This is a genomic window from Pararhodobacter marinus, from assembly GCF_003122215.1.
Taxonomy (GTDB): domain Bacteria; phylum Pseudomonadota; class Alphaproteobacteria; order Rhodobacterales; family Rhodobacteraceae; genus Pararhodobacter; species Pararhodobacter marinus.
Genome location: NZ_QEYD01000002.1, coordinates 394,539 through 487,871 on the forward strand (window position 1 = coordinate 394,539; position 93,333 = coordinate 487,871).

A 93,333-nucleotide genomic window follows, 5' to 3' on the forward strand; every position below is an offset into this window, starting at 1 on the left:
CGAGGCGCGCGATCTGGCCTCGGACCCGGCGGGGGCCGAAGAAGAGGGACGCGTCGTGCTGGCGGGCGGGCTGGCGACGCTGCCGCTGCGCGAGGCGCGCGAATTGTTCGAGCGCGAATACCTGCTGACGCAGATCAACCGCTTCGGCGGCAACATCTCGCGTACCGCCGCGTTTGTGGGTATGGAGCGCTCGGCGTTGCACCGAAAGCTCAAGTCGCTTGGCGTGAACACTGCCGCCCTTTCGGGCGGTCGCAGCAACCGCGACGATTGACGGCGCGGGCAAACTGAGTCGGACCTGCTGAGGCCAGATTGGGACACGGACGATGAAGATCATCATCTGCGGCGCGGGCCAGGTCGGCTGGCAGATCGCGCGGCATCTCTCGGGCGAGTTCAACGACGTCTCGATTGTCGACAACAACCCGGCGCTGGTGCGCCGGGCCACCGACGCGCTGGAAGTGCAGGGGATCGTGGGGTTCGCCTCGCATCCCGACGTGCTGGAACAGGCCGGCGCGCGCGAGGCCGACATGATCATCGCCGCCACGCATTCGGATGAGGTGAACATGGTCACCTGCCAGGTGGCCCATTCGGTGTTCAATGTCACCCGCAAGATCGCCCGCCTGCGCGCGCAAAGCTACCTGGAGCCGGTCTATAGCGACCTGTTCCGCCGCGATCACATGCCCATCGACGTGGTGATCAACCCCGAGCAGGAGGTCTCGCGCGCGGCGCTTCGGCGTTTCGCGGCGCCCTCGACCTTCGATGTGCAGGATTTCCTCGACGGTTCCGTGCAGCTGGCCGGTCTGGCACTGGACGAGGATTGCCCGGTTCTGAACACGCCGCTGCGGCAGTTGACCGAGCTGTTTTCATCCCTGCGCGCCATCGTCGTCGGCGTGCGTCGCGGCGGCAAGCTGTTCGCGCCCGAGCCGGGCGACCAGCTCTTTGACGGCGACCAGATCTATGTCGTCTCGGAAGCGACGGACCTTGCCCGCACGCTGGCCATTTTCGGCAAGCCGCAGGCCAAGCAGGAGCGCGTGGTGATCGTGGGCGCGGGCAATGTCGGGCTTGGCGTCGCGCGCGCGCTCGAAGACCGCAAGGAGCGTGTCCGCGTCAAGGTGATCGAGCGTGACCGCAGCCGGGCCGAAACCGCCGCCGACCTGCTGGAGCGGACCATCGTGCTGCATGGCGACGGCATGGACAGCGAGTTGCTGGGCGAAGCCGCCATCGATTCCGCCGATGCGCTGCTTGCCGTGACCGATGACGACAAGACCAACCTGCTGGCCTGCGTGCGCGCCAAGGCGATGGGCTGCAAGATGACCATCGCGCTGGTCAACGACCCGTCGCTGGTGCCGCTGATGGCCCATCTGGGGATCGACGCGCATATCAACCCCCGTGCGACCACCGTGTCCTCGATCCTGCGCCATGTCCGGCTGGGTCGCGTGCGCTCGATCTACACGATCGGCGACGGCGAGGCCGAGGTGATCGAGGCGCAGGTCCTTTCCACCTCGCCGCTGGCGGGCCGCACCATCGCCAATATCGGCTTCCCCGAGGGCGCGCTGGTCGGCGCGGTCAAGAAGCGGGGCGAGTTCATCAAGCCCACCGGATCGACCGAGCTTGAGGAAGGCGACCTGCTGGTGATCTTCGCCCTTCGCAACGACGTGCCGGTGATCGAGCGGCTGTTGCAGGTGGCGGTGGAGTATTTCTGACATGAATGCGCGCCTGTCCCGGGTGCCGCCGCTGGTCGCGCTGATCGCGCTGGCGGGCGCGCTGATGCTGGTGCCCGCGGCGGTCGCGGCGCTGGACGGCAACGCGGCGCTGGCGCGAACCTTTTTCTACTGGGGCCTGCTGAGCCTTCTGGTCGCCAGTTTCGTGGCTATCGCCATGGCCGGACAAAGCCGCCGCGGCGTTCCCACAGGGCCGTTTCCGCTGCTGGCGACGATCTACCTGGCCCTGCCGGCGGTGATGGCGCTGCCAATGGCCGATTCCCTGCCCAACATGCGCTACCTCGATGCGTGGTTCGAGATGATCTCGGCCTTCACCACGACCGGCGCCTCGCTCATCGAATTGCCGCGCCGGGTGCCGCAGGCGATCCATGTCTGGCGCGGGCTGGCGGGCTGGCTGGGCGGCGCCTTCATCCTGGCCGCCGCGACCGCGCTGCTGGCCCCCCTGCGGCTGGGCGGCTACGAGATGATCCGCCGCAAGACGACGGCCTTGCGCAATGCGGGTGTCGGGGCCGGGCACGGGATGCGGCTCAGGGTTCATGCGGCGGTCGTGCTGCCCGCCTATGCCGGGCTGACGCTGGCCTTGTGGCTGATCCTGTCCATCGTCGGCGTCCCGGGTTTCGACGCGCTGATGCAGGCCATGGCGACGCTGTCGACCTCGGGCGTGTTGCCGCGCGAGACGCTGGGCAATGTCGGGCTGGCGGGCGAGATCGCGATCTTCGGTTTCCTGTGCATCGCGCTCAGCCGCCGATTCCTGCCCGGCTATTCCGCCCGCGCGCGGCCCCTTCACCGCGATCCCGAATTGCTGACGGCGGCGCTGGTGATCGGGCTGGTCACGCTGTTCGTCGTCGCCCGCCACTGGTTCGGCGCCTTCGAGACCGCCGAGGGCGAGAACCTGCCCGCCATCGGCCGCGCGGCCTGGGGCGCGGCCTTCACGGCCCTGTCGTTCCTGACAACCACGGGCTTCGTCAATCAGGACTGGATCGCCTCGCGCGCCTGGTCGGGGCTGACCCCGCCGGGGCTTGTGCTGATGGCGGTGGCGCTTCTGGGCGGCGGGGTGGCCACCACGGCCGGCGGCATCAAACTGCTCAGGATCTACGCGCTGGGGCGGATGGGCCGCTACGAGATGATGCGCATGATCTATCCGTCGATGGTGATCGGCGGCAACGAATACGACCGCTTCCTGGCGACTTCGGCCGCGCGCTCGGCCTGGCTGTTCGCCATGGTCTTCGCGCTGACCTCGATCGTCATCGTGGCCTTGCTGCTGTTCAGCGGGATGCGGCTGGAAACGGCGATGATCTACACTCTGGGCGCGCTGACGAATACCGGCCAGCTGGTGCAGGTGGCGGGCGACCAGCCGCTCTATTGGGTGCTTCTGAGCGATACCCAGCGCGTTGTGCTTGCGCTTGCGATGATTCTCGGTAGGTTGGAAATTCTTGTTTTGCTGGCGGCGATCCTGGACCGTTCTCGGCGAAACTGACCGTCCTGTCGCTGCGGACCCGGGAGCGCGACGCTTTTTGACCGGGTAATGCGCTGAAAAGGCGAGTTTTCGGGCTGGAAACTTGCCTGTTCCATCTCCATACTCTGGCGACAGGGGGAGACTGCGCCGGCCGCAACGGCTGCGCGGGCCAATAAGAAAAGGCAAGACAATGGCCGTCGACAAACAGAATCTGCAGGACGCATTTCTAAACCACGTTCGCAAGAACAAGGTCCCCGTGACGATTTTCCTGATCAACGGGGTCAAGTTGCTGGGTGTCATCACCTGGTTTGACAATTTCTGCGTGCTGCTGCGCCGCGAAGGGCAGAGCCAGCTGGTCTACAAGCATGCGATCTCGACGATCATGCCGGGCCAGCCGATTTCGCTGTATAATGGTGACGACTGATCGCGCACCGGACGTCTTATCGTGACTGACGACAGGTTCGACCACGACAGGGGGCCAAAGGCGCATCCCCAGAGGGCGCTGGTCCTGCATCCCGATATCCGTGGCCACAGCGCCGCGCGCTCGCCCGAGGCCGCCTTGGACGAGGCGCTGGCACTTGCGCTGGCGCTGCCGGGGATCGATGTCACGGGCGGGCTGGTCGTGCGGTTGCCCAAGGCGCAGCCGGGCCTGTTGTTCGGCACCGGCAAGGTGGCCGAACTCAAGACCCGGATCGAAGAGGACGAGATCGAGCTCGTGCTCGTCGATGGCCCGGTCACGCCGGTTCAGCAGCGCAACCTGGAAAAGGAATGGGGCGTCAAGCTTCTGGATCGCACCGGTCTGATCCTTGAAATCTTCGCCGACCGCGCGCGCACGCGCGAAGGGGTGTTGCAGGTCGAACTGGCGGCGCTCAGCTATCAGCGCACGCGGCTGGTGCGGGCCTGGACCCACCTCGAGCGTCAGCGCGGCGGGCTGGGCTTCGTGGGGGGTCCCGGCGAAACCCAGATCGAGGCCGACCGCCGCGCCATCGACACGCAGATGGTGCGCCTGCGCCGCCAGCTGGAAAAGGTGGTGAAAACGCGCGAACTGCACCGCGCCGCACGCCGCCGCGTGCCCTATCCGATCGTGGCGCTGGTGGGCTATACCAATGCCGGAAAATCGACGCTGTTCAACACCCTGACCGGGGCCGAGGTGATGGCGAAGGACATGCTCTTTGCCACGCTCGACCCGACCATGCGCGCGGTGACTCTGCCCGGCGGGCTGGCGGTGATCCTGTCCGATACGGTGGGCTTCATCTCGGACCTGCCCACGCAACTTGTCGCGGCGTTCCGCGCCACGCTGGAAGAGGTGCTGGAAGCCGACCTCATCCTGCATGTGCGCGACATCGCCCATCCCGAGACCGAGGCGCAGGCCGAGGATGTCGCGGCGATCCTGCGCGATCTGGGTGTGGGACAGGATGTCGTCACGCTGGAAGTCTGGAACAAGATCGACCTGCTGGCGCCCGACGATGCGCAGATCACCGTGGCCGACCGGCGCGAGGACGTGATCGCGGTGTCGGCGCTGAACGGCACTGGCATGGACCGGCTGGTCGAGGCGGTGGGCCGCGCGCTTGGCGACGAGCGGCGCGTGGAAACCGTGACCATCGACCATGGCGAGGGCAGGGCGCGCGCCTGGGCCTATGCCGAGGGCATCGTGGAGAGCGAAGTCGCGGGCGATGACGGGATCACGCTGACGCTGAGCTGGTCGGCGCGCCAGAAGCGGCGGTTCCAGAGCCTGCTCGCCCCGACGGACGCGCCCGAGGACGATGTCTTCGACGACCCGGAACAGGACTGAACGCGCAGGACCCCTGCGCGCTGTTTATTCCTCGTCTTCCTCGAGCAGCGTGATCTCGCCCATCTCGACCAGATTGCGCACCGCGGCCACGGCCGCGGCCAGGGCCGCGTCGGCCTCTTTCGGCTTGATACGCCCGCGGGTTTCGACCTCGTCGCGCAGGGCGGCGGCCATGCGCTGGGACATGTTGTTGAGAAGGAAGGTCGCGGCCTGACCGTCGGGGCTGTCGGGCGCGGGCAGGGTGGCGGCCAGCGCGGTGATCAGCTCTGCCTGCGGGATTTCGCGCAGAAGTTTCGGCACGTCGCGCGGATTCACCCGCTCGGCAATGTTGGCGAAGGTAAAGATCGCCTTGCGCACGCCTTCGGCAAAAGCGGCGTCGTCTTCTTCCAACCCGGTCAGCAGATCGTCGCGCAGCTGCGACGAGGTCGAGTTCAGGATCGCCCCCACCCGCGCCGCCGGGGCAGAGGGGAACGCGCGCGCCGGCCGTCCGTCCAGTTCCCGCGCGATCGACGCCCCGATCCGCGCGACCATGTCGGGCGCGATGCCTTCGGTCAGCGACACGCCATAGGCCACGCGGCGCGCCCGTTCGCCCGGCATCTTGCCCAGGATTTCCGCCGCGCGCCCGACCGGCAGTTTCGACAGCACGACCGAGGCCACCTCGGCGCTTTCGGGCTCCAGCACGCTGAGCAAGCTGGGCGTATCGGCGCTGGTGATCCTTTCCCACGGATCCTCGCCCGCGCGCGCGCGCTGGCGCAGGCGCGAGCTGGCACCGGGGCTGAGCTTGCCGTCGAGCGCCTTCAGCGCGCCGCCCAGCCCGGCGGGAAAGCTAAGCCCCACCTGTTCCATCGTCTCGACGAATTCGGCAATCACGGTGTTGAGCGTATCGCGATCCACCAGCCGCATCTCGGCGATGGTTTCGGTCAGCGCGGTCTGCATGTCCTCAGGCAGCGCGGAGAGTTTCAGATCCGCGCCTTCGGCAACCAGCAGCCGGACAATGATCGCCGCTTTCTGGCGGCCCGTCAGCTTGCGGATCGTCCGCCCCGAGGCGGCATGGGCATGGTTCAGCGCCGCCGAGGCGGTGTCGGTGTCGAGCGAGGGAAAAGAAAACTTGGCAAGGTCCTGGGACATCGGCTCATCCGTGCTGGCTTGGCACAGGATGCGTCAAGGACGGTTAATCGACCGATAATTCCCGGTGGATTTTTCGCCCCGGTCGGGACCCTTTCGCGGCCCGGTGGCGCCGAGTTGATCCATGTCAAGGTCCGACACCGCCACCGCGATTAGACAGGACAGCGAAGGGCCGGGCCTTGTCCGATCTTCATCTCCCGTTTCCGGGCGCACCTCCCTGCATCCGGGCGACTTTGCCGCCGCGAGACCTGGCTCTCGCGGCGCTTTTTTTCGCGGTGCCAACGGGGCCGGGCGATCAGTCCGCAGCGACGGGATCGTTCTGCGCTTCCAGCTCGGCCGCGCGTTTCTCGACCAGCTCGACGATGTGGTCGATCATCCGGTCATTGGACATCTTGTGGTCCTGCTTGCCCGCCATATAGACCATGCCCGACCCCGCGCCGCCGCCGGTAAAGCCGATATCGGTCAACAGCGCCTCGCCCGGGCCGTTCACCACGCAGCCGATGATCGACAGGCTCATCGGCGTCTTGATATGCGACAGCCGGTCTTCGAGGATCTCGACCGTCTTGATGACGTCGAAACCCTGACGCGCGCAGGACGGGCAGGAAATGATCTGAACGCCGCGGGTCCGCAGGCCCAGCGATTTGAGGATCTCGTACCCGACCCTGACCTCTTCGACCGGATCGGCCGACAGGCTCACGCGGATCGTGTCGCCGATCCCGGCCCATAGCAGGTTGCCCATGCCGATGGCGGATTTCACCGCGCCCGACACGAATCCCCCGGCCTCGGTGATGCCCAGATGGATCGGCGCGTCGGTGGCCTCGGCCAGCTGCTGATAGGCGGCAGCGGCCAGGAACACGTCGGACGCTTTCACCGAGATCTTGAATTCGTGGAAATCGTTGTCTTGCAGGATCTTGATGTGATCGAGGCCGCTCTCGACCATCGCGTCGGGGCAGGGCTCGCCGTATTTGTCCAGCAGGTGTTTTTCCAGCGAGCCAGCATTCACGCCGATGCGGATCGAACAGCCGTGATCCTTGGCGGCGCGGATGACCTCGCGGACGCGCTTTTCGTCGCCGATATTGCCGGGATTGATCCGCAGGCAGGCGGCCCCGGCTTCGGCGGCCTCGATGGCGCGTTTGTAGTGGAAATGGATATCGGCCACGATCGGCACCGGGCTTTCGCGGCAGATTTCGCGCAGCGCCTGCGTGCTGGCCTGATCGGGGGTCGAGACGCGAACGATATCCGCACCCGCCTCGGCGGCAGCGAGGATCTGCGCCAGCGTCGCCTTGACATCCGTGGTGTCGGTATTCGTCATCGTCTGCACCGAGATCGGCGCGTCGCCGCCCACGGGGACGGATCCCACCATGATCTGGCGCGAGACGCGGCGCTCGATATTGCGCCAGGGGCGGATCGGGTTCAGGGACATGGGGCCGGGCTCCTCGATCTGTGTCGATCCTGAGTAAAGGGTCTGGGGCTGAGATAAGGCCTGCGGCGGATGGCGGCAATGCTGCAAAAGCAAAAGGCCCGCATCGCGCGGGCCCCTGTCGTTCACGTTTCGGCTTATTCGGCCTGGAGCTGGGCCACGAAGACCGCCAGATCGTCGTCGCGCTCCAGATCGGCGACCTGGTAGCTGCCCTGCAGCGCATCGGCTTCCAGCGCCACGTTGCGCACGACCGAGGCCGTGGGCGCGGCGGGGCCATAGGCCTGACCGTTGATCAGGAAATAGACCGAGCTGGAATTGCCGGCATGCAGCGTCGGGACGTCTTCGGTCTGCGGGATCGTGTAGCGTTCGCCCGCATCGAGGATCCGCTCGAAGATGACCGAACCGTCGGCGGCGCGCACGCGCAGCCATGCGGGGCGCACGGCCAGCAATTCGACGGTGTCGGGGCCGGCGGCCAGAACCCGTGGCGCGGCCGGATCGGCGGCGTCGTCGCCCGAGGCAAGCGCCGCCAGAACCGCGTCGTCGGTCGCCGCACGCTGCGCGGCATCGGCCGGGCGGGGCGTCGAGGCGGCCGGGACGATCGCGGCGATGGGCCCGTCGCGGGGCACCACGACCGGCACGTCGAGCGCGGGCGCACGGGCGATGCGGACCATGCCTTCGGCGCTGCCGCCGCTTCCTTCGCCCTGCATCGAGCCTTCATCCGTCGCGCTGAGCGAAGGAGACCGCGGCGCGGTGCCGGCGCCCAGCAGCGGGTCGGTGTCATTCTCGGCCAGCATCGCGGGAGCCGCACGCATATCGGTGCCCAGCGGATTGATGTCGCTGGCGACGTTGGGAATGATGTCGGCGGGCGCGACCTGCACGCGCTGAACTTCCTTCAGCACCGTCCAGCCGGCATAGCCCAGCCCGAGGATCAGCGCGCAGAGGATCGTCACCGATCCCAGCGCGCCGGGTTCGATCCGGCGCCAGAAGGGTTCGGGATCGGGCAGGATGCCGACGCCTTTCAGCGCGCCGCCACGGGCCTCGATCGGTTCGCTGCGCGAGGGCTTGTTGAGCCCCGACATACCGCCCATGCCCTGGACCTGAACCTGGAAGCCGTGCTCGGCGCAGAAGCGCTCGTACACCCATTCGGGTTCCATCCCCAGATAGCGGGCATAAGACCGCACGAACCCGGCGATGAAGCTGGGTGTCTCGAACGCGTCGAGATCGCCATTCTCGATGGCTGCGATATAGGCCGCCCGGATATGAAGTTCGCGCTGAACGTCCAGCAGCGATTTGCCCAAAGTGGCGCGCTCGCCCCGAAGGATATCGCCGAGATGCAGTTCGAAATCATCGAAACCGCGTGGACTTTCATCCTGCTGTACCGGAGGCTGTTCCTTCCGCCAGATCATCTGCCCTGTCCCTTGACCGCCTGCTCTTTTATGGATCGCTTTGCCCGGTCAGTCGCCGCCGCGACGGGATGAACGCGGCCGAGTCGCCCGGAACGATCTCTTGGGAACAGGTTTAGCAGATCATCAAAAGCATTTGAAGACAAACACGTTGTCAGGCCGACAACTCGGCGCGATTCAGCGCACAATGCGACCACAGCTTGTCCATGGCGCCCACGACGCGGTCGATTTCCTTGGGATCGTGCACCGGCGAGGGCGTGAAGCGCAGCCGCTCGGTCCCGCGCGGCACAGTCGGGAAGTTGATCGGCTGCACATAGACGCCGTGATCTTCCAGCAACATGTCCGACAGCATCTTGCAGTGCACGGGATTGCCCACATGCACCGGCACGATGTGGCTGCCGTGGTCGATGATCGGCATCCCCAGGCCTTTCAGGCGCATCTTCAGGATCCGCGCATGAAGCTGCTGCTTGTCGCGCAGCTCTTGCCCGGCGGCCGTCTTCAGGAAGGCGATGGAGGCGGCGCAGCCGGCCGCAACGGTCGGCGGAAGCGACGTGGTGAAAATGAAGCCCGGCGCGTAAGACCTTATGGCGTCGACCATTTTCGCGCTCGCCGCGATATAGCCGCCCATCACGCCATAGGCTTTCGCCATCGTCCCGTTGATGATGTCGATGCGGTGCATCAGCCCGTCGCGCTCGGCCACGCCGGCGCCGCGCGGCCCATACATGCCGACCGCGTGAACCTCGTCGATATAGGTGAGCGCGTTGAACTCGTTCGCCAGATCGCAGATCGCCTTGATCGGGCCGAAATCGCCGTCCATGGAATAGATCGACTCGAAGGCGATCAGCTTCGGCGCCGCGGGATCGTCGGCTTCCAGAAGCGCGCGCAGATGGGCCACGTCATTGTGCCGGAAGATGCGCTTGGCGCCCCCGTTGCGGCGCACGCCTTCGATCATCGAGGCGTGGTTCAACGCATCGGAATAGATGATAAGTCCCGGGAAAAGCTTGGGAAGTGTCGAAAGCGTCGCGTCGTTCGCGATATAGGCCGAGGTAAAGACCAGCGCCGCTTCCTTCTGGTGAAGATCGGCGATCTCGGCTTCGAGACGCTTGTGATAGACCGTGGTGCCGGAAATGTTGCGCGTGCCGCCCGAGCCCGCGCCCGTGGCGTCGAGCGCTTCGTGCATCGCGGCCAGAACCGCGGGGTTCTGGCCCATGCCGAGATAATCGTTGCCGCACCAGACGGTGATGTCCTTCTTCGACCCGTCCGCCTTCGTCCAGACCGCGCGCGGGAAATGACCCTGTTTCCGCTCGATATCGATGAAGGTCCGGTAACGCCCTTCGTCATGGAGACGTTGCAGGGCGGAATCGAGGGCGGAATCGTAGGTCAAGGGTCTTCTCCTGGCGTCCTGCTGGGCACTCTTCTGTGTGGCCAGCTCAAAAGCTGGACGATCTGTGCATGTTTGCTTGCGACATTAACATGACCTGGATCAATTGAAAAAAACGTCGCACCCGTCGGAATACGACGTTTTTTCCGTCAATCGGCGATGACGACTTCGCAATCGGAAACCTCGATCCCGCCGGTACAGGCGCTCACCGCGTCCGATGCGGCCGCGCTTCCGGTGCCGATTCCCCATTGCCCGGTGCTGGCCGAGATGGCCAGAGCGCGCGGCGCAGGAGCGGCGGCAAAGTCGGTCAGAAAGCCCGTGGTGGCGTCCGCGGACAGCATCACCGGGCGCGATTCCCACCCGGCGGGACGCACTTCCAGCGCCAGCGTGCAGGCGCTTCCCCCCGACCGGCGCCCGTTGCAGCCCTCGAGCGCGGCGCTGCGGGCGGCGTCGGGCGAGTGGTAATTCGCGGCCATCACGGTAGGTTCGGACAGGATGCCCGCATCCGGGGCGTAAGCCACGGCTGCATAGAATTGCTGGCTGCGCGCCACGGTCATCAGCGCGTTGATTTCCTGTTCGCTCAGGCCCGGCAGATCGTAGCGCGCGATCTCGATCTGGCCGGCGGGAAAAACCATCGCCTGCGCGGTTTGCGACGGGACCGGATCCGCCATCGCGGCGGAGGCCGTCAACGCGGCAAGGGCACAGGTCAGGGCGGTAACGGGGCGGTGCGACATGCGTGACTCCGGGTCGATCATCGGCCCACACTTCTATCCACTTTATAGCGCGAATGCAGCCCCTTGACCGGCGTTTTTCCGGCGCTTTTCGTGCACACATTCCGTTGAACGCCGCGCAATCGCCGCCCTTGGGCAGACCGCCGACCCGGCATCTGGACTTCGCCGCCCGCGCGGGACTAGGGTTGGACCGCAACAACAGGGAAGTTCCATGACCTCCGACGCCGCCACCCCCGTCCTCGCTCATGTCGACATGCATCTCGACGAGTCGCTCGAGCGCCTGAAGGGCCTGCTGCGAATCCCCTCGATCTCGACCGATCCGGCTTACAAGGCGGAGTGCGACAAGGCTGCCGACTGGCTGGTCGACGAGCTGGCCGATCTGGGCTTCGACGCCGCCAAGCATCCCACGCCGGGCCACCCGATGGTCGTGGCGCAGGATGACGAAGGCGAGGGGATGCACCTTTTGTTCTACGGCCACTATGACGTGCAACCCGTTGATCCGCTGGAACTCTGGGCGCGCGACCCGTTCGACCCTCAGGTCGAGGAGACGCCCAGGGGCCGGGTGATCCGGGGCCGCGGCGCGGCCGATGACAAGGGTCAGCTCATGACCTTCGTGGAAGCCTGCCGCGCGTGGAAAGCGGTGCACGGCAACCTGCCGCTGAAAGTGTCGATGTTCTTCGAGGGCGAAGAGGAATCCGGCTCGCCCTCGCTCGTGCCGTACATGAAAGAGCATGCCGAGGATCTGAAAGCCGACCTGGCGCTGATCTGCGACACCGGCATGTTCGACCGCGAAACGCCCGCCATCACCACCGCCCTGCGCGGACTTGCCAAGATCGAGCTGGTCATCACCGGCCCCGACAAGGATCTGCATTCGGGCATGTATGGCGGCGCCGCGCGCAACCCCGCGCATGTCCTGTCGAAGATCCTGGCCGATCTGCATGACGAGAACGGCGCCTGCACGCTCGAGGGGTTCTATGACGGCGTGCCCGAACTCTCCGACGCTCAGAAGGCGCAATGGGACAATCTGGGCTTCGATGCCGAGGCGTTCCTGAACGGCGTGGGCCTGTCGGTGCCGGCGGGCGAGAAGGGGCGCTCGGTACTTGAAATGATCTGGTCGCGCCCGACCTGCGAGGTGAACGGGATGACCTCGGGCTACACCGGCGCCGGGTTCAAGACCGTGCTGCCGTCCAAGGCGACGGCGAAGATCAGCTTCCGGCTGGTCGGCACGCAGGATCCCAAGGCCGTGCTCAAGGCGCTGGAAGCGCATATCAAGGCGCGGATGCCCGCCGATTGCCGCTATGTCATCAACGAGCCCGAAGGCAGCAGCGCGACGACGATGCCGGTCGAGAACCCCGCCTTCGAAGCCGCGCGGCAGGCGCTGAGCGACGAATGGCCCAAACCGGCGGCTTTCATCGGCTGCGGCGGGTCGATCCCGATCGCCGGGCATTTCCAGACGATCCTGGGCATGGATTCGATGCTGATCGGCTTTGGCAACGATGACGACCAGATCCACTCGCCCAACGAGAAATACGACCTGACCGCGTTCCACAAGGGGATCCGCAGCTGGGTGCGCGTGCTCGACGCGCTGTCGAAAGCCTGAGGGCGGCGCGCGGGGCGGTTACAGACGCCGCCCGGCAAGACAGGCGAGGGCCGTCCAGGCCCCCGCCGCGCCCAGCGTCAGCCCGGCACCGAGCGGCAGGTCGGGACGCGCAAGGACCAGGGCCAGCGGCAGACACAGGGCCAGCGCGCTCCAACTCAGCGCCAGCGCAAGGTGGCGCTCGGGCTGCGGCACGATCAGCGGCACCGCCAGCATCCCGCCGATGGCGGCGATCAGCGCCAGTAGCTCGCCGCGCACGGGCACCAGCGTCGCGGCACCGGCCACGAGGGCAAGCGTGACAAGCAGACCGGCGCCGCGCGCGGACGCGGCAAGCGCAGAGGGAAAGGCGGGCGAGGGCGGGGCCGAAAGGCGGGCGATGCGGGACATGGCCGTGAGACGCGCGACGCGGGCCAAGGGTTCAAACGCGGGACCAGCACTCCGTGCGTCTTCCGCCGCCGTCCATCTTCCGCCGCGTCGTCTTGCCGATATTCTTGACCTTGCGGTCAGGTTTGGGCAACGTCCCGCTTTCACCGACCGGCAGCCACGATCCGAGCCCCTTCATGCAGCGCCTGAGCCAATCGCCCACCGATCCCGCCTTCGTGCAGGATCCCTATGCCTTCTACGACCGCGCGCGCGCCGCAGGCCCGGTGGTGTTCTGGGAGGATTACAATCTGCCCTGCGTCTTCGGTTTCGCCGCCGCGAACCAGATCCTGCGCGACCGCCGCTTCGGGCGCGAGATCCCCGAGGACAAGCGCCCGCCCATCGCGCCGCATACCGCGCCCTTCTACGCCATCGAGGCGCATTCGATGCTGGAACTGGAACCGCCGCGCCACAAGCGTCTGCGCGGCCTGGTGCTGCGCGCCTTTACCTCGCGCCGGATCGAGGCTCTGGGTCCAGAGATCGACAGCCTTGTCGACGACCTGATCGGGAAGCTGCCCGAGGGGCCGTTCGACCTGTTGCCCGCTTTCGCCGAAACCATCCCGGTGATCATCATCGCCCGGCTTCTGGGCGTGCCCGAGGAGATGAAGGATCAGCTTCTGGCCTGGTCCCACGCGATGGTCGGCATGTACCAGGCGGGCCGCACGCGTGCGATGGAGGATGCCGCCGCCCGCGCCAGCACCGAGTTTACCGCCTTCCTGCGGGATTATGTCGAGACGCGCCGCCGGCGCCCGGGCGACGACCTGATCACTTCGCTCATCGGCGCCGAGGAGGCGGGCGACAAGCTGTCGACGGACGAGCTGATCGCGACCTGCATCCTGCTCCTCAACGCAGGCCATGAAGCGACGGTCCACGCGATCGGCAACGGGGTGAAGACGATCCTCGAGGCGGGGGGACCGAAGGACTGGCTGGCGCCCGACAAGGTCGAGGCGACGATCGAGGAAACGCTGCGCTTCGATCCGCCGTTGCACATGTTCACCCGCTGGGCCTACGAGCGGATCGAGGTGATGGGCCATGTCTTCGAGCCGGGCGACGAGGTCGCGGTGATGCTGGGCGCGGCCAATCGCGATCCGTCGATGTGGGAGAATCCCTCGGTCTTCGATCCGGGGCGGCCTGCCAAGCCCAATCTGGCTTTCGGCGTGGGGCTGCATTTCTGCGTGGGCGCGCCGCTGGCGCGCATGGAACTGGTGCGCGCGCTGCCCAAGCTGTTCGCGGCCTGTCCCGACCTGCGGCTTGCCGGACCGGCGGATTACGCGATGAAATACCATTTCCACGGGCTCGAGCAGCTGATCGTTCAGCGCTGAGTCAGGGGCGCTAGCAAGGGTCCGGGAGGGGCGGGCGACGGGGGCATCGAGCCCCCGTCACCCGCGCGGGCTGCCCGCCCGCACCCGGACCGAGAGGGGGACACGCCCCCCTCTCGGCGCTCTCCCCTCGGCCCTCTTCCGGTGGAGTATGTCCCGAGTGAAGCGCGGTCAGGCCTCCGGATCGACAGCGATCAGTGCGGCGCCGATCCGGTCATTGCCTTCGCAGGCTTCATGCGCGCGCCAGCCCTCGGCGAAGGCCGCTTCGAGCGCGACGGTATGCGTCAGCGAACCGGTTTCGAGCCAGCCATTGATGTCGCGGATGGCGGCGCTGCGGGCGTCGGGCGGCAGGATATAGACAAGCACCATGCGCAGCGTCTGGCTGGCAAACAGCATCGGGTAAAACGGCAGGACCGGCTCGGGCTCGGCCATCGAGCCGTAGGTCGCTACGACGCCATTGGGGTTGAGAACCGCGCGGGTGACGGGCAGGTTGGCGCCGAATTCGACCTCGACGATGCGGTCGATGCCGCCGCCCGCTTCGGCGCGGATCTGCAGCGCCGCATCGGGGTCGCGGTAATCGATCACCGCATCCGCGCCCATCATCCGCGCATGGTCGGCCTTGGCGGGCGAGGCGGTGGCGATCACCCGCGCCGCGCCGCCCCGCTTCGCCATCTGCACCGCATAGGCGCCGACCGCACCGCCGCCGCCGGTGACCAGCACGTTGGCGCCCGTCACCGGCCCGTCGGCGAAAAGGCAGCGATGCGCGGTCATGGCCGGTATGCCGAGGCAGGCGCCTTGGGCATAGCTGGCGGCGTCGGGCAGGGGGACGGCCTGCGCCTCGGGCAGGCAGACATACTGCGCGGCCGAGCCGAAGGGCCGCTGCCAGGCCGCGTTCCACAGCCAGACGCGCTGTCCCCGGCGCGCGGGATCGACGCCCGGACCCGTCGCGACGATACGCCCGGCGCCGTCGCTGTCGGGGATGACCAGCGGGAAGGGGATCGGCGCGCGGGCGCCCGAGCGGGTCTTCGCATCGGACGGGTTGGCGCCCGAATAGGCCACCCGCACCAGCACCTCGCCGGGGCCAGGTTCCGGACGTTCGACGGCGCGCAGGGCGAGCACCTCGCGCGCGGGGCCGGTGCGGTCGTAGCACAGGGCCTGCATATCGGTCATCGCTGTCTCCTGTTGCTCAGGCCTGGGGATCGGCCGCGCATTGGCTCAGATCCATTTCGCCAGCGGCGGCAGGCTCATCAGCACCGCATTGGCGTCGTGGCCGGTTTCCAGCCCGAACTTGGTGCCCCGGTCATAGACGAGGTTGTATTCGGCATAGAGCCCGCGATGGACGAGCTGCGCATCGCGCTCGGCCTCGGACCAGTCCTGCACCCGGCGCTTTTCGCAAAGCGGCACGAAGGCGGGCAGGAACGCCTCGCCCACCGCGCGGGTAAAGGCGAAATCGGCGTCCCAGCTGTCGGAATCCTGTCCGCCCGAATTGAGGTCGTCATAGAAAATGCCGCCGACGCCGCGCGCGCGCCCGCGATGGGGGATGAAGAAATACTCGTCCGCCCAGGCCTTGAACCGGTCGTAATAGCCCGGATCATGCGCGTCGCAGGCGCGCTGAAGCTCGGCGTGGAAATGCGCCGTGTCCTCGGCGTATTCGAGACAGGGATTCAGGTCCGCGCCGCCGCCAAACCACCACGCGCCGGGGGTCCAGAACATCCGCGTGTTCATATGCACCGCCGGGCAGTGCGGGTTGCGCATATGCGCGACAAGGCTGATGCCCGAGGCCCAGAAACGCGGATCCTCGGCCATGCCGGGCACGCCCCGCGCGGCCATCGCCTTCTGCGCGCGCTCGCCCAGCGTGCCATGCACCGCCGACCAGTTGACGCCGACCTTCTCGAACAGGCGTCCGCCGCGCATCACCGACATGATCCCGCCGCCGCCCGCGCCGCCGTCGCGCTGGGTTGGCGTGACTTCGAACCGCCCGGCGGGGCGGTCGCTGTCGGTCGTGTTCTCGAGCGCCTCGAAGGCCCGGGTGATCGTGTCGCGAAGGCTGCGGAACCAGTCGGCAGCCTGTGTCTTGCGGATCTCGAAATCGGTCATGGAGCCTCTCGGTGGCGGCGTCTTTTGAGTATTTGCGGCAAAGTGAAGAGATCAGGGCGCGCGCCAGTCGACCCAGCGGCCGTGGAAATCGGCGCGACCCAGATCGAGGGTCCGGTTGCCGGGCCAGAGCCTGAGCGTCAGCGCGGCGCCGGGGCTGGTGCCGTCGGCTTCGTAGGAAAGCCAGGCAAGCGGGGCATCGGGGGTCGCGCGGGCGCCGGCCTCTTCCATCAGCCGGGTGCCGCGCGCTTGCGCGGCGCGGGGGAAATATTGCCAGGCCACGGTCGACCAGACGAGGTGCAGATGGCCGGGTTTCGGGGATAGCCGGGTTTGCAGCCAGTCGATGGCATCGGCGCGGTCGGGCTTTGGCGGGCTGGTGGCGATGGCGGCTTCGGTCAGTGCGCGGCGATGGGGCTGGTCGGGCCAGAGATAGGCGAGAAGACGCAGGCGGGCCTCGGGATCCTGAAGATCGATCGGCGCCAGGTCGACGCCCGCACGCTGGGCCACCGTGATATCGGCGGCGAAGGGCAGGGCGCCCGACCAGTCGGGGGTCAGGACCACCCTGGCCGAGGGGCTTCCAAGCCGGGCTTGTCCCGCTTGCAGCGCGAAGCGGTCCCAGTTCAGGTTCAGCCCGGCGCTGGCCCCCAGTTCGGAGAACACGAAGGGCAGCGTGAAACGCTCGGCCAGCCAGTGACCGGCGGCGATCAGTACGGCGGCACGGCGGACCTCGTTCGTCTGGGGCGCGCGGTCGATGAAGGGCGCGATGAAACCTTCCTCGCTGTCGAGCGCGGTGTCGATGGCCTGCCAGAGCGCGTCGTCGGGGGCCTCGTGCGGCGGGTAGACGGCTGTCAGCCCCGCATGCCCGCGCAGGACAAGCGCGTGAAGCGCCCCGGCCAGCCGCAGGGGCACGGCATCGCCCGCCGCCGTCATGTCGCCGGGCCAGTCGAACAGGCGGCGAGTCAGGGGCCGGTCGGGGCGCAGCCTGTCGGCCAGCAGCGCGCAGAGCCGCGCCATGAAGGGCGAGCCGAGCGCCGCGCAGGCGTCGCTTTGCTGGCGGAAGGCCTGGGGCAGGGCGCCGGTCATCGGAACCTGTCGGCCAGTTTCTGCAGGGCCGAGCGGGTGTCTTCGGGTTCGGGTTCGGGTTCGGGCTCTGGCTTGGTCTTCGGTTCGGGGGCTGGTTTCGCGCGCCCCTGATTGCGCGCGGGCGCGGTGCGCGCGGCGACCGCGTTCTGGAACTTCGCCCCGTCCCCGGCGGCCAGGTGATCGGCGCCGTCAGAAATCCCGCGCATCAGGTCGTCGAGCCAGTCGTCATCGGCCTTGGCGAAGTCGTGCAGCACATAGGCCGCGACGCGGTCCTTGTGGCCGGGATGGCCGATGCCCAGCCGGACCCGCGCATAGGCCTCGCCGATATGCTGGTGAATCGAGCGCAGCCCGTTATGGCCGGCATGCCCGCCGCCCTGTTTCAGCCGCAGCTTGCCGGGCGCGAGATCAAGCTCGTCATGCAGAACGATGATGTCGGCAGGCGTCAGCTTGAGATAGCGCATCGCTTCGCCCACGGCCTGCCCCGACAGGTTCATGAAGGTCTGCGGCTTCAGCAACACCGCCTTGTCGCCGCCCAGCCGCCCTTCGGCCACCTGCGCCTGAAAGCGCGATTTCCACGGGCTGAACCCGTGATCCGAGGCGATCCGGTCCACGGCCATGAAGCCAATATTATGGCGGTTCTGCGCGTATTTCGCGCCGGGATTTCCGAGGCCGACGATGAGTTTCATGGCGCTTGTTCTAGCGCGCGGCCCCGGGGGTGTCCATCGGCGCCGGACGGACAGACGGGGCCGCCAGCAGGGCCGCGCGCGGGCGGAATCCGGCCCAAAGGTCCCGGCAGGGGGAACAGGAGCGGCGCGCGGGGGTTAGCCTGTGAAAGGAGAAACCCATGCCCAATCCCAGCCTGAAGGACGAAGACCTGTACGAAAGCCTGCGCGATGACGGCATGTCGAAGGAAAAGGCGGCGCGGATCTCGAACGCCAAGGCCAATCCCGACATGCATCCGTCGAAGAAGGGCGGCAAGGCGCCGCCTTACGAGGACTGGACGCGCGACGATCTTTACGACAGGGCCAAGGAGATCGGCATCGACGGGCGCTCTGCGATGAGCAAGGACGAGCTGATCGACGCACTGCGCAGCCACTGAATGTGCCCCGCGCAACGGAAAACCCCGCCCTCGGGGGGCGGGGTTTCGCGTGATTTTGCCTGAAGCGACAGCCTGAGGATCAGTCCTCGGCGGCTTCTTCCTCGGCGCCCTCGTCTTCGGCATCGGCCGAGCGCAGACCCGACGGGGCCGCGATGTTGGCGATGACGAAGTTGCGGTTGATCACCGGCTTCACGCCACTCGGCAGTTCGATGTCGTTGATGTGGATCGTGTCGCCGATCTGCTTGCCGGTCAGGTCGACCACCAGCTTCTCGGGGATCTCGCCGGCCAGAACGTTCAGTTCCACGTCCGGGCGCACCACGACCATCGTGCCGCCGCGCTTCAGACCCGGCGCGGCTGCGTGGTTGATGAATTCCACGTGCACGAACAGGTTGATGCGCGAGGTGCGGCGCAGGCGCATTAGGTCGACATGCGTCGGAAGGTCCTTGACGACATCACGCTGCACGTCGCGGCAGATGACGCGGACGTCTTCCTGGCCCTCGACCTTCAGGTTCCACAGCTGCGACTTGAAGCGGCCTTGCTTCAGCAGTTTCAGCAGGTAGTTGAAGTCGAAATTGACGTTCAGCGGGTCCGCGCCGCCCCCGTAGAGGACGCCGGGCACCTTGCCCTCGCGACGAGCTTGACGAGCGGCCCCCTTGCCCGACCCCGTCCGGACCTCGGCGATCAGATCCTGGATCTCACCAGCCATATCGGTTCTCCATGAATTAGGTTGCATAAGCCACGCCCCTCCAAGGGTGGATGCGCAGCGGGGCTGGCCATAGCGCAGCCGGGGCGGAATGGAAAGAAGAAAGTGAGGGGCGGCGCGGACAGTCCGCCGCGCCGGGTCCTCAGGTCCCGCTGAATTGCAGCGCGTGCAGCTTTGCGTAAACCCCGCCAAGCGCCAGCAGCGTGTCGTGGTTGCCTTCCTCGACCACGCGGCCGGCTTCCATGACGACGATCTTGTCGGCATGGCGCACGGTCGAGAGCCTGTGCGCGATCACCAGCGTGGTGCGCTGCGCGCTCAGATCGTCGAGCGCCTGCTGCACCAGAGCCTCGGATTGCGCGTCGAGCGCCGAGGTCGCCTCGTCAAGCAGCAGGACCGGCGCCTCGCGGACCAGCGCGCGGGCAATCGCCACCCGCTGCCGCTGGCCGCCCGACAGCGCCGAGCCGCGCGGGCCGACGCGGGTTTCAAGTCCCTGCGGCAGGCCGGGCACGAATTCGTCGACATGCGCGGCGCTGATCGCCCGCTGCAGGCGTTCCTCGGACACGTCGGTCTTGCCCATCAGGACGTTGTCGCGCAGCGTCTCGTCAAAGAGCGCGCTGTCCTGCGCCACGACGCTGAACTGGCTGCGCAGGCCGCGCAGATCCATGCGCGTGATGTCCTCGCCGCCCAGAAGGATCCGCCCCGATTGCGCATCGGCAAGCCGGGTCAGCAGCATGAAGACCGTGGATTTCCCCGCTCCCGACGGGCCGACCAGCGCCGTGGTCTGTCCCGCTTTCGCGGTGAAGCTGAGCCCGTGCAGCACCGGCTCGGCCTCGTAGGCGAAGGTCACGTTGTCGAAGACCACGTCTTCGTGACCGGGTTGCGGCAGCGGGGCCAGATCGCCCTGGGGCTGGGTGATGCGCGGCTTTTCATCCAGCAGCCGGTGAATCCGTTCGAGCGAGGCGAGGGTGTTTTGCCAGGCGCCCGCCAGATTGCCGAGCCGGCGCAGCGGTTCGAACAGAAAGGCGATGGCCGCGAAGAAGGTCATGAAATCGCCGACCGTCCGTTCTCCGGCGGCGATCTGGCTGCCGGCGAAGATCATCACCAGCGCGAAACCAAGGGCCGCCACCAGATCCGACATCGAGCCCATGGCCGCCTGACCGCCCGCCACGCGCACGCGCGCTTTCACGAAGCGGGTGAAGACACGGCTGAGGCGCGCGGTCTCGGTTTCTTCGGTGCCCGAACGCTGGATCGTCTGTACGCCGTGAAAGATCTCGTCGAGCCGGGTCGAGGCGGCGGCGGAACTCTCGCGGGCCCGCACGCCCATCGCCCGCACCACCCGCTGCAGGAACGCAGCCGGCAGCACCAGCGCCGGCACGCCCACCAAAGCGATCAACGTCCACAGCCAGTCGATCCACATCGCCACGCCCAGAAGGACGACGATCGACACCATGTCGCGCCCGAGATTGGGGATGATCTTTTCGAAAACCGCGTTCAGCTCCAGCGTATCGCCGCGCACCCGGTCGATCAGGTGCCCCGGCGGGTGGCGGTGATGAAACGACTGGTCCAGCCCGATCAGGTGCTGGGTCATCGTGAGCTGCAAGCGCGTCACGACCTTCTCGGCCACATAGGCCATCAGCGTGCGATAGGTCAGCGACGACACCGCGCGCACCACGAATGTGCCCCCGATCCCCAGCGCCACCCACAGCACCATGTCCTGTTGGCCGGCGACCAGAACATCGTCGAACATCGGTTTCAGCAGCGCGCTCAGCACGCCCGCCATCGCCCCGTCCATCGCCATCAGCACGATGCCGAACAGGATATGGGGCAGCCAGCCGCGAACGTGATTGTGCCAGAACCAGCGCGCCAGCGCCCGGTCGCGCGCCGGGTCGGCGCGGCGCGGCAGCGGTTCCGATTTGGATTTCTTTTTCGGGGTCGACACTTGGCTCACGCGGAAAGGCCCGGAGGGATCGCGCCCCTATACCGTGGATCGCGGGGCAGGGAAACCGGGGCCTTCGCGTCACGGACACCGCTGCCGCAGGGAACCCGTCGCGCGCCAAGGCGTTTGCTTCCGCGCCCGAGACAGGTCACCTTGGCGGCGATGCGGGGCGGAATCGGCTGTCCCGCAGTGATGACCCCGCAGGAGAGGCCATGTCCACCCCGCAACTGACCATTCTTGCGATCCTTTTCCTGGTTGTCGGCGGGTTCCTGTGGGGACGGTTCCGCCATGACGCGGTGGCGCTGTTCGGGCTCATTGCCTGCGTGGTGACCGGGCTGGTCGATGCCGACCGGGCTTTCACCGGCTTCGGGCACCCGGCCGTCGTCACCGTGGCCTGCGTGCTGATCCTGAGCCGCGCGCTGCAACATACGGGCGCCGTGGATGTGCTGGCCCGCCGGGTGCTGCCCGCCGAGGCCGGGCGCCTCAGCGCCGTGGCCGCGCTGATGGGGCTGGGCGCGGCGCTGTCGGCCTTCATGAACAATGTGGGGGCCATGGCGCTGCTCATGCCGCTGGCGATCCAGCTTGCCGGCCGGCTGAACCTGCCTCCGGGACAGGTGCTGATGCCTCTGGCCTTCGGCACGATCATGGGCGGCATGGTCACGCTGGTGGGGACACCCCCCAACCTGATCGTCGCCACCTTCCGCCCCGACGGCGCGTTCCGGATGTTCGACTATACCTGGGTGGGCCTGCCCGTGGCGCTGGCCGGGATCGCCTTCGTCGCGCTGATCGGCTGGCGGCTGGTGCCGGTGCGGCGCCCGGCGGGCGACATGCCGTTCGAGACCGGCACCTACCTGACCGAGCTGCGCGTGCCCGAGGACAGCAAGGCCGTGGGTCTCACGCTGCGCAAGTTCGAGGCCGAGCTGGAAGGCGTCGATCTGGTGATCCTCGCGCTCATTCGCGGCACCGAGCGGCAGAACAACCCCCACGGTTCGCGCAAGATCCAGGCGGGCGACGTGCTGATCGTCGAGGCCGAGGCCAAGGCGCTGACCGAAAGCGCGGCGCGCCACGAGATCGCGCTCGAGGGGCTGGGCACGCGCGACGAGGACGAGAACGACGACGAATTCGTGCTGCGCGAATTCGCTCTGCTGCCGGGTTCGTCGCTGATCGGCCGTTCGGCGCGCCAGCTCCGGCTGCGCTTTCGCTGGGGCGTGTCGCTACTGGCCGTCGCGCGCGAGGGCGCGCGTCCGCGCGGGCGGCTGGGGACGCTGACGCTGAAATCGGGCGATTTGCTGCTGTTGCGGGGCAAGGCCGACGTGCTGTCGGATTTCGCCCGCGATCTCAGCTGCGTTCCGCTCGATACCGCGCCGCTCTGGGTGCCCGACAAGCGCAAGGCGTGGCTGGCGACGGCGATCATGGCAGCGGCGGTGCTGGTCGCCGCGTTCGGCATCCTGCCTTCGGCTGTGGCCTTCGCGGGCGGCGTGCTGGCGACGATGCTGACCGGCACGCTGCCGCTGCGCGAACTCTATCGCGCGCTCGACGGGCCGGTGATCGTGCTTCTGGCCGCGCTGATCCCGGTCGCGGCGGCGATGCAGGAGACGGGCACGGCGGATCTGCTGGCGCGCGGCATGGTGGACTGGCTGGCGCAGGGGAACACGCTGGCCGCGCTGGTGGTGGTGCTGGTGGTGACGATGGTGCTGTCGGACGTGATGAACAACGCGGCGACGGCGGCGGTGATGGCGCCCATTGCGCTGGGAATCGCGGCCCAGCTGGGCGCCGGGGCCGAGGGCTTCCTGATGGCCGTCGCGATCGGCGCCTCCTGCGCGTTCCTGACGCCGATCGGGCATCAGAACAACACGCTGATCCTGGGGCCGGGCGGGTTCCGGTTCGGGGATTACTGGAAACTGGGCCTGGCGCTGGAGGCGGTGATCGTCGCGGTCTCGGTGCCGCTGATCGTCCTGGTCTGGGGGCTGTGAGGCGTCGTCTGGGCAGATCCGCGCGCTCACGGGCGTCCGCGCGCGCGTGAGGGGCGGCGGGTATTGAGTATTTGAGGCAAAGTGAAAGGGCGCGGGCTATGGGCGTCCCTCGGCGCACGGTTCATCGGGCGGGAGCGATACCACACTTCTTGTAGGGCGCGCGGCAATCGCCTAGACACGGTGCGAACTTTGACCTGAAGGTGAACCATGCGCCTGAGCCGCTATTTCCTGCCCGTTCTCAAGGAGACGCCGTCCGAGGCGCAGATCGTCAGCCACCGGCTGATGCTGCGCGCGGGCATGATCCGCCAGCAGGCGGCGGGGATCTATTCCTGGCTGCCGCTGGGCTTCAAGGTGCTGCGGCGCATCGAGCAGATCGTGCATGAGGAACAGCAGCGCGCGGGCCATATCCCGCTTCTGATGCCCACGCTGCAGCCCGCCGATCTGTGGCGCGAGAGCGGCCGCTACGAGGCCTATGGCGAGGAGATGCTGCGCATCAAGGACCGCCACAAGCGCGACCTTCTGTACGGACCCACGAACGAGGAGATGATCACCGACATCTTCCGCAGCCATGTGTCGAGCTACAAGGACCTGCCGCTGACGCTGTATCACATCCAGTGGAAATTCCGCGACGAGATCCGGCCGCGTTTCGGCGTGATGCGCGGGCGCGAATTCCTGATGAAGGACGGGTATAATTTCGACCTCACCTACGAGGACGCGATGCATGCCTATAACCGCCATCTGGTGAGCTATCTGCGCAGCTACGAGCGGATGGGCCTGCAGGCCATTCCGATGCGCGCCGAGTCGGGGCCCATCGGGGGCGACGACACGCATGAATTCCTGGTTCTGGCCGAGACGGGCGAATCCGAGGTGTTCTACGACAGCGAGATCACCGATCTGCGCTTCGGCGATCGGGCGATTGATTACGACGATGTGGCGCAGTGCCGCGCGGTGCTCGAGGAATTCACCTCGCGCTATGCGCGCACCGACGATACGCATGATGCCGCCGCGTTCGAGGCGCAGGTGCCCGAGGAACGCCGCCGCTCGGCGCGCGGGATCGAGGTCGGGCAGATCTTTTATTTCGGCACCAAGTATTCCGAGCCGATGGGCGCGACGGTGGTCAACGACAAGGGCGAGCGGGTGCCGGTGCATATGGGCAGCCACGGGATCGGTGTGAGCCGCCTTCTGGGCGCGATCATCGAGGCGAGCCATGACGAGAACGGGATCATCTGGCCCGAAGGCGTCACGCCCTTCCATGCGGGGATCGTCAATCTCAAGCAGGGCGACGGCGCGGCGGATGCGGCCTGCGAGTCGCTTTATTCGGCGCTGAAGGCGAAGGGGCTCGATCCGCTCTATGACGACCGTGAAGAGCGGGCGGGGGCGAAATTCGCGACGATGGACCTGATCGGGCTGCCGTGGCGGATCACCGTGGGGCCGCGCGGGCTGAAGAACGGGGTGGTCGAACTGACCTCGCGCCGCACGGGCGAGAGCGAGGAACTGTCGGCCGATGCGGCCGTCGACCGGCTGGCGCAGATCTACGCGCCGCATCTGTGACGGGCCGGTGCGCGGGGGCCGTCGGCGATTGCTTCGCGTGACGGCCATGTCCCGGAGCAAATCCGGGACGAGACTGAGGGGCGTGGCCGGGGCCGCGCCCTTTTGCCGTTCGCGGGGCGGTCACGCGTTCGGGAGTTGCGCTGCAATGCGGCGCGGGTATCTTGCCGGGAGATTTCGGGGCATTGCAAGACGGGAGGGTGTCGTGTCGATCCGGTTCTGGGCGCTGTTAACCTTGATGCTTGGTGGCGGGACGCTCGTCGCGCAGGCGGAGGACACGATGCCGGAGCAGGCGGCGGCGGAGGCGGCGGAGTCCGGGGAAGCCCCTGCCGCGATCAGCCCGGCCGAGGCTCTGGCCCGCGCGTTTTTCGACTGGGCGCATGAGCAGGGCGCGGCCGCGCCCGAGATCGCGGTGACCTATCGCGGCGCCGTCGTGCTGACTCAGGCCGAGGGAGTCGAGCCCGGCGCCCCGCGCGAACTGGCCTCGATGTCGAAGGCGATCACCGCGCAATGCCTTGCAGGGCTGGTCGAAGAGGGGCGGCTGCGCTGGAGCGACACCATGGCCGCGCGGCTGGGCTGGACCGGCGCGCCGGGGGCGATCACGGTGGCGCAGCTTGTGACGCACAGCGCCGGGCTGCCGGACCGCACGCAGGAGGCGATGCCGGGCTGGCTGACCGAGGGCGACTGGCGTTCGGTGGCGGAGTGGCCGATGGCGGACTTGATCCCGACCGCCGACGACACGCCCCCCGGCTATCGCTACAGCAACGAGAATTACGCGCTTCTGGGCAGCGTCGTCGAGGCGGTGACGGGACAGCCTTACGGCGTGGCCTGCGACGGTGTGCTGCCGGCGGCGTCGATCTCGGAGACCACGGGCGCGTTCGGGCCGATGGGCGGCTGGCAGGCGCCGCTGGCCGATTACGCGATGTTCCACGCGATGCTCTATGGCGATCGCCCGGCGCAGGGGCCGGCGACGGTGATCAACGCGCCCGTGGTCTACGGGCTGGGCATGGTCGGGCGTCCGCTGGGCGAGGACTGGATCTGGTGGCATAACGGGATGCTGTGCATGGAGGACGTTCAGGCCGCGGCCTATTCGGTGCTCTGGCGCGGCGGCTGGGGTGTCACCGTGGCGGTCGACAGCTGCCCCGGCTGGGAGGGTCTGGAAGCGCTGGACCTGGCGCTGGTCGAGGCTCTGCCCGATGAGTGAGGGTGATCCGCGCGCGATCCCGCAGGTCGATGTGGGTGCGCTGTTTGCGGGCGATGCGCTGGCGCGCGCCGAGCTGCGGCGCGGCGTCGAGGCGGTGGGCTTCCTGACGCTGGTCAACACGCCGATCCCGGCGGCGCGGGTGGCCGGGGTGATCGCCGCCTACCGCGCTTTCTTCCTGCTGCCCGACGCTGAAAAGGCGGCGGTCGACATGGCGCGGACCGGGTCGAACCGGGGCTGGGGCGCGCCGCTGTCGGAACGGGTCGATCCGGGCGCCAATCCCGATTACAAGGAAGTCTACGACATGGGTTTCGCGGTGCCCGGATCGGACCGCGCGGTTCATGCGCCCAACCTGTGGCCCGCCCGTCCCGAAGGCTTCCGCGCGACGCTGGAGGCGTACTACGCCGAGGCGCGGGCCTTGTCGCTGCGGCTTCTGGGGGCGATTGCCGGGGTTCTGGGCGAAGATCCGCACTGGTTCGATGACAAGTTCGACCAGCCCATGGCTTTGCTGCGCGGCAATTTCTATCCCGAGCGGCCGGACTGGGCGGGCGCGCGTGATTTCGGCATTGCCGCGCATACCGATTACGGATGCCTGACCTTGCTGGCGAGCGACGGCGTGCCGGGGCTTGAGGTGCAGATGAGGGACGGGACATGGCAGGCGGTGGTGGCCGCGCCGGGCGGGTTCGTGGTGAATTTCGGCGAGATGCTGGAAAGCTGGTCGGGCGGGCGCGTCCGGGCCACGCTGCACCGGGTGGTGGGTTCGGCCTCGGAGCGGATCTCGGTGCCGCTGTTCTTCAATCCCTCGCCCGATGTGAACGTGGCGCCGATCGGCTCGGGCCGGGTGGTCCGGGCCGAGGATCACCTGCAAAAGCGCTTCAACGAGACCTATCTGCACCTGCAACGCGCGGCGCCGGCGGGATGAGGGGACGCCGATCCCTCAGGCGCGGAAAACGCTCAGGATTTCGTCGAGCGGTTTCTTGATCTTGGCGACCTGCGGCACGGTGGCATCGGGCGCGGGGAAGCCCACGGGCAGGATCATCACCGGCTTTTCCGATTCCGGCCTGTTGCACAGGGCGTTGAGGAATTTCATCGGGTTGGGCGTGTGTTCAAGGCAAACCAGCCCGGCATGGTGCAGGGCCGCGATCAGCATCCCGGTGGCGATGCCGACGCTTTCGGGGACGTAATAATTCTTGTAGCGCGCGCCGTCCTGCGTGACGCCCCAGCGCTGCGCGAAGACGACGATCAGCCAGGGCGCATCGGTGAGATGGGGTTTCGACACGCCGGTGCCGATGGGTTCGAGCGCGGCCAGCCATTCGTCGCTTGCGCCGCCCTGATAAAAGGCGCGCTCTTCCTCCTCGGCAGCGTCGCGGATCTGTTGTTTCATCGCCGGGTCCGAGATCGCCACGAAATGCCACGGCTGGTGATTGGCGCCCGAGGGGGCGGTGCCGGCGGCGGCGATGCAGGCGGCAATCACCGCTTCGGGCACCGGGCGCGTGTCGTAATCGCGCACCGAGTGGCGCTTCTTCATGTAGGCAAGGAAGGCTTCTGCCTGTGCGAGCGTCTCGGCCTCGGACCGTTGTACCCGGTCGGGCAGGGGGATGGGCTGATACTGGACCTGACCCTTGGAATACATGGCTGACCTCCCGGTTTTGCAAAGGCGTAGCAAGCCGCGCAGCCCGGGTCCAGCGTCCTTGCGCGGGCGCCGCCTCGGGCGCATGGTGGTCGCCATGGAACAGATGATGACACGCTGTGTGATCTCGGGCGGCGGCCCGGCGGGGCTGATGGCCGGGTTCCTGCTGGCGCGCGCCGGTGTCGAGGTTGTGGTGCTGGAAAAGCATCGCGATTTCCTGCGGGATTTCCGGGGCGACACGATCCACCCGTCGACGCTGCGGATCATGGAAGCGCTGGGGCTGCTCGACGAACTTCTGGCGCTGCCGCATTACCCGTTCCGGCATATGGAGTTCAGCTTTGGCGACAGGCCGGTGCCGGTGGTGGATTTCACGCCGCTGGGCGAACGGACCGGTTTCGTGGCGATGATGCCGCAATGGGATTTTCTGGATTTCGTGGCGCAGCAGGCGGCGGCCTGTCCGGGATTCACGCTGCGGATGGAGACCGAGAGCGAAACGCTGATCGAGGAAGGCGGCCGCGTCACCGGCCTGCGGGCCAGGGGGCCGTCGGGGCCGGTCGAGATTCGCGCGGATCTGGTGCTGGTGGCCGATGGGCGCCATTCCGGCCTGCGCGATGCCGCGGGGCTGGCCCTGCGCGATCTGGGGGCGCCGATCGACGTCCTGTGGTTCCGCGTCAGCCGCGAGGGCGGCGAGAACCCGGAATCGCTGGGTCGGCTGAAGGATGGCAGCATCATCATTCAGCTCAACCGCGGCGATTACTGGCAGATGGCCTTCGTCGTCCCCAAGGACGGCGCCGATACGGTGCGCGCCGAGGGGCTCGAGGCATTCCGGCGGCGGGTGGGTGCCGCGACGGGGATCGAGGCCGCGCGGCTTGACGAGATCGACGACTGGGACAAGGTAAAGCTTCTCAGTGTCCAGGTGAACCGCCTGACGCGCTGGTGGCGCGAGGGGCTCTTGTGCATCGGCGACGCGGCGCATGCGATGTCGCCGGTGGGGGGCGTCGGCATCAACCTGGCCGTGCAGGATGCGGTGGCGGCGGCGAATATCCTGGCCGCGCCGCTGCGCAACGGGACGCTGATCGTGGATGATTTGCGGCAGGTGCAGCGCCGCCGCGAATGGCCGACGCGGGTGACGCAGCGCGTTCAGGTCCTGCTGCAGGACCGCGTGATCCGCCCGGCGCTGGACGCGCCCGACGCCCCGCCGCCGCTGCCCTTGCGGCTTCTGGCGCGCGTGCCCTATCTGCGGCGCTTCCCGGCTCGGTTCATCGGGCTGGGCCTGCGTCCGGAACTGCCCCGCGCGGGCGCGGTTAGCCAGGCTGCGGAGCAGGCCCGGACCGGCCGATGAACGGTCGATGAGCGGGCGCGGCGATTGACGGCGCAGGCGGCGTTCGGTACGGGAGGCCACTTGGCGGATCCCCGATCCGACCTTTCGCCTGATCCCTCGTCCTGGACGGGACCCCGACAATGCCCACTTCCCTGCTTCTGATCCTCACCGCGGCCGGTTTCGGTGCCTCGCCGCTGCTGATTGCCGAGGCCGTGGCCTATTTCCCGCCCTGGACGCTGGCCGCCCTGCGCTCGGCGCTGGGTTTGCCGCTGCTGATCCTCGCGGCCGGGGCCTTGGGGCCGCAAAAGCGCTTCACGCGCTATGACCTGCTGACCGCGCTGGTCGGCGGGACGCTGGTGGTGGCGATCCCCTTCGTCAGTATGGCGGCGGGGATGCAATACATTCCCTCGGGCATGGGCGGGATGCTCTATGCGACGATGCCGCTTTTCACGCTGGCCATGGCGGCGATGGTGCTGCCCGACGAGCCCGCAACTCTGGAACAGGGGATGCGGATCGGCGTGGGGATCATGGGCGTCCTGTTGATCTCGGTTCCGGCCATTGCCGCGGGCGGTTTCGGGCAGGCGGGGCTGGGGACGCTGCTGACGCTGATCTCGCCCCTGAGCTATGCGGCGGGGAATGTCTGGTTCCGCCGCCGTCGCCGCGTTGCCCCGCTCATGCTGTCGGCGGCGATGTTCGCGGTCGGCACGCTGGCGATCTGGCCGCTGGCGCTTCTGATCGACGGGCCCGTCGCGGCCGAGCCCTCGTTGACGGTGCTGGGCACGCTGGGCGCGCTGGTCGTGCTGGCCACCGTGGCGCCCAATCTTCTGAATTACGCGCTGGTCCAGCAGGCGGGCGCGAACCGCGCGGCGCTTGCGATGTTCCTGATGCCCGCGTTCAGCGTGGTGTTCGGCATCATCTTTCGCGACGAACGTTTGCCGCTTCTCGCCTTTGCCGGGCTGGCGCTGGTGATCGGCGCCTCGACGGTGAAACTTCCCCGCTGGCGGCGGGCGAAATCGGCGCTCGCCGCCGAGGCGCAGGGCCACCGCGAGGTCCGGCTGATGGGCCCGGCCGCCGGCACGCCCGGTCGGCGAGAGCCCGATGCGCCCGCTTCGGCCAGTTCCGCGCCGGGACCGAACCCGGGCCGATCCGGGCAGGGGGCGGTACCGGTTCAGCGAGCGGCGCAAGCGGCGAAGGCTCCGAATGCGGCGCCCGGGGCGCAGGGGGGCAATGCCCGGCACACCGCGTCCCCGGCGGGTGGTGGACAGGCTCCTGCGCAGCCCCGTCCGCAGAGCGGGACGCAGTCCGGGACGCATCCCGGTGCACAACCGAACGGGCCGCCGAAATCCCGGGCGGCACCCTCATCACCGCCTGCGGGCCAGGCAGCCGGAGCGGCGCGCCCGTGGAAAGCAGCGGGTCAGGGTGGTGCAGGCCAGAACGCCGCCGCGCCGCGCGCCGCGGGCGGGCAGGGGCCGCAAGCGGGCGCCCGACCGCAGGCCGCCGGGCCGAAAGCGGCCAAGCCCCAAGCTGCAAAATCGCAACCGGGTAAGGCGCAACCGGGCAAGGCGCAACCCGGCAATCCCGGGGCGCCGAAAGCCGAAGCGGGCAAACCCGCTGCCACCGGAACCGCGGGGCAATCGCCGAAGACTCCGTCCACCCCCGATCCGCAGGGCCCGACCAAGCGCCCGGCGCCCACGGCCGGAACGTCGCAGGGCAAGCCGGACACGCCGCGTCCCGCGCCGCGCCCGACCCGAACGGGCTGAGGCGCCGCCCGTCCTCGCGCGAAGGCGCTCAGTTCAGGCTCAGCCCGCCCTCGCGCTCCAGAAAGTCCACGACCGCGTCGATACCCACCGCGTTGCGCACCTGCGCCATCACATAGGGCCGTGTCCCGCGCGCCTTTTGCGTATCCGCTTCCAGAAGCGCCAGGTCGACCCCGACATGCGGCGCCAGATCGGTCTTGTTGACCACCAGCAGGTCCGATTTCGTCAGCCCCGGCCCACGTTTGCGCGGAATGTCCTGCCCGGCGGCGGTGTCGATCACGTAGATCGTCAGATCGGCCAGTTCGGGCGAAAAGGTTGCCGCCAGGTTGTCGCCGCCCGATTCGATCAGGATCAGGTCCAGGCCGGGGATTCCGGTCGTCAGCTCATCGACGGCAGCCAAATTGATCGAGGCATCCTCGCGGATCGCGGTATGCGGGCAGCCGCCGGTCTCAACGCCCCGGATGCGGGACTCGGGCAGCACCTGCGCGCGCAGCAGGTAATCGGCATCCTCGCGCGTGTAGATGTCGTTGGTGATCACCGCCATCGAGCAGCGCCCGGCCAGCGCGCGCGCGAGTTGCTCGGTCAGCGAGGTCTTGCCGCAGCCCACCGGGCCGCCGATGCCGACCCGGAGGGGCCCATGTTTGCTCATGTCCGAAAAATCCTGACATCCTGTGTTTCATGTTCGAAAGCGGCCAGATCGCCCGCCAATGCCGAGCCGCCCAGATCCTCGAGCGAGGCCTCGGCCGCCTGCGCCGCCAGCGCCACGATCACCGGCGCAAGCCGGGCCAGAACCGTCTGGCCCTCGGTCTGGCCCAGGGGCACGTGGCGCACGGCGATGGTGACGAGGTTCCCGGCAAAACCCTGCAGGAACAGCGCGATGATCGTGGCGGGGGGCAGCGCGGTGCGCCGCGCGGCCTCGGCCAGAGCAATGGGCAGCGTCCGCGACGTTCGAAGCGCGCCGGGATGCCGCGCGGGCTGTGCGGTTCTTCCGGCTTGGGGATTGCGCGGATCCGTGGTCTCGGGATTAGAACGGTCGGCCGCCGCGGTGTCGGGGCCGGCGGGGGGCAAGGTGGCGCTCCGGTCCTGCGCGTCGGGGGCACCGCGCAGAGTTCCGGCGCCGTCATCCTTCCGGTTGCCGCCTGGGCCCGCCGGGTGGTCCTCTGACCCGCTCTGCGCGCCGCTCTGTCCTGGGCCCGGCGCTTCGCGGTCCACGGGAACCAAGCCGCGCGCCGTATCGGGCACGGTTTCCGCGCTTGCAGAGATCATCGTCGCCGATGCCGTGACCCGGGTCGCGGCGGTCCGGGCGACAGAACTGAGCGGTACCCCGGCGGCGCCAGCGCGCGCCCCGCCCGCCGGATCCGGCGTCGAGGAGACCCAAGGCGCGACTTCCCCCGATCTCGGCGGCGAGGAGGCGACACGTCCATTGTCAGGTACTTCCCTGGCCCCGGGCGAAGCGCTTTTCCGCACAGCGCCGCCGTCGCCGCCCAGTGTTTCGGTGCCGCTGAAAGCCCGGGGGGCGTCTTGTCCGGCACCGGGCGCCATCGCGCTCGGGATCGCCGGGTCAGGCCCCGTCGTCGCGCGGTCGAAGGCAGAAGTCACGGCGGGGGCCGAGGCTGCGGCCGCCGCGCCCTCGGTCGGGGTCATCGCTGTGCCCCTTCCATGTGCCATACCGTCGCGCTGCCCGGACGCCATGAAGCCAAGCGCGCCGGTATCAGAGGGCAAGCCTCCGGCCGATGCGCCGAGGGGCGCGACGGGTCCCTCGGGCGTCGCCCCATCGGCGGCGTGGCGATCCGGTCCCGTGGCTTTCCCTCCGGACGCGTCCATCCCCGCGATCGTGCGCGACAGCGCGGCGCCCTGGTCCAGCGTCTCTTTCAGCCGCTCGGCGGACGGCGCCAGCGCCCGCGCCAGGGCATCCAGAGCGTCCAGATCGGTTCCGGCCCGCAGCCCCTGCGCCAGCAGCACGGCGTCCTGCCACCCCGCGCCATGCAACAGGATGCCGGTCAACCAATCCTCGAGCGTGGCGGCATCGCGGATCGTACCCGTCGCGATCACCCGTTCAAGCCCGTGCGAATAGGCGAAGGCGCCGGTCGGAAAGGCCGGCGAAAGCCATTGCGTCACGCAGAGCAGATCGGCTGCGTTGGCGGTGTCAGTCATTGAGCCTCTTGGCGACATCCTCGACATCGCCGAGTGTCACCATCCTGATTTCCCGCGCAAGCCGGATCGTGGGTTTGAGCGCGAAACAGACCGAACCCAGGATGAACATCCAGGTCGCGATGGTCATCGTGCTTTCCCAAAGGAACAGGATGGAGCCGACCACGAACAACCCGGCGGCGCAGAAATCGACCAGCGTGTAGGCGATTTCATAGGTCGCCCAGACCCGCGCGTGATCGGGCGAGGCATGGCGGTTTTCCGGAGCGAACAGTTTCATTCTGCGTCCGGGCGACTGTCGGAGGTCGCCCCATGGTGCCGAACATTGCCCGAGACGCGGCTATGGTCGTGGTCGGGATAGTGTCCATGCTCATCATCCGTCGGGACATCCTGTCCATGCTGATGATCTCCATGCTTATGATCGCCATGATGAATATGCGCATGATGATCGCCCGGTTCCTGCGCCGGGCCGTGGTCATGGCCCATCGTCCGACCCGTGCCATAGGCACCCGATTCCGGTGCGAAGGGCTGAGTCACGCGAAGGGTCCGGGCGCCGAGACCGTGCAGCATCTTTTCCAGGACATGGTCCTCGCGGATCAGCAGGTGATCGTCATGGATCTCGCAGGGCGTGTGCCGGTTGCCGATATGCCAGGCCAGCCTTGGCAGGTCGCCGGTGACGCGCAAAACCGCCTCGCCCGCAGGGACAATCCGGATGATCCGCCCGTCTTCAAGCTCGAAACCCCAATACTCGTCCAGGTTGGTCACGGCGGGCAGGTCGACCATGAAACCCTGTCCGTGCTGCGTCTGCAGCCTTTTGCGCCGCAGCATCCGGCCATCGTAATCGAGCACCACGCTGTCATAGCTGTCCGGCTGAGGGTCGCGCAGCAGGCGGGCCACCGGCGGAAGGTCGGTTTTGGGCAGATCATGCATCCCGGCATCCTCGTAAACGTCATGTTTACCCTCGCATTGCACCATCGGCGACGCAAGTGATGGAGGAACGGATGAGGATATCGGCAGAAGTCGATGAACTGGCGATGGTGCGCAGCCGCATCGCCCGGCTTCGCGAACGGGAAGCGGAACTGAGCGCCCGGTTGATCGCCGGCGATGCCGCGATGCGGCAAGGGCGCTGGACCGTCGCCCATCTGCGCGAGGATTGCATCCGGGTCTTCGACCACCGGCTGCTGCCGCTCGATCTGCAGGCCGATGCGCATTACTGGCGCGAGCGGACGAAAATCGTCGTAGAACTGAGCCTGAGGGACGGCCCCCGAGCGCCTCTTCCCGGCGCGGGCGGCGGGCCGCGCACGCTGACGATTCCGCCAGGCCCCGACTGCGCCGACGCCGCCTTCATCGCGCTCACCCAGCAGGGCGGCGGCGCGTGGAACTGATTTGCCGGGGATGAACCGTCGCAATCGGCGGGCGCGCCGCGCGGATGCCGGGATGGTGCAGGGGCGTCGTCCGGTGACCTCCGGGGGGCGGTCTGAATGACGCGCACGGCACGACAGGCACGGCGGGCGCTGTACCGCGGACGGGGCGAGGGCGGGCGAGGCCCGACTGATTGGCCGGTGGATCTGCAGTAACGGATGCGAGCGAGGAGGCAGCATTCCGTCGCCTGCTGGCGCCAAACGGCGCACGCACAGACCTATGCAGGCGAGGCGACCATCAAGGCAGCGCGCCGGTTCCTGTATTACACGCTCGAGAAGGCCCGGGCAGTACCGCGTTTCGCCCGGCATGTGGATCGCCCGCAGGCGCCGCAACATGAGTCTGGCCGACGCGAACCCTATAAAACCTTCAAAGGGTTAAGAGCGGATCAGTGTGCAGGACAGGGATGCCGGGAGCGGCGCAGACCCGCGGCGGGGCCTGTTTGGGCCCGCGATCCACGGATCTGGCGGCGTACTCCACTGGCGTATCCGGACGAAACAATCGCCGGATGCGCGGTCCTCAAAGCCCGAGATGGTCGCGGAAGACGTGCTGCACGATGCCGTCGCGCGTAAGGCCAAGCCGTGCAAGCTGCGTATCCGACATCTTTTGCAGCCGCTCGATCTCGTTCCGGCGCGACCGGGCCTCGATAAGGGCGTCGAAAGCCCTGGCGAAGGTCGCCCGAAGCGCATCCAGTTTGGTCAGCAGACGCGGGTAGGCGGGGGTGGTTGCGGTGTAAGCCATTGTGGAAACCTCGTTTGGGCTCGCGGGTTTCCTCCCATACGGTCAGGATAGGACACGGATGCTGACGGAACCACTGACCATTCGGCATGGTTGCTTTGCGCGCGCAGCATACCGCACGCTGCTACGCAGCATTCCTGCGGGCGCGCCCGCAGGTCGCAAGGAAAAGGAGGCTGGCCGGCCCCCCAACGATCCCGTCAGATTGAGTTTGATGGTGACCCGCACGTTTCCCGTCTTTGTTCCATAAATATCCCGGGGGTCCGGGGGCTGGCCCCCGGACGCAGCCCAAGCGCGCCGCTGCTGCCCGTTCAGAACAGGAAATAGCGCTGCGCGAGGGGCAATTCGCGGGCCGGTTCGCAGGTGAGCAGCACGCCGTCGGCCCGGACCTCGTAGGTTTCGGGATCGACCTCGATCTCCGGGGTGGCGTCGTTGAGTTTCATGTCGGACTTGCTGACGCCCCGGCAGCCCCTGACGGGAACCACGCTCTTGGCCAGACCCAGCGCCTGTGCCACGCCCGCATCGACCGCGGCCTGCGAGACGAAGGTCACCGCCGAGCGTTCGACCGAGCGGCCCATCGCGCCGAACATGGGCCGGGAATAGACCGGCTGGGGCGTCGGGATCGAGGCATTGGGATCGCCCATCTGCGCCATGGCGATGGTGCCGCCGATCAGCACCATTTCGGGCTTCGCGCCGAAGAAGGCGGGCGACCAGAGCACCAGATCGGCGCGTTTTCCGATTTCGACCGAGCCGATCTCGTCGGCCATGCCATGCACGATGGCGGGGTTGATCGTGTATTTCGCGACATAGCGGCGGGCGCGGAGATTGTCGTTCTCGCCCGTTTCCTCGGGCAGGCGGCCGCGCTGCTGCTTCATCTTGGACGCGGTCTGCCAGGTGCGGGTGATGACCTCGCCCACGCGGCCCATGGCCTGGCTGTCGGACGAGATGATCGAGAAGGCGCCCATATCGTGCAGGATGTCCTCGGCGGCTATGGTTTCGCGGCGGATGCGGGATTCGGCGAAGGCCACGTCCTCGGGCACCTTGCGCGACAGGTGGTGGCAGACCATCAGCATGTCGAGATGTTCCTCGATCGTGTTGACGGTGTAGGGCATGGTCGGGTTGGTGGAAGAGGGGATCACGTTCTGCGAACCCACCACCTTGATGATGTCGGGCGCGTGGCCACCGCCCGCGCCCTCGGTATGGAAGGCGTGGATGGTGCGGCCGCCGATGGCCGCCAGCGTGTTCTCGACAAAGCCCGATTCGTTGAGCGTGTCGGTATGGATCATCACCTGCACGTCCATCTGATCGGCCACGCTCAGGCAGCAATCGATGGCGGCGGGGGTGGTGCCCCAATCCTCGTGCAGTTTCAGCGCACAGGCGCCGGCCTTGATCATTTCCACCAGTGCTTCGGGCTGCGACGCATTGCCCTTGCCCGCAAGCCCGATATTCATCGGCACCGCGTCCACCGCCTGCAGCATCCGGCCGATATGCCACGGACCTGGCGTGCAGGTCGTGGCCAGCGTGCCATGCGCGGGGCCGGTGCCGCCGCCCAGCATGGTGGTCAGGCCCGAATGCAGCGCATCCTCGATCTGCTGGGGGCAGATGAAGTGGATATGCGCGTCGAACCCGCCCGCCGTCAGGATCCGGCCTTCGCCTGCGATGATCTCGGTCCCCGGGCCGATGATCACGTCGACGCCCGGCTGGGTATCGGGGTTGCCCGCCTTGCCGATCACCGCGATCCGCCCGTCGCGCAGGCCCACATCCGCCTTGTAGATGCCGGTATGGTCAAGGATCAGCGCATTGGTGATGACCGTGTCCATCGCGCCGCCCGCGCGGGTGATCTGGCTCTGGCCCATGCCGTCACGGATCACCTTGCCGCCGCCGAATTTCACCTCGGAGCCATAGATCGTCAGGTCGCGTTCGACCTCGATGATGATCTCGGTATCGCCCAGCCGCAGCCGGTCGCCGGTGGTCGGGCCGAACATGTCGGCATATTGGGCGCGGGGGATCTGATAGGGCATGGCGGTGTCCTTTCTTGCGGGCGGGAGGCGGTCACTCGGCCCAGAGGCCGTGGGCCCTGTGCCAGTCCTCGAGCGAGGCATCGGGATAGCGGGCGAAGGTCCGGTCCTGCGGCGCGGCCTGCAGAGGGATCCAGTCGGGTTTGAAATCGAGCATGATATGCGTGCGCGCGGGGGCTTCAGGCAGCGGGGTGTCGATCACCGAGGCCAGCGGATGGACCAGTTCGGGCCAGGTCGGATCGTAAAGCCAAAGGTGGCAGCCGCAGCGGGTGCAGAAATTCCGCTCGGCGCCGGACAGGCGGCAGGCGCCGTCCTCGTCGTGGATCTCGGCCCGGAAGACGCCCAGATGTTCCGCGCCTTCGATGCTGAGGCTGTCCATGCGGGCGCCAAGATTGATCGCATAGCCACCCCCGCCCGACGTCTTGCGGCAGATCGAGCAATAGCAAAGCTGGTAGGGCACCGGCGTGTGGCTGGCCACGGCAAAACGCACCGCGCCGCAATGGCAGCTTCCCTCAAGCGACAGGCCGCTCATCGGTGCGCCGTCCCGGTTTCGGCCCGGGGCGCCGGTTGCGGCGGCGTCGCGGGCAGGGTGGCGGGAAGGGCGAGCCGGGCCATCATGCGCCCGGTCCCTTGGGCGGGCGACCCGGACCGCGCCGGGTCAGGGTGCGAGCATTCTGCCCGGTGCGTCTGGCATAGGGGTCGAGCGCCGCGCGCGCCACCACGATGGGCGATTTGGACTGGCCAAGGGCCTTCGCGACGCCGCGCTGCGCGTCGCCTGCCGCGTCGATCTTTTCCACCAGCATCCGGGTGTATTCCCCCGGACGCAGCCGCCAGACACCCATCGCGCCCAGAAGCCGCATGGCGACCACCTGCTGGGCCTGCGCCAGCATCAGCCCGGTTTGCAGGGTCAGGCGGAAAAGATCGGGCAGGGTGCCGAAGATCACGACAATGCCCCCATCACGCGGGCATTGAAGCCATAGACCTTGCGCGCGCCCTCGTAGGGGATCAGCCGCACCTCGCGGGTCTGGCCCGGCTCGAAGCGGACGGCAGTGCCGGCGGGGATGTCGAGCCGCTGGCCCATCGCCGCCTCGCGGTCGAAGCTGAGCCCCGGATTGGTTTCGGCGAAATGGTAATGCGAGCCCACCTGCACCGGGCGGTCGCCGGTATTGGCAACCGCGATCACCGTCACCGGCGCGTCGGCGTTCAGGGTGATGTCACCTTCGGCGGGAAACAGCTCTCCGGGGATCATGGCGCGCTCCTCAGGCGAAGGCGAGAACAAGACCGGCACCGGCGGTCAGGGCGCCGAGGCCCCGGATCGCCAGCCGGTTGACGGCGCGGCCCACGGCGATGCCTGCGCCGTGCAGCGCGGCGGTGGCCAGCGCGAAGCCCAGCGCATAGAGGGCGAGGCCCGTGGCCGGACCTTCGGCGCCATGCGCCCAGCCATGGGCAAGCCCGAAGGCGGCGACGACCGGCAACAGCAGCGCCATCGGCGCGCGGACGGCCATGGCGATGAGCGCGCCCAGAACGATGATCGAGGCAAGGATCATCGGCTCCATCGCCGGAAAGGTCAGGCCGGCCGCGCCCAGCGCGCCGCCCGCCAGCATCGCGCAGACGAAGGTGGCGGGCGTGGCCAGCACCGAGGCTCCGCCGCGCTGCGCCGCGATCAGGCCCACCGCCAGCATTGCCAGAACGTGGTCCAGACCGCCCAGCGGATGCGACAGGCCGCTCAGAAAGGACAGACCGGAATGCCCACCGCTATGCGCCAGCGCGAGCGTGGGCAGGGCGGCGAGAGGCAGGGCGACGGGCAGGGCGAGGGCGATTGCGCGCATGGGGAAATCCTTTGGTCAGCGGATCGGATGGTGGACGGTGACAAGCTTTGTCCCGTCGGGAAAGGTGGCCTCGACCTGCACGGAATGGATCATCTCGGGGATGCCCTCCATGCATTGCGCGGCGGTGACGACATGGGCGCCCGCTTCCATCAGGTCGGACACGGCGCGACCGTCGCGCGCGCCCTCGACGACGAAATCGGTGATCAGTGCGACCGCTTCGGGATGGTTCAGTTTCACGCCGCGTTCCAGCCGCCCGCGCGCGACCATCGCGGCGAGGCTGACCAGAAGCTTGTCCTTTTCACGGGGGGTAAGATTCATGCCATTCTCCGGGACATTCGGGTCTCCTAGATCTGCCAGACGCGGGGCAAGGGGCCCGGGCGCAGGACCTGCACGAGGCGGGCGATCTGGCGCCTGAGTGGCCAGCCATCCGCCGCCATCAACCGTATCGTCAGTTTTCCATCGAAACCAGAGGCCGCGCCCCGCACGCCGGGCTCGTCCAGCGCGGCGCGAACGGGGGCCAGCGCGTCCTCGGCCCCCCGCGCGACCAGTGCCATCGAGGCGAAGGCGCGGGCGCCCGCCAGCGTGGCGGAGCCGTGAAGCGCGGCGGCGGTCAGTTTCAACGGTTCGACAAGGACCGGGCGGCCCGCGCGCGAAATCTCGCGCGTGTCGTGCAACAGCAGATCCTGCACCGTCTCGCCCATCGCCGCGCGGCCCAGCACGATGGCTTCCAGCGTCAGGCACTCGGCTTCCGGTCCCAGCGCGATGCGGGTGCGGCGGCGCAGGGCCGAGCGGTCGAACAGGATGGTTTCCTGCGGCAGCCAGTCCAGCCGGCCCCGCGTGATGTCCAAAGCCACATCCATCCGCGCGATGCCGCCGCCCGCCCGGTAGGCGCGCTCGGCGGTCTGGGTGGTCGCGGTGGTGTCGCTGTCGCATTGCAAGGCATAGCCCAGCCGGTCGCCGCCGGTCAGCCCGCCCGACGTGTTCAGGAACACGATCTCGGGGCGCCGGGGATCGGGCAGGGTGATCGCCTTGGCCGAGCCCTGGGTGAACAGGCGTTTGATCCGCCCGCCCTGCAAGGCGACATCGGCGGTGCCTCGGGTGCGCTGGTGCAGGATCTGGGGCTGGGCATGCATGGATCGGGGATACCGCGCCCTGCTGGCGGGCGGGAAGAGGCGGCAGCGCAAGGCACCGGAGAGGCGCGGTTACGGGGCATCCGGGCGACGGGATTGCCTTCGATTTGTGCAGGGTGTCTATTCTCTGGGCGGATCGGAAGAATGCTCCCCGACTCAGGGGCTTGGACGACGGGCACCGACCGCGGATCGGGCAAAGCTTGCGCATAGCCGGGGCGATTTGCCGCTTTCGCCCGCGCCCGAAGTTTGCCAGCATGGCGCTGAAACCTGATCGCCGGCAGACCGAAACGATGCGACCCGATGCCAGATGGGCCTTTGCCCGCTACCGCGCGATCGCGCACCGCCTGCCGCAACCGGCGCGGCCCTGGCCGAAGCACAGCTATCGGATTCTGGATCTCGATTACGTGCTGAAGCGCTATGACGGCTTCATTCTGGACGCGTTCGGCGTCTTGAATATCGGCGAGGGCGTGCTGGAGCAGGCGCTGAAGCGCGTGGCGACGATGCGCGCCCTGGGCAAGAAGGTCATGGTGCTGACCAACGGCGCCTCGGCCCCACGCGCCGAGGCGTTGGCCAAGTATCGCGGCTGGGGATTCGATTTTGCCGATACCGAGGTGATCGCCAGCCGGGATCTGGCCGCGGCGGCTCTGGCCGGGCGCGGGGGGCTCTGGGCCGGGATCGCGCCCGAAGGGGCGGGGTTCGCAGATCTGCCGGGCGATGTGCGCGCGCTGGACAACGATCTGCTGGGCCGCGCCGACGGGTTCCTGTTCCTTGGCTCGCAAGACTGGACCGACGCGAAACAGGCGGCCTTGGTCGCCGCGTTGAAAGCCCGTCCGCGTCCGGTGATCTGCGCCAATCCCGACATCGTCGCCCCGCGCGAAGACGGCTTCACCTGGGAGCCCGGCCACTGGGCGCATCAATTGCCGGTCCCGGTCGAATATCACGGCAAACCCTTCGCGGGCGCCTTCGATGCGGCGCTGGCCGCGATGGGGTTGCCGCCGGAGCAGGTGGCGATGGTGGGCGACACGCTGCATACCGATATCCTCGGCGGTCACGCAGCGGGGTGCGCCACGGTGCTGATCACCGGGCACGGGTTCTTCAAGGGCGTCGACCCTGACAGCTTCATCGAGGCGACCGGCATCGTGCCGACCTTCATCGCGGATGAAACATGAACCACAAGCCGTTGAAACCGGGGGAAGAGGTGACGCAGGCGGCGTTGTCCGCCGACGCTTCGCTGGGCTTCATCGGCCATGTCGAAACGCCCTGGAAAACGCTGGCGGACTGCCCCAAGCGCGCGGATCCCGACGGGCCCGTATCGCTCGTGGTGGTCGATCCGCCCTGGGACCGGGCGCTTCTGGGGGTCGGAGATTTCGCGTGGATCGAGCTGTATCTGTGGTTTCACGAGGCGCGGCGCGACCTTCTGGTGATCGCGCCGGGTCATGCCGAGGGGCTGCGGGGCGTGTTTTCCGTACGCTCGCCCGTGCGCCCGAACCCGATCGCCGTGACGACCGTGAGGCTGCTCGGGATCGAGGGGAACACGCTGCGCGTGGCCGGGCTGGAAGCGCTGGACGGGACACCGCTTCTGGACATCAAGCCCGGGCGGTGCCCCGTCCTGTGATCACTCGGCCCGCGCCACGGAGGGTTGCGCGCTGAGCGGGATGTCGCGCAGGAAGAACGCGGTCAAAAGCCCCACGACGGCAAGCCCCGCGACGATCCAGTAGATGGGCGAGATCGCATCGACGACATGCACGGCGATGGTCGCGCGCATCTCGGGCGCCATCTGCGCCAGCTGGGCCGGGCCGACCTCGGGGTGGATGGCCAGACCGTTGAAGCTGTTGGCAAGCCGCGTCGCCATCAGCGCGCCGAACAGCGCGACAGCGATCGAGGCGCCGATCTGCCGGAACATCACGCTCGACGCGGTGGCGGTGCCCAGCACTTCGCGCGGAACGGCGTTCTGCACCGCCGTCGTCAGCACCGGAAAACTCAGGCCCAGCGAGAAGCCGAAAAGCAGCAGCATGGCCGAGAACATCCAGACCGAGGTATCGACCGCGATCTGCGACAGAAGTCCGCCCGCGACGATCAGCAGCGCCATGCCCACCAGCGTCAGAAGCCGGTAGCGCCCGGTGCTGCGCATGTAGCGCCCCGCAACGGTGGTTGCCGCGATGATGCCCAGCGTCATCGGCGCCATCAGCAGTCCCGACACCATCGGCGAAACCCCGCGCGAGACCTGCAGATAGATCGGCAGAAAGGTTACGGCGCCGAACATCATGGCCCCGGTCAGGAAGCTCAGCAGCGACGTGTTGCGGAACACGTTGCCGCGAAACAGCTCCAGCGGCAGGATCGGTTCGGGCGCGCGGCGCTCGATGGCGACGAAGCCCAGCCCGGCGATCAGCACGAGGGCGGCCAGCGCCGCGCTTTGCACCGAAAGCCACGCGAAGGTGGTGCCGCCCAGCGCGGTGACCAGCGTCAACGAGGCCAGCGTGACCGACAGCAGCGCCGCGCCCGCCCAGTCGATGCGGTGCTTGTGCGTGGCGACATGCGCGGGGAAACTGACGGCAAAGCCCACCACGGCCAGGATGCCGAGCGGCACGTTGATGAGAAAGATCCAGTGCCAGCTCAGATGCTCGACGAAATAGCCGCCGATAAGCGGCCCGACCATCGACGAGACCGAAAAGACGGCCGCGAACATGCCCTGCACCTTGCCGCGCTCCTTGGCCGACAGCACGTCACCCACGACCGAGAGCGCCAGCACGAAAAGCCCGCCGCCGCCCAGCCCCTGCACCGCGCGCGCGAGGATCAGCGCGGTCATGCTGCCTGCAAGCCCGCACAGAAGCGAGCCCAGCAGGAACAGCCCGACCGATATGAACACCATGAGCCGGCGGCCATAAAGATCACCGAGTTTGCCGTAAAGCGGCGCGGCGACGGTCGAGGCGAGGATATAGGCCGTGACGACCCATGACAGGTGCTCGAGCCCGCCAAGGTCGGCGACGATGGTCGGCAGCGCGGTCGAGACGATGGTCTGATCCAGCGCAGCAAGCAGCAGAAGGGTGGCGACCGAACCGATGACCAGACGGATATTGACGGGTTGTGACGGTTCGGACGTGTCGGGGCCGGCCGAAGCGGCCGAGGTTTCTGGCGAATTCATATGGGATCTCGAATTGGACAGGCGCGAAATATGGCGCGTCGCGCTGTAAACTGGCGTTTCAGGGCAGCCAAGGCAAGATGCGCGGGGTATTTAATTTGTGAAATTTCTGTTTCAGCCCGCGGAACGCGGATCAGGCGCTTTCGCGCGATCCCCCGGTCATGCCGTCCAGAAAGATCGCCTCGAGCGCGGAATTGCCGTCGATCAGGTCCCGCACGGTATAGCGGTCGAGCGTGCCATAGAAGGCGGTCAGCGCCTCGCACAGGATGCCTTTCAGCCGGCAGGCACCGGAAAGCGGGCAGGTGTTGCGCCGCTTGTCCATGCATTCGGCGAAGGGCAGATCGGCTTCGAACATGCGGAAAACGGTGCCGACCGAGATGTCCTCGGCCTTCTGCGCCAGCACGATCCCACCGCCGCGTCCCCGCGAGGTAATCAGATAACCCGCGCTTTCGAGCTGGTTCACGACCTGCGCGACGTGGTGAAACGAGGCATTGCAGGCCTGCGCCACATCGGCGGTGCGCAGGCTGTCGGGGTAGCTTACTGCGCAATGCATGAGCGTTCGCATGGCGAGGTTCGTTCGGAGGGTCAATCGCATGAAAGGTCCATCTGGGAAAAGCGGGCCGGCCCGGGCCGACGGCGAAGCGCTTGGCGGGGCGGGCATAATCCGCCTCCGGTGCGCGCATTTCCTAGGCAGAGGCAGGATGCGCGACTTTGATCCAGATCACGAAACGGAGCCCGGATATAAATTCATTCTCGATCGCGGCATGTTTTGAACACCAGCGCGCGCTTGACTTCGCCCGGCATCCTCCGCAATCTGCCAAATAGGGAAACACAGTTCCAATATTTGGAACTTTGCGAGGAAGGATGACGGATATGGGCGACCGTATCGGAATCGCGCGCATCATCGCGCCGCGATCCATCGCGCTGATCGGCGCGACCGAGGATTACGCGAAATTCGGGGGGCGGATCTTTCATCACCTCGTCGAGCATGGCTATGCGGGCACGATCTATCCGATCAATCCGCGCCGCGAGACGGTGCTGGGCCTTCAGGCCTATCCCAGCGTGCGCGATCTTCCCGCCGCGCCCGATATCGCGCTGGTCGCGGTGCCAGCGTTGAAGCTGGAAGAGATGATCACCGACTGCGGCGAGGCGGGCGTGGGCGCCTGCGTCGTCGTCACCGCGCAGATGGCCGAATTCGGTGCCGAGGGCGCGGCGCTGGAGGCGCGGATCGTCGAGATCGCCCGCGGCTACGGGATGCGGATCGTCGGGCCCAATTGCATGGGCTTCATCGTGCCCTCGGCCGACATGGCGCTGTCCTCGACCCCCACGCTTCGCTATACCGGCCCGTTCCGCAAGGGCGGGGTGGCGCTGGTCAGCCAGTCGGGCGCGCTGATGGGGGCCCTTTACGTCGCCTCGCACGATCACGGTGTGGGCCTGTCGGGCATGGTCAGCATCGGCAATCAGGCGGATCTGGAACTGTGCGACTTCGTCGAAGGCTTCATCGCCGATCCGGCGACGCGGGTCATCTGTCTTTATGTCGAGGGCCTGAAATCGCCCGCAAGGCTGCGCGATCTGGCGCTGAAGGCGCGCGCGGCGGGCAAGACCATTCTGGCGGTCAAGGCCGGGCGGACCGAGGCGGGCAGCGTCATGGCGCGCTCGCATACCTCGTCGCTGGCCGGGTCGTTCTCGGCCTTCGAGACGCTCTGCCGCGAGACCGGCATCGTGGTGATGGACGATCCCGACAGCATGATCCTTGTGGCCGGGCTGATGGATGCCAATCCGCCGATGGGGACGGGCGGAATCGGCGTCGTGTGCTCCTCGGGCGGGGGCGGTGCCGTTCTGGCCGACCGCATGGATCTGGCCGGGCTGCCGGTCGCGACCTATTCCGAGGACACGCGCGACCGGATGGACGGCGATTTCCAGCGTGCGCATCAGAACAACCCGCTGGACCTGGGCGCCCACAAGGGCGCGCTGGAATTCGGCATCTTCGAGCGGGCCATCCACGCGGTGCATGAGGATCCGAATGTCGGCCTGCTGACCTATGTGCTGACGCCCCAGCCGCTGATGCCCGAGACGATGCGCTGCCTGATCGACGCGTTCAAACGGCAGACGAAACCCGTTCTGATCGTGCAGACGACCTCGCGTTTTGCGGGCGATCTGCGCGAGATGCTGCTGGACGCGGGCGTGCCGCATGTCACCCGCGTCGACGACGCGCTTCGGGTGATGGAGGCGATGGTGGCGCGGCGCGATGCCTTGGTGCGCGACGGCGTGCCTGCCCGGATCGGGGACCAGCCGCTGGCGGTGGCGCCGCGCGCGGGCTTCCTGACCGAGCCCGAGGTCAAGGCGATGCTGGCCGCCGCCGGCATTCGCGTGCCGGGCGCCGAAGGCTGCGGCACGCTGGACGAAGCGCTCGAGGCCGCCACGCGGATCGGATTCCCGCTGGTGATGAAGGGGGTCGCGGCGGATGTCGTGCACAAGTCGGATGCCGGGCTGGTCAAGGTCGGCATCGGGGACGAGGCCAGCTTGCGCGACGCCTATGCCCAGATCGTCGCGGCTTTTGCCGAACACGCCCCGGGACAGCCGGTGCGGGTGGATGTGCAGCAGATGATCGGCGCGGGGGTCGAGCTTCTGGTCGGGGTCACGAACGAGCCGGGTTTCGGGCCGCAGATCGTCGTTGGCGCGGGCGGCGTCTATGTCGAGCTTCTGAAAGACGTGGCTCAGGCCAGCGCGCCTATCTGCCCGGACGAGGCCGAAGCGCTGTTGCGGCGGCTCAAGCTGTGGCCGCTGTTGACGGGCGCGCGCGGGCAGGATCCCGTCGACATGTCCGCGCTCTGCGACGCCATCGCGCGGATTTCGCAGCTGGCGGCGGATCTGGGCGAGGCGCTGGTCGATATGGAGGTCAACCCTTTGCGCTCAACGCCCGACGGCGCCTATGCGCTGGACGGACGCGCGACGCTGGCCTGACCGGGAAACTGCGGCGGGGCGGCGTCGCCCCGCCAGCCATTGGCCCAGGCGGCCTCGATCCGGCGGATCGTGTCGTGTTGCAAAGCGACGTAATGGGCGATCGTGTCCTCGCCCAGCCGGTTCATCGGCCCGGCGATGCTGAGCGCGGCCACCACGTCGCCATGCCGGTCACGCACCGGGCTGGCGACGCCCTTGGCGTCCTCGTTCACCTCGCCGATGGCGACCGCGTAGCCCTGTTCGCGGATCCGGGCGAGCTGTTCGCGCAGCGCGTCGGGATCGGTGATCGATCGCGCGGTATAGGCGACAAGCGAACGCGCCACCTCGTCGATGACCGAGGCGGGCGCATGGGCCAGCAGAACCTTGCCGCTGGAGACCGATTGCAGCGGGGCGCGGGCGCCCAGATAGGCCAGCGTGCGCACGACCGAGCGGCTTTCGATCCGGTCGGCCACCACGTTCCACAGGCCGTCGCGCACGTTCAGCATGACATTCTCGGGCACCTGTTCGGACAGTCGCAACAGGAACGGATGCGCCACCGCCACCAGCGTGTTGCGCGACAGAAGCTTCGCGCCGATCTCGAAACTGCGGAAGGTGGCTTCGTAGAGGGTGCTGTCCTCGGCCTGCCGGACGTAATCGAGTTCCTGCAGCGTCTGCAGCAGGTGGAAGGCGTTCGAGCGGGTGATCCCGTTGGCGCGGGCGATGTCGCTCAGCCGCATCGGGCCATCGGCGCGGCTGAGCCCTTCAAGCACCCGGAAAGCTTTCTCGACCGACTTGATCATGCCGCGTGTTCCGGGCTTCCAAGGCTGGGATTGTTGCCCGCGAAAGCGCCCGCGCGCAGGCCGGCAAGCGCGCCGAGCAGGGGGGGCAGCCGCTCGTCGCCATACCGGCTGGCGGGTCCGACCAGCCCGATCGCGCCAAGCGCCGGGTTCGCATCCGGCGACAGGGGCAGGGCGATTTCGAACGTGTGGCGTTGCGGATGATCGGTGATCAGCCCGTACGCACCATGCGCCGGATCGCGCGGGGCGCCGGGATCAAGCGCAAGCCCGAACGCGGTATCCTCGGGCGCGAAAGTCTGGCTGTCGGGCAGGATCGCCGCCAGCGAGCGCGGCGGCAATGCATTGGCGATGATGACGATTCCCGCGCCCGAGGGCAGCGCGAAAGAAGCGGTTTCCTCGGTCCGGCGGGCGAGGTCTTCCAAATGGGGCAAGAGCGCCTCGCGGTAGCGGGTGCGCGTGGTCACCCGCTGGCCCAACAAGGCGACCTTCAGGGACGCGCTGTAACGCCGCTCAACCGGGTCGTGCAAAACGTAGCCCGCCGCAACCAACGTCGACAATGTCCGGTGGATATTGGATTTCGGCAATCCCGTTTCGCGCACAAGGTCGGCGATCTGGACGGGCCCGTCCGCCGCGATCACCCGCTCAAAAACATCGAGACCTTTCAGCAATGTGCGGTCCACGCCAGCGCTCCTCTTTGGCGCAGGATACGAGGGGCGGCGGCGCAAGGTCAATGCGGGCTATGGAAAGGTAGTGTTCCAATATTCAGAACGCACTCCAGTATTGCGAGACAAAAACGCGCGTGCTAGCCTCCGACTCGTCTGGGAGGACAGCGCCCGCGCAGGGCGCCGACATGGGAGGATTTCATGCGGAAGACTTTGGCTTCGTCGCTGGCGCTGATCGTCGGCTTTGGTGCAACGCAGGCCCTGGCCGAATGGCCCGAGCGTCCGATCACGATGATCGTGCCCTACAACCCCGGCGGCACGACCGACATTCTGGCCCGCCGCGCCGCCGATGCGATCTCGGCCGCCGTGGGGCAGCCCGTCGTGGTGGAAAACCGGCCCGGCGCGGGCGGTGTCGTCGGCGCCACGCAGGCCGCGCAGGCCGAGGGCGACGGCTACACGATCTTTTTCGGCAACAATGCCACGCAGGTCGTTCAGCCGCTGATCAATCCGGCCGTCAGCTATGACCCGCAGGCCGATTTCGTGGGCGTCGCCACCGTCGCCGACGCGGCGAGCTTCCTCGCTGTCAACGGCGATCTGCCGGTGACCAATGTCGAAGAATTCGTGAGCTGGCTGGGTGAGAACGACGCGACCTATGGCACGGCGGGCGTGGGCTCGATGGGGCAGTTCACCGCCGAGATGTTCCTTCTGGCGACCGAAACCGACGCCACGCATATCCCCTATCAGGGATCGAACAACGCGATGGCGGCGGTGATGTCGGGCGAGATCGACTTCATGGCCGATCCGGTCGCGGCCACGCAGGCGGGCGACAGCCACCTGCGCATCATCGCCGCCCTGACCGCCGACCGCCATCCGAACCTGCCTGACATGCCCACCGCGCGCGAGCAGGGCGTGGACATGGCGATCGAAGGCTGGTTCGGCGTCTGGGCGCCCGATGGCACCGATCCCGCCTATCTGCAGGCGATGTCGGCGCCCCTGGCCGATCTGGTCGCCAGCGACGATTACCGTGAGCAGGTGCTGCGCATGGGGATCCTGCCGATCTATCGCGATCCGGCGGCCACCGATGCGGCGGTCAACGCGATGATGGTCGATTTCGCCGAGATCCGCGACGCGGCCGGCATCACGATCGAATAAGGCCTTCGGCCCCCGCCCGAAACGGCGGGGGCTTTGCCATCGGGTGGGATTCATGAATTTCGACAATATCGACTATCTCGAACAGGGCGGCATCGCCGAGATCACGATCCGCCGCCCCGAGAAGAAAAATGCGCTGACGTCGCAGATGTTCACCGATCTGCGCGCCTGTTTCGACGCTTTCGCGGCGGGCGACGCGCGGGTGGCGATCCTGAAATCCGTAAGCGACGACGTGTTCAGCGCGGGCGCCGATCTGACCGATCCGCCCGAGCGCTTCTGGGAAGGCGTGCCCGAGCTGGGCTTTCGCTGCGACAAGCCGATCATCGCCGCGCTCAGCGGCAAGGTGATCGGCGCGGCGGTCGTGCTGACGCAGATGTGCGACCTTGTCGTGATGACCGAGGATGCCGCGCTGATCTATCCCGAGGCCAAGGTCGGCGTCGCCAAGGGCGCGGTGTCGATCCTGACGAAGCGGATGCCGCTGCGCGTCGCGCTGGAAATGATGTTTACGGGCGAGCCGCTGAGCGCCGAGCGTGCCTATCAGGTGGGCGTGGCCAATGCGCTGGTGCCGCCGGGCGAGCATGTCGCCCATGCCCGCGCGCTGGCGCAGAAGATCGCCGCCAACGCGCCCCTGGTGGTCGAGATGCTCAAGCGGATGTCGCTGGACACGCTGGGCGATGCGCCGATGCAGATGCAGATCGACATGGCCGCGCGGGTCGAGCGGGTGATGACGTCCGAGGATGCCGTCAACGCGCTGAAAGCCTTCAAGGCCAAACGCAAGCCGGTGTTCCATGGCCGCTGAGCCCCGGCCCGAGGGGACGCCGCCGCGCGGGTTGCGCGGTGTCCTGACCTCGCGCGAGGGGCTGGGCGCGCTGTTCCTGCTCATCTGCGCGTTGGTCGTGGGGATCGAGGCCTCGGGCCTGTCGATGGGGCGCGGGCGCATGGTCGGGCCGGGCTATTTCCCGGCGATCCTGTGCGGGCTTTTCGTGCTGTTCGCGGTGATCCTGCTGGTGCAGGCCATCGCGCCGGGACGGGTGAGCGTAGAATTCGGCCCGCTCAGACCGCCCGCGATGATGATCGCCGCCATCGCTGGCTTTTGCCTGACATTCCCGTTCCTCGGTGCGGGCGGGGCGATCATCGTGCTGGTGGTGATTGCCGCCCTGGCCGAAAGCGGGCGCGGACCGGTTGAGCTGCTTGTCCTGTCGGTGGTGTTGGTGGCGCTGGTGTGGCTGGTGTTCCGCATCGGGCTGAACCTGCAATTGCCGATGTATCCGGGAGACGTGTGATGATCGAGAACCTGATGCTGGGGTTCGAGGTCGCGTTTTCGGCCTCGACGCTGTTCTACTGCTTCCTCGGCGTGTCCATCGGCATGTTCATCGGCGTGCTGCCCGGCGTGGGGCCGCTGGCGGCGATCTCGATGCTGCTGCCGCTGACCTATTACACCACGCCCACCAACGCGCTGGTGATGCTGGCGGGCATCTATTACGGCGCGCAATACGGCGGCTCGGTCGCTTCGATCCTGCTCAGACTGCCCGGTACGGCGTCCAGCGCGGTGGTCTGTCTCGACGGCTACGAGATGACGCGCAAGGGCCGGGCAGGGGCGGCCCTGTTCCTGTCGGCGGTGGCGTCCTTCATCGGCGGGTCGATCGGCATCATCCTGATGGCGGCTTTCGCCCCTGCGCTGGCGGAATTCGCGCTGCGCTTCGGCAGTCAGGAATACTTCATGCTGATGGTGCTGGGTCTTGTCGCCGCCTCGACCCTGTCCGAGGGATCGGCGGTCAAGGGGCTGGCCATGGTGATCTTCGGGCTGGTCCTGGGCATTGTCGGGCTCGACACGATTTCCGGCACGATGCGCTTTACCTATGGCGAGATGCAGCTGGTCGACGGGATTTCGCTGGTGGCCTCGGCCATGGGGCTGTTCGGTCTGAGCGAGATCCTCGTGAATATCGGCAAGGGCGACCGGGCGGTCAGCGCCTACAAGGTGACGATGCGCTCGATGATCCCGACGCGGCAGGAGCTGCGCGATTGCTGGCCCGCGATCTGGCGCGGCTCGGCCATCGGGTCGTTCTTCGGCGCGCTGCCGGGGACGGGGTCGACCATCGCATCCTTCTTCTCGTATGCGGTCGAACGCAAGGTCGCGCGCAACGCCAAGACCATGGGGCAGGGCGCCGTCGAAGGCGTCGCGGGGCCTGAGGCCGCCAACAACTCGGCCGCGCAGACCGCGTTCATCCCGACCCTGACGCTGGGCGTGCCGGGCGATGCGGTGATGGCGCTGATGCTCGGGGCGATGATCGTGCACGGGGTCCAGCCGGGAGCGGCGATGCTGAACGATACGCCCGAGGTTTTCTGGGGCCTGATCGCCAGCTTCTGGATCGGCAACCTGATCCTCGTGATCTTCAACATCCCGCTGATCGGGCTGTGGGTGAGCCTCTTGCGCATTCCCTATCGCTGGCTCTATCCCGCCATCGTCGTGCTGATCGTGATCGGCACCTATTCGGTCAACCTGTCGGTCTTCGATGTCTACCAGCTTCTGGCCTTCGGGGTGCTGGGATGGCTGTTGCGCATCCTCGCCTTTCCGACCGCGCCGCTGGTGCTCGGCATCGTGCTGGGACCGATGATCGAAGAGAATTTCCGCCGCTCGCTGATGCTGTCGCGGGGGGAATACACGACCTTCCTGGACCGCCCGATTTCGCTGATCCTGTTCCTGGCGACGCTGGCGATCATCGGGGCACAGGTGGTGTTGCCGCTCTGGCGCCGCTGGCAAGCCCGCGCCGAGGCGTGACGCGGCGAAAGGCCCGGCGGGAAAGCCGGGCCTTTTCAGTCATGCAGGGGTCAGTGCGTGCCGTTCGGGCAATGGCCGGTCTCGGTCGAGACCCAGATGCCGGGATACCAGGCATCGCCGCCTTCCAACTCGACCAGAAGCCAGCCATCGACCATCTGGAAGGCCTCGATCCGCATGCAGGCATTGAAGCGATAAAGCTGTTCGCTGTTCACGGTCGGCTGGGCCTGCGCGATGCCGGGCGTGACCACGTAGAAGGTCACGGCCGAGGCGGCGGCGGGGGCAAGAAGCGCAAGGGCGGCGGCGGCAAGGGCTGTTCTGAACATGGGAAATCTCCAAAAAGGGTGTGAATGACTTTATCCAGTGGGGGTGAGTGTGCCCGACGGGCGGGCCTGTGTCAGGGATCTTGTCCCGGCTGCGGCGTCAGAAGCGCGACAAGGCACCGATCATGACGGCCCCCAGAGCCAGCGCGCCGATGACCTCGCGGGCATGGTCGTCGCGCTCCATCCGGTAGGGGGCGTCGCTGTGGCATCCCGCCTCGACCGGGCGCAGGCGGTCGGCCGGATACCAACCGCGCACCGTTTCGAACTCGACCAGGGCGTAACCCCAGCGCAGGCTGAGCACCTCGACCCGCCCGCATTCGCGCACCGCACCGGTCATCGCGCTTTCGGGATCGGGCCGGGCAAAAAGCGGGCTGGTAGAGGTGACAAGCGCCGTATCGGCAGAAGCGACGGAAGCGGCGAGGGCGAGCGGGGCGGCGAGCAGGCACTTGCGGACCATGGCAGGATCCTTTCGGTTGCGTGGGGATCAGCGGCGCGAGAGCAGAAGACCGATGGCCAGACCCACGACAGCGGCGCCCACGGCGATATCGGTCTGGGTCTGCGGGTTCTGGCGCGGGCGCTGCGGCTGATGGGGCTGAGCGGGGCGCACGACGGGGTAGAAATAGACGGAGCCGGATGCGGTGGGCTCGACCGGGGTGCCGTAATCGCTGGCATGAGCGGGCAGGGCGTTGATCAGGGTCGCGGCGGCGGTAAGCGAGAAGATGGCGTTGCGAAACATGGGGCAGGTCCTTTCAGGGGTTCGGGTTGGGTTGTCTCTTTCGATGTCTTCACTCTGCCCCGAGTCGCGATTCCGCGCGGTTCCCGGGGGAACAGGGGCGCGCAGACCGGCTGAGCACGCATGAAAAAACGGACCCTCGCGGGTCCGTTTCGGGGTGTCTTGATCGGAGCGATCAGCGAAAGAAGAATTGCGCGTCACGACCCCAGCCGCGTCTGCCAGGCGTCTCGACGATCCGGCACAGTTCACGCACCCCGTGGCGCCCGTGCAAACGGGTGCAGCGCGTGCTCAAGGCGGTGCCGATCTCGCCCTCGGATGGCGCGCCGTAGCGCTCGCTGAACGTTTGTGGCGCTTGCGGCTCGGCTCCGGTGGTGTAGCGCTGCTGATAGCCATAGGTGGTGGCAAGGGCGGGGCTCAGCGCGGCCGAGGCGGCGAGGGTCAGAAGGATGGCGCGGATCATGGGATCTCCCTTGGGTTTGCGGTTCGATCCTTGCTTTATGCGCGGTCCCCGCGGATCGCGCGGTTCCACAGGGAACACGAACGCGAAACGGGCCCCGCCAAGGGGGCCCGTTCTTGGCAAACCTGCAAGGATCAGTAGCCGCGCGAATAGCCCGAATGCCCGCCGGACGCCGCCGGCCGATAGCCCGCGTTGCAATGCGCGTTGCTGTCCGAGACATAGCGCCCGGACAGCCAGCCATAGCGGCCCTGCCAGCTGGCGCGGACCCAGCCGTCCTGCCATTCGTGGGTGTCGATCACCGCGCAGCGCGGCAAGGTGGTGATGACGGCATAATGCGTCGACGGGCCGCTGCGGAAATTGACTCCCCCGGTGGTCCAGGCCTCGCTCGCCGAAGCGGCGGCGGGCAGTAGGGTCAGCGTGGCGGCGATGAGAAGATTGCGGAACATGGCGATGAAATCCTTTCAAAAGATCGGGTTGCCCGGCGACATGGCCGGCACCGTCTTTCTAGGCGTCGCGACAGAGCGGCGCGGTTCCGCAGGGAACAGGCTCAGCGATCCGTCAGCGTGAACAGATCGAGCGGGCCGAAACCCCGGATCTCGTGACGACCGAGCGGGCGCAGGGGCGTTCGGGCCAGGGCTGCGGCGCCGGGGCCGATCACCGCGGCGGGGCCAAGGCGTTTGCCCGCCTGTTCCAGTCGCGCAGCCAGATTCACGCAGGCGCCATGCGCGGTGTAATCGATGCGCGACGCGGTGCCGACATCGCCCAGAACCGCCGCGCCGCTCTCGATCCCGATCCGCGTGCGCCCGAGTTGAAGATCGGCGCGCAAGGCGTCGGTTTCGCGGATGATTTCGCGCGCTGCCGCCAGGGCGTGATCGACATGCCCGTCCTGATCGAGCGGGGCGTTGAACAGCGCATGAACCGCGTCGCCGACGATCTTGTCGACCATCCCGCCATGGCGAAGGATCACTGCGCAGACGGTGTCGAAATAGCGATCCAGCGCAGCGATCAGCGCTTCGGGATCGCGGTTGCGGGTGGCTTCGGTGAAGCCTTCGAGATCGGTGAAGAATGCCGTGACTTCACGCCTTTCCCCGGCGAGCCTGAGAAGACCCGGTCGCGCCGCCAGCTGCGAGACGACGACAGGCGGCAGGCTTTGACCCATCCTGTGGCGCAGCGCACGCTCGGCCCGGGCGGTCAACGCGGCCTGCGCAATCAGCGCGATCGTCGCCGCCCCGATGAGCATGAGCGCGGGCAATAGCGGATCAAGAAGCCGTCCGTCCGCCAGATGAGCCAGCATCGCGCCCGCAGAGAGCGTCGCGCCAAGGCCCAGGGCCAGCGCCGCGCCCCAGAGCGGCGTCATCACCGGCAGCGCCACGGCAAGGAGCCCGCCTGCGACCGCGAGGCCTGCGGCCTCGATCCGCCCGGCATGGCCGGGGCGCCAGGGCACGGCATCGGCCAGAAGGTCCGTGGTCAGGTCGGCGGCGATCTGCACGGACGGGTAAAGCGGCGCGGCCGAGGTAGGGCGCAACCCGCCACGCTGCGGGACGGAAGACCCGACGATCAGGATCTGGCCCTCGGGAAGTGCGGCTTCGCCGGACAGGACGGCCGCGGCATCCAGCGTGCGGGCGGCCCGCGCCGTGGCGTCGCGGGGGCGCAGGCGCAGGCTGGCCAGCGCATCGAGCGGTATCGACAGATCGCCCAGCATCAAGCGCAATCCGTCCGCGGCCTGCGCGATCACCGGGGCCGGGACATCGCGCGCACGGCGGACCAGTTCCAGCGGCAGCGAGGGCAGCGCCCTGTCCCCGATGCGCATCGCCACCGGACCCAGCCGCACGCGCGCGCTGGAATCGCCCGGCAATGACAGGCTTGCCAGCGTGACGCTGTCGGACAGGAAGCCCGGGCATGGCGCCTCGGCCCCCGGGGCGGACCACAGGCGGGCGACGGCGTCCTGCGTCAGGCCCAATGCAGCAGGCGCGCCCGGCAGGCTTGCGCCGCTGGCCGACAGCAAGACGCCCAGCACCGTGGGCGCGCGCGAAAAGCTCGCAGCCAGCGCGAAGTTCTCGGCGGAAGCTTCGCAATTTCCGGCGAAAACCACGTCCCAGCCGATCACCCGAGGACGGCTTTCCGCAAGCCGCGCCGCCAGCCGCGCCGAGCTGGCCCGCGACCACGGCGCGCCCGTGTCGTCATGGCGGGGTATGTCGATGACGCGCAAGGCGGGCATCGTGGGCGCCGGGCCCAACCGGACCAGCGTGTCCAGCGCACGCTCTTGCCAGGCGGTCATCGCGGGCGGGCGCGTCCACAAGAGCGCAGCACCGACAAGACACAGGCCCAGCACGACAAGGGCTGCGAGCGGGCGGCGCGGCTGGTCAGGCATCGCCGCCCGCTTCAGCCCGCAAGCCCTTGATATCGCACCGCCAGGCACCGGCATCGTCAAGGATCAGCCCGTCGTCGCGAAAGTCCTGCAGGACCTTGTTCACCTTGGGCCTCGTGGCGCCCAGCACGGCGGCAAGCTCGCCCTGCGAGAGGCCCAGCGACAGGCCCGCGCCCTCGGGGATGTCGGCGCCATGAAGCTGTTCGAGCGTGATCAGCAGGAAGCGCGCGACGCGGGCACGAAGCTGGTACAGAGCAATGGATTCAAGCTGCAGGGTGGTTGCGCGCAGCATCGTCGACAGGCGGGTTAGCGCGGCCTCGTAGAACGCCGGATCCTGCGCCGCCAGCCGGTCGAAATCACGCCGCGACAGGACATGCCCGGTCACGGGCCCTACCGCCGTGGCATCGGCGGAACGGGGCTGACGGTCGAAAAGCGCAATCTCGCCCAGCATTTCGCCCGCTTCGGCGTGCCGCAACACCAGCTCCTTGCCCGCCTGCGTGACCAGCGACACCCGGATCCGTCCGTCCTCAATCGCGACGAGCCAGTCGCCCGGATCGCCGCGCTGGAACAACACTTCGCCCGGGGCCCACCGGCGCGGACGCGCGGCGTCGGCAACGGCATCGAGCGCGTCGCCCGAGAGGCTTTCGAACATCTCGAAGGACTTCCAGAAGCCGCGATTGCGCATGTCGGGTCCCCTTTGCCGCACCGCGATGGTGCCGCATCAAGAGGAAGGCGTAAAGCCCTGACCGCGCGCGGCTTTCATTCGTTGCCGGGGGCCTCGTCGAGCGGCTCGCCTGTGGGGGTAACCCCAAGGCTCGCGAAGGCCGCATCGATCCGGGGCGAGGACCATTGGGTGACGACGCCGGGCGCGGCGCCGTCCTGAAGGACGCAGCCTTCGCCCGCATTGAGCGTGCGGGTGACATCGGCATTGCTGACCGTCAGGCTGCCGCGCTGCACGAAGACCGCGTAATCATCCGCCGAGGGCCCGACGAAAAAGCGCGTGCCACGCACGCCGATCTCACCGAAGGCCGTGACGACGCGCAGATCGAGCGGCGGCATGTCGTCGGGCCGGTCGAAGATCATCGCGCCGCCGACATGGATGACGCCGCCGACCTCGGACAGGAAATTCGACAATTCTATCCGGCTGTTGATGCCCAGATTGATGCGCGTGTCGCGGTTGAGATAAAGCAGCGCCAGGCCGTCCTCGCCGGTGCTGGCCGTGTCGCCGTTCATCAGCCCGGCGCCGGTTTCCAGCGCAAGCTCCTGTGCGTCACGCTCCAGCATCCCGTCGCCCGTGACCGAAAGCACCTCGCCGATCTCCGCCCCGGTCGAAGCATGGGCCATCCGCAGAAGCGGCAGGGTCGCGGCGGCGGCGAGGACATGGCGGCGGGTGATGAGCGGCATGAGCGGGATCCGGTTCTGTCAAAGGGCTGGTTGAACGAGGCTGGATGAATGACCGGACGGTATCACGCCGCGCGCCGCGCGCGCAGCAACATTCGCTGGGAATGGGCAAAGACCCGCGTGGCGGGCGAATTCAGGGCTTAGCTTCAACCAGTATCGCCCTGAAATCGTTTACATTCGTCAGCGTCGGGCCGGTCACGACCTGCGCCCCGATCCGCCCGAAGAACCCGTGCGCGTCATTGCTGGCGAGCGCCCGTTCAGCATCGTCGCGGTGGCCTTTCAGCGTCTCGGGGCCGATGATCGCGCCCGCGACTTCGGCCGCGCCGTCGACGCCGTCGGTATCGCAGGCGATGGCATGGATGCCGGGCGCGCCGTCGAGCGCGAGCGCCAGGGCAAGGCAGAATTCCGCGTTGGGCCCGCCCGATCCGTCACCGCGCCGGGTGACGGTCAGCTCTCCCCCCGACAGAAGCAGGCGGGGCGCATCGCCGGCCGTAAGCGTCGCTTGCAGATCGAGCGCCCGGCGCGCCATGTCGGCCGCGACCTCGCGTGCTTCGCCTTCCAACGCATCGCCAAGGATCTCGGTCTCGATCCCCTCGGCCTGTGCACGTTCGGCAGCGGCGGCAAGCGATTGGGCGGGGGCTGCGTAGATCACGTTCTCGACCCGCGAGAGGCGCGGATCGCCGGGCGCGATAACGCCGGTCGGGCGGTCGAGCGCGGCGCGAACCGAGGGTGGCAGATCGATGTTCCAGCGTTCGATCACCGCCCGGACATCATCGACGCCCGACGCGTCGCCCACCGTAGGGCCCGAGCCGATGAAAGCCGGATCATCCCCCGGCACGTCCGAGATCATCAGCGCCAGCATGCGCGCGGGATAAGCGGCAGCGGCAAGCTGGCCGCCCTTTACCCGGCTCAGATGCTTGCGCACGATGTTCATCTTGCCGATCGGCGCGCCCGAGGCGAGGAGGGCGCTGTTCACGGCTTTCTTGTCCTCAAGGCTGACACCCTCGCAGGGCGCGATCAGCAGGGCCGAGGCCCCGCCCGAGATGAGAGCGAGGACGAAATCGTCTTCGGTCAGCCCGGATAGCAGGTCCAGCATCCGCGCGGTCGCATCGGCGCCGGCCTGATCGGGGACGGGATGCGCGGCTTCGACGATTTCGATTCCCTGACAGGGCCTTGCATAGCCGTAGCGGGTGATGACCAGCCCCTCGCAGGGGCCCCAGGCGGCCTCGACCGCTTCGGCCATGCGCGCGCTGGCCTTGCCCGCGCCGATCACCACGATCCGGCCTTCGGGCTTGGGCGGCAGGGATCCGGCCAGCGTGCGCATCGGGTCGGCAACCTCGACCGCGCGGTCGAAAAGGCGGCGCAGAAACGCGGGGGGCTGGTCGATCATGGCGTCCTCGAAGCGAAGGGAAAATCGGCGGCATCATGGCGTGACCGGGCCGGGGGCGAAAGGGCCGGGCGCCTATTTTCGATTGTCAGACCTTCGCGCGGCAGAAAAATTCCCGGGTTCCGTCACGAACTTCTTGTCTTATCGCGCCATGGCTCTTTCTATGGGGCACATAAAGGGAGGTAAAAACCAATGAAGCACATTCTTCACCTTGGCGTCGCGACTCTGGCGATCGGCGCAGCCGTTCCGGCCGCCGCGCAGATGCAGCTTTCGATTGCCACGGGCGGCACCGGCGGCGTCTATTACCCGATGGGCGGCGGCCTGGCCGAAATCATCAACACCCATATCGACGGCTATTCGGCGACCGCCGAAGTCACCGGCGCTTCGGTCGAGAACATGGGCCTGATCGCCACCGGCGATGCGGATCTGGCCATCGCGCTGGCCGATACGGTCGCGCAGGCGCAGACCGGCACCGGGCGTTTCGAAGGCCAGCAGCTGGAAATGGTGCGTGGCCTGGCCTCGCTCTATGCCAACATGGTGCAGATCGTTACGCTGGAAGGCTCGGGCATCGAGACGCTGGCCGACCTGGCTGGCCGGCGCGTGTCGGTCGGTGCGCCGGGTTCGGGCACCGAGGTCAACGCGCTGCAGATCCTTGAAGCCAACGGCATCACCTATGACGATATCGAGGAACAGCGCCTGAACTTCAACGAAACCGCCGATGCGCTGGCGAATGGCGATATCGATGCGGGCTTCTGGTCGGTGGGCGCGCCGACCTCGTCGATCCTGAACCTTGCGACCACGCAGTCGATCCATGTGATCGAGCTGTCGGCCGAGGAAATGGACGCGGCGATCGAAGCCAACCCGATCTTCGCGCGCACGACGCTGGCGGGCGGCACCTATTCGGGCGTCGATGGCGACGTGGCGGTCGTGGGCGTGCCCAACGTGCTGACCGTGTCGTCCGAGATGGACGAGGAACTGGCCTACGAGATCACCAAGGCCATGTTCGAGAACATCGCCGATCTGCAGGCCGTGCACCCGGCGGCGAACCAGACCACCATCGAGTTCACGCTCGATGCGACCCCGGTTCCGCTGCATCCCGGCGCGATCCGCTATTACGAGGAAACGGGCGCCGAGGTTCCGGACCGTATGCGTCCGTGAGCCGTCGGTCGTGATCGTTTCACGCCTTGGCGGCGCTGGCCTTGCCAGCGCCGCCCTTCTGGCATTGGCGAGTGTGGCGCAGGGCGAGAGCCTCTGTGCCACGCGCCTTGAAGACCAGGTGCGGCTTGGTTGTCTGACAATCGAGGACGGCGCGCGCTGGAGCGTGGTCTGGAACCATTCGGTCGACGGCTACGAAGTTGAAGACATTTACGAAAACAGGAACGGGGCGATGGTCCTCGTGCGGTCGCACCTGCCCGATTTCGGCGCGGGGCTGGGGCATATCCCCGGGCGCGGGCGGCAGGTCTCGGACGGGCAGGGCGGCTACTGGATCGAGGATATCGACGAGCCGGTGCCCGGCAACGCCTACGTCCTGCGCCCCGGCGCGGGGCCGGTGAACCACCGCCTGCGCGCCCGCTCGGGCGAAATTCCCCTCAGTGCGCTGGCCGAACATGCCCGCGTTTCGATCGCGTTATTACCGGAGACAGAGTGATGGATCAGACCGCGTCCCGTGCCGACCAGCCCGATCCCGCCGCGCCCAAACCCGTGCAGCCCGGCTTCGTTCTCAAGCTGATCGCCGTCGTGGGCGTGGTGCTGTCGATCTATCAGATGGGTGTCGCGGGCGGGTTCCAGACCTCGGACTTTCTGCCGTTCGAGCTGTTTCGCACCGGGCTTTTCTTCCTGCGACCGATCCATCTGGGCTTTATCCTGGTCCTGTGTTTCCTGATCTACCCGGTTTTCGGCCCCGAGCGGCCGCGCGGGGTGCTGGGCTGGCTGATCGACGGGCCGCTGATCGCGGGCGGTGTGCTGGTCGGCTATTGGGTGCCCTCGAATATCGACGCCATCGCCAACGCGATCTTCCCGCGCGAGATGGACGTGATCGTCAGCTGGATCACCGTGGTTCTGGTGCTGGAGGCGGCGCGCCGGGCGGTCGGTCTGGCCATGACGCTGATTGCCGGGGTGTTCCTGCTTTACGCCTTCGCCGGCAACCGGGGCGAGCTGCCATGGCTTTCGGACTGGATGCCCGGCATCCTGAACCATCGCGGCTACACGTTCGAGCGCGTGGCCAGCCAGATGACGCTGGGCGCCGAGGGGATTTTCGGGGTTCCGCTGGGGGTCGCGGCCACGTTCATCTTCGTTTTCGTGCTGTTCGGTGCGGTGCTGGAAGTGACGGGCGCGGGCAAGTTCTTCATCGACCTGGCCTATGCCACGACCGGGCGCCAGAGGGGCGGCCCGGCCAAGGCGGCGGTGCTGGCCTCGGCGGGGATGGGGTCGATCTCGGGCTCGGCCATCGCCAACGTGGTGACGACCGGCGCCTTCACCATTCCGCTGATGAAGCGGTTGGGATACCGGCCCGCGCAGGCGGGCGGGATCGAGGCGGCCGCCTCGACGGGCGGGCAGATCATGCCGCCGCTGATGGGTGCAGGCGCCTTCCTGATGAGCGAATTCACGCAGGTGCCGTATATCGAGATCGTGCTGATCTCGATCTTTCCGGCGATCCTGTATTTCGGCGTGATCTACCTGCTGGTCCATATCGCGGCGGTGAAACAGGGGATGACGGGGATGACGGCGGCGGAGCTGCCGCTGACACGCAAGGTTCTGGCCGAGGGCTGGCATTTCCTGCTGCCGCTCGCCGCGCTGGTCGCGCTGCTGATCATGGGCTATTCGCCGATGCGGGTCGGCTTCTACGCGGTCCTGTCGATCGCCGCCGCCGCCTCGGCCCGGGCCTTGTGGAACTGGGCCACGACGGGGGCGTCGGGCGCGGGGTTCATGGCGATGTGCCGGGCAGGGCTGGCCAATACCGGCAAGGCGCTGGAGCTGGGCGCGCGCAACGCGGTCGCGGTATCGGTCGCCTGCGCGGTGGCGGGAATCATCGTGGGGATCGTCGGGCTGACCGGGCTGGGCCTGAAATTCAGCGCGATGATGCTGGCGCTGAGCCAGGGCAACCTGCTGATCGCGCTGTTCCTCGTGGTGATCGCCAGCCTGATCCTGGGCCTGGGTCTGCCGGTGACGGCGGCCTATATCGTGCTGATCATCCTTGTCGGCCCGGCGCTGAGCAACGAATTCGGCGTGCCGATCCTGATCGCGCATCTGCTGGTCTTCTGGTACTCGCAGGATTCGAACGTGACGCCGCCCGTGGCGCTGGCCGGGTTCGCGGGGGCCGCGATTGCCGGATCGAAGCCGATGGAAACCAGCGTTCAGGCGTGGAAATTCGCCAAGGGTCTTTACCTGATCCCGCTTTTCATGGTGTTCAACGAGCCAATCATCACCGGCGGGCCGATCCCGCTGGTGCTGTGGAACGGGCTGATCGTGATCATCGCGCTGGTGGCCTTTGCCGCCGTGCTCGAAGGCTTCCTGTGGGGGCCGATGCCGGTCTGGATGCGGCTCGCGCTGATCCCCGGCGTGATCGGCATCTTCTGGCCGGAACTCTGGGCCGAGGCGGCGGGCGCCGCGCTGATCGTCGTTCTGCTGGCCCTGAACCGACAAAGCGCGAAGCGCGCGGAAGCGTCGTGATGTCAGCGCCTTGCGCTAAGGTCTGACGTTTTCGGCAGAGCCGGTGATCGCGGTGAAGACGCGCCCGGTCGGCCCCACTTGCGGCAACAGCCCGTCGCCCGCACCGTTGACAATGTCTTCGGTCATGCGCGCGGCCTCGGTATCGAGGCTCAGCGTGGTTTCGATGGTCTCCAGCGCGCGCGGTGCGGACCGCCCGAACGGGGAGAAAAAGCGGTGTGACCCGCTTCTGCATCGGACGCGCTGGCTCTGCGCGGAGCTTGGCCAGAGGCGCAGGTGCTGCTGTTTCCGTCGTCGATTCCCCCCGATCTGCCGGCGCTGAGCCGGGCAGGGGTGCTTTCGTCGGTGCATGATCGCGCCAGTATCGACGCCCTCCGCGCCGCCGCGCCCGATGTCCGTGTCTTGCTGAAACTTGACTGCGGATTGCACCGCTACGGGTTCGGCGACCGGGGATTGGAGCCGGTCTTGTCCCTGATCGAAGCAGGTCGGCTGCCAAGGGCTCGAGGGTGTCTACAACCAATTCATCCAAACGCTCGCCCGCATCCGGTCGGCCTTCGGCCGGGCGGTTTTCGGCATCGCACCGGCGCGGTCAGACCTGCGGTTGCGTCCCGTGGTCCGGGCCATCCGCTCGGTGCTGGTTGACAGCCTTCATCTGGATGGGAGCGAGGGCATCGGCTAGGGTTTGTCCGTTTTTTAGGGACACACAAGGAGTATGACGAGATCAACGCGGAGGAAGTGTGATGATGAGAGAACATCGTATTCGGCCAATTCATTCTGAGCAGGATTACGCAGCCGCTCTCGCCCGCGTTGAAATGCTCATGGATATGGGTCGTTCTCCCGCGGAGGATGACGAACTCGACGTGCTCGCGACTCTCGTTGAGGTCTACGAAGACCGGCGTTTTCCAATGGATTCGCCCAATCCCGTAGAAGCGATCAAATTCCGTATGCAACAGCTTGGGATGAGCCAAAGTGACCTAGCCCCGATCTTCGGAAGCCGGGCCAAGACTTCTGAGATTTTGAGCGGTAAGCGCGATCTGACTCTGAAGATGATCCGCGCACTGCATGAGCATCTGGGCATTCCCGCTGAAGTGTTGATCCGGGATGGGGGAAGCCTGCCAAAGGCTCCAGCGGGTATTGAGCTCGATCACTTCCCGATCGCGGAGATGGCGAAGCGAGGCTGGATCAAGAAGACTGCGGACATGAAGGATCGCACCGAGGAAATCGTGCGTGAGCTGATAGCGTGCGCCGGCGGACCGAATGCGCTTCCACAGGCGCTCTTTCGCCAAGGTGGCGGCGCTCGCGCGAACGCCAAGTCTGATGTGCATGCCCTGCAAGCGTGGTGCCTCCATATCCTCTGTGTGGCACGCCGTGCTGGGCTTGCGGGCGTCTACAAAACCGGGACTATCGACCGTGTTTTCATGCGAGAGCTCGCTCGGCTAAGTACTTTCGACGAAGGCCCGAAACTGGCCCAAGAGAAGCTCGCGAAGCACGGTATCGCCCTTGTCGTCGCAGCCCACCTGCCGAAGACCTATCTCGACGGCGCCGCGATGTGGACCGTCGACAAGGTTCCCGTCGTCGGAATGACGATCCGTTATGACCGCCTGGACAACTTCTGGTTCTGCCTGCTGCACGAACTTGCGCACATCGGTCGCCATTTCCCAGATGGAGACGGCGAGATCTTCATTGACGATCTTCAGCTTCGCGAGCGCAACCATGAGCGCGATGACGAGCGCGAACGCGAAGCTGACGAGTGGGCGCAGGAGGCGTTGATTCCGTCAGAGCTTTGGGAAGAGCATCCGGCGCGTGTCAGCCCGAGCGTTCAGAACGTCCTCTCGCTAGCGCGGAAGGCCGACGTGCACCCCGCCATCGTTGCCGGGCGCATCCGTCATGAGATGCACAACTATCGGCTTCTTTCGCAATTCGTCGGCACGAATGAAGTGAGACCGCTGCTGATGGAGGATGCCGCATAAAGATTAAGCGGGGCGCCCGGCAAGGCACCCCCGCTTTTCACTACACGTCGGAAGGGTTTAGGCGCACCCAGCCGCCGTGGCTCCGGAGTCCGAAGCACTCTCGTGGTGGTACGCAAGAGATAGACGGTTCGGGTCTCCAGGGCAAATCTTTTCATCCGCGCCCAGGAGTATGCCTGGATGGCTACCATCGGCCGCGATGCTTGCGAAGGAGCTGCGGCGGGAAGGGTTTCGCAGTAAGCAGGGCACGCTGATCGACAAGGGTTACCTTTATCGGGTGCTCCGCAATCGCGTCTATCGCGGCGAGGCCGTCCACAAGGGCAAGGCCTATCCGGGCGAGCACGAGGCCATCGTCACCGACAAGGTCTGGGATCAGGTCGACGCGATTCTGCAGGGCAACCGCCACGAACGGTCCAGCAATAGCCGCATGCAGACGCCTGCGCCGCTGAAGGGCCTGATCTTCACCGACACCGGGGCGGCCATGACCCCGACCGCCACCAAGAAACGCGGCAAGCTCTACCGCTATTACGTGTCGATGGACGTGATCAAGAACCGCACGACGGAGGACGACAGCGGCGGCGATCAAGCACCGCCCCGCTTGCCTGCGGGCATGGTCGAGGACGCCATCGTCACCGAGGTCCGGCGCATCTTGCAGACGCCAGAGGTGGTCACGCAGGTGCTGGCGGCGTTGAAGCGCGATCAGGTGTCCGAGGCCGAGGCCATCGCGGCGCTGCATGATTTCAACACGCTCTGGGCCCAGCTGTTTCCGCTCGAACAGGCGCGGATCATCCAGCTTCTGGTCCGGCGCGTCACTGTCACCGCCGCCGGGCTCGAGGTCGACATCCGGCGCGAAGGTGTCGCGGGCGTCATCCGCGAGATGATCGCCCCACGCGATATGGAGGCCGCCGAATGACCCGAAGCAATGACACGATCCGCGTGCTGATCCCCCTGAAGCTGCGCAAGAAGAACGGGCGACCCAAGATCATGCCGCCCGCCGATTGCTGCCCGAGCGAGGATCAGACACAGGACCCTCACATCCTGCGCGCCATCGGCCGGGCATGGGGCTGGCGGCGGCGCATGGAGGCTGGCGAGTTCAGCACAATCCAGGAACTGGCCGAGGCCGTCGGTCTGGCCGAACGCCATGTCAGCCGCCAGCTGCGTCTCGCCTATCTGGCGCCGGAGGTGCTGAAGCGCCTGACCTGCGGCCGCGAGGCGTCGGCGGTCAGTCTCTACGACCTGTGCTTTCTGGCGGTGGACACATGGCAGGAGCAGGCTGAGCGGGCGTTTCGCTGCCCCGAATAGCTGACAGGCGAGCCCGCATTCCCAGACCCATCACTAGGAACGCCTCTGCGGTGCCACACGATAACTGTAGGGCGCGATCTCCTCGACCGTCACCATGTCCCCGGCACGCACGCCATGCCGATCAAAGAACTCCCGGATCCACCCGCGCTTCCGGAAGAACTTCTTGGCACCGTCGAGGTCGGTCGTGACCACCGTGTTGCCGCCCCAGTCGACGGCGATTTCACGCTGGGCAGCAGAGGCCCGGTTCGAGCCGCCGATCGCATCAGCCGGAAACTCCTCGAAGAAGCTCCTGAGGTAGATGTGGTTGTTGTCGATGTTGCCCTGCGTGATTTCGGCCGTGCCGATGAGGCGCCCGGTGTGCTGGCGCGGGATTTCGTCTGGCGGCGGCAACGGTGCGACCGGAGCCTCCCGGATAACCATCACGGTGTCGTCGTGATCATCGAACAAGTCGAAATCCTCGTCCTCCGCAATCGCCGTCCGGGCCGTCTGAACCGAAGGCTGCATGCGAACGGGCTGAAAGCCTTCGGCGCGCAGGACCACTTCGGCTGCCGCGCGGGCATCCTCGCCCGCGTCATGGTGCTCGAACACGAGGCCCAGATGCTGCTTGAGGCTTGCAAGGCCATGGCCGCCGTTGCCCCGAAGCTCCGGCCAGGCGGCGCGGGCGACGTGGACACTGTCGCGCCAGTCCCACTCCGGGACTGGTAGATCGCAGTTGCCGCAGGCAGCGGCGACGGCGCTGCGGTCAAAACCAGAGTGTTGATAGACCGTCGCCCCGCTCAGTGCATCCCGCAGCACCGGCAGCACCTCGGCAAAGGTCGGTGCACCCTTCACCGTGCGGGCGCTGATGCCGTGTAGATAGGTGAACACCCAGCGCTCCACCTGAGGGTCAACATAGGTCACCCAGGTCTCGATGGAATTGTCGGGGCGCACGCAGGCAACACCGATCTGGCAAATGCTGCCACGGTCGTTGTTCGCCGTCTCGACGTCCAAAGCAAAGAAGCAGAACGGGCCCTTAGGGAAAGGCGTGACACGCGTCTGCCGGATGGCCGCGGACTTCGGCGCAGGCGCCGAGATGGGTCCAACCATCGCGGAGAGGTAGCGCAGGCGCTGCCGTTCAATGGCCGCCAGTTCGCGCGCGCCCCACCCGAGCCGGCGCAGCGTGGCTTCGACCAGATCGACCGGCTCGTCATAGGCCTGCATCCGGCGCCGGTTCCAGGCGATGGCGTGGTCGGGCGCGAGGGAGAGAACCTCGGCTTCCAGCCGAGCGATATCCGCCGTGTCGGGCATGGGCAGCCAGACAGCGCGGCAGTGATCGACGACGAATTCGTTGCGCAGTGCCTTGGCAATGTCACCATCGGCCTTGGTCAGCCCATCCTTGCGGTCGCGCCACATCCGGCCGGTGTTGTACATCTGCGAGAAGTAGTGGCTCATGCCCTCCGATCCGGTCCGATGGCGCTGGTGGATCCGTTCGTAGAAGGTCTGGTCGGTCGAACTGGTCGAGCCGATGTAGCGCAGATCGCCATGGTGATCGACGAGGCCGTAGAGGCCGCGCGCATCGCGCGGCGCCTGGGCGGTCGGGCGGGGTGAGGCTTCAAGAAGGGCGGACAACAGGTCTTCGGCCGCGAAACGCATAGTCAAAATCCGGATCAGTTGAAACTCAGCAAGCGGCAAAAGCTGAATTGGCCAGACAGCCAGGGCCAGCCGACAGGAGGGCACGGTAAATGGGGAAACTGCTTTTGTCATCAGAGACTTCGCGCAAAACTCCCAAGGCATACCAACGACCACGCCGCCCGTGTCGCCTCGCCATCTGCTTTGAGACAAGCCGGAACCAGCGAAACAGGGGCGCAACGCGATCCCGCCAGTTCCTTGAAATGCATGGAAGTCTTGAATCCGTCTCGCCGAGAGCGAGGGGCGGGTGGAAAGAGAGGGTGGGCGTTCGGAGGCCGAGCCGTCCGGGCTGACCTTGAAGCTGAAATCGTCGCTGCCCAGAAGCCCGATCAGTGCCCGGGCCGACCAGTTGGTCTTGAAGGCGAAGCTCGCATCGTTGGCGGGCGCGGCCTTGTTGATGGTCGCCTCGATCCCGGCGCCTGCGTTGTTCAGGAGCACTGCGGGCGTGTTGACCGACAGCCGGTTGTAGTTGTCGGCGGTCGCTCCCCCGATGCCCAACAACTGCGCGGTCAGGTTCACCTTTTTGTTGAAGCCGACATCGGATTTCGCGACCGAGATCTGATAGTTGGCGAAAAGCACCACGTCCGAATGCTCCTGCAGCAACGCCGAGGCGCGGGTCTGCAGCTTGATCACATAGCGGTCGTAGGGCTCGTGCTCGGGGCTGTCGAAACGCTTGATATCGGTATGAGCGATCTGGATGACCGCCATGCCTTTGCGGTCGCGCAGCGCGTTCAGCTTGTCGAGATATTCGCGCCAGATTGTCAGCGCCTCGGCATAGCCCTTGCCAAACCCCGGCGCCTCGATGGAGGCCCAGCCGTTGCGCTTGCAAGCCTCGGCCCAGATCAGCGGCTCCAGCCAATCGACGCTGTCGACGACGACCGTAACGAAATCATGGTCGTCGTTCAGTAGCGCATCAAGCGCCTCGGCGACCTCCGCATAGCTGGTCGCGAGCGGGAAATGCGGGACCTGCAGCTTGCCCAGACCATCCTCGGTCATGAGGAAGACAGGCCGGTCAGCATCGGCCGCAAAGGTGGATTTGCCCACCCCGGCCACGCCGTGGATCAGGATGCGCGGCGGGGTCAGCACCGAGGTCGTGCGCAGGGACGCGAGCGAAATGGCCATCAGCGCACCTCCTCGTTCAGCACGAGGCGGAACTTCGGCTTGCCGGTGCGGACCGTGCGCGCGGGCTCGAAGCCCTTGCGCCAGCTTTCCGGCAGCGCCGTGTATTTGCGCTCGGACACCGACAGCTTGGTCTCGATGAATTCAGTCGGGTCCTCGCCCGCCGAGGCGATGTTTTCGGCGATCTGCGCCAGCAACGCCTGATCCCAGTCGATGCGCTTGGGCAGTTCGGCGATCACGGTGACGCCGTCATCCTCGAACCGGATCGTGGCGGTGTCCTTGCCCGCCTCCTGGCGGGTGTCCTTTGCGCGGTCCGCGTATTTGAGCGAGATGGCGCCATCGAGCCAGTCCGCGACCGACTTCGCCTGCGTCAGTTGCTCGTCGGCCGCGCCTTTCAGCAGCGCGAGCTGATCGGCGGGCAGCGCCGCGATCTGGCCCACCGGCATGCGGTGGATATCGGCCAGGGTGATGTGGTTGGAGATCGTCATGTTCCGCCCCCTCACGCCGACATCGGACGATGGGGTTCGTGATCCACGCCGCGGATCTGTTCGGCCTCGAAGGCCTCGACATCCTCGAGCCGGTAGATCACCCGGCCGCCGAGCTTGATGAATTTCGGGCCTTCGCCCGTCCACCGCCAGCGCTCCAACGTGCGGTGCGAAATGTTCCAGCGAGCCGCCAGCTCGATCTGGAAAAGGTGCCTGGTCGCCATGTGAACCTCCTTGGGATTTCCGCGAACACTTGCGGGTTCAACATGGCGGAGGGGGGTGGGAGGGCTGAGGGAGGCGAAAGGGGGGCGTTCGGGGAGGAATTGATTTCGTCAGAAAAATCCTCTATGTTTCTGACAAGGAAAGGCCTACGAGGACCGCTCAGATGACTGGTATTTCTGATAGAATCATGAAGCGCCTTCGTTCGAAGGGACGCGGGAAGTGGGTTTGCACCCCCAAGGACTTCCTCGACCTCGGTAGCCGTGCGGCCATCGATCAGGCATTGTCGCGCCTGGCGAAGAGTGGTGATCTGCGTCGTGTCGGCCGTGGGCTTTACGATCTTCCCCGCACCAGCGGCGTCCTGAAGCGGCCCGCACCGGTCGATATGGACAAGGCGGTTGCAGCCCTCGCGCGGCGCGACAGCGTTCGCATCATGCCCGATGGCATCGCCGCAGCGAACCAGCTGGGCCTGACCAATGCTGTCCCCGCGAAGACAAGCTATGTGACGGACGGGGCGACGCGGGACGTGAAGATCGGCAATCGGACCGTGCGGCTGCGGCATGCAGGTCCGAGTGTGATGGCGTGGGCGGGTAAAACCTCCGCGCCAGTCGCGCAGGCGCTGCGCTGGCTCGGACCGCAAGCAGCGTTGGACACACGTGTTGCGACCACGCTCAAGCGCAAGCTGCCAGATGCCGTGAAAAAGGATCTCGTCCGTAACAGCGGCGGCCTGCCGAGCTGGGCAGCGCCCATCGCGCATAGCCTTGTCGATCCGCAGATCGTCACACCATGAGCGAGAGCTATACGCGGTTTCTCGCGCTTTCTGATCGCGACCAGAAGGACGTGTTCGAGGCGGCTGCTGACCGCCTCGACACCCTTCCGAGCTATGTCGAGAAGGATTTCTGGGTCTGCTTCGTGCTGGACGCGCTCTACAAGCGCTTGCCGGACGGCCACCCGCAACTCCTGTTCAAGGGTGGCACGGCGTTATCCAAGGCCTATGGGCTCATCCGCCGCTTCTCGGAGGACATCGATCTTGTCGTTTATCGGGATGGTCTCGGCTTTGCAGCCGAGCGCGACCCGACAAACCCAGAGGGAATTTCGAACAAGAAGCGCAAGGCCCTATTTGATGACCTGAAGAACGCCTGTAGCTCCTATATTCGCGGTGATCTTGCTGAAGCGCTGAAGCCGCTACTCGACGCACGTTGCAGCATCGCGCCCGACGATGAAGACGGTGATCAGCAAACTCTGCTGATCGAGTACCCGGCGCTCTATCCGAGCACCGAGATCTCCTACGTCCTGCCACGCGTGAAACTCGAAGCGGGCGCGCGCTCGGCGCTCGATCCCAACGCCACCGCCAGCGTGATACCCTATATCGCTGAGGAACTGACCGACGGATGGTCATTCGCAGTCGACAACATCCACGTCATCGCCCCGCAGCGGACCTACCTGGAGAAACTTCTGATTTTGCACGGCGCGTTCTGCGGTCATCGTGACGAAGGACGGGTGCCTGCCGACAGCGACAGGATTTCCCGCCACCACTATGACGTTGCCATGATCACCGGCACGCAGATTGGGCGCTCTGCCCTGGCCGACGAAGGTCTGCTTGCGGCCGTGCGCGAACACAATCTCATCGCTTTCAGGCAGGCATGGAAGAAATTCGAAGAGGCCACGCCAGGCTCGATCTGCGTCGTGCCGACCGCCGAGTTGCGCGCGGCGATCGAGGAGGACTATGCGGCGATGCAGGGCATGATGCTCGGCGAGGCACCGCCTTTCGACTGGATCATGGAACAACTTCAGGTCGCCGAGGACGCAATCAATCGGCGCTAGAGCTTTCCTTGTCCAAAAGCTCGCGAACCGCCGCTACCTGGAAAGCCGTCTGGCCTACCGCATCCAGGAACTCGCCTATGGCGGGCTGAAACCGGAGACGATCCGGCGGCTGGAACGGCTGGGCGAGGAACTGGACGGCGGCGACACGACGAAACGCAGGATTCGCGCCGACCGCGACCGCCCGATCACCGGCACTCGGCTGCTGCGCGAGTGGCAGGGCGTCGAACAGGTCGTCACCGTCACTGCCGACGGCTTCGAGTGGAAGGGTCGGCCCTACAAGTCGCTGTCGGCCATCGCGCGCGCCATCACCGGCACGCGCTGGAACGGCTGGGTATTCTTCGGCCTGAAGAACCACAGGGGGCGGACATGACGAAGCCGCCCGAAAAATCTAAGGTGGTGCGCAAGCTGCGTTGCGCGGTCTACAACGCTTTCGTCTATCCTACATTCTCGGTGCCTAGAGGACTTCTGTCGAAAGCGAGGATGATGATTTCTCCTTTGAAGACGACGTGATTGCAGAAGGTGGGCGAGATCACCGACATGGCCTTCAGGGAAGGCGAACACGGCGAGTGAGACGACCCGCTCCCGATCCCGCCCGCCGGCTGGCGGGCTCGGCCTCGTAGAAGGGCCCGCATTCCGCGCGCCCCGATACGGGAGACGACGATGACCAAACTTTCCGACACCCAAGCCCTGATCCTGAGCGCTGCGGCCCAGCGGCCCGAGCACATCGCCCTGCCGCTACCCGAGAGCCTGCGCGGCGGGGCCGCCGCCAAGGTGGTCGGCGCAATGCTCGCGAAGGGCTTCCTCGAAGAGGTCGACGCCGACATGCGCAACGGCGAGCCCGTCTGGCGCGAGACCGGCGACGGCCACGGCGTCACGCTGGTCGCCACCGACGCGGGCCTCGCCGCCATCGGCATCGAGACCGAGGACGGGAAAACCGCGCCTGCGGGCGCGACGGACGCGGCGACCGAGGAGCCCGCGCCGGACACCCCCACCGAACCGAAGGCCGCGCCCAAGACGCGGACGGCGCGCGAGGGCACCGGATTATCTCGCGAACGGGGCGAGCCCATGAATGCAGCAAGCCATTGGAAATGCGAGGATGTTTTGTGCCGTCCCATGGTCGTCGAGGGGCGCTCGAAGAGAGACGCAGGCCATTCGGAGACCCATTCCGCGTCAAGCGCCCAGTCTCCGAGGGCGGATGGCCCTGCCAACGCCCATTGAAACAAAAAAGAAAAAAGGCCCCAATTGGGGCCCCTGGACGGATTCAGTATCTGAATGTGGCGGATGGGGTGGGATTCGAACCCACGGTGGGGTTTCCCCCACGCTGGTTTTCAAGACCAGAGCCTTAAACCACTCGGCCACCCATCCGTTGCGCGGGTTCTAGCGGGCGGTGCGGGGGGCTGCAAGCGGGGCTTTCGTCAGGCAGTGGCCGGTGCAGTGCCCGGTGTCGTGCCCAGCCGGGGGCGGCCCGAGGCGGTGACGCGCAGGCGGGTTTCGACGGGCATGTCGCGGCCTTCGATCTGCGCGCCGGTATCCTCGCGCACGATTCTGATCCGCGGGGCGTCGAGGCCTGCGCGCGCGGCCCGTTCCGTCGCGCGGCGGGTCAGGTCTGCCTGCAACAGCGCGAGCGCCTCGTCCGCGTCGGTACAGCGGCCCGGACCCGATTCGAGATGGGCGATGATCTCGCCCGGGGCGGGGAAGGTGATGACGCCCTCGACGCTCATCGAGACCTGTCCGACCACCGCGCCCACCGCATTGGCGACGCCCGCATGATCGGGCACCACCGCCTCGCAGCCGAGCCTGCGTCCGACGGCGGGGTAATAGCAACCCGCCGAGGCCCCCAGCGCGATGACCGGCACGTCGAGCCGCGCGTCGATCCGCACAAGGCCCGGCGCCCGGTCCAGTCCGGCCTGCATCAGCGGATGGCGGGCAAGCGTATCGGGGCCGAGCGGCCAGTCGCGGGGATCTTCGGCCAGGGCCGCTTCCAGAAGGCAGGTGGCGCTCTGCGCGGTCAGCCGGTCGACGATACGCTGCGCCATCGCGGCGGCATCGGGGGCCAGCGGCTGGCCGTTGCCCGCGCGGCGTCGGGCCAACAGGGTAAGCGCTTTCTCGGAGGCCCGGGCGTCCCAGCCGGTTTGCAGCCCCAGCACATGGGCGGCGTCCGAGGGCGTCGGCCCCGTCATCTGCACCAGCCCGCGCCGGACCAGCCGGGTCAAAGCCGGCGCGTCGATGCGGCTGCGCAGCAGCGCCGCCACGCGCGCGGGCCCGTCCAGCAGGCGGGTGGCAATCTGCGCGTCGCGGCTCTCGGGGGGCAGATCGGGGGGAAGCGCGCGGAACAACGGCACGGCAAGCTGCCAGGTGTCATCGGGCGCGGGGATGCGCGTAAGGGCATCGTCGAGCATCGCGTGGACGAGGTCCGGGAACTGCTTGGCGGCCAGCGCCAGCGGCAGCACGCGGCGAGGACCCAGCGTCAACGCACCGTCGAGCCCGTCGCCGACCTGAACCTCGCTGTCGCCGCCAAGGCCGGTGGTGCGCATCGCCACCGCCTCGACCATGGTGCGCCAGCCGCCGACGCGGGCGCCGTCGGGATCGATGGCGGGCTTGCCGTCGCGCAACAGGCAGACATCCGTCGTGGTGCCGCCGATATCGGAGACGAGCGCGGTGTCCAGCCCCGTCAACCACGCGGCCCCCGCGGCCGAGGCGGCAGGCCCCGAGAGAATCGTCTCGATCGGGCGTTCGCGCACAAGCGCCGACGACACCAGCGCGCCGTCGCCGCGCACGACCATCAGCGGCGCGGAGATCGCGCGCGCGGCGAGATGGCGTTCGCAGGCCGTGACAAGCCGGTCGATCATCGACACGAGCCGGGCATTCAACAGCGCGGTCAGCGCCCGGCGCGGGCCGTTCAGCCCGGCGCTGAGTTCGTGCGAGCAGGTGACGGGCAGGCCGCGCCGGGCGCGGATCAGCTCGCGCGCGGCGATCTCGTGCGCCGGGTTGCGGGTGGCGAATTGCGCGGCGACGGCAAGCGCGGCGATATCGCCGGGCAGGGCGTCCAGCGCTTCGGCAAGGGCCTCGGGGTCGAAGGGCGCGGCCTCGGCCCCGGCATGGGTATGGCCGCCCGAAAGCTCGATCAGCGGCGCATCGCCCAGCGCCTCGGCCAGGTTGTCGCGGCGGGAAATGGCGGCGTCGAAACCGATCAGGACCAGCGCCGCGCGGTCGCCCTGGCCTTCGACAAGCGCGTTGGTGGCAAGCGTCGTCGACACCGAGACCAGCGCGATCTCGGCAGGGGCGATATCGGGAGCCTGCGCCAGCACCGCGTCGATGGCGCGACCGATGCCCAGCGACAGGTCGGGCCGTGTGGTCAGAGACTTGGCCTTGGCCACGACCCGCTGGGCCTCGTCGTCCAGCAGGACGGCATCGGTAAAGGTTCCGCCCGTATCGAGGCCCAGAAGAATTGCCATAGCCCGCCTCCGCGCAGATCAGCAAAGTGCTAGAATGCGGCGAGGGGAAAGGGAAGGGGCCTTGTAGGCCCCTTCGTGGCGTTTCGCCTGATCAGGCCGTCACGCGTCGGGCGCGTCGCTGAGGATCTTCGCCAGCGTTTCGGTCAGCGCGTCCTTGCGGAAGGGTTTGGGCACATGGCCGACGAATCCCGCCGCGAAATACTCGTCGATCTGGTGCTGCATCGCGTTCGCGGTCACGGCGAGGGCGGGAACCGGGGGCGCGTCTGTCTGGGCTTCGATCGCGCGGATCTTGTTGAGCGCGGCGATGCCGTCGACGACCGGCATCGAGATATCCAGCAGCACGGCATGGAAGGCGCCGGGCTGGTAGAGTTCGCAGGCATGTTGCCCGTCTTCGGCCAGCGTGATCTCGGCGCCCTGCATGGCGAGCAGCGCTTCGAGGATCGTGCGGTTGGTCGCGTTGTCATCGGCCACCAACAGACGCATGCCCGTCAGCGGCAGGTTGGCGCGGTCTTCGGCAACCGGCATCCGCAGGTTCATCTCGTCGCGCTTGGCGGGTTCAGGGCGGGATTGGTGCCTGGGATCTGGATGGGGCACGCCAACAACCTTTCTGTCTTCGCTCGGCACATGAGCCTGAACCGGGGGGGACAACGGGGCCGGTTCGGGCACGATCACGGGGGAATGTAGGGCGTCCGCGTCGCTTTCCAGAGGGGCAGGGAGGCGCAGCGAGACCGTGGTGCCCCGATCGATTTCGCTTTCCAGCCGGATGTCCCCGCCCATCAGTTCCGTCAGGCGCCGGGTGATCGACAGACCCAGCCCGGTGCCGCCAAAGCGGCGCGCGGTCGAGGATTCGGCCTGTTCGAACTCGTCGAACACCTTGGCGACCTGTTCTTCCGTCATGCCGATTCCCGTGTCTTCTACCACGATTTCCAGCATCTGGGCGTCGCCGGGATCAACATTGATGGTCAAGGTAATGGATCCCGCACGTGTGAACTTGATCGCGTTCCCCACAAGGTTATGCAGGATCTGCAGCATCCGGTTCGCATCGCCGACGCGCGATATATCGCACCCCGCGCCGACGCTGGTGAACAGCGTCAGCCCGGCCCCCGCCGCGCGGTGCTCGAACAATGCTTTCACGCGGTCGGACAACGCCCGGGGAACGAAAGGCTGGTTCTCGATCGTCATTTTCCCCGCTTCGATCTTCGCGAGGTCGAGAATGTCGTTCAGAATCGCCAGCAGCCCCTCGCCGCTGTCGCGGATGACCGAGATCATGTCGCGCTGCTGGGAGCTGAGGCTGGTTTCGCCCAGAAGGTCGGTCATCCCCAGAACGCCGGTCAGCGGCGTGCGCAATTCGTGGCTCATATTGGCAAGGAAGCGCGATTTCGCCTCGCTCGCGGCCTCGGCGCGTTCGGCGGTGGCGATCAGTTCGGTCACGTTCGAGCCGACGCCGCGATAGCCTGCATACTTGCCGTTGGCATCGTAGAACGGCCCGCCCGAGCAGCGCAGCCAGATGGGCTTCGTGCGGCGCGGCGGGTGGAAGCAAAACAGAAGCCCGCTGAATCGCTCATGAGCGGCGGCATGGCGCATCACCTTGTCCCAGTCGCCCTTGGCATGCGCCGATCCGGGCACCAGGCCCAGCGAGGTCAGCGTACGGCCGATGAACAGGCTGGCGGGGATCTGCGTGGTACGCTGAAAGCCCGAGGTCAGATGCGTGATCAGCCCGCCGGGCGCGATTTCCCAGAACCATTCGTCGCTGGCCTCGGCGATATCGGTATAGCGCTGCTGGCTCACGCGCTGCGCATCGAGCGCCGTTTCCAGCGCCTGTTTCGCCTCGCTCAGCGCCGCTTCGCGCAGCTTGCGCTTGGTGATGTCGATATGCACGCCCGATTCTTCGGCCGCCACGCCGGGACTGGACCAGCTCTGGACATGGGTTTCGGACAGGACCCAGATCCAGTGGCCGTCGCGGTGGCGGATGCGGAATTCGTGGCTGGCCGACATCGTGTCGGTGCCATAGAGCCCCGACACATTGGCATGCAGCCGCTTCAGATCCTCAGGATGGACAAGGGCTTCGAACTTGTCGCGGGTCCAGGGCAGCAATTCTTCCAGCGTGTAGCCCAGCATGGCCGCGTATTGCGCGTCGATGGTGACGCGCCCGCTCCGGCAATCGAGCTCCCATGTCCCGACGGACGAGGCTTCGAGAATCGTGCGCAGCCGCTCCTCGACCCGACGCCGTTGTGTCAGGTCCAGCCCGATTCCACTGATACGCTGGGGCTCGCCATCGGGCGTGCGATGGCTGACGCGGCCCCGGCACAGGACGCTGACCCAATGGCCCTCCTGATGCTTCAGCCGGATCTCGACCGCGACCGCATCCAGAGCGCCGTTGCGCATTTCGCGCAGCATCGCCTTCATGGCTTCATTGTCTTCGGGATGGATGAGCGAATCCCAGAGGTCACGGTCCAGCCGCGAGGTGCCTGCCGAGACATAGCCCAGCATCTGCCACCAGAACTTGTTGATTTCGGTCGTGCCGGATCCGATGTCGAATTCCCATGTCCCGATCTCGGCGCTTTCGATGATGTCCGAAAGCCGTTGCTCGGCCTGCTTCAGGGCGGTGATATCGACACGCATCCCCACGCGCCCGCCATCGGGGGTCGGCGCCTCGTAGGCGCGGATGCAGCGCCCATCGGTGAAATGCAGGTCATAATGGCTCGCCGCATCGCGGTGATGCCTGAGCCGGTCTTTCACGAATCCCTCGGTTCCGGCGTCGGCAGAGACCAGCTCGCCCGTCGCCGCGCAGGCGCGGGCAATCTCTTCGAAGGTGACGCCCGGTTTGACCATATGGCGGACGCGGGGAATATACGACCGGTAGCGTTCGTTGCAGATCACCAGCCGGTCGTCGGCATCGAACAGGGCGAATCCGTCCTGCATCGCGTCGATCGCCGCATGCAGCCGCGTATGCGCCGCCTCGGCCTCGTGCGCGAGGCGCGACAGCTCGCTTTCATGGCGCTTGCGCCCTGTAATCTCGTTCTCGATGACCAGGAACTCGCCGTTGCGGCCGTCATGGTCGGTCAGCGGCCGGATCCCCAGCTCGACCCAGATCTCGCGGCGGTCGGCGGTGGTCCGGCGCATTTCGATCTGCGCGGCCTCGCGCCGGGACAGCGCGTCGAGGACGCGGTCATGGGCATCGGGGTCAAGAGTACGGTCGAGAAGCTCGGCATAATGCCAGCCGCGGAGCTGCTCCAAAGAGCATCCCGCCTGCTGGGTAACGGCAGGATTGGCCCAGACGATCCGGGATTCCGAATCGAGGACCGTGACCAGATTGGTCATCTGTCCCGTCACGGTGGCCAGCAAGCTGTTTTCGGGGTCGCCCTCGCTTCTCAACTCGTGCGTGACGTCGCGCAGGCGAAGAACGAACCCGTCGCTGCCGCCTAGCTTGGGCCGGTAGACGACGATCATGTCATAGGTGCGTGGCCCGCGATGGGTGTCGAGCGTGAAGCGCGGCACCGTGCAATCCATGCCCTGGCGCGCCTGTTCCATGCAGTGGCGCACCTGGGCGGCCTGCGTCGCGGGCAGGTTGTCCTCGGGCAGGGTGCCGATCATCTGCGCGACATTGGCCGGGCGCAGGCCGCGTTCGGGCAGGTGGTAATCGATGCATCGCCCCTCGGAATCGGTTTCGATCAGGAATTCGGGCATTCCCGCCAGCGCGTCGCGCAATCGCGCCGATTTGTTGGCGGCCTCGAACAGGGTGTGACGGCGGCGATGTTCGGCCCCGGCGCGCTTCAGCGCGGCTGAAAGCCCGCTCGCGACGGATTGCAAGATCCATTCCTCGGTCCCGGTGAAGCTGCCGCGGGCCTTGCGCATCACGCACAGGATGCCGGCCAGCCCGCCCTTGTCGAGCAGCGGTTCGATCAGCGCGGACTGCATCCCCTGCGCCTCAAGCCCGTCCCGGAGCGCCCCCTCGGGAAGACGCGCGCAATCCGCGATCGCCCGGCCCCGGAAATTTCGGCCGTCATCGCTTTGACCGCCTTCGGACAAAGCTGCGGCCAGGGCGGTGCAAAAGCGGGGATCGGCCGGTGCGCCGCCTTGGGCCGCGGCCTCGCCCATCAGATGCGCCAGCCGCCATTCCCCCTCCGATGCCGCGTCCGATGTCGTCGCCTCGGCGTGCCGAGTCGCAGGCTGACGATCCTCGGCGCGGTTCCAGAGCGGAAGGTACAGGCAGCCCAGCTGGCCGGTCAGCGCCGAACACAGGCTGGCGAGCACGTCGTCGATAGCCGTGTACAGGTCATCCGTTTCGGCGCGCAGCAACCGACCGAGGGCCCGGATCACCACCTCGTGGGCGCCGCCGTCGCGTGCCGAGTCGTCGTCGCGGCTTGCCAGGTTTCGGCCGTCGTCCATATGCCGGAATCCTCGCGGTCTCATCTCAGGCGAGCATATCATTCTCTTCAAACGCTTCCAGCTTGAATTTCGGTCAACAAATTGTCGGGGCTCCCGAACGGGCGCCGAAAGAGCTTCGGACGGGCGTGCGGCTCACAACAGCGCGCAGGGCCACCAAGACCCCGCTCCGCCTGCTTGTCAGCGGTGCACGCTGCCATCAAGCTGAGGCCAAGATGGCCGTCCAGAAGGAGACCCGCCCATGACCCCATCCGACCTGACGCCGCCCGGGGACGCACAGGCCCGGCGCGACGTGGCGCCGGTGATCTGCTATCCGACAGACAGCCTGCCCGCGCCCGACCTTGCCCGGTACGCGCGGTTCCGCGATGCCGCGCAGCCGGTCGCGCGTCACACCATCCCCGCCCGCGATGGCGGAGCGTTCCATGTCCCTGCCGGGGGCTTTTTCCGCATTACCTGTATCGAGGGGCCGCAGGTGGGCGATCTCAACCTGTTCAGCGCCGCCGATCCGGTTGAGCGCTTCTATTCCGGCAAGACCCGCGCGTTGCACGGCACGCATCTTTCGGTGGGACACCGGATGTGGTCGGGCTTTCCGCATCTGCGCCCGATGGCCACGATGGTCGCCGATACCCTGGGCTGGTACGGGCGCGATGCCTTCGGCGGACGGGTCCACGACGTGATCGGCACGCGCTGCGATCCCTATACGCATTGGCAGCTTTCGGGCGGGGACATGTATCATCATTGCTGTCATTCGAACCTGACCCGCGCGCTGGAAGCCGAGGGCGTGGCCGAGGCCGAGACGCGGGTGCATGACGTGCTCAACGTGTTCATGTGCACGGGCTTCACCGAGGAAACCGGGCAGTATTTCATGAAGGCAAGCCCCGTGCGCCCCGGCGACCACGTGGAGTTCTTCGCCGAGATCGACCTTCTGGGCGTGCTGTCGGCCTGCCCGGGCGGGGATTGTGGCGCGGAACATTCCTCGGACAGCGCCGCCTGCCATCCGCTCCAGATCGATGTGTTCGAAACGCCCGCCGCGGTGCTGGGCGACTGGACGCCGCCGGCGCTCAACGGCTATGACGGCTCGCACGGACGGTAGGCGGGCAGGGGGCTGTCTGCCCCCTCTTTGCCTGTCGGCAAATTCACCCCCGAGGATATTTCCGGCGCAAAGATGCCGGGTCAACGAAGCGCTGATCCGGCATCTGTTCCGAATGTCGCGTCAGCGCACGTCGCGGAAGCAGCGGAAGCCCAGGTGATAGTTCATGTGGCTCGATGTCGACATGACGCGGGTGCCGTGCCAGTAAGGCGCGCGCCAGCGGGCCCAGTGTTCATGCGCGCGGATCTGGTCCCAGATGAACCACGAGCCCTTCATCTCGGTCACGCCGAGCGTGGTCGACCCGCGCGAGGCCATCTGATCCTCGCTCAGCGGCAGGTTCATGTGTTCGGCCGCGTTGCCGTCGATGTCGTAGACGCCCAGGGGCGAGTGGCATTGCGGGAACGAGCCCGAGGGATAGGTGTTCGACCCGCAGCCGCGCCAGTCGCCGCCATTGCAGCCCGGCGTCTTGAACGACCCCGTGGCGCAGACGCCCGAACGCCATTCGCCGATCGAGTAGACCCCGCGTTCGCCGGCATAGCGGTTGTTGTGCCATGACCGCATCGCCTGCACCGATCCCAGCGCGAAATTGTAATCGGGCGGCGTGAGACGCCCGGCGGCGGCGCCTTCCCATTCATGCGCGTCGCCGATCCGCGCGCCTTCCGCGGCGCAGAGGCGTGCGGCCTGATCGGCGCGCACCCATGTGACCGGATAGGTCAGCGGGACATTGGGATATTCGAACATGAAGGCGCAGACGGTGGCGTCTTCGGGTTGCTGGCTTTGCGGATCGTAGAGCGGGACCTCGAACGGGTGGCCGCAGATCCGCTCGAACCGGGCGTTGCGATAGGCGCGGCGCACGCTGTCGACCGAGCCGCCCTGGCGCTGCGCGGCTTCCTCGGGGGTCATCGGGTGCTGCGTGACCGCCGGGTTGCCCTGGCCGATATAGGGGCTTTCGCCGAAGATCGCGCGGATCCGGCCCATCGCCGCATCCGGGACGCCGCGCCATTCCTGCATCTGGCGGAACATCGTCTCGTTGTTCTGCGCCAGCGTCTGGGCCTGCGCGGCGAGCGGCGCGAGCGCCATCGACAGCGCCAGGGCCAGGTGTGTCAGTCGGGTCATGTGCGGGCTCTCCTCAGCGGCGCAGAAGGTAGAAGAAGTCGCGGTTATCCGAAAACTCGATGAAGCGGCCCATCGGGGTGCCGTCGCGGTGACGCGAATCGGATTCGGCCATGCGGCGGTCGAGATGGACAATGTCGAAATCTTCCGAGCCTGCCTCGCGCGGGTAGATCGCCGAATAGGTCAGGTCGAGCGAGTTCATGTCGAGAAGCATCGCGTAATCGCAGTGATAGGCCTGGAAGGTGCGCGCCATGCCCGAGGGCGTGACCGACATGAAGACCGCGTATTGCAGGAACTGGCGGCCTTCGATCGTGCGCATGCAGACGCCCGAGCGCAGCGTGCGCAGTTGCGCCTCGGCCGAGCCCGACCAGTTGCCGCCCATCCAGCTGCGCACCTGGCTGCCAGGAACGCCCACGCCGTTTTCGTCGGGTTCGATGATCGGCGTCCCGTTCTGACGCGCGAAGCGGATATGCGGCAGCAGGAAATCGAGATCTTCGGACCATGTCTCCATCTGCACGGTGCCGTCCTGCAGGACATAGAGCGTGGCCAGCCCCGGCTGCAGCCGCGACAGCACGACGCCGTTCACCACAAAGCCGTAATGGTGCCCATGGTTGGTATAGGCGAAATCCGTCAGCCGCCACGCGCCGTGATCGCGCTTGAAGCCGCCCGCGAAGATGCCCGCGAGCCTGTCCATGAAGATCGGGTTCAGCATGCCGGTCATGTTGAGCGGATCGACCGTGCCGAAGCCGTCGGGGCCGGGGAGGTTGTAATCGCGGCCCGCGCCCGAGGGGCGGGGCGACCAGTCGACTTCGGGATGCGAGGTGCCGATTTCGTAGCGCAGGTCGAAGCGCGACATGTCGAAGGCCCACATATGCACGTCCGAGCGGTTCTCGACCCCGTCGAGCCCGTTGGCGCCGGAGACGGACAGCACCTCCTGGCTGACCATGCCGGGCTGCACGACCGAGGCGTAGATACCCGGCGCGTTCTGCACCGCGTACCAGCTGCCGGCCTCCATCGCCGTCGAATCCGCGCCGACCAGATCGACGCGCAGATTCGAGCGCATCACCGGGTGGCTGCGCAGATCGGCGGTGCCCAGAAGCGCCACGGCGGCGCCCGCCTCGGCCTCGTCCATGGTCTGGGCCGAGGTAAGATAGGCATCTTCGTAGAGCGTGTCCTTGATCAGGTTGATCAGGCTTTCCCCGAACGGCACGTAGCCGCGCAGGAACTCGGTCACCGCTTCGCGCGTGGTGCGGCTGCCCGAACCCTGATTGCGCAGGAACATGCGTTGTTCGCAGATCGGCGAATAGGGGATATTGGCGGCGGCGGCCGCTTCCAGCTCGCCCTCCCACGGGGCGCAGGTGACGGTGCCCGCCTCGCTCTCGATCTGCAGGCTGCGCCCGTCCTCGGACAGGGCGATGGTGAAGAGTTCGGGCGCCGCGTTCTCGAGATGCCACTGGCGCAGCGAACGGCCCTCGCCGGTTTCCAGCACGAACCATGCATTCACATAGGGGTTGAGCGAAATCAGACGCAGCGGCGTGCCATCTTCGCCGATGCCGTTCAGCTCGGCGCGGAAGGGCTGAAACTCGATGACCGTGCGGCGGAAATCCTCGCGGAACTCGGCGAACTGGGCGGCGCGGTCGGCAGCGGGCATGTACCACGGCGCCATCGTGTCAGCCCAGGCCGCCGGGGCCGGGGCCATCACCGCAGAGCCGGCGACCAGGGCCAGAAGCGAGGCCGCCTTGCGGAAGGGGGCACGGTCGGGGGCCAGGGAGCCGGGGTTGATCAATGTCTTACTCCTGAAAATTACTGTCACGGCCACGGCGTCCCGGGGCGGCTGCGGCGGGCCTGAAAAACCCCGCGCCCGGTCCCGCGACACGTATCGGCGGCGAGCCTGCAACAAAGCCGCTCAGCGCGCAAATCACGCCGGGGCCAGCCGGAAGAACAGTGCGGAAGTGTTGAATTTCGGCAACTTGTCACGGAAACTTTATGTCCGCGTGAAGACAAGTCTTGGTGCTGCGCAGCCACGTATGAGGCCAGTTCCGGCATGCAACGGCATACCGATTGATTTCCGGGCCGGTGCTGGCTATGACGACGCCAAATCACCCGAGGAGTGTCCCATGACCGCGACCCGCACCGAGACCGACAGCTTCGGCCCGCTGGAAGTTCCCGCCGACAAGTACTGGGGCGCCCAGACCCAGCGTTCGATCATGAACTTTCCCATCGGCTGGGAAAAGCAGCCGGTGCCGATCATCCGCGCGCTGGGTGTGGTGAAGAAAGCGGCGGCGACGGTCAACGAAGGGTTCGGCGATCTGGACAAGACGCTGGCCGACGCGATCAAGGCTGCCGCGACCGAGGTGATCGAGGGCAAGTTCGACGACAACTTCCCGCTGGTCGTGTGGCAGACAGGCTCGGGCACGCAATCGAACATGAACGCGAACGAGGTGATCTCGAACCGCGCGATCGAGATGCTGGGCGGCGAGAAGGGCTCGAAGAAGCCGGTTCACCCCAACGACCATTGCAATATGGGCCAGTCCTCGAACGACACTTTCCCGACGGCGATGCATGTCGCCATCGGCATGCAGGCGCGCGATGTGCTGCTGCCGGGGTTGAAGAAGCTGCACGCGGCGCTCGCCGCGAAGTCGGAAGAGTTCAAGGATATCATCAAGATCGGCCGCACCCATACGCAGGATGCGACGCCGCTGACGCTGGGCCAGGAATTCGGCGGCTACGCGCATCAGGTGGCGCAGGGGATCAAGCGCGTGGAAATGTGCCTGCCCGACATCTACGAACTGGCGCAGGGCGGCACCGCGGTGGGGACCGGGCTGAACACCCGCAAGGGCTTTGCCGAGAAGGTCGCGGCGGAGATCGCCACGATCACCGGTCTTCCCTTCGTCACCGCGCCCAACAAGTTCGAAGCGCTGGCCGCGCATGACGCGATGGTCATGTTCTCGGGCGCGCTGAAGACCGTCGCCGCGTCGCTGTTCAAGATCGCCAACGACATGCGGCTTCTGGGGTCGGGCCCGCGCTCGGGGCTGGGCGAGCTGATCCTGCCGGAAAACGAGCCCGGCTCGTCGATCATGCCCGGCAAGGTGAACCCGACGCAGGCCGAAGCGCTGACCATGGTCTGCGCGCATGTCATGGGCAATGACGCCGCCGTCGGCATGGCCGGGTCGCAGGGGCATTTCGAGCTCAATGTCTACAACCCGATGATGTCCTACAACGTGCTGCAATCGATGCAGCTTCTGGGCGATTCGGCCTCGGCCTTCACCGACAACATGGTCGTGGGCACGCAGGCCAATACCGCGCGGATCGAAAAGCTGATGAAGGAATCGCTGATGCTGGTGACGGCGCTGGCGCCGACCATCGGCTACGACGCCGCGACCAAGGTCGCCAAGACCGCGCACAAGAACGGCACGACCCTGCGCGAGGAAGCGATCGCGCTCGGCTATGTCGATGGCGAGACCTTCGACCGCATCGTGCGGCCTGAGGACATGATCGGCCCCAAGGGCTGATCCACGCAACGCAGGCAGGAAAAGCGGTCCCGAGGGGCCGCTTTTTTCATGCGCGTTCCACGCGCGGGAACCGAAGGGCCGCAAGCGACGTTGCTCTTGTCGCGCGGTCATAGGAACATGCGTGGCACAGGGGAGATCAGGCCATGCAATGGCGCGGAAAACGGACCAGCAGCCATATCGAGGACCGGCGCCGCGGCGGCGGTTTCCGCCAGGCGGGCATGCCCGGTATCCGCGTCGGTCGCCGGGGGGGCGGGCGCGGCAGCCCGATGGGGATCTTCGCTACCATCGTCGTGTTGCTGATCGGCGCCTATTTCGGCGTCGACATGACCGGGTTGCTGGGCGGATCGCAGGGCGGCTATGCCACGCAAGGCGCCGCACCCGCCGGCCCCAACACGATCGACGATGACGAAGAAGCCTTCGTCGCCACCATGCTGGGCGAGACCGAACAGGTCTGGTCCGAGATTTTCGCGGCTTCCGGCGAACGCTACACACCCACCACGTTGGTCCTTTATTCCGGCGGCACCGGTTCGGCCTGCGGTATGGCGCAGGCGGCGATGGGGCCGTTCTATTGCCCGGGCGACCGGCGCGTGTATCTCGACACCTCGTTCTTCCGGGTGCTGGAACAGCGCATGGGCGCGGGCGGCGATTTCGCCAATGCCTATGTCATCGCGCATGAAGTCGCCCATCACGTCCAGAACCTCACCGGCACGCTGGGGCAGGTGAATGCCGAGCGCCAGCGCGCGGACGAGAGGCAGGCAAACGCGCTTTCGGTGCGGCTGGAATTGCAGGCCGATTGCTATGCCGGGGTCTGGGCCAGCCGCGCCGCCGCCGGGCTTCAGGTGACCGAGGCCGATATCCGCGAAGCGCTCGACACCGCCGCCGCCATCGGCGACGATACGCTGCAGCGCTCGGCCGGAGGACGCGTCGTCCCCGACAGCTTCACCCATGGCAGCGCCGAGCAGCGTCAGACATGGTTCTTCACCGGCTACCGCTCGGGCGATCCGGGCCGGTGCGACACGTTCTCGGCGCGCAACTTGTAAGGGAGACGAGACGATGGCCGAGATCATCAACCTCAGGACCCGGCGCAAACAGGCCGCGCGGGAGACCGCGCGGACCAGGGCCGATGCCAACGCCGCGCAGCACGGGCTGAGCAAGGCGCAGAAAGAGCTGGCAAAGGCTCGAAGCGAGAAATCCGCGCGCGAACTGGACGGTCACAAACGTGACCCCGACAGGTCCTGAGCCCGACCGCCCATCTTTGTTCTCCAGATATCCCGGGGGTGCGGGGGCTGGCCCCCGCAATCAAACCTGTGCGGGGGCTGGCCCCGCATTTAAATCTGCGCGGGGGTTGGTCCCGCTAGCGCGCCCGCCACGCGGCCCAGGCCTCGGGCGTATCCAGATCCGTCACCGCGTGCTCTCCGGGCAGGGCCAGCAAGGCAGCCGGATGCGCTTTCAGAACCGACCGCGCGCCTTCGTCGCCGTGAAGATCCGCCAACGACCCGAGTAATGCGGCAGGAAACACCACGGGATGCCCCGGCGTGCCATCCTCGGCGGAGCCGCGCAGCGGGGTTGCGCCGTCGAACGCCTTGGCGATACGGGTGAAATCGTCGGCCGTGATCTCGGGCATATCGGCGGGCACGACCATCAGTGGCCGGCCGGCAGCCCATTCCGCCGCCCGCCGCAGGGACGCGCTCATGCCGCTTGCAGCGTCGGGGACAGGCAGGATCTGCAATGTCAGACCTTCCAGCGCCGCCACGCGGGCGGGGCGATCCGGCGGCAGCGTCACCGCGACCGGTCCACAGCCCGCCGCCAGCAGCGCCAGCGCCTGACGGCGCAGCAAGGGCATCCCGTCGACCGGCTCGAGCAGCTTGTCGGCGCCTCGCATCCGGCGCGAAGAACCGGCGGCCAGTAGCACGCAGGCAAGGTCTGCCACGCGATTTACCGTGTCCGGCAGGTGCCCGCCCATTGCGAGGCGCGCATCTGGCTGGCGAGCAGGATCAGGTTCGAGGAATGCACCGAGACGCCATTCGCGCCGATGCTGGTCAGCGTCGAGCGGCGGGCATCATGGACGACCATCACGCCATCCTCGGTAAAGGTCTGTTTCATCGGCGGCAGGTCGCGCTCGCCCTCGTACCAGACATCGTCGCCATCGGTCTCCATGACCATGGTAAAGGACAGGATTTCGTCCGTGCCCGACACGCATTCGGCCGAGGACAGGTCGCATTCGGTCGTGTAGCTGCAATCGACGATGCGCAATTCCTCATTCGCCCCGGCGCAGGAGGCGAAGGCGATGGCGAAGCAGGCGGCAAAGGGGCGCAGGGTCATCGGGGTGAAACCTCGGGCTGTGATACGTGTCGGCAGGAAGGTAGGGGGCGGCGCGGCGATTGACCAGCGGCCGCGGACCGGATCCCGCGCGCGACGGTGGGTTCCCGCCGGTCAGGACAATGCCGACGCGCCGCCGCTCAGTCGAGATCGTCAAGATCGCCGAGCGGATCCTCGTCCCCGGGCTCGGCGCCGAGCTCGTCATCGAGCCCATGCGCACCGCGTTCACGGTAAGGCGTCGTGCCATATTGCGCGCGGTAGCATTTCGAGAAATGCGACGGCGAGGTGAAACCGCAGGCCAGCGCCACGTTGATCACCGACAATTCGGTCTGCATCAGCAGGTTGCGCGCGCGGGCAAGCCGCAATTCCATGTAGTAACGCTTGGGCGAGCGGTTCAGGTAACGCCGGAACAACCGTTCGAGCTGACGCGTCGACATGCCGACTTCCTCGGCCAGATCGGCGGGCGAGACGGGCTCTTCGATGGATTGCTCCATCCGCTCGATCACCCGCGACAGGCGGGGATGGCGCACGCCGATGCGGGTGGGGATCGACAGGCGCTGGATGTCGCGGTCGGTGCGGATTGTGGTGTAGATCAGCTGATCGGCCACCGAATTGGCCAGATCCTTGCCGTGATCGTCGGCGATCATCGTCAGAACAAGGTCGATGGCCGCCGTGCCGCCCGCTGCCGTCAGCCGGTTGCCGTCGATCACGAAGACCGATTTCGTCAGCTCGGTATCGGTGAATTCCTCAAGGAAGCCGTCGCGGTTTTCCCAGTGGATCGTCGCGCGGCGGTTCTCCAGTAGCCCCGCTTCAGCGAGCGTATGCGCGCCGGTGCACAGCCCGCCGATCACCGCGCCCTTGCGCGCCACCTTGCGCAGCCAGTTGACCACGGGCGGGGTGGTATTGGTGCGTACGTCGATGCCGCCGCAGATGATGACGATATCGTCGCGACCCGTTTCGCAAAGCGGCCCGTCCACCATCACCCGGGTGCCGTTCGAACACGACACCTCGCCGCCCGTGGCGCTGACGAGGCTCCAGCGATAGAGCGCCTGGCCGCTCATCCGGTTGGCGATGCGCAGAGGTTCGATCGCCGCGGCGAAAGACAGCATGGTGAACTGGTTGAGCAGCACGAAGACGAAATGCCGCTGCCGCGCAGGCGCCGATTGCGTGCGTTTCGCCGCCGGGGCCGTCACCGTCGCCGGAGATCGGACCGAATGCGCGGCAGCTCCGGTGCGGATACCTGGCAGCTTGCTGGCGGCGGGGGCAGGGTTGCGCCGTGAGGCGGGAGTATCGCTCATCTCGTCATCCGGTGAAGGGGCCGGGTCGCGGGGCGAGGGCCGACTGGAATGATTCCAACACGAAAACCCGATCTTCCGCAAGAACCCGCGCGCGCGCGTTTTTGCGAGTTGCGGGTTTGCAAGGACTTCGGGCGGGTGTAAGAGCCGATGCTACCGCTGACACGAGGATTCCGCCGGGTTCTCGGGACGTCGGCGTGCATCGACGGAGGACACGATGACCGAAGCCTGGAGCAAGTCGGCCTGGCGCGCGAAAGAGCGCATCCAGATGCCCGATTATCCCGACTCGGCCGCGCTGAACGCGGTCGAGGCACAGCTGGCGAACTTTCCCCCGCTGGTCTTTGCCGGCGAGGCGCGCGAATTGAAGCGCAAGCTGGGCGAGGCCGCTCAGGGCCGGGCGTTCCTGCTGCAGGGCGGCGATTGCGCCGAAAGCTTCTCGGAATTCAACGCGGACCTCATCCGCGACACCTTCAAGGTGCTCTTGCAGATGGCGGTCGTGCTGACCTATGGCGCGAAAGTGCCGGTGGTGAAGGTGGGCCGCATGGCGGGCCAGTTCGCCAAACCGCGCTCGGCACCGACCGAGACGCTGGGCGGGGTCGAACTGCCCAGCTACCGGGGGGACATCATCAACGGTTTCGATTTCACCGAGGCCGCGCGGGTGCCCGATCCGCAGCGGATGCTGCAGGCCTATACGCAGGCCTCGGCCTCGCTGAACCTGCTGCGGGCTTTTTCAAAGGGCGGCTTCGCCGATATCCACCGCGTGCATAGCTGGACGCTGGGTTTCACCAAGTCCGAGGATGCCGAGAAGTACAAGGCACTGTCGGACCGGATCTCGGACGCGCTGGACTTCATGACGGCCGCGGGCGTGACCAAGGACACGATGGGCGCGATGTCGACGGTGGACTTCTTCACCTCGCACGAAGCGCTGCTGCTGGAATACGAAGAGGCCCTGTGCCGGATCGACTCCACCACCGGCCTGCCGGTCGCGGGGTCGGGCCACATGATCTGGATCGGCGACCGCACGCGGCAGCCAGACGGCGCGCATGTCGAATTCGCGCGCGGCGTGCAGAACCCGATCGGTCTGAAATGCGGGCCCTCGATGACCTCCGAGGATCTGAAGGTCCTGATGGCCAAGCTGAACCCCGAGAACGAGTTCGGCCGCCTGACGCTGATCGCGCGTTTCGGCGCGGGCAAGTCGACCGAGCACCTGCCGCGCCTGATCCGCACCGTGCGCGAGGCGGGCGCCAACGTGCTGTGGACCTGCGACCCGATGCACGGCAACACGATCAAGTCGGACTCGGGCTTCAAGACCCGGCCGTTCGAGCGCGTGCTGCAGGAAGTCCGCGACTTCTTTGCCGTTCACAAATCCGAAGGCACGATCCCCGGCGGCGTGCATTTCGAGATGACCGGCAAGGACGTGACCGAATGCACGGGCGGCCTGCGCGCGGTGACGGACGAGGATCTGTCGAGCCGCTATCACACCGCCTGTGACCCGCGTCTCAACGCCTCGCAATCGCTGGAGCTTGCCTTCCTCGTGGCCGAGGAACTGTCCGAGCGCCGCAAGGAAATGCAGCGCAAGGCGGTCTGAACCGAGCCGCGACAGGACGAAAACGGGCGGCGACCGGGGGACGGTCGCCGCTTTTTTCGTGGCTCGACAGGTTTTTCGGGATGAAGGCGGCTTGCTCAGGCCTTGCCACCCTGAATGACGCGGAAGCGCGGCGGCGCGGCGGGACGGGCAAGCGGGCGCCCCGGCGCAACCGCAGCTGGTCGTTGCGGCGGCGTTACCTTGCCGGTTACCAGCGCGGGGCCGGTGTCGCGGGCCGTCTGCACCGGCGCGGTCAGCCGGAAGCGGCGCGGTGCGCGACCCGCGGGACCGCGCGTTTCCAGAACGCCGAGAATGCGCGTGATCTGCCCCTTGGTATCGGTCAGCGGCAAGAGCACCAGCACGCCGTCCAGCGCGGGCTGGCGCAGCCCCGTATCCGAACGCAACGGCAGCACAGCGCGCGCGCCCTTCGCCACCTGTTCCAGCGCGCCGCCCAGCTCGTCGCGAGCCTCGGCGGTCAGGAACACGCTGAGAGGCATCCCGCGCGGGTCCATGCCCAGAAGATCACTCAGTTGCTGACCCGTCAGCCGCAGCCGCGCGACGCTGGGCGCGACCAGTTCGGCGATGAACATCACGTCCAGACAATGGGCCAGCGGCTTGGGGTCGATCTCGGCCCGCTCGGGGCAAAGCCTGGCGCCGCGCAGGGCGTTCCAATGGTCCTGAACATGGCGGGCGGCGGGGAAATCGGGCGCCTCGCTGCGCCCGGACCGGGGCAGGGCGATGACAGGAGCGCCGGGCTGCGGCGCGCGTTCGGATCCGGAACCGGAAGGGCGATCAGACATGCTCTGCTCCTTGGCGCCGGGCTGACCTTTCGCGGCGCCGGCCCATTCGGGCGGCGGTGGCTCAGGGGTCAGCCGGGCATTTACCTTTGATTGTGATTTCTTACTGTTGCCTTAATCTAGCCGTAATTTCCGCGTGTGGGGGCGATTTCTGAAGATATGGTTAAGTCGATGACAGGCTACGCCGCGGCGAGCGAAGAAATCCACGTCAACTCGGTCACTTACGGGTGCCAATGGGACCTGCGCGCGGTCAATGGCCGGGGGCTCGACCTGCGGTTTCGGCTGCCAGACTGGCTGGACGGGCTTGAGTCGAGCCTGCGGAAAATGCTCGGAATGCGGCTGAAACGTGGCAACGTGACCATGGCGTTAAAGTTGGTTCGGGCCGAAAGCGGCGCGGCGCTCCGACTCAATCCGCAGGCTCTGGCGGCGGCGGTCGAGATGGTCATCGCCGCCGAGACGCAGGCCGAAGCCCGCGGGCTGGGGCTGGCGCCGATGAATGCCGGCGACCTGCTTGCGCTGAAGGGCGTGGTCGAGACCGGCCCCGATACCCCGCTCGATGCCGAGGCACAGGTGGCGCTGGTCGCCGCGCTTCTGGACCGCGCCGGACCGCTCATCGACGCGTTCGAGGCCGCGCGCGCCAGCGAGGGTGCGGCGCTTGGCGCGGTGATCGCGGCGCAGGTGGACCGGATCGAGGCGCTCGCCGCCGAAGCGCGGCGCGCCCTTCCGGTCAGGCGCGCGGATCAGGCCGAAACCCTGAAAACCGCGCTCGCACGGCTGGGCGAGGTGGCGCCCGGTGTCGATGCCGGACGGCTGGAGCAGGAACTGGCCCTGATCGCGGTCAAGACCGACATTACCGAAGAGCTCGACCGGCTGGACGCGCATGTCGGCGCGGCGCGGGCGCTTCTGGGCGAAGACGGGCCGATCGGCCGCAAGCTGGATTTCCTGATGCAGGAATTCAACCGCGAGGCCAACACCTTGTGTGCCAAGGCCCAGAGCGCCGAGCTGACGCGGATCGGGCTTGACCTCAAGACCGTCATCGACCAGATGCGCGAGCAAGTGCAAAATCTGGAGTAGCCCATGGCCCCCCATCCGTCGCGCCGCGGTCTTCTGATCATCCTGTCCTCGCCCTCGGGCGCGGGGAAATCGACGCTGGCGCGGCGGCTGATGGCCTGGGACCCGTCGCTGAAATTCTCGGTCAGCGCCACCACCCGCGCGCCCCGGCCGGGCGAAAGCGAAGGGGTCGAGTATTACTTCAAGTCGAAGGACGAGTTCGCCGCGCTCGTGGCCTCGGGCGGGATGCTGGAACATGCCGAAGTATTCGGCAATTTCTACGGCACCCCCAAGGGCCCGGTCGAAGCCGCCAGCGCCGAAGGCCGCGATACGCTCTTCGATATCGACTGGCAGGGCGGCCAGCAGGTGCGCAATTCCTCGCTGGGCCGCGACGTGGTGTCGATCTTCATCCTGCCGCCCTCGATCGCCGATCTGGAAGCGCGCCTGCGCACCCGCGCGCAGGACAGCGACGCGGTCATCGCCGGGCGCATGGCGAAAAGTCGCGACGAGATCAGCCATTGGGCGGAATACGATTACGTCGTGGTGAACCACGATCTGGATCAGGCCGAGGAAGAGCTTCGCACGATCCTGCGCGCCGAGCGGATGCGCCGCGACCGCCAGCCGGGGCTCAGCGATTTCGTCCGCGCGCTGAACGCCGAATTCGAAACCCGCAGCACAGGAGCCGTCTCATGATCTACGCGCTGGAAGATGTCACGCCCGAGATCGACGCCGATAGCTGGGTCGCGCCCGATGCCAATGTGATCGGCCGGGTGCGGATGGCGGCGGGTTCCTCGGTCTGGTTCACGGCCACCCTGCGCGGCGACAACGAATGGATCGAGATCGGCGCAGGCTCGAACGTGCAGGAAGGCTGCACGCTGCATACCGATATGGGCTATCCGCTGAGCATCGGTCGCGATTGCACGATCGGGCACAATGTCATCCTGCATGGCTGCACCATCGGCGACGAAACGCTGATCGGCATGGGCGCCACCATCCTGAACGGCGCGGTGATCGGCAAGAACTGCCTGATCGGCGCGGGCGCGCTGATCACCGAGGGCAAGCGCATCCCCGACGGCAGCCTTGTGATGGGCTCGCCCGGCAAGGTGGTGCGCGAGCTTGACGCGGCGGCGATCACCCGGCTGAAAGCCTCGGCTGCGGGCTATCAGGCGAATATGCGCCGCTTCCGCGACGGGCTGCGCGCGCTCTGACGCCTCAGCCCGGCAGCCGGGCTGTCAGGTCGCGCAACACGGCCAGCCGGATCGCGCCTGCCAGCCCGGTATCGCCCCGCGCCGCGTCGATCTCGGCCGCGCATTCGTTGATTCCCTGTCCGCGCCGCTTGGCATAGCCGCGGAAGGCCTCCCAGAATTCCGGTTCCAGCGAAACCGAGGTGCGGTGGCCCTTGAGCGTGAGCGAGTGCTTCTCGGGCCGGCTCATGCGTCCTCAAGCAGCATTGGGAACCAGTCTTCGCGCAGCCTTTGACCCGGGCGCATGTCGTGGCCGGGGAAGGGGGGCGAGGTGCGGCCCGGCCGCTCGACATAACGCGCATCGTCACCCAGAAGCCGCAGCGAAAAGGCCCGGCGGCGGCGATCCGTGGTATTGCCGCGCGCGCCGTGCAGGGTGCGGAAATCGAACGCGACCGCATCGCCCGGCTCCAGCGCCCATTCCAGCACCCGCATCCCTTCGGCATCGGGATCGGGCACGGGGCGATAGGCGTCGGGATCGGGATAGAACGCGGTCTCGGCCAGCCAGCGGGTCGGCAGAACCGGCTTGTCCCACAGATGCGAGCCTGCGACGCAGCGCAGCGTGGCGGTGGTGACGGGCTCCATCGGCGCCCAGAAACTGACGGTCTGCGCGCCCTCGACGAAGTAATAGGGCCCGTCCTGATGCCAGGGCGTGGGCTTCGCGGTGCCCGGCTCCTTGATCAGCACGTGATCGTGGAACAGCTGAACGCTTTTCGACCCCATCAGCGCGGCGGCGACCTGCGCGACCGGAGAGTTGCGGATCACGTCGCCGAATTCGGGGATCCGCTGCCAGTTGCAATAATCGTCGAAGAACCGCCCGCCCTCGCCGGGCTTGAGATTCTCGGCCGCGTAGGGGCCAGGCTCGGCCAGGTTGCGCTCGATCCCCTGCGCGATCGTATCGATCCAATCGGTCCACAGCCCCCGAATGACGATGGCCCCGTCGCGCGGGAAGGCCGCGATGTCATCGGGTGAGACGAGATCTGTGGGCATGGGATGGGCTCCTGTCGGTCGGGGGGACACTGCGACGCGGGCGGGGGTGAGTCAATCGGGCGCTGCGCGTTTGGTTTGCGTCCGGGGGAGGCTCCGCTCCCCCGGGCCCCCTCGGGAGTATTTCGGGCAGAATGA

89 protein-coding genes, 1 tRNA gene and 5 pseudogenes (1 of these 95 cut by a window edge) are annotated in these 93,333 nt (G+C 67.2%); 41 read left to right on the top strand and 54 right to left on the bottom strand.

Translation table 11 applies throughout. The features are described from left to right. From ntrX to hflX, 5 genes are all read left to right on the top strand, one after another. Window positions 1-271, top strand: partial view of a nitrogen assimilation response regulator NtrX gene (gene ntrX, locus C4N9_RS04485; protein ID WP_109532092.1) — the end only. Its footprint begins 1,121 nt before the window's first position; only the last 271 of its 1,392 coding nucleotides appear in the window; its start codon lies beyond the left edge, outside the window; its stop codon occupies window positions 269-271. A 52-nt stretch (window positions 272-323) separates the two neighbouring features. Continuing rightward, window positions 324-1,700, top strand: a complete 1,377-nt coding sequence (trkA, locus tag C4N9_RS04490; protein ID WP_109532093.1) for a Trk system potassium transporter TrkA — start codon at window positions 324-326, stop codon at window positions 1,698-1,700. 1 nt (window position 1,701) lies between these two features. Further along, a complete protein-coding gene (locus tag C4N9_RS04495) occupies window positions 1,702-3,195 on the top strand; it encodes a potassium transporter TrkG (RefSeq protein WP_109532094.1) in 1,494 nt (497 codons plus the stop codon). A gap of 169 nt (window positions 3,196-3,364) precedes the next feature. Continuing rightward, a complete protein-coding gene (gene hfq, locus C4N9_RS04500; RefSeq protein ID WP_109532095.1) occupies window positions 3,365-3,598 on the top strand; it encodes an RNA chaperone Hfq in 234 nt (77 codons plus the stop codon). A 21-nt stretch (window positions 3,599-3,619) separates the two neighbouring features. Continuing rightward, on the top strand, window positions 3,620-4,966 hold the full coding sequence (gene hflX, locus C4N9_RS04505; protein ID WP_109532096.1) for a GTPase HflX: 1,347 nt from the start codon (window positions 3,620-3,622) through the stop codon (window positions 4,964-4,966). Between the two features lie 24 nt (window positions 4,967-4,990). Here the strand turns inward: hflX and C4N9_RS04510 are convergent, their stop codons facing one another. From C4N9_RS04510 to C4N9_RS04530, 5 genes are all read right to left on the bottom strand, one after another. Next, window positions 4,991-6,091, bottom strand: coding sequence for a flagellar motor switch protein FliG (locus tag C4N9_RS04510; RefSeq protein ID WP_109532097.1), 1,101 nt, complete (start codon window positions 6,089-6,091; stop codon window positions 4,991-4,993). 292 nt (window positions 6,092-6,383) lie between these two features. Continuing rightward, window positions 6,384-7,511 (bottom strand): flavodoxin-dependent (E)-4-hydroxy-3-methylbut-2-enyl-diphosphate synthase, encoded by a 1,128-nt coding sequence (ispG, locus tag C4N9_RS04515; RefSeq protein ID WP_109532098.1) that lies wholly within the window; start codon window positions 7,509-7,511, stop codon window positions 6,384-6,386. Window positions 7,512-7,645: 134 nt separating this feature from the next. Next, a complete protein-coding gene (locus C4N9_RS04520) occupies window positions 7,646-8,914 on the bottom strand; it encodes a helix-turn-helix domain-containing protein (protein WP_109532099.1) in 1,269 nt (422 codons plus the stop codon). A gap of 151 nt (window positions 8,915-9,065) precedes the next feature. Next, entirely contained in the window at window positions 9,066-10,295 is a 1,230-nt protein-coding gene (hemA, locus tag C4N9_RS04525; RefSeq protein WP_109532100.1) for a 5-aminolevulinate synthase, read from the bottom strand. Between the two features lie 146 nt (window positions 10,296-10,441). Next, the gene (locus tag C4N9_RS04530) at window positions 10,442-11,026 is read right to left on the bottom strand and encodes a 5-aminolevulic acid synthase (protein ID WP_109532101.1); all 585 of its coding nucleotides are present in this window, start codon (window positions 11,024-11,026) and stop codon (window positions 10,442-10,444) included. A 208-nt stretch (window positions 11,027-11,234) separates the two neighbouring features. On the opposite strand from C4N9_RS04530, the gene C4N9_RS04535 reads away from it, so the two are divergent. Then, entirely contained in the window at window positions 11,235-12,623 is a 1,389-nt protein-coding gene (locus tag C4N9_RS04535) for a dipeptidase (RefSeq protein WP_109532102.1), read from the top strand. A gap of 18 nt (window positions 12,624-12,641) precedes the next feature. Here the strand turns inward: C4N9_RS04535 and C4N9_RS04540 are convergent, their stop codons facing one another. Further along, window positions 12,642-13,007: a hypothetical protein gene (locus tag C4N9_RS04540; protein WP_146195119.1), complete on the bottom strand. Its 366-nt coding sequence runs from the start codon at window positions 13,005-13,007 to the stop codon at window positions 12,642-12,644. Window positions 13,008-13,180: 173 nt separating this feature from the next. On the opposite strand from C4N9_RS04540, the gene C4N9_RS04545 reads away from it, so the two are divergent. Beyond that, window positions 13,181-14,362 (top strand): cytochrome P450, encoded by a 1,182-nt coding sequence (locus tag C4N9_RS04545; protein WP_109532104.1) that lies wholly within the window; start codon window positions 13,181-13,183, stop codon window positions 14,360-14,362. Between the two features lie 168 nt (window positions 14,363-14,530). Here the strand turns inward: C4N9_RS04545 and C4N9_RS04550 are convergent, their stop codons facing one another. Genes C4N9_RS04550 through pth form a run of 4 tightly spaced genes read right to left on the bottom strand, consistent with a single transcriptional unit; the run spans window position 14,531 to window position 18,222 of the window. After that, a complete protein-coding gene (locus tag C4N9_RS04550; protein WP_245902451.1) occupies window positions 14,531-15,529 on the bottom strand; it encodes an NADPH:quinone reductase in 999 nt (332 codons plus the stop codon). A gap of 45 nt (window positions 15,530-15,574) precedes the next feature. Further along, window positions 15,575-16,456: an oxygen-dependent coproporphyrinogen oxidase gene (hemF, locus tag C4N9_RS04555; RefSeq protein ID WP_109532105.1), complete on the bottom strand. Its 882-nt coding sequence runs from the start codon at window positions 16,454-16,456 to the stop codon at window positions 15,575-15,577. A gap of 51 nt (window positions 16,457-16,507) precedes the next feature. After that, complete coding sequence (locus C4N9_RS04560; protein ID WP_109532106.1) at window positions 16,508-17,536, bottom strand: DUF2332 domain-containing protein; 1,029 nt, start codon at window positions 17,534-17,536, stop codon at window positions 16,508-16,510. After that, window positions 17,533-18,222, bottom strand: coding sequence for an aminoacyl-tRNA hydrolase (gene pth / locus C4N9_RS04565; RefSeq protein ID WP_109532107.1), 690 nt, complete (start codon window positions 18,220-18,222; stop codon window positions 17,533-17,535). The genes C4N9_RS04560 and pth overlap by 4 nt, the downstream gene beginning before the upstream one ends. Window positions 18,223-18,380: 158 nt before the next feature. Between pth and C4N9_RS04570 the strand changes: the two genes are divergently transcribed. Next, on the top strand, window positions 18,381-18,635 hold the full coding sequence (locus tag C4N9_RS04570; RefSeq protein WP_109532108.1) for a DUF7218 family protein: 255 nt from the start codon (window positions 18,381-18,383) through the stop codon (window positions 18,633-18,635). 79 nt (window positions 18,636-18,714) lie between these two features. Here the strand turns inward: C4N9_RS04570 and C4N9_RS04575 are convergent, their stop codons facing one another. Next, window positions 18,715-19,341 carry a 50S ribosomal protein L25/general stress protein Ctc gene (locus tag C4N9_RS04575; protein ID WP_109532109.1) on the bottom strand — a complete coding sequence of 209 codons (627 nt, stop codon included), beginning with the start codon at window positions 19,339-19,341 and terminating at the stop codon, window positions 18,715-18,717. A gap of 139 nt (window positions 19,342-19,480) precedes the next feature. Continuing rightward, a complete protein-coding gene (locus C4N9_RS04580; RefSeq protein ID WP_109532110.1) occupies window positions 19,481-21,277 on the bottom strand; it encodes an ABC transporter ATP-binding protein in 1,797 nt (598 codons plus the stop codon). A 209-nt stretch (window positions 21,278-21,486) separates the two neighbouring features. Between C4N9_RS04580 and C4N9_RS04585 the strand changes: the two genes are divergently transcribed. The 4 genes from C4N9_RS04585 to C4N9_RS04600 all read left to right on the top strand — a co-directional run bounded on the left by C4N9_RS04585 (window position 21,487) and on the right by C4N9_RS04600 (window position 26,918). Next, window positions 21,487-23,247, top strand: a complete 1,761-nt coding sequence (locus C4N9_RS04585) for an SLC13 family permease (RefSeq protein WP_109532111.1) — start codon at window positions 21,487-21,489, stop codon at window positions 23,245-23,247. A 207-nt stretch (window positions 23,248-23,454) separates the two neighbouring features. Continuing rightward, a complete protein-coding gene (proS, locus tag C4N9_RS04590; RefSeq protein ID WP_109532112.1) occupies window positions 23,455-24,798 on the top strand; it encodes a proline--tRNA ligase in 1,344 nt (447 codons plus the stop codon). A 202-nt stretch (window positions 24,799-25,000) separates the two neighbouring features. Then, window positions 25,001-25,999, top strand: coding sequence for a serine hydrolase domain-containing protein (locus C4N9_RS04595; RefSeq protein ID WP_109532113.1), 999 nt, complete (start codon window positions 25,001-25,003; stop codon window positions 25,997-25,999). After that, window positions 25,992-26,918: an isopenicillin N synthase family dioxygenase gene (locus C4N9_RS04600; RefSeq protein WP_109532114.1), complete on the top strand. Its 927-nt coding sequence runs from the start codon at window positions 25,992-25,994 to the stop codon at window positions 26,916-26,918. Before C4N9_RS04595 ends, C4N9_RS04600 begins: the two co-directional genes overlap by 8 nt. A gap of 15 nt (window positions 26,919-26,933) precedes the next feature. On the opposite strand, the gene C4N9_RS04605 is transcribed toward C4N9_RS04600, so the two are convergent. Next, entirely contained in the window at window positions 26,934-27,629 is a 696-nt protein-coding gene (locus C4N9_RS04605; RefSeq protein WP_109532115.1) for a nitroreductase family protein, read from the bottom strand. Between the two features lie 106 nt (window positions 27,630-27,735). On the opposite strand from C4N9_RS04605, the gene C4N9_RS04610 reads away from it, so the two are divergent. Together C4N9_RS04610 and C4N9_RS04615 are read left to right on the top strand one after the other, a co-directional pair. Next, window positions 27,736-28,968, top strand: coding sequence for an FAD-dependent oxidoreductase (locus C4N9_RS04610; RefSeq protein WP_245902452.1), 1,233 nt, complete (start codon window positions 27,736-27,738; stop codon window positions 28,966-28,968). Window positions 28,969-29,087: 119 nt separating this feature from the next. Further along, window positions 29,088-30,707 carry an EamA family transporter gene (locus C4N9_RS04615; RefSeq protein WP_109532117.1) on the top strand — a complete coding sequence of 540 codons (1,620 nt, stop codon included), beginning with the start codon at window positions 29,088-29,090 and terminating at the stop codon, window positions 30,705-30,707. 28 nt (window positions 30,708-30,735) lie between these two features. Here C4N9_RS04615 and ureG read toward each other — a convergent pair whose 3' ends face one another. The 5 genes and pseudogenes from ureG to C4N9_RS04640 all read right to left on the bottom strand — a co-directional run bounded on the left by ureG (window position 30,736) and on the right by C4N9_RS04640 (window position 33,782). Continuing rightward, on the bottom strand, window positions 30,736-31,353 hold the full coding sequence (gene ureG / locus C4N9_RS04620; RefSeq protein WP_109532118.1) for an urease accessory protein UreG: 618 nt from the start codon (window positions 31,351-31,353) through the stop codon (window positions 30,736-30,738). Continuing rightward, window positions 31,350-31,664, bottom strand: a pseudogene (locus tag C4N9_RS22480) (urease accessory protein UreF); the annotation flags it as partial. The pseudogene C4N9_RS22480 and the gene ureG, both read right to left, overlap by 4 nt. A 798-nt stretch (window positions 31,665-32,462) precedes the next feature. Further along, window positions 32,463-32,885, bottom strand: a pseudogene (locus C4N9_RS22435) (urease accessory protein UreF); the annotation flags it as partial. Continuing rightward, window positions 32,851-33,132 (bottom strand): YrhK family protein, encoded by a 282-nt coding sequence (locus C4N9_RS04635; protein ID WP_109532119.1) that lies wholly within the window; start codon window positions 33,130-33,132, stop codon window positions 32,851-32,853. The pseudogene C4N9_RS22435 and the gene C4N9_RS04635, both read right to left, overlap by 35 nt. After that, window positions 33,129-33,782, bottom strand: coding sequence for an urease accessory protein UreE (locus C4N9_RS04640; RefSeq protein ID WP_109532120.1), 654 nt, complete (start codon window positions 33,780-33,782; stop codon window positions 33,129-33,131). The genes C4N9_RS04635 and C4N9_RS04640 overlap by 4 nt, the downstream gene beginning before the upstream one ends. Before the next feature lie 71 nt (window positions 33,783-33,853). On the opposite strand from C4N9_RS04640, the gene C4N9_RS04645 reads away from it, so the two are divergent. Continuing rightward, window positions 33,854-34,237, top strand: coding sequence for a hypothetical protein (locus C4N9_RS04645; protein ID WP_109532121.1), 384 nt, complete (start codon window positions 33,854-33,856; stop codon window positions 34,235-34,237). A gap of 553 nt (window positions 34,238-34,790) precedes the next feature. Here C4N9_RS04645 and C4N9_RS04650 read toward each other — a convergent pair. The 8 genes from C4N9_RS04650 to C4N9_RS04685 form a co-directional block, all read right to left on the bottom strand. Then, window positions 34,791-35,012, bottom strand: coding sequence for a hypothetical protein (locus tag C4N9_RS04650; RefSeq protein ID WP_109532122.1), 222 nt, complete (start codon window positions 35,010-35,012; stop codon window positions 34,791-34,793). Window positions 35,013-35,317: 305 nt separating this feature from the next. Beyond that, window positions 35,318-37,027: an urease subunit alpha gene (gene ureC / locus C4N9_RS04655; protein WP_109532123.1), complete on the bottom strand. Its 1,710-nt coding sequence runs from the start codon at window positions 37,025-37,027 to the stop codon at window positions 35,318-35,320. A gap of 31 nt (window positions 37,028-37,058) precedes the next feature. After that, entirely contained in the window at window positions 37,059-37,556 is a 498-nt protein-coding gene (locus C4N9_RS04660; protein ID WP_109532124.1) for a GFA family protein, read from the bottom strand. 82 nt (window positions 37,557-37,638) lie between these two features. Next, window positions 37,639-37,968 (bottom strand): antifreeze protein, encoded by a 330-nt coding sequence (locus tag C4N9_RS04665; protein WP_109532125.1) that lies wholly within the window; start codon window positions 37,966-37,968, stop codon window positions 37,639-37,641. Beyond that, the gene (locus C4N9_RS04670; RefSeq protein ID WP_109532126.1) at window positions 37,965-38,273 is read right to left on the bottom strand and encodes an urease subunit beta; all 309 of its coding nucleotides are present in this window, start codon (window positions 38,271-38,273) and stop codon (window positions 37,965-37,967) included. The genes C4N9_RS04665 and C4N9_RS04670 overlap by 4 nt, the downstream gene beginning before the upstream one ends. Window positions 38,274-38,283: 10 nt before the next feature. After that, on the bottom strand, window positions 38,284-38,853 hold the full coding sequence (locus tag C4N9_RS04675) for a HupE/UreJ family protein (RefSeq protein ID WP_109532127.1): 570 nt from the start codon (window positions 38,851-38,853) through the stop codon (window positions 38,284-38,286). A gap of 15 nt (window positions 38,854-38,868) precedes the next feature. Then, window positions 38,869-39,171: an urease subunit gamma gene (locus C4N9_RS04680; RefSeq protein ID WP_109532128.1), complete on the bottom strand. Its 303-nt coding sequence runs from the start codon at window positions 39,169-39,171 to the stop codon at window positions 38,869-38,871. Window positions 39,172-39,197: 26 nt separating this feature from the next. Then, window positions 39,198-39,986 (bottom strand): urease accessory protein UreD, encoded by a 789-nt coding sequence (locus tag C4N9_RS04685; RefSeq protein WP_109532129.1) that lies wholly within the window; start codon window positions 39,984-39,986, stop codon window positions 39,198-39,200. 251 nt (window positions 39,987-40,237) lie between these two features. On the opposite strand from C4N9_RS04685, the gene C4N9_RS04690 reads away from it, so the two are divergent. Together C4N9_RS04690 and C4N9_RS04695 are read left to right on the top strand one after the other, a co-directional pair. Next, window positions 40,238-41,152, top strand: a complete 915-nt coding sequence (locus tag C4N9_RS04690) for an HAD-IIA family hydrolase (protein ID WP_245902454.1) — start codon at window positions 40,238-40,240, stop codon at window positions 41,150-41,152. Then, the gene (locus C4N9_RS04695) at window positions 41,149-41,598 is read left to right on the top strand and encodes an SAM-dependent methyltransferase (protein ID WP_109532130.1); all 450 of its coding nucleotides are present in this window, start codon (window positions 41,149-41,151) and stop codon (window positions 41,596-41,598) included. Before C4N9_RS04690 ends, C4N9_RS04695 begins: the two co-directional genes overlap by 4 nt. On the opposite strand, the gene C4N9_RS04700 is transcribed toward C4N9_RS04695, so the two are convergent. After that, window positions 41,599-43,125, bottom strand: a complete 1,527-nt coding sequence (locus C4N9_RS04700; RefSeq protein WP_109532131.1) for an MDR family MFS transporter — start codon at window positions 43,123-43,125, stop codon at window positions 41,599-41,601. It lies immediately after the preceding gene. Between the two features lie 130 nt (window positions 43,126-43,255). Continuing rightward, a complete protein-coding gene (locus tag C4N9_RS04705; RefSeq protein ID WP_109532132.1) occupies window positions 43,256-43,717 on the bottom strand; it encodes an RrF2 family transcriptional regulator in 462 nt (153 codons plus the stop codon). Window positions 43,718-43,995: 278 nt separating this feature from the next. Between C4N9_RS04705 and C4N9_RS04710 the strand changes: the two genes are divergently transcribed. Then, window positions 43,996-46,086, top strand: coding sequence for an acetate--CoA ligase family protein (locus C4N9_RS04710; protein WP_168192115.1), 2,091 nt, complete (start codon window positions 43,996-43,998; stop codon window positions 46,084-46,086). On the opposite strand, the gene C4N9_RS04715 is transcribed toward C4N9_RS04710, so the two are convergent. Continuing rightward, complete coding sequence (locus C4N9_RS04715; protein WP_109532134.1) at window positions 46,053-46,862, bottom strand: IclR family transcriptional regulator; 810 nt, start codon at window positions 46,860-46,862, stop codon at window positions 46,053-46,055. The genes C4N9_RS04710 and C4N9_RS04715 overlap by 34 nt on opposite strands. Beyond that, window positions 46,859-47,539 carry an IclR family transcriptional regulator gene (locus tag C4N9_RS04720; protein WP_168192116.1) on the bottom strand — a complete coding sequence of 227 codons (681 nt, stop codon included), beginning with the start codon at window positions 47,537-47,539 and terminating at the stop codon, window positions 46,859-46,861. Before C4N9_RS04720 ends, C4N9_RS04715 begins: the two co-directional genes overlap by 4 nt. Window positions 47,540-47,722: 183 nt before the next feature. Between C4N9_RS04720 and C4N9_RS04725 the strand changes: the two genes are divergently transcribed. Genes C4N9_RS04725 through C4N9_RS04740 form a run of 4 tightly spaced genes read left to right on the top strand, consistent with a single transcriptional unit; the run spans window position 47,723 to window position 51,449 of the window. Further along, window positions 47,723-48,673, top strand: coding sequence for a Bug family tripartite tricarboxylate transporter substrate binding protein (locus tag C4N9_RS04725; protein ID WP_109532136.1), 951 nt, complete (start codon window positions 47,723-47,725; stop codon window positions 48,671-48,673). A gap of 52 nt (window positions 48,674-48,725) precedes the next feature. Then, the gene (locus C4N9_RS04730; protein WP_109532137.1) at window positions 48,726-49,469 is read left to right on the top strand and encodes an enoyl-CoA hydratase/isomerase family protein; all 744 of its coding nucleotides are present in this window, start codon (window positions 48,726-48,728) and stop codon (window positions 49,467-49,469) included. Continuing rightward, the gene (locus C4N9_RS04735; RefSeq protein ID WP_109532138.1) at window positions 49,459-49,953 is read left to right on the top strand and encodes a tripartite tricarboxylate transporter TctB family protein; all 495 of its coding nucleotides are present in this window, start codon (window positions 49,459-49,461) and stop codon (window positions 49,951-49,953) included. Before C4N9_RS04730 ends, C4N9_RS04735 begins: the two co-directional genes overlap by 11 nt. Continuing rightward, the gene (locus C4N9_RS04740; protein ID WP_109532139.1) at window positions 49,953-51,449 is read left to right on the top strand and encodes a tripartite tricarboxylate transporter permease; all 1,497 of its coding nucleotides are present in this window, start codon (window positions 49,953-49,955) and stop codon (window positions 51,447-51,449) included. The genes C4N9_RS04735 and C4N9_RS04740 overlap by 1 nt, the downstream gene beginning before the upstream one ends. A 50-nt stretch (window positions 51,450-51,499) precedes the next feature. On the opposite strand, the gene C4N9_RS04745 is transcribed toward C4N9_RS04740, so the two are convergent. The 9 genes from C4N9_RS04745 to C4N9_RS04785 form a co-directional block, all read right to left on the bottom strand. Continuing rightward, window positions 51,500-51,772, bottom strand: a complete 273-nt coding sequence (locus tag C4N9_RS04745; RefSeq protein WP_109532140.1) for a hypothetical protein — start codon at window positions 51,770-51,772, stop codon at window positions 51,500-51,502. A gap of 97 nt (window positions 51,773-51,869) precedes the next feature. Then, window positions 51,870-52,226 carry a hypothetical protein gene (locus C4N9_RS04750; protein WP_109532141.1) on the bottom strand — a complete coding sequence of 119 codons (357 nt, stop codon included), beginning with the start codon at window positions 52,224-52,226 and terminating at the stop codon, window positions 51,870-51,872. A 27-nt stretch (window positions 52,227-52,253) separates the two neighbouring features. Then, a complete protein-coding gene (locus C4N9_RS04755; protein ID WP_109532142.1) occupies window positions 52,254-52,505 on the bottom strand; it encodes a hypothetical protein in 252 nt (83 codons plus the stop codon). Window positions 52,506-52,677: 172 nt separating this feature from the next. Continuing rightward, the gene (locus tag C4N9_RS04760) at window positions 52,678-52,962 is read right to left on the bottom strand and encodes a hypothetical protein (protein WP_109532143.1); all 285 of its coding nucleotides are present in this window, start codon (window positions 52,960-52,962) and stop codon (window positions 52,678-52,680) included. A gap of 131 nt (window positions 52,963-53,093) precedes the next feature. Further along, the gene (locus tag C4N9_RS04765; RefSeq protein WP_109532144.1) at window positions 53,094-53,405 is read right to left on the bottom strand and encodes an SH3 domain-containing protein; all 312 of its coding nucleotides are present in this window, start codon (window positions 53,403-53,405) and stop codon (window positions 53,094-53,096) included. Window positions 53,406-53,506: 101 nt separating this feature from the next. Then, on the bottom strand, window positions 53,507-55,330 hold the full coding sequence (locus C4N9_RS04770; RefSeq protein WP_168192117.1) for an adenylate/guanylate cyclase domain-containing protein: 1,824 nt from the start codon (window positions 55,328-55,330) through the stop codon (window positions 53,507-53,509). Continuing rightward, complete coding sequence (locus C4N9_RS04775) at window positions 55,323-56,012, bottom strand: Crp/Fnr family transcriptional regulator (protein ID WP_109532146.1); 690 nt, start codon at window positions 56,010-56,012, stop codon at window positions 55,323-55,325. The genes C4N9_RS04770 and C4N9_RS04775 overlap by 8 nt, the downstream gene beginning before the upstream one ends. A 74-nt stretch (window positions 56,013-56,086) precedes the next feature. Further along, complete coding sequence (locus tag C4N9_RS04780; protein ID WP_109532147.1) at window positions 56,087-56,731, bottom strand: FecR domain-containing protein; 645 nt, start codon at window positions 56,729-56,731, stop codon at window positions 56,087-56,089. A gap of 130 nt (window positions 56,732-56,861) precedes the next feature. Then, a complete protein-coding gene (locus C4N9_RS04785) occupies window positions 56,862-58,118 on the bottom strand; it encodes a glycerate kinase type-2 family protein (protein WP_109532148.1) in 1,257 nt (418 codons plus the stop codon). 189 nt (window positions 58,119-58,307) lie between these two features. On the opposite strand from C4N9_RS04785, the gene C4N9_RS04790 reads away from it, so the two are divergent. The 7 genes and pseudogenes from C4N9_RS04790 (at window position 58,308) to C4N9_RS04820 (ending at window position 65,050) form a co-directional block, all read left to right on the top strand. Then, a complete protein-coding gene (locus tag C4N9_RS04790) occupies window positions 58,308-59,273 on the top strand; it encodes a TAXI family TRAP transporter solute-binding subunit (protein ID WP_109532149.1) in 966 nt (321 codons plus the stop codon). 10 nt (window positions 59,274-59,283) lie between these two features. Further along, window positions 59,284-59,763, top strand: a complete 480-nt coding sequence (locus C4N9_RS04795; RefSeq protein WP_245902456.1) for a DUF1850 domain-containing protein — start codon at window positions 59,284-59,286, stop codon at window positions 59,761-59,763. Beyond that, entirely contained in the window at window positions 59,763-61,784 is a 2,022-nt protein-coding gene (locus tag C4N9_RS04800) for a TRAP transporter permease (RefSeq protein WP_109532151.1), read from the top strand. Before C4N9_RS04795 ends, C4N9_RS04800 begins: the two co-directional genes overlap by 1 nt. Window positions 61,785-62,021: 237 nt before the next feature. Then, a pseudogene (locus C4N9_RS22485) lies at window positions 62,022-62,423 on the top strand (alanine racemase); the annotation flags it as partial. A gap of 98 nt (window positions 62,424-62,521) precedes the next feature. Next, complete coding sequence (locus C4N9_RS04810) at window positions 62,522-63,751, top strand: ImmA/IrrE family metallo-endopeptidase (protein ID WP_109532153.1); 1,230 nt, start codon at window positions 62,522-62,524, stop codon at window positions 63,749-63,751. Between the two features lie 196 nt (window positions 63,752-63,947). Continuing rightward, a complete protein-coding gene (locus C4N9_RS04815) occupies window positions 63,948-64,661 on the top strand; it encodes a recombinase family protein (protein WP_245902457.1) in 714 nt (237 codons plus the stop codon). Then, window positions 64,658-65,050, top strand: coding sequence for a hypothetical protein (locus C4N9_RS04820; RefSeq protein WP_109532155.1), 393 nt, complete (start codon window positions 64,658-64,660; stop codon window positions 65,048-65,050). The genes C4N9_RS04815 and C4N9_RS04820 overlap by 4 nt, the downstream gene beginning before the upstream one ends. 33 nt (window positions 65,051-65,083) lie before the next feature. On the opposite strand, the gene C4N9_RS22440 is transcribed toward C4N9_RS04820, so the two are convergent. The 4 genes and pseudogenes from C4N9_RS22440 to C4N9_RS04840 form a co-directional block, all read right to left on the bottom strand. After that, on the bottom strand, window positions 65,084-66,823 hold the full coding sequence (locus C4N9_RS22440) for a 3'-5' exonuclease (RefSeq protein WP_342748777.1): 1,740 nt from the start codon (window positions 66,821-66,823) through the stop codon (window positions 65,084-65,086). A 168-nt stretch (window positions 66,824-66,991) separates the two neighbouring features. Then, window positions 66,992-67,840: pseudogene (locus tag C4N9_RS22360) on the bottom strand (ATP-binding protein); the annotation flags it as partial. Then, window positions 67,840-68,325, bottom strand: coding sequence for a hypothetical protein (locus C4N9_RS04835; RefSeq protein WP_109532156.1), 486 nt, complete (start codon window positions 68,323-68,325; stop codon window positions 67,840-67,842). The gene C4N9_RS04835 and the pseudogene C4N9_RS22360, both read right to left, overlap by 1 nt. Before the next feature lie 11 nt (window positions 68,326-68,336). After that, entirely contained in the window at window positions 68,337-68,546 is a 210-nt protein-coding gene (locus C4N9_RS04840; protein WP_109532157.1) for a helix-turn-helix transcriptional regulator, read from the bottom strand. Window positions 68,547-68,707: 161 nt separating this feature from the next. Here C4N9_RS04840 and C4N9_RS04845 point away from each other — a divergent pair, with 161 nt between their 5' ends. The 4 genes and pseudogenes from C4N9_RS04845 to C4N9_RS04860 all read left to right on the top strand — a co-directional run bounded on the left by C4N9_RS04845 (window position 68,708) and on the right by C4N9_RS04860 (window position 71,583). Next, complete coding sequence (locus C4N9_RS04845) at window positions 68,708-69,331, top strand: DUF6088 family protein (protein WP_109532158.1); 624 nt, start codon at window positions 68,708-68,710, stop codon at window positions 69,329-69,331. Continuing rightward, window positions 69,328-70,365, top strand: a complete 1,038-nt coding sequence (locus tag C4N9_RS04850; RefSeq protein WP_109532159.1) for a nucleotidyl transferase AbiEii/AbiGii toxin family protein — start codon at window positions 69,328-69,330, stop codon at window positions 70,363-70,365. The genes C4N9_RS04845 and C4N9_RS04850 overlap by 4 nt, the downstream gene beginning before the upstream one ends. 25 nt (window positions 70,366-70,390) lie before the next feature. Then, window positions 70,391-70,735 (top strand): annotated as a pseudogene (locus C4N9_RS04855) (DUF2924 domain-containing protein); the annotation flags it as partial. A gap of 290 nt (window positions 70,736-71,025) precedes the next feature. After that, the gene (locus C4N9_RS04860) at window positions 71,026-71,583 is read left to right on the top strand and encodes a hypothetical protein (RefSeq protein ID WP_245902458.1); all 558 of its coding nucleotides are present in this window, start codon (window positions 71,026-71,028) and stop codon (window positions 71,581-71,583) included. Window positions 71,584-71,640: 57 nt separating this feature from the next. On the opposite strand, the gene C4N9_RS04865 is transcribed toward C4N9_RS04860, so the two are convergent. From C4N9_RS04865 to C4N9_RS04875, 3 genes are all read right to left on the bottom strand, one after another. Then, window positions 71,641-71,730: transfer RNA gene (locus C4N9_RS04865), tRNA-Ser, on the bottom strand. Between the two features lie 50 nt (window positions 71,731-71,780). After that, complete coding sequence (locus C4N9_RS04870) at window positions 71,781-73,820, bottom strand: hydantoinase/oxoprolinase family protein (protein ID WP_109532160.1); 2,040 nt, start codon at window positions 73,818-73,820, stop codon at window positions 71,781-71,783. A gap of 99 nt (window positions 73,821-73,919) precedes the next feature. Beyond that, entirely contained in the window at window positions 73,920-78,209 is a 4,290-nt protein-coding gene (locus C4N9_RS04875) for a PAS domain S-box protein (RefSeq protein WP_168192118.1), read from the bottom strand. Between the two features lie 238 nt (window positions 78,210-78,447). On the opposite strand from C4N9_RS04875, the gene C4N9_RS04880 reads away from it, so the two are divergent. After that, a complete protein-coding gene (locus tag C4N9_RS04880; protein WP_210403978.1) occupies window positions 78,448-79,299 on the top strand; it encodes an urea carboxylase-associated family protein in 852 nt (283 codons plus the stop codon). A 120-nt stretch (window positions 79,300-79,419) separates the two neighbouring features. On the opposite strand, the gene C4N9_RS04885 is transcribed toward C4N9_RS04880, so the two are convergent. Both C4N9_RS04885 and C4N9_RS04890 read right to left on the bottom strand, forming a co-directional pair. Then, window positions 79,420-80,412, bottom strand: a complete 993-nt coding sequence (locus tag C4N9_RS04885; protein WP_109532162.1) for a hypothetical protein — start codon at window positions 80,410-80,412, stop codon at window positions 79,420-79,422. Window positions 80,413-80,425: 13 nt separating this feature from the next. Further along, a complete protein-coding gene (locus C4N9_RS04890) occupies window positions 80,426-82,195 on the bottom strand; it encodes a hypothetical protein (protein WP_109532163.1) in 1,770 nt (589 codons plus the stop codon). A gap of 331 nt (window positions 82,196-82,526) precedes the next feature. On the opposite strand from C4N9_RS04890, the gene fumC reads away from it, so the two are divergent. From fumC to C4N9_RS04905, 3 genes are all read left to right on the top strand, one after another. Continuing rightward, window positions 82,527-83,921, top strand: a complete 1,395-nt coding sequence (gene fumC, locus C4N9_RS04895) for a class II fumarate hydratase (protein WP_109532164.1) — start codon at window positions 82,527-82,529, stop codon at window positions 83,919-83,921. 143 nt (window positions 83,922-84,064) lie between these two features. Continuing rightward, entirely contained in the window at window positions 84,065-84,961 is an 897-nt protein-coding gene (gene ypfJ, locus C4N9_RS04900; protein ID WP_109532165.1) for a KPN_02809 family neutral zinc metallopeptidase, read from the top strand. Between the two features lie 13 nt (window positions 84,962-84,974). Next, window positions 84,975-85,160 (top strand): DUF4169 family protein, encoded by a 186-nt coding sequence (locus C4N9_RS04905; RefSeq protein ID WP_109532166.1) that lies wholly within the window; start codon window positions 84,975-84,977, stop codon window positions 85,158-85,160. Between the two features lie 115 nt (window positions 85,161-85,275). On the opposite strand, the gene C4N9_RS04910 is transcribed toward C4N9_RS04905, so the two are convergent. From C4N9_RS04910 to C4N9_RS04920, 3 genes are all read right to left on the bottom strand, one after another. After that, window positions 85,276-85,851 (bottom strand): nucleotidyltransferase family protein, encoded by a 576-nt coding sequence (locus C4N9_RS04910; protein WP_425440793.1) that lies wholly within the window; start codon window positions 85,849-85,851, stop codon window positions 85,276-85,278. A 5-nt stretch (window positions 85,852-85,856) separates the two neighbouring features. Then, window positions 85,857-86,243 carry a hypothetical protein gene (locus tag C4N9_RS04915; protein WP_109532168.1) on the bottom strand — a complete coding sequence of 129 codons (387 nt, stop codon included), beginning with the start codon at window positions 86,241-86,243 and terminating at the stop codon, window positions 85,857-85,859. 137 nt (window positions 86,244-86,380) lie between these two features. Further along, window positions 86,381-87,433: a GlxA family transcriptional regulator gene (locus C4N9_RS04920; protein ID WP_370225395.1), complete on the bottom strand. Its 1,053-nt coding sequence runs from the start codon at window positions 87,431-87,433 to the stop codon at window positions 86,381-86,383. 319 nt (window positions 87,434-87,752) lie between these two features. On the opposite strand from C4N9_RS04920, the gene C4N9_RS04925 reads away from it, so the two are divergent. Next, window positions 87,753-89,123, top strand: a complete 1,371-nt coding sequence (locus C4N9_RS04925; RefSeq protein ID WP_109532170.1) for a class II 3-deoxy-7-phosphoheptulonate synthase — start codon at window positions 87,753-87,755, stop codon at window positions 89,121-89,123. A gap of 95 nt (window positions 89,124-89,218) precedes the next feature. On the opposite strand, the gene C4N9_RS04930 is transcribed toward C4N9_RS04925, so the two are convergent. After that, complete coding sequence (locus C4N9_RS04930) at window positions 89,219-89,920, bottom strand: PAS domain-containing protein (RefSeq protein ID WP_109532171.1); 702 nt, start codon at window positions 89,918-89,920, stop codon at window positions 89,219-89,221. A 168-nt stretch (window positions 89,921-90,088) separates the two neighbouring features. On the opposite strand from C4N9_RS04930, the gene C4N9_RS04935 reads away from it, so the two are divergent. The 3 genes from C4N9_RS04935 to C4N9_RS04945 are packed head-to-tail and all read left to right on the top strand — an operon-like array spanning window position 90,089 to window position 92,175. After that, complete coding sequence (locus tag C4N9_RS04935; protein WP_245902459.1) at window positions 90,089-90,991, top strand: YicC/YloC family endoribonuclease; 903 nt, start codon at window positions 90,089-90,091, stop codon at window positions 90,989-90,991. Window positions 90,992-90,994: 3 nt separating this feature from the next. Next, the gene (gmk, locus tag C4N9_RS04940; protein ID WP_109532173.1) at window positions 90,995-91,660 is read left to right on the top strand and encodes a guanylate kinase; all 666 of its coding nucleotides are present in this window, start codon (window positions 90,995-90,997) and stop codon (window positions 91,658-91,660) included. Continuing rightward, the gene (locus tag C4N9_RS04945) at window positions 91,657-92,175 is read left to right on the top strand and encodes a gamma carbonic anhydrase family protein (RefSeq protein ID WP_109532174.1); all 519 of its coding nucleotides are present in this window, start codon (window positions 91,657-91,659) and stop codon (window positions 92,173-92,175) included. The genes gmk and C4N9_RS04945 overlap by 4 nt, the downstream gene beginning before the upstream one ends. A 4-nt stretch (window positions 92,176-92,179) precedes the next feature. On the opposite strand, the gene C4N9_RS04950 is transcribed toward C4N9_RS04945, so the two are convergent. Both C4N9_RS04950 and C4N9_RS04955 read right to left on the bottom strand, forming a co-directional pair. Then, window positions 92,180-92,401 carry a ribbon-helix-helix domain-containing protein gene (locus C4N9_RS04950; protein WP_109532175.1) on the bottom strand — a complete coding sequence of 74 codons (222 nt, stop codon included), beginning with the start codon at window positions 92,399-92,401 and terminating at the stop codon, window positions 92,180-92,182. Beyond that, on the bottom strand, window positions 92,398-93,198 hold the full coding sequence (locus tag C4N9_RS04955; protein ID WP_109532176.1) for a phytanoyl-CoA dioxygenase family protein: 801 nt from the start codon (window positions 93,196-93,198) through the stop codon (window positions 92,398-92,400). The genes C4N9_RS04950 and C4N9_RS04955 overlap by 4 nt, the downstream gene beginning before the upstream one ends. Between the last annotated feature and the right edge of the window lie 135 nt (window positions 93,199-93,333).

Excerpts from the sequence above, each read along its gene's own strand:
- C4N9_RS04560 (WP_109532106.1), bottom strand. The coding sequence starts at position 17,536 with ATGACCGGCGCCCTGCCCCAGGCCTTCCGCCAGCAAAGCGACGCCTGC.
- C4N9_RS04955 (WP_109532176.1), bottom strand. The coding sequence starts at position 93,198 with ATGCCCACAGATCTCGTCTCACCCGATGACATCGCGGCCTTCCCGCGC.
- C4N9_RS04740 (WP_109532139.1), top strand. The coding sequence starts at position 49,953 with ATGATCGAGAACCTGATGCTGGGGTTCGAGGTCGCGTTTTCGGCCTCG.
- C4N9_RS04610 (WP_245902452.1), top strand. The coding sequence starts at position 27,736 with ATGACACGCTGTGTGATCTCGGGCGGCGGCCCGGCGGGGCTGATGGCC.
- hemF (WP_109532105.1), bottom strand. The coding sequence starts at position 16,456 with ATGACCGATTTCGAGATCCGCAAGACACAGGCTGCCGACTGGTTCCGC.
- C4N9_RS22440 (WP_342748777.1), bottom strand. The coding sequence starts at position 66,823 with ATGCCTTGGGAGTTTTGCGCGAAGTCTCTGATGACAAAAGCAGTTTCC.
- C4N9_RS04925 (WP_109532170.1), top strand. The coding sequence starts at position 87,753 with ATGACCGAAGCCTGGAGCAAGTCGGCCTGGCGCGCGAAAGAGCGCATC.
- C4N9_RS04700 (WP_109532131.1), bottom strand. The coding sequence starts at position 43,125 with ATGAATTCGCCAGAAACCTCGGCCGCTTCGGCCGGCCCCGACACGTCC.
- C4N9_RS04750 (WP_109532141.1), bottom strand. The coding sequence starts at position 52,226 with ATGGTCCGCAAGTGCCTGCTCGCCGCCCCGCTCGCCCTCGCCGCTTCC.
- C4N9_RS04725 (WP_109532136.1), top strand. The coding sequence starts at position 47,723 with ATGCGGAAGACTTTGGCTTCGTCGCTGGCGCTGATCGTCGGCTTTGGT.
- C4N9_RS04785 (WP_109532148.1), bottom strand. The coding sequence starts at position 58,118 with ATGATCGACCAGCCCCCCGCGTTTCTGCGCCGCCTTTTCGACCGCGCG.
- pth (WP_109532107.1), bottom strand. The coding sequence starts at position 18,222 with ATGAAACTCATCGTCGGCCTCGGAAATCCCGGCGCGAAATACGCGCAG.
- C4N9_RS04945 (WP_109532174.1), top strand. The coding sequence starts at position 91,657 with ATGATCTACGCGCTGGAAGATGTCACGCCCGAGATCGACGCCGATAGC.
- C4N9_RS04775 (WP_109532146.1), bottom strand. The coding sequence starts at position 56,012 with ATGCGCAATCGCGGCTTCTGGAAGTCCTTCGAGATGTTCGAAAGCCTC.
- C4N9_RS04790 (WP_109532149.1), top strand. The coding sequence starts at position 58,308 with ATGAAGCACATTCTTCACCTTGGCGTCGCGACTCTGGCGATCGGCGCA.
- C4N9_RS04745 (WP_109532140.1), bottom strand. The coding sequence starts at position 51,772 with ATGTTCAGAACAGCCCTTGCCGCCGCCGCCCTTGCGCTTCTTGCCCCC.
- ypfJ (WP_109532165.1), top strand. The coding sequence starts at position 84,065 with ATGCAATGGCGCGGAAAACGGACCAGCAGCCATATCGAGGACCGGCGC.
- C4N9_RS04695 (WP_109532130.1), top strand. The coding sequence starts at position 41,149 with ATGAACCACAAGCCGTTGAAACCGGGGGAAGAGGTGACGCAGGCGGCG.
- proS (WP_109532112.1), top strand. The coding sequence starts at position 23,455 with ATGCGCCTGAGCCGCTATTTCCTGCCCGTTCTCAAGGAGACGCCGTCC.
- ureG (WP_109532118.1), bottom strand. The coding sequence starts at position 31,353 with ATGAGCAAACATGGGCCCCTCCGGGTCGGCATCGGCGGCCCGGTGGGC.
- C4N9_RS04645 (WP_109532121.1), top strand. The coding sequence starts at position 33,854 with ATGAGGATATCGGCAGAAGTCGATGAACTGGCGATGGTGCGCAGCCGC.
- C4N9_RS04930 (WP_109532171.1), bottom strand. The coding sequence starts at position 89,920 with ATGTCTGATCGCCCTTCCGGTTCCGGATCCGAACGCGCGCCGCAGCCC.
- C4N9_RS04530 (WP_109532101.1), bottom strand. The coding sequence starts at position 11,026 with ATGTCGCACCGCCCCGTTACCGCCCTGACCTGTGCCCTTGCCGCGTTG.
- hfq (WP_109532095.1), top strand. The coding sequence starts at position 3,365 with ATGGCCGTCGACAAACAGAATCTGCAGGACGCATTTCTAAACCACGTT.
- C4N9_RS04835 (WP_109532156.1), bottom strand. The coding sequence starts at position 68,325 with ATGACGATCTCCAACCACATCACCCTGGCCGATATCCACCGCATGCCG.
- C4N9_RS04915 (WP_109532168.1), bottom strand. The coding sequence starts at position 86,243 with ATGACCCTGCGCCCCTTTGCCGCCTGCTTCGCCATCGCCTTCGCCTCC.
- C4N9_RS04765 (WP_109532144.1), bottom strand. The coding sequence starts at position 53,405 with ATGTTCCGCAATCTTCTCATCGCCGCCACGCTGACCCTACTGCCCGCC.
- C4N9_RS04950 (WP_109532175.1), bottom strand. The coding sequence starts at position 92,401 with ATGAGCCGGCCCGAGAAGCACTCGCTCACGCTCAAGGGCCACCGCACC.
- C4N9_RS04600 (WP_109532114.1), top strand. The coding sequence starts at position 25,992 with ATGAGTGAGGGTGATCCGCGCGCGATCCCGCAGGTCGATGTGGGTGCG.
- C4N9_RS04570 (WP_109532108.1), top strand. The coding sequence starts at position 18,381 with ATGCCCAATCCCAGCCTGAAGGACGAAGACCTGTACGAAAGCCTGCGC.
- C4N9_RS04635 (WP_109532119.1), bottom strand. The coding sequence starts at position 33,132 with ATGAAACTGTTCGCTCCGGAAAACCGCCATGCCTCGCCCGATCACGCG.
- C4N9_RS04705 (WP_109532132.1), bottom strand. The coding sequence starts at position 43,717 with ATGCGATTGACCCTCCGAACGAACCTCGCCATGCGAACGCTCATGCAT.
- C4N9_RS04770 (WP_168192117.1), bottom strand. The coding sequence starts at position 55,330 with ATGCCTGACCAGCCGCGCCGCCCGCTCGCAGCCCTTGTCGTGCTGGGC.
- C4N9_RS04885 (WP_109532162.1), bottom strand. The coding sequence starts at position 80,412 with ATGACCCGACTGACACACCTGGCCCTGGCGCTGTCGATGGCGCTCGCG.
- C4N9_RS04535 (WP_109532102.1), top strand. The coding sequence starts at position 11,235 with ATGACCTCCGACGCCGCCACCCCCGTCCTCGCTCATGTCGACATGCAT.
- C4N9_RS04710 (WP_168192115.1), top strand. The coding sequence starts at position 43,996 with ATGGGCGACCGTATCGGAATCGCGCGCATCATCGCGCCGCGATCCATC.
- C4N9_RS04840 (WP_109532157.1), bottom strand. The coding sequence starts at position 68,546 with ATGGCGACCAGGCACCTTTTCCAGATCGAGCTGGCGGCTCGCTGGAAC.
- C4N9_RS04860 (WP_245902458.1), top strand. The coding sequence starts at position 71,026 with ATGACCAAACTTTCCGACACCCAAGCCCTGATCCTGAGCGCTGCGGCC.
- C4N9_RS04685 (WP_109532129.1), bottom strand. The coding sequence starts at position 39,986 with ATGCATGCCCAGCCCCAGATCCTGCACCAGCGCACCCGAGGCACCGCC.
- C4N9_RS04660 (WP_109532124.1), bottom strand. The coding sequence starts at position 37,556 with ATGAGCGGCCTGTCGCTTGAGGGAAGCTGCCATTGCGGCGCGGTGCGT.
- C4N9_RS04755 (WP_109532142.1), bottom strand. The coding sequence starts at position 52,505 with ATGTTTCGCAACGCCATCTTCTCGCTTACCGCCGCCGCGACCCTGATC.
- C4N9_RS04670 (WP_109532126.1), bottom strand. The coding sequence starts at position 38,273 with ATGATCCCCGGAGAGCTGTTTCCCGCCGAAGGTGACATCACCCTGAAC.
- C4N9_RS04845 (WP_109532158.1), top strand. The coding sequence starts at position 68,708 with ATGACTGGTATTTCTGATAGAATCATGAAGCGCCTTCGTTCGAAGGGA.
- C4N9_RS04820 (WP_109532155.1), top strand. The coding sequence starts at position 64,658 with ATGACCCGAAGCAATGACACGATCCGCGTGCTGATCCCCCTGAAGCTG.
- C4N9_RS04520 (WP_109532099.1), bottom strand. The coding sequence starts at position 8,914 with ATGATCTGGCGGAAGGAACAGCCTCCGGTACAGCAGGATGAAAGTCCA.
- C4N9_RS04650 (WP_109532122.1), bottom strand. The coding sequence starts at position 35,012 with ATGGCTTACACCGCAACCACCCCCGCCTACCCGCGTCTGCTGACCAAA.
- C4N9_RS04715 (WP_109532134.1), bottom strand. The coding sequence starts at position 46,862 with ATGATCAAGTCGGTCGAGAAAGCTTTCCGGGTGCTTGAAGGGCTCAGC.
- ureC (WP_109532123.1), bottom strand. The coding sequence starts at position 37,027 with ATGCCCTATCAGATCCCCCGCGCCCAATATGCCGACATGTTCGGCCCG.
- C4N9_RS04615 (WP_109532117.1), top strand. The coding sequence starts at position 29,088 with ATGCCCACTTCCCTGCTTCTGATCCTCACCGCGGCCGGTTTCGGTGCC.
- C4N9_RS04780 (WP_109532147.1), bottom strand. The coding sequence starts at position 56,731 with ATGCCGCTCATCACCCGCCGCCATGTCCTCGCCGCCGCCGCGACCCTG.
- C4N9_RS04760 (WP_109532143.1), bottom strand. The coding sequence starts at position 52,962 with ATGATCCGCGCCATCCTTCTGACCCTCGCCGCCTCGGCCGCGCTGAGC.
- C4N9_RS04680 (WP_109532128.1), bottom strand. The coding sequence starts at position 39,171 with ATGAATCTTACCCCCCGTGAAAAGGACAAGCTTCTGGTCAGCCTCGCC.
- C4N9_RS04875 (WP_168192118.1), bottom strand. The coding sequence starts at position 78,209 with ATGGACGACGGCCGAAACCTGGCAAGCCGCGACGACGACTCGGCACGC.
- C4N9_RS04690 (WP_245902454.1), top strand. The coding sequence starts at position 40,238 with ATGGCGCTGAAACCTGATCGCCGGCAGACCGAAACGATGCGACCCGAT.
- C4N9_RS04675 (WP_109532127.1), bottom strand. The coding sequence starts at position 38,853 with ATGCGCGCAATCGCCCTCGCCCTGCCCGTCGCCCTGCCTCTCGCCGCC.
- fumC (WP_109532164.1), top strand. The coding sequence starts at position 82,527 with ATGACCGCGACCCGCACCGAGACCGACAGCTTCGGCCCGCTGGAAGTT.
- gmk (WP_109532173.1), top strand. The coding sequence starts at position 90,995 with ATGGCCCCCCATCCGTCGCGCCGCGGTCTTCTGATCATCCTGTCCTCG.
- C4N9_RS04905 (WP_109532166.1), top strand. The coding sequence starts at position 84,975 with ATGGCCGAGATCATCAACCTCAGGACCCGGCGCAAACAGGCCGCGCGG.
- C4N9_RS04800 (WP_109532151.1), top strand. The coding sequence starts at position 59,763 with ATGGATCAGACCGCGTCCCGTGCCGACCAGCCCGATCCCGCCGCGCCC.
- C4N9_RS04870 (WP_109532160.1), bottom strand. The coding sequence starts at position 73,820 with ATGGCAATTCTTCTGGGCCTCGATACGGGCGGAACCTTTACCGATGCC.
- C4N9_RS04730 (WP_109532137.1), top strand. The coding sequence starts at position 48,726 with ATGAATTTCGACAATATCGACTATCTCGAACAGGGCGGCATCGCCGAG.
- C4N9_RS04545 (WP_109532104.1), top strand. The coding sequence starts at position 13,181 with ATGCAGCGCCTGAGCCAATCGCCCACCGATCCCGCCTTCGTGCAGGAT.
- ispG (WP_109532098.1), bottom strand. The coding sequence starts at position 7,511 with ATGTCCCTGAACCCGATCCGCCCCTGGCGCAATATCGAGCGCCGCGTC.
- C4N9_RS04495 (WP_109532094.1), top strand. The coding sequence starts at position 1,702 with ATGAATGCGCGCCTGTCCCGGGTGCCGCCGCTGGTCGCGCTGATCGCG.
- C4N9_RS04815 (WP_245902457.1), top strand. The coding sequence starts at position 63,948 with ATGCTTGCGAAGGAGCTGCGGCGGGAAGGGTTTCGCAGTAAGCAGGGC.
- C4N9_RS04810 (WP_109532153.1), top strand. The coding sequence starts at position 62,522 with ATGATGAGAGAACATCGTATTCGGCCAATTCATTCTGAGCAGGATTAC.
- C4N9_RS04605 (WP_109532115.1), bottom strand. The coding sequence starts at position 27,629 with ATGTATTCCAAGGGTCAGGTCCAGTATCAGCCCATCCCCCTGCCCGAC.
- C4N9_RS04735 (WP_109532138.1), top strand. The coding sequence starts at position 49,459 with ATGGCCGCTGAGCCCCGGCCCGAGGGGACGCCGCCGCGCGGGTTGCGC.
- C4N9_RS04640 (WP_109532120.1), bottom strand. The coding sequence starts at position 33,782 with ATGCATGATCTGCCCAAAACCGACCTTCCGCCGGTGGCCCGCCTGCTG.
- C4N9_RS04585 (WP_109532111.1), top strand. The coding sequence starts at position 21,487 with ATGTCCACCCCGCAACTGACCATTCTTGCGATCCTTTTCCTGGTTGTC.
- C4N9_RS04575 (WP_109532109.1), bottom strand. The coding sequence starts at position 19,341 with ATGGCTGGTGAGATCCAGGATCTGATCGCCGAGGTCCGGACGGGGTCG.
- trkA (WP_109532093.1), top strand. The coding sequence starts at position 324 with ATGAAGATCATCATCTGCGGCGCGGGCCAGGTCGGCTGGCAGATCGCG.
- C4N9_RS04880 (WP_210403978.1), top strand. The coding sequence starts at position 78,448 with ATGACCCCATCCGACCTGACGCCGCCCGGGGACGCACAGGCCCGGCGC.
- C4N9_RS04850 (WP_109532159.1), top strand. The coding sequence starts at position 69,328 with ATGAGCGAGAGCTATACGCGGTTTCTCGCGCTTTCTGATCGCGACCAG.
- C4N9_RS04540 (WP_146195119.1), bottom strand. The coding sequence starts at position 13,007 with ATGTCCCGCATCGCCCGCCTTTCGGCCCCGCCCTCGCCCGCCTTTCCC.
- C4N9_RS04550 (WP_245902451.1), bottom strand. The coding sequence starts at position 15,529 with ATGACCGATATGCAGGCCCTGTGCTACGACCGCACCGGCCCCGCGCGC.
- C4N9_RS04935 (WP_245902459.1), top strand. The coding sequence starts at position 90,089 with ATGACAGGCTACGCCGCGGCGAGCGAAGAAATCCACGTCAACTCGGTC.
- C4N9_RS04510 (WP_109532097.1), bottom strand. The coding sequence starts at position 6,091 with ATGTCCCAGGACCTTGCCAAGTTTTCTTTTCCCTCGCTCGACACCGAC.